The organism is Photorhabdus cinerea (assembly GCF_011189575.1).
Lineage (GTDB): Bacteria > Pseudomonadota > Gammaproteobacteria > Enterobacterales > Enterobacteriaceae > Photorhabdus > Photorhabdus cinerea.
Genome location: NZ_PUJW01000001.1, coordinates 57,672 through 173,014, shown reverse-complemented (window position 1 = coordinate 173,014; position 115,343 = coordinate 57,672). Strand labels below are relative to the sequence as shown.

The window sequence follows — 115,343 nt, the reverse complement described above, 5'->3', positions numbered from 1 at the left end:
CCCTGGGGCAGCCAATGCAAAAGTATTGAATAATACATCTATCAGTACAGACTGGCGAGGATATACCGTTGTACCTTATATATCGCAATATCGAGAGAATGCTTTATCTCTTGATACCAATACATTTAGTACTGACGTAGATATTGATAACCCAACCACTAAAGTTATTCCAACAAAAGGCGCATTGGTATTGGCGGATTATTCTATTCGCGTTGGTCATCGAGTATTTTTAACATTACAGCATAACAGTAAGAAACTTCCATTTGGAACAGTAGTCACGGGGCCAAATGGTACCAATGGTATGGTGAATGAAAGAGGAGAAGTCTTTCTCAGCGGTGTTAGTGATACAGCAAAATTAAAAGCTGATTTAGGTGATCAACAAAGCTGTTATATTAACTTTGATAGTAAAAGACACCAAAAAATTAATGGTATTATTCTGACTTCATTACGTTGTCAATAATTAAAAATTACAAAAGGAAAACATATGAAATTTAATTTAATTATAACAACAACATTTATATATATATTATTCAATATTGCAAACGCATACGCACATTGCTCATTAAACGCAAAACAAATTAGCTTAGATGTTAATCTTAATAATCTTAATATTACCCCTAACATGCCCCATAAAAAAAACATTCTTATTCATGAAATTAACAAAGAACAATTAGCCCAACTCATGGGAATCGATGTAAATACATCCATTCTCAACCCCCATGATTGTGATCCAAGAGATGAACATTTTATTTTCATGGGAGATATATATCCATCCATACCAGGAAATACACCTCATGGCACAGGCATGATAACAACCGGAATAAAGAATCTATATTTTTATATTATTGCCACTGGAGAAAAAGAAAACATGAAATTGCCTACAACTAGTGGTCATAATTATATTTATAAAAACAAGGAAAAAATGACATTAAAAGATATAGGGAAAATTAGTATTTATCTTTATCAAGACGGGATATTGGAATCAGGGAAATCACTAATACCAAGGAAAATTGCCATATTACAGACATCTTCTGGTACAGAGCTAATAAGAATAAAAACTAAAAATAACTACACTATAAAGACTCAAACTTGTTCGACAACAACACCAACACCAAAAGTAAACTTTGGTAACGTACAAAGTTATTTATTTAAAGGAAAAGACTCTACTGCGGGTAGTGCTAATTTTAATATCACAGTTAAATGTACAGAAGGTGTTAAACCCAAAATTACTTTTCATGGAAACCAAGTAAACAATGCTCCAGACAGTGTAATGCAATTAAATAAACCCTATAAAAAAGATACAGCTAAAGGAATTGGTGTGCAAATCTTATATATGGGAACACCTGTTTCTTTAGGAAATCCGCTAACTTTCGGACATGCAATAGCAAACACTATCTATACATTACCTTTTACTGCTCGCTATTACCAAACCGAAGTTAAAATAACCGGCGGAACAGCTAATGCTACAGCACATTTTACAATTCAATATGAATGATATTAATATAAACTGTATAACATTTTCTTAATCTGGATAATCAACATGGAACAAACAGTTATACACACCCATCAAGCCTCACTACCAGAAAATGGTAATGGCTTTATCACTCAAATCGAGTATGGAACGGTTATTCAATATCCTCAAGTACATTTCTGGCAGGCTCGTTTTGATCTCTCTTATTATCACGATGAACTGTTCGGGCAATTAAACCTTCCCTTCCCAGCTCAATTAGCCAAAGCCGTCAATAAACGACGGGCTGAATATCTGGCAGCACGTTATTGTGCCCGTCAACTTTTAGCACAATTAGGACAACCAGAGTTTAATTTGATATCTGGCAATGATCGTGCCCCAATCTGGCCGCAGGGTATTTGTGGTTCTGTTTCTCATTCAGCTCAACATGCAATTGTACTCGCAGCACCGCAAACCAATAACCGATTAATTGGTGTCGATATAGAAACCATTGTCAACCATCAAAATATGGATGAAATGATAAAAATGGTATTGAATGATAGAGAAATACCCTTCCTGAATCATTGTCATTTATCACCTGAGCAGATGTTCACACTGGCATTTTCTGTAAAAGAAAGTCTGTTTAAAGCGCTCTATCCACATGTAAAACGATTTTTTGGGTTCGAAGCAGCCGAAATTATTACCTTATCCCTCAAAAATAACGAGATAATATTACAGTTGCAGGAAACACTCACCAATAACTATCCAGCAGGTACAATATTCCGTGGACAATTTATTATCTACCCACAGGAAATATTGACGCTAATCATTCAGTAGCCCAGACCAGTACAGAGTGGTTATTTATCTCAGATTTTTTACCTGGATAAATAGCCTTAGTTCATGTAGATATCAATGCTCGTTACGAATATGTCCTAAAAAAACCAATTATTCAGCTAATAGGATTAGTCTTAAGGTAAATCACCTGAAGTATTCTATGACTTAAATCACACTTTTTTAAATTAAACAGAAATCCATCTATCAAATATCCAAGACACTTTAATTTTTTTATTATATTCTCCTCGTTATATATTAATCGGATGAAAGTATTGGTGACCGCTCTTTATCCTCCCTGGGGCGGCGGACCCGATAATCCGGCATCACGATATTGACGGGCTTTCCCGGTCTGGCTTCTTTACCCCCTTGATGAGTTATCACTCACATAGCAGAACGTCGCCGGGCTGACAATGCCGTGCATGAAGCCCTTCAGCAATCATCAGGAGCCCTTTATATATGTCATTCCAGAAAACCTCCGCCGGGTTGCCCGGTGCGGTAAAGCAACTCGCTGGCCGATTCAGTACCCAGAGCGCCGGGGGCTTACAGTTCACCCTCACGGCTGGCGGCCTGCCGCCACACACCTTTGTCGTTGCCGCTTTTTCATTAAATGAAGCCTTTTCCACCCCGTTCAGCCTTAACGTCAGCTTAGCCAGTGCCAACCCGGCGATTGATTTTACCGCCGTCCTCGATAAACGTGCCACCCTGTCCATCCTGCGCGAAGGGCAAGTCCAGCGCACCGTCACCGGTATGGTCGCCGGCTTTGTTCAGGGCAATACCGGTAAGCATCAGACCCGTTACGAAATGACGGTCCGTCCGGATATGTGGCGCACCACCCTGCGCCAGAATTCCCGCATCTTTCAACAGCAGGATATCAAAACTATCATTACCACCCTGCTCAAAGAGAGCGGGGTCCAGGATGTCATCTTCAGCCTACGTAATCCCCATCCGGAACGGGAGTTCTGTGTCCAGTACCGGGAAACCGATTTTGACTTTCTGCAACGGCTGACCGCGGAAGAGGGCATCTTTTATTTCTTCGAGTTCGACGGCAACAAAAACACCCTAGTGTTTGCTGACGATGCCGGTTCCATTGCCAAAGGGCCAGTTCTGCCCTATCACCCGGAGGACGCGGCCCAGGCCCAGCAGTTGTGTATCACCGCCCTGACCCGCCACGCACAGGTGCGTCCGGCCGCCGTCGAGCTCAAGGATTACACCTTCAAAAATCCGGCCTGGGCCGCCGAATTTCGCCAGCAGATGCGGGAAACCGACCTCCAGTACACCGGCTATGAACATTTTGATTTTCCCGGTCGTTTCAAAGATGAACAGCATGGTGCCGATTTTACCCGCTACCGGCTGGAAGCCCTGCGCAACAATGCCCTGACCGGTTACGGTGACAGTAATGATGCGGCCATGCAACCGGGTGTGCTGTTTACCCTGACCGACCATCCGCGTCATGACCTCAACCGGCTCTGGCAGTTGGTCAGTGTGGCCCATACCGGCAGCCAGCCGCAGGCGCTGGAGCAGGCCGGCGGCGAGTCAGGCACCGTGATGAGTAACCACTTCACCTTTATCCCTTATGACCAGCACTGGCGGCCGGCTCTCCGGCCCAAACCGGTGATGGACGGCCCTCAGATTGCCAAAGTGGTTGGCCCGGAAGGGGAAGAAATCTTCTGCGACCAGTATGGCCGTATCCGGCTACAGTTTTTATGGGACCGTTACGGCCGGAGTGACGACCGCAGCTCCTGCTGGATACGAGTGACCCAGCCGTGGGCCGGTCAGGGCTGGGGCATGCTGGCCATCCCGCGTATCGGTCAGGAAGTGGTGGTGGACTTTCTGCACGGTGACCCGGACCAGCCGATAGTCACCGGGCGGACCTATCATGCCAGCAACATTCCGCCGGGGGCCTTACCGGGCAGCAAAACCCAGATGGCCTTCCGCTCAAAAACCCATAAGGGAGAAGGCTATAACGAACTGCGCTTTGAAGATGCCAAAGGCAGTGAAGAGCTGGCGTTGCACGCCCAGCGCGATATGAATACCGTGGTGCTCAATAACCGCGAAACCCGGGTGATGAACGACCACACCGAAAGCATCGGCCATAACCAGGTGCTGTCGGTCAGAAATGACCGCCATAAAGAGGTGACAGGCAATGAAGTCAGTGCCATCAACGGCCTGCGTCAGGTCACGGTAGAAAAAGACAGCCTGCTGAACGTGAAAAATAACATTCAGATGCATTCCCGGTCTGGTGGTATCGAAATTGCCACCGCCGGGGGCAGCATTACTATCGACAGTGCCGGCAATATCAGCATTCAGGGACTCAATATCACCATCAACGGCAAACAGGTCAATGTGAACTGACCGATATTGACGCTCAACACTTTTAATTCATGACCTCAATCAAATAACGGAAAAATCATGGAAAACACAGTTTATCAGATGAATGAAGGCACTCTGGCTATCCCCGGCAACTGGCGGGATGAATCTATGCATGTCTTTGTGCTACCGGACGACAGCGGCATTAATCTGGTGGTCAGCCGCACACCGGTCCCGACCGGCATGGATAACGACGCTTACTATGAACAGACCCTGGAACAGTTCCGCACCCACCTGCCCGGTTACCAAGAGCACCAGCGCAGCGAAATCCCCCTAAGCCAGCAATCGGCCCGCCGTCTGGATTACCAGTGGAAAAGCCCGGAAGGCGACATGTACCAGACCGTGGTACTGCAAATCCGGGGCACACAGCTGCTGACCTTCAACCTGACCTCTCCTGCGCCTTTTGAAGCCGGTCAGCGAGATGCCTTGCTGGCCATTATCAACAGTTTTCAGGCAGCCTGACCCGGCAGGAGGCACAACATGTCACTTGGTGATGAAATTGTCACCCGGATTGCCCGGGTCGGTGCCCGACACGCTGCACCCGTTTCCCCTCCTCGGGGGACGCCTGGCCCGGCAGCCGCCCGTGAGGGCGACCCGATTAAACATGCCAGTTTCCTCGGCGCGCTGGCCGGTGCCATTACTGGCGCCCTGATTAGTGCTGCGGTCTTCGCCGTAGCCGCTGCGGTGGTAGTTGGCACCGGCGGTTTAGCCACCGTTGCGGTGATTGCACTGGGCACTGCCGGCACACTGGCTCTGGGGAAGGTTATCAGTGCCGCCAGTTCCGCGGTCACCCGCATGGTGGACAGTATTGGCCCGCCCGACGGCAAAATAATCAGCGGCTCGCCGGATGTGTCTGTCGAAGGCAAACCGGCAGCCAGAGCCACCGCCGATACTGCCGCCTGTACGAAACACCCCGCTCCGCCCCTGATTGCCCAGGGCAGTGAAACGGTGTTCATCAACGGCTACCCGGCTGCCCGGGTGGATGACAAACTGGTCTGCGGCTCCACCATCAAATCCGGTGCCAAAACCGTGTTTATCGGCTCCGGTCAGGGCACCTGTCTGGACATTGAGGAAGAGTTCTCCGCCTGGGAGCGGGCCATTCTGATAGCCGTGGAATTTCTGGCACCACCGTCCCGGGGCGCCATTAAGGGCCTCGGTAAACTGTTCACTAAAGCCGGTCGTCAGACGGTGCTGAACGGGGCAAAGGCCGGGGCCCGGCATGCCGGAAAAATCGTGTCGATGGGCACGATTTCCTGTGCCAAAACCGCCTTTAAAGAAACGCAGGGCGCGAAACGTTACTGGGAAGCAACTAAAAAATTCTTCACCGGCGACCCGATTGATGTCACCACCGGCCAGCTGTTTGACCAGCGTACCGATATCGCGCTCGGCCAGACCCTGCCGCTGGTGTTTTTACGCAGCTGGGTCCCCGGGGAACAGGGCTTACTGGGGCCGGGCTGGACTGACAGCTTTTCCGAATGCGTCCGGGTCACCGGCGACCGGGTAGAAATCAGCACCACCGAAGGGGCCTCACTCTATTTTGCCTTACCTGCCACCTGTACCCACAGTATCAACCCCGACCACCCCGATTTTACCCTGAGCCGGGGCCAGTCGGGGTATATCCTCCGCCACCGCGATTCCCCGGTGCAAAAATATTTTGCCCTGCCTGCACCGGCTTCCGACGACGACACCCAGAGCTGGCTGCTGACTGAACACCGGGACGTGTATGATAACCGGCTGCGTTTTGTCTATAACAACCGCTATCAGCTGACAGAAGTCATCCACAGTGACGGACCGGTGCTGACGCTGCGTTACAACCTGAGCGGACAGCTGACGGAGATTCTCCGCACCGATGAAGGGTTGCAGGAAGTGATGGCCCGGTATCACTACCATGATAATGGCCGGCTGGCGGAAGCAGACAGCACCCAGCAATTCCACCTGTACTATGCATACAACGCGCAGGGCCTGATAAGCCGCTGGTCTGACGGCGACCAGACCTGGGTGGATTACCGCTACGATGAACAGGGGCGCTGTACTGACAGTGCAGGGTCCGGCGGCTTCTATCCGGTCCACCTGGACTATGCCCCCGGCCTCACCCGTTCTGCCACACCACAGGGGCATACCACGACCTGGCATTACAATGACCAGCTTCAGGTCACTGAAGTTCACACGCCGGGCGGCGGTATCACCCGCTATGACTACGATAACCGGGGCAATCTGATACAACAGACGTTGCCGATGGGAGAAACGCTGACCCTGACCTGTCTGGCCGATACCGGCCGGGTGACTTCACTTACTGATGCGACCGGGGCGGTCTGGCAATACAGCTATGATGCGGACACCCTGCAACTGACCGGCATGACCGACCCGCTGCAACGCACCTGGCTGCAACTGTATGATGAGCAGGGACAGCCGAAAGGATTTATTGCCCCGGACGGTCGGAAAACCACCCTGACCCGTAATGCTTTCGGGCTGGTGACGACGGAAGAAGACACCGACGGTAACCGCCGTACTCAGGAATATGATACCCATCAGCGGCTGGTGAGACTGTTTGATGAGGAGAACCGCACTGTCAGCCTCGGCTATGACAGTCAGGACCGGCTGCGCAGCCTGACCGCCGCCGGAGCGCTGTGGCGCTGGCGTTACGACCGGCATCACCGGGTGGCCGCCAGCGACCGGCCCGATAACAATCTGGAGCATTTTCACCATGACCGGCACGGTAACCTGACCCGCTGGACTGATGCTCTCGGAGTAGACTGGCAGGTGGAGTACGGGCCGTTTGACCTGCCGGTCGCGCGTGTTGATGGTGAGGCGCACCGCTGGCAGTACCGCTATGATGCCGACACCCTGCAACTGACCGAAGTGATTAACCCGCAGGGAGAAAGCTACACCTACACCTTCGATGCGGATGGCCGGGTGGTCACTGAGCAGGATTATGCCGGCACCCGCTGGCACTACCGTTATGACCTGTCAGGCAACTGCATTGAGAAACGGGACGGCGAAGAGACGGTTACCCGCTATGACTATGATGCGGCGCACCGGCTGACGGCCCTGCATACCCCGGAAGGCACCACGCATTATCATTACGATATTGTGGGACGGCTGCTGACGGTTGAATCACCGGACAACACGCTGTCTTTTGAATATGATGAACAGGACCGGATAGTCCGGGAAATTCAGCCGCACGGCGAAATTCGGCGCCACTACCCGGATAACCGTACCGTGGAACGACAGCTGCTGACCGGCGAAACCGAACCCGCAGAAGGACCGGCCCGGTTCGCCGGACAGACTCACCCGGAACACTGGCAGAGCCGGATGCAGGTCAACCGGGCCGGGGAACTGACCGGGTTAACGCTGGAGGGGCAGCGGCCTCTGACAGTGGAACGGGATGACGCCGGACGGGAAACCGGCCGTTACACCGACAGCGGTTTCATCCTGCGCCAGCAGTATAACCTGATGGGCCAGTTGACGGCACAACGTGCCGGCTGTAACCCGCATTTTTTCCGGCAGACTGACCTGACGGATATTCCGGAACCCACCTTTGCGGGTCAGGCGCGTCAGTATGAATATGATGCCGCACTGAACCTGACCGCCGCCAGTGATGACGGACAGCAGTTACGCTACCTTCTCAACGGCAACGGCCAGGTAGTATCGGTCGGTGACGGGCGGAATTTACGTGAACACTATCAGTATGATGCAAGCGGTTACCCGTCCCGGCGGTTCGACGGGGTACAGGAGATTATGGGAGAAACGCTGTACCAGGAAGGTCACCGCCTGAACTGGGTTGACTCGCACCGGTTTGTCTACGACCGGGCCGGTCGTATGAAGGAGAAACAGCGTTTAGAAGAAGGTTACCGTCCGGCGCTGACCCGATACCACTGGAACAGCCAGAATCAGCTGACGGGCCTTATCACCCCGGACGGTATCCGGTGGGAATATCGCTATGATGCTTTTGGGCGGCGGACCGAAAAGCGCTGTATCCAGACCGGTAAACTGACCACGTATTTATGGGACGGCGATGTGCCGGCGGAAATCCGCGACTATCAGCACGGCCGGCTGAAAATGATCCGCCATCTGGTGTTTGACGGCTGGGCACTGATGGCCCAGCAGACGCAGGCGTTTACGCTTAATCTGGACAACCGGGTGGAGCTGATGGCCGGGGAGGTGCAGACCCAGTATGCGGTCAGCGCCCCGACCGGCGAGCCGCTGGCGCTGTTCGACCCGGCAGGCAAACGGGTGTGGCGGCGGCCGAAGCAGTCGCTATACGGCCTGCGGCTGACAGGACCCGGCGAGAATCCGCCACTGGACCCGGGCCTCCGATTTGCCGGGCAGATTTTTGATGAGGAAAGTGGTTTATTCTATAATCGGTTCCGCTATTATTTGCCGGAAGGCTGTTGTTACCTGAGTGCCGATCCTACGGGCCTCTGGGGTGGTGAGAATACCTATCGCTATGTGCATAATCCCACGAAATTTATTGATCCTCTGGGACTTGCTGGTGAAAATGTATTTATTCACTATACAAATAAAGCTGGTTTCGACGGCATTATGAAGAGCGGTGTTCTTAATCCAAACGTCAGCGGAAAGGTTTATATAACAGATATATTAATGTCGCCAAAAGATGTAGTGAGAGATTTATTGATAAACAACCCTAAATATACAGGTCGGGGTGACTATGCAATTATCTTTAAAATAGATCCGGGTGAGCGTGGTAATATTCGTTTTTCTACTGACTTGGAATATATTCATGAAGGAAAGTTGAAATTAAAGAACATTCTATATTCAGGTAAGAATCCATATGACATGCTAGAACATCTTGATTATGAAGCAAGGCATAAACTTACTAATGAGCAAGTTAGAATTAAAAAATGTGGGAGAAAATAATGATGTGCGAATCTATTCAATTAGCAAGGGAAGAGGTGAATGCAATAATCAAGCTGATCCTTTATATAAAGTTTGAATGTGAAGATCCTGGAACACTGATATATTCAAGTAGTCCTTTGATAAATTCAGCCTTAGAGAAAATACTGAATATGTATGGTCATAAGGATGTTTGGGATAAAGTTTTTGAAGAACTTCCTGAAATAAATAGAAACTTTATAAAAAAAATAATCGAACATTCAGAGAAGCAGGAAAACAATTATCTTTCCGAGGAAATTAAGCAGCAAATCTTATCAAATCATGCGTATCCATATAAGTGGTAGTTAATAATTAACAAGGCCGGAAAGATCCCCGTGATCTTTCGGCTTTGTTATTTTTATGCTTAAAATAAATATTTTTCAGGGTTGGTCTTATATATTAAATATATAATTTAAAATCACAAAAATATAAAATAAATAAGAAGATAAACAAAGGAATAATACAGAAAAATATAAGATTCATGGAAAATATATATATAGGCTATATTTTAGCTATTTTATTCTGTTTTTTCTCTGAAACAGCAAAAAGCCGGAATCACTTCCGGCTGACTTCTTTCTTACCGTGGTGAATACCCGTGATATGCCAGTGCCGACTGGAGCCGCCCTATCGCGGCCTTGATAACCCAGGCTTCTGTGTCATCAACCGCACAGGCACGTATCTCCGCCCAATTCAGCCGCTTCACCAGTTGGGCTAAGGCCAGCGCTTCAATGTGGGTTAACTGAATGTCCTGCAAATGTTCAATCGCTATCGTCATCTCATGCTCTCCCCTTAACCCACAAAACCGGTTATCAGCGCCCGCATCTGCTGCTTAATCTCCCGCAGTTGGGCCTGTTGCCGCTGGTACTGCTGATGCTGTTGTTGCGTGGCTTCACTGTCAGGAATGAGCACCAGACAACCGTCCATAATTTTAACCGTGAGTGTACAGCCTTTATCAAAGCCGGCAGCCTTAAGCCATTGGCCTTTCAGGTGGATTGCGGGCGGGGCACTGGCCTTGTCATTTTGCGGCACGTATCCCACGGTGTAATAACGTTCTGTTTTCACGGCTTTATTTACCGCGCGGTTTTGCTTAGAATGCGCCTTAGCCATCATTCAACTCCTGTTTAGTTGCTTGTGGTGAGCGACTGTGACAGGGGGCAACCTGTCTCAGTCGCGCTATCTCTCTTTACTCTCTGTTATGACCAATTACCGTATCCAGCATCTCCGAAACAAACTTCTGTCTGGCTTTCGGCAACTGACTGATTATCTCAATCTGTTGTTCCAGCCGGGAACTGGGACCCCGTTTACTATTACGCCTGATCAAGGGCAATCCAAGCAACTCATCCAACGATAAATTCAATATCTGCGCCAATAATGGCAGAAGAGCCGCTGACACCTTTAGTCGCCCGCCTTCATAATGCGCCATTGTCTGCTGAGCAATCCCCAACTGTTCCGCCAGTTGTTGCTGAGTGAGTTGTTGCTCTTTGCGTGCCAGCGCAATCCGTGTGCCCAGCTCTTTAAAGAATGTCTCATCCTTCGTCTTCATGGCCTGTATCTGCCTGTGAGTTAACCGTGCCATGAGGATACTCCCTGTTTTTAATCTTGCAGTTGACAATACTCTATTTTAGAGTACTCTGCAACAGAGTTATTTTTACTCTTTTCATCTTGACAGGTTTTTTTGGAGGAACAGCGAATGGCACGGATACCCGAAGCAGAATTGCAGCACCTGAAAACGGCCGTCTCCTTAGTCGCCGTGGCAGAACAACAGGGACGCAAGCTGATTAAACGCGGCAAAGATTACGTGCTGCTGTGCCCGTTCCATCAGGAAAAAACCCCGTCAATGGTCCTCAGCCCGGAAAAGAACCTCTATCACTGTTTTGGCTGCAACACCGGCGGTTCGGTGCTGGACTGGGTAATGAAAACCGAGCGCCTGAGCCTGCGGCGGGCGGCAGAACACCTGCGCGGGATACTGGGGGATACCCCCTCTGTGGCGCCGCTGGTGCAACCGGATGAACCGGCCATGCTGGCCGAGGACGAAGCCGGACGGCAGGCGCTGCTCAGCCGGGTGGTGGAGTTTTACCATCATACGCTGCTGAACGCCCCCGAAGCCGTGGCCTATCTGGAAAAACGCCGGTTACATCATCCCGAATTAGTCGCCGGTTTTAAGCCCGGCTTTGCCAACCGGACTCTGGCTTACCGGCTGCCGGAGAAACAACTGAAAGCCGGCGCCGCTATCCGGGCCCGGTTGCAAGCGGTGGGTCTGATGCGGGAGTCCGGTCATGAACACTTTAGCGGCTCGCTCGTGGTGCCGGTACTCGACAGCCACGGGCAGGTACAGGAAATCTACGGCCGGAAAATCACCCAGCGCCTGCGGGCGGGCACCCCAAAACATCTCTACCTGCCCGGCGAGCACCGCGGCGTGTGGAATGAAGCCGCCATGATAGCGTCCAAATCGCTTATCCTGTGTGAATCGTTAATCGATGCCATGTCGTTCTGGGTGGCGGGATACCGTAATGTGACCGCCGCTTACGGCGTCAATGGTTTTACCCCCGACCACTGGCAGGCACTGCAACGGCATCAGGTCCGGCAGGTGCTGATTGCCTTCGATAATGACCACGCCGGCAATGAGGCAGCGGTGAAACTGGCCGCAGAACTGACTGCCGCCGGCATTACCGTGTTCCGCGTAGTGTTCCCCGAGGGCATGGATGCCAACGGCTATCTGTGTCAGGTCGCCGAGCCCGAACCGGCCTTCGGGTTATTGCTGGATGGCGCGGTGCCGATGTATGAACCGGTGCAGGAAACCGATACCGAAGCACCGGCAGCGCCGCCGTCACCGGCAACGGAACCGCCTGTTACTTTAGCCGCTGAGCGGGCGACAAGACCGCTGTCTTTGCCCGGGGTGGTGTGGGAGACAGGGCCAAACGGCGAAATTATCATCTCACTGGGCCCGCTGCGCTGGTGTGTTCGCGGGCTGGCTCAGGTCAGAGCCGGGGCGGCAGTCATGAAAATCAATGCGCAGGTGATTGATACCGACAGCGGCGTGATGTTCGCCGACAGCGTGGACATGATGAACGCCCGCAGCCGGGGCGGGTATGCGCGGCTGGCCGCCACCGAACTGGGGCTGGCCGAAGGTGACCTGCGCCGGGCACTGGGACAAGTGTTGCTGGTACTGGAACAGTGTCAACAGGCCGGTGTCGGTGAGCAGACAGCCACTCAATCTCAACCTGAACTCAGTGAAGCCCAACGGGCAGCGGCGCTGGCGCTGCTGCAAGACCCGCAACTGAGTGAGCGCATCACCGCTGATTTAGCCGCCTGTGGCGTGGTGGGGGAAAGCACTAACCTGCTGGCCGGTTACTTAGCCGCCGTCAGTCGCAAGCTGGACCGTCCGCTGGCCGTGCTGATACAAAGCAGTAGCGCAGCCGGGAAAAGTTCACTGATGGATGCCGTCCTCAATCTGATACCGGAAGAGGAACGGCTGCAATACAGCGCCATGACCGGCCAGAGTCTGTTCTATCTGGGGGAAACCAATCTCCAGCATAAGATACTGGCGATAGCCGAAGAAGAAGGGGTACGGCAGGCCGCCTATGCGCTTAAGCTGTTGCAAAGTGATGGCGAACTGACCATTGCCAGCACCGGTAAAGATGACGCCAGCGGGAATCTGGTCACCAAACAGTACACGGTGAAAGGACCGGTGATGCTGATGCTCACCACCACGGCGATAGATGTCGATGAAGAGCTGTTAAACCGCTGTCTGGTGCTGACGGTAAACGAATCGCGGGAACAGACCGAAGCTATCCACGCCTTGCAGCGCCATAAGCAAACCCTCGAAGGTTTACTGGCGGAAAATGAGAAGACCTATATCACCGAACTGCATCAAAACGCCCAGCGGCTGTTGCGCCCGCTGAATGTGGTTAATCCTTATGCCTCACAGCTCACCTTCATGAGCGATAAAACCCGCACCCGCCGCGACCACATGAAATATCTCACGCTGATACAAAGTATCGCCCTGCTGCATCAGCACCAGCGCGCGGTGAAGACCGCGGAACACCGGGGCAAACGGCTTGAATATATCGAAGTCGCCAAAGAAGATATCCGCCTGGCGAACCGGCTGGCCCATGAGATATTAGGCCGCACACTGGATGAGATGCCGCCCCAGACCCGGAAACTGTTGCTGCTGATACAGCAAATGGTGAAAGAGAGCATGGCAGAGCAACAATGCCCGGTGAACACTATCCGCTTTACCCGCCGCGATATCCGCCATTACACCCGGTGGAGCGATAACCAGTTAAAAGTCCATTGCCAGCGACTGGCCGACATGGAATACCTGTTAGTCCACGGCGGCAGTCGCGGCCACCTGTTGCAATATGAACTACTGTGGAACGGTGACAGCGCAGAAGAACCCCACCTGTGCGGCCTGATTGACCTGACAGAGCCGGAAGAACCCTGAGTATGACTTACGCAAGTTGGACTGAACGAATCGCAAGTTGCCCCCAAGTTGGAGTCAAGTTGGACCCAAGTTGGGGTCCGGAAAACGGGTTTCAGGCCGCAGCAATACAGGGCTGAGCGGCTCGCAAGTTGGGGAAGGCTGAAAAGCCCTGTTCCGGCAGGCAATAAAGAAAAACCGCATCGTATCGTAGTCAATGATTACCCCATAACAACAATCCATGTACCTTACAGGAAACCCCGTCATGACTCAGACCATCGTCGCTACACGCCCCGCGCATCTCACCACATTACGCCAGCAGCTTGAAGCCTATCTGGATTGCCTGACCGCCAGACACTACAGCGTCTGGACGCTGACCGGCTATCAGGAACGGTTGCTGCCGTTCGTTAACTGGTGTGAAGCCCGGGGGGTCATGTCCGCCCCGCAAGTCAGCCCGCCGTTACTGGAAAGTTATCAGTCCTGGCTGAGAGCCTATCGTAAAGCCGATGGCAACCCGCTGGCCGTGAGCACACAGTCAAAACGGCTGAGTGACCTCCGGGTCTGGTTCCGCTGGCTGCGACAACGCCAGTACATCCTGTACAACCCGGCTGAGGAACTGGTGCTGCCCCGAAGAGACAAACGCCTGCCCGCTCAGGTGCTGAGCGAGGACGAAACGCAGACGGTATTACAGGCCATTGATATCAACAGGCCGACCGGCTTAAGAAACCGGGCCATCCTTGAAGTGCTGTGGAGCAGTGGTATCCGGCGGATGGAACTGTCCAATCTGCGGTTAAGCGATATCGACTTCGGGCGCGGCGTACTGCTGGTGAGACAGGGCAAAGGCCGTAAAGACCGGGTAGTGCCCATCGGGGAACAGGCCCTGCACTGGTTACAACGCTACCTTGACCGCGTGCGGCCCCGGCTGGCCCACCGCCATGACAGCGGCCACCTGTTTATCACCCTTAATGGCCGGCAGATGTCACGCGACAGACTCACCCATCTAACGGGGGCCAGTATTCGCCAAAAAGCGCAACTGGAGAAAGCCGGGGCCTGTCATCTGTTTCGGCACTCAATGGCCACCCAGATGCTGGACAACGGGGCCGATACCCGGCACATCCAGGCGATACTGGGGCATACGAGTCTGGAAACCACCCAAATCTATACGCGGGTGGCCATCGGTCACTTAAAGAAAGTGCATGAGCAGACCCACCCGGCAGAACGGCAGTCAAAGCAGGCAACGCCAGACGATAAGCAGGCGGAGAGTGACAAGCCGGACAGCGCGAAACCGGACTGAAACCTCAGCGCCGCCGGACAGTCCGAAGGTTAGCCGGTTCCCTGTGAGCGTGTGGGGTGCAGTGAAAGGCAGACTGCGCGCCTCCCTGCGCACAGACTGCCTGCCCACCTGCTGAGTGCCGGCGGTAAATGGTGGCCGCCCGGCACGCAACATCCGCGTTCTCTGCAACTCCCGTTGCCGGTCAGCCCCCAATGAACATAATGTGGCATTAAGCGCAATGGGCCTGAACGGCCCACCTCGCATAACAAACATTATGTCGGCGCCGCCCACCCAAGGGCGCTGCGCGGTCACCTCAACAACAGTGAGCGGCTGGCCGCCGGGTTGAGCTTCTCAGAGCAGTGTGGCGCACCGGGTTCGCCCGCTGCTGTCAGCCGCGGCGCCAAAACCCACCACCGCAGTCGCCGCCGTCCGTGGCGGCTCCGGGGCGAAAATCTGCCTTAAACCGTTGTCAGTCAGTCCGTCAAGGTCAACGGCCACAGACCGGTAAGCCAGTCGGCCTGCGGCCTCCGCTGTTAATTCCCCCCGCCCCAACCCTGCTGTACTGGCTGCGCGCGGCTCGCACTGCGCGGCGCTTCGTTGCTCGTCCCCGTGCTCGCCATCTCCGCCCCATGCAGCCCCCAGGGGCTTCCCTGCAGAACAGCGTCACCTGCGGGCCTCGCCGCCCCGGGTTCCCGATAAAACCCGGTTCTGGCAGGAAAAACGGGCCGAAACCCGGCACTGACGTTGGAGAAAAAAATACGCTAACATCGACAAAGTGCCCGTCGGGGCGAGTTGGAATACACTTTAACAAAGCGGGAAAAAGCAGCAGAAAAAAAGCTGTTAAATCAGGGGGAAAAGTCCGCCCGTCAGTATGATGATGCCGGGATACGCCAGACTTATGGGACGGCGATGTGCCGGCGGAAATCCGCGACTATCAGCACGGCCGGCTGAAAATGATCCGCCATCTGGTGTTTGACGGCTGGGCACTGATGGCCCAGCAGACGCAGGCGTTTACGCTTAATCTGGACAACCGGGTGGAGCTGATGGCCGGGGAGGTGCAGACCCAGTATGCGGTCAGCGCCCCGACCGGCGAGCCGCTGGCGCTGTTCGACCCGGCAGGCAAACGGGTGTGGCGGCGGCCGAAGCAGTCGCTATACGGCCTGCGGCTGACAGGACCCGGCGAGAATCCGCCACTGGACCCGGGCCTCCGATTTGCCGGGCAGATTTTTGATGAGGAAAGTGGTTTATTCTATAATCGGTTCCGCTATTATTTGCCGGAAGGCTGTTGTTACCTGAGTGCCGATCCTACGGGCCTCTGGGGTGGTGAGAATACCTATCGCTATGTGCATAATCCCACGAAATTTATTGATCCTCTGGGACTTGCTGGTGAAAATGTATTTATTCACTATACAAATAAAGCTGGTTTCGACGGCATTATGAAGAGCGGTGTTCTTAATCCAAACGTCAGCGGAAAGGTTTATATAACAGATATATTAATGTCGCCAAAAGATGTAGTGAGAGATTTATTGATAAACAACCCTAAATATACAGGTCGGGGTGACTATGCAATTATCTTCAAAATAGATCCGGGTGGGCGTGGTAATACTCGTTTTTCTACTGACTTGGAATATATTCATGAAGGAACGTTGAAACTAAAGAACATTCTATATTCAGGTAAGAATCCATATGACATGCTAGAACATCTTGATTATGAAGCAAGGCATAAACTTACTAATGAGCAAGTTAGAATTAAAAAATGTGGGAGAAAATAATGATGTGCGAATCTATTCAATTAGCAAGGGAAGAGGTGAATGCAATAATCAAGCTGATCCTTTATATAAAGTTTGAATGTGAAGATCCTGGAACACTGATATATTCAAGTAGTCCTTTGATAAATTCAGCCTTAGAGAAAATACTGAATATGTATGGTCATAAGGATGTTTGGGATAAAGTTTTTGAAGAACTTCCTGAAATAAATAGAAACTTTATAAAAAAAATAATCGAACATTCAGAGAAGCAGGAAAACAATTATCTTTCCGAGGAAATTAAGCAGCAAATCTTATCAAATCATGCGTATCCATATAAGTGGTAGTTAATAATTAACAAGGCCGGAAAGATCCCCGTGATCTTTCGGCTTTGTTATTTTTATGCTTAAAATAAATATTTTTCAGGGTTGGTCTTATATATTAAATATATAATTTAAAATCACAAAAATATAAAATAAATAAGAAGATAAACAAAGGAATAATACAGAAAAATATAAGATTCATGGAAAATATATATATAGGCTATATTTTAGCTATTTTATTCTGTTTTTTCTCTGAAACAGCAAAAAGCCGGAATCACTTCCGGCTGACTTCTTTCTTACCGTGGTGAATACCCGTGATATGCCAGTGCCGACTGGAGCCGCCCTATCGCGGCCTTGATAACCCAGGCTTCTGTGTCATCAACCGCACAGGCACGTATCTCCGCCCAATTCAGCCGCTTCACCAGTTGGGCTAAGGCCAGCGCTTCAATGTGGGTTAACTGAATGTCCTGCAAATGTTCAATCGCTATCGTCATCTCATGCTCTCCCCTTAACCCACAAAACCGGTTATCAGCGCCCGCATCTGCTGCTTAATCTCCCGCAGTTGGGCCTGTTGCCGCTGGTACTGCTGATGCTGTTGTTGCGTGGCTTCACTGTCAGGAATGAGCACCAGACAACCGTCCATAATTTTAACCGTGAGTGTACAGCCTTTATCAAAGCCGGCAGCCTTAAGCCATTGGCCTTTCAGGTGGATTGCGGGCGGGGCACTGGCCTTGTCATTTTGCGGCACGTATCCCACGGTGTAATAACGTTCTGTTTTCACGGCTTTATTTACCGCGCGGTTTTGCTTAGAATGCGCCTTAGCCATCATTCAACTCCTGTTTAGTTGCTTGTGGTGAGCGACTGTGACAGGGGGCAACCTGTCTCAGTCGCGCTATCTCTCTTTACTCTCTGTTATGACCAATTACCGTATCCAGCATCTCCGAAACAAACTTCTGTCTGGCTTTCGGCAACTGACTGATTATCTCAATCTGTTGTTCCAGCCGGGAACTGGGACCCCGTTTACTATTACGCCTGATCAAGGGCAATCCAAGCAACTCATCCAACGATAAATTCAATATCTGCGCCAATAATGGCAGAAGAGCCGCTGACACCTTTAGTCGCCCGCCTTCATAATGCGCCATTGTCTGCTGAGCAATCCCCAACTGTTCCGCCAGTTGTTGCTGAGTGAGTTGTTGCTCTTTGCGTGCCAGCGCAATCCGTGTGCCCAGCTCTTTAAAGAATGTCTCATCCTTCGTCTTCATGGCCTGTATCTGCCTGTGAGTTAACCGTGCCATGAGGATACTCCCTGTTTTTAATCTTGCAGTTGACAATACTCTATTTTAGAGTACTCTGCAACAGAGTTATTTTTACTCTTTTCATCTTGACAGGTTTTTTTGGAGGAACAGCGAATGGCACGGATACCCGAAGCAGAATTGCAGCACCTGAAAACGGCCGTCTCCTTAGTCGCCGTGGCAGAACAACAGGGACGCAAGCTGATTAAACGCGGCAAAGATTACGTGCTGCTGTGCCCGTTCCATCAGGAAAAAACCCCGTCAATGGTCCTCAGCCCGGAAAAGAACCTCTATCACTGTTTTGGCTGCAACACCGGCGGTTCGGTGCTGGACTGGGTAATGAAAACCGAGCGCCTGAGCCTGCGGCGGGCGGCAGAACACCTGCGCGGGATACTGGGGGATACCCCCTCTGTGGCGCCGCTGGTGCAACCGGATGAACCGGCCATGCTGGCCGAGGACGAAGCCGGACGGCAGGCGCTGCTCAGCCGGGTGGTGGAGTTTTACCATCATACGCTGCTGAACGCCCCCGAAGCCGTGGCCTATCTGGAAAAACGCCGGTTACATCATCCCGAATTAGTCGCCGGTTTTAAGCCCGGCTTTGCCAACCGGACTCTGGCTTACCGGCTGCCGGAGAAACAACTGAAAGCCGGCGCCGCTATCCGGGCCCGGTTGCAAGCGGTGGGTCTGATGCGGGAGTCCGGTCATGAACACTTTAGCGGCTCGCTCGTGGTGCCGGTACTCGACAGCCACGGGCAGGTACAGGAAATCTACGGCCGGAAAATCACCCAGCGCCTGCGGGCGGGCACCCCAAAACATCTCTACCTGCCCGGCGAGCACCGCGGCGTGTGGAATGAAGCCGCCATGATAGCGTCCAAATCGCTTATCCTGTGTGAATCGTTAATCGATGCCATGTCGTTCTGGGTGGCGGGATACCGTAATGTGACCGCCGCTTACGGCGTCAATGGTTTTACCCCCGACCACTGGCAGGCACTGCAACGGCATCAGGTCCGGCAGGTGCTGATTGCCTTCGATAATGACCACGCCGGCAATGAGGCAGCGGTGAAACTGGCCGCAGAACTGACTGCCGCCGGCATTACCGTGTTCCGCGTAGTGTTCCCCGAGGGCATGGATGCCAACGGCTATCTGTGTCAGGTCGCCGAGCCCGAACCGGCCTTCGGGTTATTGCTGGATGGCGCGGTGCCGATGTATGAACCGGTGCAGGAAACCGATACCGAAGCACCGGCAGCGCCGCCGTCACCGGCAACGGAACCGCCTGTTACTTTAGCCGCTGAGCGGGCGACAAGACCGCTGTCTTTGCCCGGGGTGGTGTGGGAGACAGGGCCAAACGGCGAAATTATCATCTCACTGGGCCCGCTGCGCTGGTGTGTTCGCGGGCTGGCTCAGGTCAGAGCCGGGGCGGCAGTCATGAAAATCAATGCGCAGGTGATTGATACCGACAGCGGCGTGATGTTCGCCGACAGCGTGGACATGATGAACGCCCGCAGCCGGGGCGGGTATGCGCGGCTGGCCGCCACCGAACTGGGGCTGGCCGAAGGTGACCTGCGCCGGGCACTGGGACAAGTGTTGCTGGTACTGGAACAGTGTCAACAGGCCGGTGTCGGTGAGCAGACAGCCACTCAATCTCAACCTGAACTCAGTGAAGCCCAACGGGCAGCGGCGCTGGCGCTGCTGCAAGACCCGCAACTGAGTGAGCGCATCACCGCTGATTTAGCCGCCTGTGGCGTGGTGGGGGAAAGCACTAACCTGCTGGCCGGTTACTTAGCCGCCGTCAGTCGCAAGCTGGACCGTCCGCTGGCCGTGCTGATACAAAGCAGTAGCGCAGCCGGGAAAAGTTCACTGATGGATGCCGTCCTCAATCTGATACCGGAAGAGGAACGGCTGCAATACAGCGCCATGACCGGCCAGAGTCTGTTCTATCTGGGGGAAACCAATCTCCAGCATAAGATACTGGCGATAGCCGAAGAAGAAGGGGTACGGCAGGCCGCCTATGCGCTTAAGCTGTTGCAAAGTGATGGCGAACTGACCATTGCCAGCACCGGTAAAGATGACGCCAGCGGGAATCTGGTCACCAAACAGTACACGGTGAAAGGACCGGTGATGCTGATGCTCACCACCACGGCGATAGATGTCGATGAAGAGCTGTTAAACCGCTGTCTGGTGCTGACGGTAAACGAATCGCGGGAACAGACCGAAGCTATCCACGCCTTGCAGCGCCATAAGCAAACCCTCGAAGGTTTACTGGCGGAAAATGAGAAGACCTATATCACCGAACTGCATCAAAACGCCCAGCGGCTGTTGCGCCCGCTGAATGTGGTTAATCCTTATGCCTCACAGCTCACCTTCATGAGCGATAAAACCCGCACCCGCCGCGACCACATGAAATATCTCACGCTGATACAAAGTATCGCCCTGCTGCATCAGCACCAGCGCGCGGTGAAGACCGCGGAACACCGGGGCAAACGGCTTGAATATATCGAAGTCGCCAAAGAAGATATCCGCCTGGCGAACCGGCTGGCCCATGAGATATTAGGCCGCACACTGGATGAGATGCCGCCCCAGACCCGGAAACTGTTGCTGCTGATACAGCAAATGGTGAAAGAGAGCATGGCAGAGCAACAATGCCCGGTGAACACTATCCGCTTTACCCGCCGCGATATCCGCCATTACACCCGGTGGAGCGATAACCAGTTAAAAGTCCATTGCCAGCGACTGGCCGACATGGAATACCTGTTAGTCCACGGCGGCAGTCGCGGCCACCTGTTGCAATATGAACTACTGTGGAACGGTGACAGCGCAGAAGAACCCCACCTGTGCGGCCTGATTGACCTGACAGAGCCGGAAGAACCCTGAGTATGACTTACGCAAGTTGGACTGAACGAATCGCAAGTTGCCCCCAAGTTGGAGTCAAGTTGGACCCAAGTTGGGGTCCGGAAAACGGGTTTCAGGCCGCAGCAATACAGGGCTGAGCGGCTCGCAAGTTGGGGAAGGCTGAAAAGCCCTGTTCCGGCAGGCAATAAAGAAAAACCGCATCGTATCGTAGTCAATGATTACCCCATAACAACAATCCATGTACCTTACAGGAAACCCCGTCATGACTCAGACCATCGTCGCTACACGCCCCGCGCATCTCACCACATTACGCCAGCAGCTTGAAGCCTATCTGGATTGCCTGACCGCCAGACACTACAGCGTCTGGACGCTGACCGGCTATCAGGAACGGTTGCTGCCGTTCGTTAACTGGTGTGAAGCCCGGGGGGTCATGTCCGCCCCGCAAGTCAGCCCGCCGTTACTGGAAAGTTATCAGTCCTGGCTGAGAGCCTATCGTAAAGCCGATGGCAACCCGCTGGCCGTGAGCACACAGTCAAAACGGCTGAGTGACCTCCGGGTCTGGTTCCGCTGGCTGCGACAACGCCAGTACATCCTGTACAACCCGGCTGAGGAACTGGTGCTGCCCCGAAGAGACAAACGCCTGCCCGCTCAGGTGCTGAGCGAGGACGAAACGCAGACGGTATTACAGGCCATTGATATCAACAGGCCGACCGGCTTAAGAAACCGGGCCATCCTTGAAGTGCTGTGGAGCAGTGGTATCCGGCGGATGGAACTGTCCAATCTGCGGTTAAGCGATATCGACTTCGGGCGCGGCGTACTGCTGGTGAGACAGGGCAAAGGCCGTAAAGACCGGGTAGTGCCCATCGGGGAACAGGCCCTGCACTGGTTACAACGCTACCTTGACCGCGTGCGGCCCCGGCTGGCCCACCGCCATGACAGCGGCCACCTGTTTATCACCCTTAATGGCCGGCAGATGTCACGCGACAGACTCACCCATCTAACGGGGGCCAGTATTCGCCAAAAAGCGCAACTGGAGAAAGCCGGGGCCTGTCATCTGTTTCGGCACTCAATGGCCACCCAGATGCTGGACAACGGGGCCGATACCCGGCACATCCAGGCGATACTGGGGCATACGAGTCTGGAAACCACCCAAATCTATACGCGGGTGGCCATCGGTCACTTAAAGAAAGTGCATGAGCAAACGCGGTGGGAAAAAGCAGTGGAGAAAAAGGCGGCTAAATCAGGGGGAAAGCTCCGCTAAACTGTATGATGGCGTCGGGATAGTCCCTAAGATCCAACCGGCCTCTGGGGCGGCGAGAATACCTATGGGTATGTGCATAATCCGACGGGATGGATCGACCCATTGGGGCTAGCGGGGTGTTCGACATTAACGGTTAATAAGCCAAAGATTTTAAGCAACCCTAACTTATCTGATGCAGAACGGAAGTTTCTTGAAAGAGAACTTAGGATAAAACAAAATGCATTAAGCAGAGCGGCTAAACGAGGTGAATTAGTTTGGTCTCCAGGCACACATGATGTAAGGATTTCATCTTTACAAAATTCTTATAGAAAAGCAGTGGCAGAACGCTATGAAAGAATGTTCGATAAGGCTCCAGATCTATCAAAACTTAATGCTGACCATCCAGTAGACCTTATAGTAGGTGGTTCTGCAACACAAAGGCTAAAAATGCTCAATGAGTCCATTAATAAAAGTGTTGGTAGCTCTTTGAAAAATGCTGGCAGGAAAGCAGGGTTAAAAGCTGGCGATAAAATTAGTGAAATAGTATTCATCTGAGGATAATTTCAATGAACGGTTCTTTTTTTTTCACAACAGATACAGCAACTTTAGCTATATTTGACTTACAAGCAATAAAACACAGAATAACAGATACTCCTGATTGGTGGAGTATTCCAGACGATGAATTAAAAGAAGTAAATGAAGGTAATATTGCTTTTTTTGGCTTAGGAGATGATGGTGATTATTCCATTGAAATTACTGATGATATTAAACAACCAGATATTAGCTTGCGCATAAAAGCACCATCGGGACAAATATTTATTGGTGCCGGGGAAGATACCACAGGAGGAGATTTAGAACCTGATGATTCAGAATATATTTCAGGAAAGAAGATATCTTTGGAAAAAGGAAATTATCTGATCTTATTAAAGAAAAATGAAAATAACATACAGATATCATTTATAAAAAGTCAGTATTCTCCAAATAACCTTCAGGAGCCTATTAGGTTAGGTTAATTCAAGTAGGGCAGAAGATCTTATAGATCTTCTGCCCTACTCAGACCGCTGGCAAACCTCGTTGAAAAATAATACTCCTGTCATGAGTGGAATCGAGGGTAGAATAAGAAAAGCCTTAGAACAGGGAGAAGTTGTTGAAATAAGTTCTATTCCTATTTATAAGGGACCATCAAGAATACCAGCAGACATTACAATGAAAGCTGAAGGTTCAGGGGACTTCTTTGAATATATCACCATTCTTAACCCTCCAGGAATATAAATAATGAGTATAGAGAGCTTAAAGAATATATTGCCCTTGCCTGTTCATCCTAATGAAAATGGTGAAGGTGAAACGTGGCCGTTAATAGATGAACAGCATTCTTTTCCTAAGGACTATATTGATTTTATAACCCAATATGGAACAGGTAGGATTGCTGATTTTATCACTATATTTAACCCATTTAGCGAAGATGATGATTTAAATTTTTTTAGGCAGAAAGAATGGATTATTGAAGATTTTCAGTCCCTTGTTGAATCTGATCCAGATTATTATCCGTTTATTCTTTATCCTGATATTAATGGATTGCTTCCTATAGGAGTTACAGATAACGGCGATTATATATTTTGGGTTGCATCGTCAGATAATAGTGACTTATGGAATGTCGCTATTATTGCGGCAAGGGCACTAGAAGTTGAATATAGGCAAGAAAATTTCATTGATTTTTTAGAGGGTGTTTTATCAGGAAACGTCAAATGCATGTCATTCCCTGATGGTTTTCCTTCTAAAAATATAGAATTTAGCAGCATTTAAAAATAAGCCGGAAAGATCCCCCGCGATCTTCCGACATCTAATCGCATACAAGCCAAAGTTGATGCTGCTCTTTTACCTGAATGGAAAAATACTAGGGAATTTGAAGCTCAAATATTAGTTCCTAGAGGAACTACGCTCCATGTAGGTCAAGTTGCACCGCAAACAACAAAATCTGGAGCAGTTCTTAAGGGGGAAGCAACTCAAATTCTCTTGCCTAGAGATTGGAATCAATCTTGGATAAAGAATATAAGATCTATTCCGTCAAAATAGAGATAATCACATGAATAACAAAGAATTAATAAGTTTAGTCAAAAATATAATTTCCGATTTGGAGTCACTAGCGAAACTTAGACAAGAAAACAAATTGGATTCAATTATAACCCTTTATAAAAAACGCTTTTATCTTTAGAATCAGGGGAGCTAAAAGCTAATATTGTGAAGAATATGACCAGAGGATATCTAGAAATCTATAGTGATTACGACAATCCTATACTTGGCCTAATGCATACGTGTGAAAAAGAACTGGATAAACATATAAACTCGTAGCTCATTGTTTAAGTTAAAGATTTGTGATTAAAAAGCCGGAAAGATCCTTCAGGATCTTCCGGTCTTGTTCTGCTTGCTCAACGACAAACGGAACCTGACGTGTAATTTACGGTTCTGTGGGCAGTATGAGGATCAGGATATAGGAATAAGATTCCTCTCTTATTCCTTACCTCTCAATACCTACTTGTGGATTATCACCCACAGCAATCAATTCCTCCAACAAAACTAAAAGCTGAGCTAGCTTCTCCGGTGAAAAGGCTTTTTCAATGGCCTGATATCCCTGTTCCACCTGCTCTTTTGCCTTCTCATAAAGTTTCTGCCCTTCTGGCGTTAAAGAAACATAAAGTTTGCGTTGGTCATTCATCGGCTTAAGGCGAAAGATTAATCCATCACGCTCCAGGCGTGTCAGTATCCCAGTCAAACTTGGACGAAGAATGCAAGTCTGACAAGATAAATCATAAAAATCGATTGACCGGTTATCAGACAGTACGCGAATGATACGCCACTGCTGTTCAGTCAAATTATGACTTTTAAGGATCGGGCGAAAAAACCCCATCGCGGTTTCCCGCGCCTGAAGTAATGCAATTGTCAGAGATTCATGCATGAGTAATGAAGGCTCTTATCTTAGTGTTAATCACTGATTTATTCCCTATCGAGAGTCTATACCCTTCATCTTTCAAGCTGCTGCTTTGTTGGCTGCTTTCACTTACCCCAGTCACATCGTTATCTATGCTCCTGGGGAGGCGTTCACTTGCCACCACGCTGCAATTTGAAATCTATTGGGGATATATGCCATTTTATAACCACAATAAAAAAAGACTAGCATGTCCTACCACCAACCACAAAGAAAAAATCATAAAGATATTAATAAATAAACAAAAATAAAATACCAATACAAGGTTAATAAAAAGTTAATACAAAAATAAAATTTTTATTTATAAAAATATTAATACATTGATTTACAATGACAAAAAACAAATTTAGCAAAGAAATTGTTACTAAGATCACAATTAAAATTAACAAAAACATTAGTATATTGCAACAAAGCAATTTATGGTTTATTAATATATTAATAAATTCATCTTAAAAACTGTCTGCTTAAGTTTATGAGGAGTTGTTAATGAAAGGCACTGTCTTCGCCGTAGCCCTCAATCATCAGAGCCAGGTAGATTTCTGGCATGACTCATTTCAGCAAGAACCTTATAAAGCCCTACCTAAGACACCTGTATGGTTTATTAAGCCAAGGAATACAGTTATCAACTCCAATGACGTTATTCCCCATCCTATAGGTGAAGAAGTTCAGAGCGGTGCAACGCTGGCACTAGTAATAGGTAAAACCGCCCGCAAAGTCACTATTGAAAATGCAGCCGAATATATCGCAGGTTATGCATTAGCAAATGAAGTCAGCCTGCCTGAAACAGCTTTCTATCGCCCAGCCATTAAAGCTAAGTGTCGTGATGGTTTTTGCCCTATAGGTCAAATGGCAAATCCAGAATCACTTGAGGCGCTGGATATCATTACTGAAATCAATGACCAGGAAGTTGATCGCTGGTCAACAAAAGATCTGGTGCGCTCAGCCACAGAATTAGTCACAGCATTAAGTGATTTCGCAACATTGCAAGAAGGTGATGTGATCCTGCTTGGAACGCCACACCAACGTGTATCCATCAAACCGGGTGACAAGGTTGTCATCCGAGCAGCAGGTTTCCCATCACTGGAGAATCAGGTTGTGCAAGCAGGAGAAAAAGCATGAAGCACGCAAGAGTCCATTATCAGGGGCAAGATCTGAATGTTACTGTTGATGATCAGGAAAATATCTGCCTGCCAGATGGCAGTAACGTCAGCAACAAATCCGTGCAATGGCTACCACCAGCAAATGGCACGCTATTTGCCCTCGGTTTGAATTATGCTGATCACGCCACTGAACTTGAATTTAAACCACCTGAAGAGCCGCTGGTTTTTATCAAAGCATCCAATACCCTGACCGGTCATCACCAGTTTTCCGTTCGCCCTGATAATGTGGAATACATGCATTATGAAGCTGAGCTGGTTGTTGTCATCGGCAAAACCGCCCATAAAGTCGCCAAAGAACATGCCATGGATTACGTCGCTGGATACACTGTCTGTAACGATTACGCGATCCGTGACTATCTGGAAAACTATTATCGCCCTAATCTCCGAGTCAAAAGCCGCGACACACTGACGCCTATTGGTCCATGGATCACAGATAAAGCCGACGTACCCGATCCCCATAATCTGACATTAAGCACCTGGGTCAATGGTGAACTGCGTCAGCGCGGCACAACTGCCGATCTGATCTTCGATATTCCCTTTCTGATTACTTATCTGAGTGACTTTATGACACTGCAACCCGGAGACATGATCGCCACTGGTACTCCCAAAGGGCTGGCTGATGTGGTACCGGGAGATGAAGTTATTGTTGAGGTTGAAGGTGTTGGGCGTCTGGTCAACCGTATTGTCAGTCAACAAGAATATGAGGAGAGCTTGTAATGACGATGATTAATCATTGGATCAACGGCAAAAACGTCACCAGCAAAGATTATTTTGAAACCACAAACCCTGCAAGCGGCGAAGTACTGGCTGAAGTTGCTTTGGGTGGTCAGGAAGAGATTAATCAGGCCGTTGCCGCTGCAAAGGAAGCTTTCCCGAAATGGGCTAACCTGCCAATGAAAGAGCGTGCTCGTCTGATGCGCCGTTTGGGGGAACTGATTGACGAGAATGTGCCTGAAATTGCAGCAATGGAAACCAAAGATACCGGCCTGCCAATTCATCAGACACAAAATGTCCTAATTCCACGCGCTTCTCACAATTTCAACTTTTTTGCCGAAATTTGTCAGCAAATGAACGGCAGTACCTATCCGGTCGATGACAAGATGCTCAACTATACGCTGGTGCAGCCAGTCGGTGTTTGTGCTCTGATATCGCCGTGGAATGTGCCATTCATGACAGCTACCTGGAAAGTTGCCCCCTGTCTAGCGCTGGGCAATACCGCTGTTTTGAAAATGTCAGAGCTTTCTCCATTAACCGCAGATCGGCTTGGGGAATTGGCTCTGGAAGCCGGGATTCCTGCCGGGGTGCTGAACGTGGTTCAAGGTTACGGTGCGACTGCCGGTGATGCATTAGTGAAACATCACGATGTACGCGCAGTTTCTTTTACCGGCGGTACCGCAACGGGTCGCCAGATTATGAAAAATGCTGGCCTGAAAAAATATTCAATGGAACTAGGCGGTAAGTCGCCTGTTTTGATCTTCGAAGATGCCGACATTGAACGCGCAATAGATGCAGCCCTATTTACGATCTTCTCGATTAATGGTGAACGCTGTACCGCAGGCTCACGCATTTTCATTCAGGAAAGCATCTATCCTGAATTTATTAAACGTTTTGCTGAACGTGCTAATCGCCTGCGAGTTGGCGATCCACAAGATCCAAGCACGCAGATTGGTGCACTTATCAGTAAACAGCATTGGGAAAAAGTCTCCGGTTACATCCGTCTGGGGATTGAAGAAGGTGCAACGCTACTGGCAGGCGGCCCGGATAAACCAACCGATTTGCCGGAGCACCTAAAAGACGGCAATTTCCTGCGCCCAACAGTTCTGGCGGATGTTGATAACCGTATGCGCGTCGCTCAGGAAGAGATCTTCGGCCCTGTCGCTTGTCTGCTGCCATTCAAAGATGAAGCAGAAGGTCTGCGTCTTGCTAATGACGTGGAGTATGGTCTGGCTTCTTATATCTGGACTCAAGATGTCAGCAAAGTATTGCGTCTGGCCCGTAATATCGAAGCAGGCATGGTATTCGTCAATACCCAGAACGTCCGCGATCTGCGCCAACCATTCGGCGGCGTGAAAGCCTCCGGGACAGGTCGTGAAGGCGGTGAATACAGTTTTGAAGTGTTTGCTGAGATGAAAAACGTCTGTATCTCTATGGGCGATCACCCAATCCCACGTTGGGGGGTGTAACAGATTCATCTGCGTTAACCACGGCGAACCCCGGTTTGCCGTCCTGATATCAAGCGAGGATTTTATGGGTAAGTTAGCGTTAGCAGCCAAAATTACACATGTGCCATCCATGTATCTGTCTGAACTACCGGGAAAACATCACGGTTGCCGTCAAGGAGCTATTGATGGACACAAAGAAATCAGCCGCCGTTGCCGTGAAATGGGGGTCGATACCATTGTTGTATTTGATACACACTGGCTGGTGAACAGTGCCTATCACATCAACTGTGCCGACCATTTCTCCGGTATTTACACCAGTAATGAATTGCCACACTTCATCCGTGATATGAGCTATGAATATGACGGTAATCCTGAACTTGGACAAATCATTGCAGAAGAAGCCCGCAATATGGGCGTGCGAGCTCAAGCACATGAAATCCCAAGCCTGAAACTGGAGTACGGCACTCTGGTGCCAATGCGCTATATGAACAGTGACAAACATTTTAAAGTTGTCTCTGTCTCCGCATTTTGTACCGTCCATGCTTTCGAAGACAGTCGTCGTCTTGGGGAAGCCATTCTGAAAGCGATTGAAAAATATGATGGTACGGTTGCCGTGCTAGCCAGTGGTTCCCTTTCTCACCGCTTTATTGATGATCAGCGTGCAGAAGAAGGAATGAACAGCTATACCCGCGAATTTGATGAACAGATGGATCACCGAGTCGTTCAGCTTTGGAAGGAAGGCAAATTCAAAGAGTTCTGCAAGATGTTGCCGGAATATGCAGATTATTGCTATGGCGAAGGCAATATGCACGACACCGTGATGTTGTTGGGCCTACTCGGCTGGGATAAATATGACGGTAAAGTGGAATTCCTGACTGAATTGTTTGCCAGTTCCGGCACTGGACAAGTCAATGCCGTATTCCCGTTACCTGATTACATCACCGATAAACACGCTATCGCCTGATTTGGAGTAACCTATGCCACATTTTTATGCTGAATGTACGGAAAATATTCGTGAACAAGCCAATCTGCCAGAGTTGTTTAGCAAAGTGAATCAGGCTTTGGCGGAGACTGGCATTTTCCCATTGGGAGGAATCCGCAGTCGCGCCATCTGGCTGGATACCTGGCACATGGCTGACGGTAAACATGATTATGCATTCGTCCATATGACATTGAAAATCGGCGCTGGACGCAGTCTTGAAAGCCGTCAACAGGTCGGCGAGATGTTATTCACGCTGATTAAAGAACACTTTGCCTCACTGATGGCACAACGCTATCTTGCCCTCTCTTTTACGATGGAAGAATTGGACCCAGTATTAAACTACAAACAAAACAACGTCCACGCCTTATTTCGTAAGGAATAATGATGCCGAAGCCCTTTAATCAACATCCCCCGCGCTGGTTGATCCCTTTATTGGGCTCATTGGTGGCATTCGGGCCTCTGTCAGTTGATATGTATCTGCCTGCCTTGCCTGAAATGGCAAGGCAATTACAAGCAACACAAGGGCAGATGCAATATACCTTGGGCGCATTTTTCATCGGTTTCTGTATTGGAATGCTGTTATATGGCCCATTGAGCGATCGTTTAGGGCGAAGAAAACTGTTGCTCAGTGGTATGGTGTTATTCGTCGTTGCCAGTATGTTGTGTACACAGGTGACACAAGTTGAACATCTGATTTTACTCCGCGCATTACAAGCATTTGGCAGCGGTGCCGCGGTTGTGATGGCCAGAGCTATCGCCCGTGATATCTATGGCCCACAGGAATTACCGCGGGTGTTGTCACTCATGACTTTGGTAACTATGATAGCGCCACTTATCGCACCGTTACTCGGTGGTCTACTGTTAACCTACTTCAACTGGCAGTCAATATTTATTCTGCTAACCTTGGTCGGCTGTATCAGCGGATTATTATTATTGTTTTTATTACCAGAAACACTGCCTGCCAATAATAATAGCGGCGGAAAACTTATCACCACGTTCAAAAACTACGGCAAGTTACTGGCTAACGGTGAAGCAATGGCAACTATCGGCACGGTGGCGTTCTCTTCTGCCGCCATGTTTGCTTTTATCAGCGGCTCACCTTTCGTTTATATCAATTATTTTCAGGTTCCAGCGAATTATTACGGATTACTGTTCGGCTGTAACGTATTGGGCATGATCGCTATGGTGCTGCTCAATGTCCGGCTACTAAAAGCTTACAACCTTTCCCGTCTGTTATTGATCCAAACCAGTGCGCAATTACTGTTTAGTATTTTGCTGGTTATTTTTTATCAGCAAAATCTTACTATTATCGTTATTTTGGTTGTACTGGTTATATCGCTGGTTAATACCATTGGTACTAATGGCCTCTCTTTATTACTTCAACATCGTGGTCAGTTTGCCGGCAGCGCCAGCGCACTCGCTATTTCCACACAATTCGCTATGGCTGCACTCGCCAGCGTTGCGGTTTCTTTATTACAGGATGAAACCCCTTTTGCTATGGCTCTTGTGATGGCAGTGTGCGCTGGACTAGGTTGGTTATGCCAGCAACTGGCAACTTTTCGCCAACAGATGCAATTCACTCAGGTGTCTCCCGGAGAAAAAAACAATGACAAATAATGTCAATATCGCACTACTGCGTCAGCAAGCTTATATCAACGGACAATGGATCGATGCCGATAACAAAGTGACTTTTAATGTGATTAATCCAGCAAATGGAGAAGTTATTGCACAAGTCAGTGATCTGGGTTCTGCTGAAACAGAACGCGCCATTGAAGCGGCTCAACAAGCCCTACCGGCATGGAGAGCAATGACCGCCAAGCAACGTAGCCAACTTCTGCAACGCTGGTTCCAGTTAATAATGGAAAATCAACAAGCACTAGCTGAATTACTAAGTCTGGAACAAGGGAAACCACAAGCAGAAGCAATGGGAGAGATCGCTTATGGCGCCAATTTCATTGAGTGGTTTGCGGAAGAAGGTAAGCGTACTTACGGTGAAACCATTCCAAGCCCTCTACCGGGCCGTCGGCTCATCACTATCAAGCAGCCTATCGGTGTTGTTGCCGCTATCACACCGTGGAATTTTCCTAATGCCATGATCACCCGCAAAGTTGGCCCTGCACTGGCAGCCGGCTGTACTGTGGTACTGAAACCCGCTTCAGAAACACCACTTTCAGCTCTGGCTTTGGCGGCGCTGGCTGAACAGGCTGGCATTCCGGCTGGTGTACTGAATGTTGTCACCGGAATCGATGCGAAAACCATCGGCGGTGTTCTGACTCAAAGCCCGATTGTCCGCAAACTCTCTTTTACCGGTTCAACCCGTGTCGGTAAGTTACTGATGGCACAAAGCGCCGATACCGTGAAAAAGTTATCGCTGGAACTGGGAGGAAATGCACCATTTATTGTTTTCGATGACGCGGATATTGATGCAGCTGTACAGGGCGCACTGACCGCCAAATTCCGCAACAGTGGTCAAACATGTGTTTGCGCTAACCGCATTCTGGTTCAGGAAACGATTTATGACACATTCGCAAAACGTCTGGCACAGGCAGTCGATGCACTGCAAGTTGGTCCTGCCAGTGATGTCAAATCACAACAAGGTCCGCTGATCAATCAGGCAGCCATTGATAAAGTGCAGGAACACATCAGTGATGCCGTTTCTCACGGTGCACGCATACTGGCTGGCGGGAAACTCCATGCGCTGGGCGGTTTGTTCTTCGAACCTACCGTAATGGCTGATGTCAATGAATCCATGCTTATCTCCCGAGAGGAAACATTCGGCCCCATTGCGCCACTATTCAAATTCCGGGACGAAGCAGAAGCTATTCATCTGGCCAATGATTCTGAATTCGGTCTGGCCGCGTATTTCTACTCTCGTGATATTGGCCGGATCTACCGTGTAGCCGAAGCGCTGGAAAGTGGCATGGTAGGTATCAACGAAGGTTTGATTTCTAATGAAGTTGCTCCATTCGGCGGCATTAAACAATCTGGGCTGGGACGTGAAGGCTCACGTTACGGCATTGAAGATTATCTGGAAGTGAAATACCTCTGCTTTGGTGGCATAGAGGGCACAGGAGCTTAACCGTATGTTACAGAAAGACGTCGTATCACAGATTGCACACCGGCTGCATCAGGCAGAGAAAAGCCGTGAACAAATACGTCAAATCTCGTTGGATCATCCGGAAATAACCATTGATGATGCTTATGCCATTCAACGTGAATGGGTAGATTTAAAAATTGCGGAAGGTCGCATACTCAAAGGCCATAAAATTGGCCTGACCTCCAAAGCCATGCAAGCCAGTTCGCAGATCAGTGAGCCAGACTATGGTGCTCTGTTGGATGATATGTTTTTTCCTGACGGTGGCGATATTCCCTGTGATCGCTTTATTGTTCCCCGTATCGAAGTCGAACTGGCATTCATATTGGCAAAACCTTTACGTGGCCCAAACTGCACGCTGTTTGATGTTTACAACGCAACAGATTATGTCATTCCGGCACTGGAATTGATCGATGCCCGTTGCCACAACATCGATCCGGAAACCCACCGCCCGCGCAAAGTGTTCGACACGATTTCTGACAATGCCGCCAACGGCGGTGTGATTATGGGCGGTCGCCCGATTAAACCAGAAGAATTTGATCTGCGCTGGATCAGCGCCCTGCTCTATCGCAATGGCGTGATTGAAGAATCCGGTGTGGCGGCAGCGGTACTTAATCATCCCGCTAACGGTGTCGCATGGTTAGCAAACAAACTAGCCCCACATGGTGTTCAGCTTGAAGCAGGACAAATCATTCTCAGTGGATCTTTTACTCGCCCGGTTCCGGCACGTAAAGGAGACACCTTCCATGTTGATTACGGCCCTATCGGTGCTATCAGTTGCCGTTTCGTTTAAAGGAGGAAATATGGATCAGTTAACCAATAAATTTAAACAGGCGCTAAAAGAAGAACGCCCACAAATTGGTTTATGGCTGGGGCTTTGCAGCCCCTACAGTACAGAATTACTGGCCGGAGCCGGTTTCGATTGGCTATTGATTGATGGCGAGCATGCGCCAAACGACGTTCAAACGATTCTAAGCCAATTGCAAGCCATTGCCCCTTATCCAAGCCATCCCATTGTCCGCCCACCCTGGAATGATCTGGTGATCATCAAGCAGCTACTGGATGTGGGCGCGCAAACTTTATTAATCCCCATGATACAAAATGCGGAGCAGGCTTACGAAGCGGTTCGAGCAACCCGCTATCCACCGGCAGGTATCCGTGGTGTGGGTAGTGCGCTGGCAAGAGCTTCCCATTGGAACAGAATTCCTGATTATCTTCATCGTGCCAACGATGAAATGTGTGTCTTAGTTCAGGTAGAAACCCGTGAAGCACTGCGTAATCTGCCAGAAATCCTCAAAGTAGACGGTGTGGATGGTGTCTTTATCGGTCCAGCGGATCTGAGTTCTGATATGGGCTTTGTCAATAATCCGCATCACCCCGAAGTAAAAGCCGCAATTGAGCAAGCAGTCATTCAAATCAAAGCGGCAGGTAAAGCACCGGGCATTCTGATGTCAGCGCCTGATGTTGCTGAGCATTACCTGAAACTCGGCGCACTCTTTGTTGCTGTTGGTATTGATACAACTTTACTGGCTCGTGCCGCAGAAACGCTAGCTGCACGATTTGGTGCGGGTAAGGACCTTCCGGCAGCACCTTCATCCAGTGTTTATTAGTCTCAGCAATCACAGTATTAACAACCGACTTACTCAACCAGCTTTTAATTTCCTAAACAACGTAATACACATAAAACAATAATTAAGGAAAATAACAATGAGCGATTCATCAACCGCCGTGCAACAGCCAGATCTCCCGGCTGGTCAACATAAACAGCTAACGGCACAACAGCAATCCGTCATTAACAAGCTATTTCGTCGCCTGATTATTTTCCTGTTCGTCTTATTTGTATTCTCGTTTCTGGATCGCATTAATATTGGGTTTGCCGGCCTGACAATGGGTAAAGATCTTGGGCTGAACGCGACGATGTTCGGTCTGGCAGCAACGCTATTTTATGCCACTTATGTCATCTTCGGTATTCCCAGCAATATCATGCTCAGTATTGTCGGGGCGCGACGCTGGATAGCTACGATCATGGTGCTCTGGGGGATCGCCTCCACTGCCACCATGTTCGCCACCGGACCAACCAGTCTGTACATCTTGCGTATGTTGGTCGGTATCGCCGAAGCGGGTTTCGTGCCGGGTATCCTGTTGTATCTAACTTACTGGTTCCCGGCTTACTATCGCGCCCGTGCCAATGCGCTGTTTATGGTGGCAATGCCGGTGACTATGGCTTTTGGTTCTCTGGCTTCCGGTTATATTCTGGAAATGGATGGCCTCCTGAACCTTCACGGCTGGCAATGGTTATTCCTACTGGAAGGTTTTCCTTCGGTATTACTGGGAATTGTCGTTTGGTTCTATCTTGATGATTCACCCAAACGAGCTAACTGGCTGACAGATGAAGATAAAAAATGCTTACAAGAGATGATGGATAATGACCAATCCGCTCTGGTTCAACCGGCAAGCTCATCCACTCATCAGGCAATGCAAAAACGCAGTATATGGCGTGAGATTTTCGCTCCAATCATGCTGATGTATATTCTGTCCTATTTCTGTCTGACCAACACACTGAGCGCGATTAATATCTGGACGCCGCAGATTGTGCAAAGCTTCAATCAGGGCAGCAGTAACATCACGATCGGCATTCTGACCGCTATTCCTCAGTTTTGTACCATTATTGGGATGGTTTACTGGAGTCGCCGTTCAGACCGGTTACAAGAACGTAAAGTCCATACAGCTCTGCCCTATCTGTTCGCTGCCGCGGGCTGGATATTGACCTCATTAACCAACCACAGTGTCATTCAACTGACTGGGATTATTATGGCTTCAACCGGTTCATTTACCGCAATGGCGGTCTTCTGGACAACGCCGGATCAAGCTATCAGCTTACGTGCAAGAGCGATCGGCATTGCAGTTATTAGCGCTACAGGTAACATAGGTTCAGCACTCAGCCCATTATTAATCGGCTGGCTGAAAGATCAGACAGGGAGCTTTAATACTGGTCTCTATTTCGTTGCCGGATTACTGGTCATTGGTGCCGCTATTATCTGGGCGATCCCAATGAAACATTCCAGACAGAGAGCAATGCCATAATTTTCAATAAAAAGGAAAAACCGTCATGATTGAGCCTATCATTGCCAATATTGATATCAGCAAAGACTATGATGAGACTCAAGGCACTGATGATGTGCATTATCAAACATTTGGCCGAATGGCTGCATTTTTCGGTCGTAACATGCAGGCTCATCGTCATGATGGTTTCTTCCAACTTCATTTTCTGATCACCGGACATATTGAATTACAGTTAGATGAGCAACACTATTCTGTACAAGCACCGCTGTTTATCCTGACACCACCATCTGTTCCTCATGCTTTTTTTACTCAAGATGACAGTGACGGATATGTCCTTACCGTGCGACAGGAACTGATATTACCGCTATTGGAATCACTCTATCCAGTAAACAAAGATGTTCTTGATATTCCAGCTATTTGCTTATCTGTCGCAGATAAACCGACAGAATTAGACGCTTTTAACCATTACTGGGCGCTGATAGCTCGCGAATCATCTAATAACTTTGCCGGGAGGGAACAATCATTGACATTTTTAGCGCAAGCATTATTCACTTTGCTACTGCGCAATATTCCTCTTGATGACCATCCTGTTAATGGTGTACGCGGGGAAATTAAAATATTTCAGCGATTTAACCAACTAATAGACAACTATTACCATCATCACCTTTCCGTACCGGAATATGCCAACAAACTAGGCATTACAGAATCGCGGTTAAAAGATATGTGCCGACGGTTTGCCAACCGCCCACCTAAAAGATTGATTTTTGATCGCCAGCTACGTGAGGCTAAACGACTACTGTTATTCAGTGATTGTGCCGTATTTGAAATTGCCTATCAGCTTGGATTCAAAGATCCCGCCTATTTTGCTCGTTTCTTTAATAGATTAGTTGGCTGCTCCCCCAGTTTTTGGCGGGAAAGAAATATTCATGAAAAATAAATACTAATATTGACTATATCAATACTAGCACTTCTTATTTCAATCCTAAAGTAAATATGAAACCAGAAAATTTTCATATCAATAGACAGCATCCTCTTTAAACTACAATCGGATGATGATTACCATGCTATCTGTTTTCTGGCACTTTATGCTCTCCGTTATTAATTTCCCTTAGACTCAAGAGTTTTTATTACAAAACCTCTTCCCAGAATTAAAATTCTGCATATACTGGACTATGTAACTTACTGGAATTTCGACGGATAAAATGATGGCAATAGGAGTGCCGATGATATAGATAAATTTATTAAAGACAAGGAAACCACATATGAAAGATCCTTACTATACGGTAAATGAGTTTGGATTCCGACGTTCTGATGCTACAGCCTTCATACGTTATAAATGGTCACTCAGCAACAGAGAATATAGTGAATCCGACAAAATAACTTTAGAAAAAAGAAAAAACTCAATAATGGGCATCTTATAATGCGCAAATCAGCCATAGCCTTAAATACCCTTTATACCACCTTTTGCGCCTTATTCATATATACGATGTCATATTTGGAAGAAGAACATTATATAGGTGATCGGGATATAAAAGACATTTGTGTTGTTTATAAAGAAATTATAGATGATAACCGTGATGTATTTGCTCCCGTATGTTTACTAATTGTATCTCCATTAATTTATTCAGCTGTAAAAAAAAGATTCAAATCATTTTCCTTTAATGTAATGACATTGGCTTTACTGGCATATTGGATATGGCGTTTTTTTATCAGGCTAATGATATGTATTTAGAATAATTTCAGATATTCAGGTGGCGGCTAGCAAATGCTGCCTGAATATAAACGCGGTTGTCACAGACATGACACCCGGATAGCTCAAATTCTTAAGTCCGTTTTGTATGCTTTGATTCTATACCTATTACGATTTTTTTCATTTTCATACTTTTATTCTCTTTGACAAATGTAAATTATACTAAAGGCTGCCTGTGTTATTGTTGGGGCACACAGTCTTGATGTGATGAATGCTTCTGTCAGTCAAATGATGACTGGCAGAGAAACAGCGGCGGAAACTTATCGCGCGGCGGTAGAACTAGCAAAAGAATTTGGTGCTGATGATTACACCGCTTCTGAAATAGGACTCACCGTCGATATTGCTGTCCCGTTGTCATTTGCTTCAATGGTGGGTGCGATTAGAGTCGCCTCCGTACGGGTAGGCAGAATTAAATTAATTGAGCATAAATCGCCTACAGGTTTAAAACCGGGCGGTCATACTTTAGCTAAACATGTTGGGTTATCTGAGCAGGAATTGAGGGCTAGAATACTAAACAGTAGAGGAAGATTAAGAGAAGCAAGCACATTTTATAATCAAGATGTTGCAGAGAAAGTGATTTCAAAAACCTTAAAGAGTAATCAGATAAAAATAACCACTTTATTAAAATATACCCCAAAAGGAGTAAGGCAAGAGATAGATTACATCTCAAACACACCTGTTGGTTTCAGATTTATTAAAGAATCTGAAAATTTGCAATAATTATATAAAGTTAGAATAATTTTAATCCATTCCGAATTTAATGGTAAATTGTATTATATATTAACAGCGTTTCCCTCATATTAAGATCTTAGGACAGAAAAATGGAACTAAATCGCTGAATGTTTGCTTATTTCAATCAAGACTATGACATAATATCTAGTCCTGAGCTCGATGATGTCATCAATGACTACCTTGATACCACCAATGAAGCAATGAAGAAAAATCTAATAGAGGAGATAGAGTCTTTTATCCATAATTCAGAAAACATAGAGAAAGACTTTCAAGCTCTCTATTATAGTTCTAGTTTTTGACCTAAATTATGGGACACCACAGCACTTGAGTTTCTAAAGTATGTATCAAAAAAAGCACAGGATTTTTTAAACGAGCATATTAAACAAGATGAATAGTCAAAGTATTCCTAAATGAAAAAATAAATAAAGAGGTTTAATTCAATGGAAATTAAAGAAAGATTACAGTATATAGATAAGTTTAAACAAGCTATTGAACGTCAAGATTATGAATTATTTAGCAAGATGTTCAATGAATTGCGATGAAATTATATTAATGCCGTACCAATAGTATTGGTAGACAGTATTAATTTACTTATCAAGTATGTTATAGATATCAAAAAAAACTCTGAGAACTTGCATTACGATGAATTTGAACAGAAATTGCGGAAAACTATTGATATTATATTAGATCACTTGGATAATATATCCCAGATAATGCAATATTTTATAAATTAACACCTTGAAAAGGATAAATAAATCAATTTTCTCTCTGTAAAATTTTCAAGTAAAAACAAGTGCTTTTGAAGGTAATAAATAATTATACATTATACTTCAAAAGCGCTATTCAATGATAGACCATGCCATTTATTAACCAAACTTTAAGAACATTAATCACATATAAATAAGTCCAATTTAGATAAAATAAAAATATAGAATATTTTTTCTTCAACATTATTACCGATAGAATAAATCAATATCTGGCTTTATAAAAAAATCCCCACAACACTCTCAGCATAATAAATAAATTATTTTATATTTAAATAAAAAAAATTATATAAATAACAATGACAATATTGAAAATATTTCTATACCATATGCAAAAATTTGTTTTTGGTTCAACGGTAGATTAATATCAACGCGTTTGATATTTAATTTCTTAATATAAAAATTTAAATGAGAACATTATGCAAAAAATTACATTAATTACTGGTGGATCACGTGGCATTGGTCGCGCAACGGCTTTTTATCTGGTAGAGAAAGGGCATCACATTTGTATTGGCTACCACACTAATCAAGATCAAGCTCAGGAGGTCACAGAAATTATTCATAATATGGGCGGTAAGGCTATCGCCATTCAGGTCAATATTGCTGATGAAAAACAAGTTGTAGAACTCTTCCAGAGAACCGATAAAGAACTTGGATATATAACCGGCTTGGTAAATAATGCCGGCCTTCTCAAACCACAAGCATCAATTGAGCAACTAACCGCTGACCGCCTGAATAATATTTTTGCCACCAATGTCGTAGGAAGTTTTCTCTGTGCACGGGAAGCGGTTAAAAGAATGTCTTTCCGATATGGCGGGCAAGGTGGCTCAATCGTCAATGTTTCATCAGCCGCATCCCGACTGGGTTCACCGCACGAATACATAGATTATGCCGTATCGAAAGGTGCGATCGATACTTTGACTATCGGTCTGTCTTTAGAAGTCGCAGATCAAGGCATTCGAGTAAACGCTGTTCGTCCTGGATTTATCTATACCAATATGCACTCCGATGGTGGCGAGCCAAATCGAGTCGATCGGGTAAAAAATTCCCTCCCAATGAAACGTGGCGGGCAACCAGAAGAAGTCGCACAGGCTATAGCCTGGCTACTGTCGGATGAAGCTTCATACGTAACCGGAAATTTTATTGATCTAGCCGGAGGGAAATAAGCCCCGGTTGAATTGAATCTATCTATACATAGAAAACAGACCAGAAAATGAAAAGCGACCCATATTTTCAATTACCCCTGAATTAATACCCAAGATGTATTATTAATTGGCATGGGCAGGCATATTGATGGCACATCTGATTACTACCGCTTGGATAAATGATATATCAGCTCGCTCATACAACTTCATGCAAATAAAACTTAATGATAGAAATTCGTAAATATAACAAAGAGGTAAATCATGAAAAACATTGACCCAAAACTTTATCAACATACTCCCTCAGTCAGCGTCTACGATAACCGTGGCCTGACTATCCGTAATATCGACTTCCATCGTACCTTTGCAGAAGGTAATACAGATACCCGTATTACCCGCCATCAATATGATACCCGCGGATATTTGAACTACAGCATTGATCCACGTTTGTATGATACTAACTCAGTACAGCCTAACTTTATCTGGCAATACGATCTGACCGGTAATCTCCTACGAACAGAGAGCGTGGATGCAGGCTGCACTGTCACTCTCAATGATATTGAAGGCCGTTTGGTACTGACAAAACTTGCAGCCGGAGTCATACAAATCCGGCAATATGAAGACTCTTCCTTACCAGGCCGCCTGTTGTCAATCACTGAGCAAATACCCGAAAAAGCACCCCGCGTCACTGAACGCTTTATCTGGGCTGGGAATACACCAGAAGAGAAAAATTATAACCTCGCGGGTCAGTGTGTGCGCCACTACGATACCGCAGGCTTGAATCAACTGAGAGGATTGTCGCTAACCAAAAACATATTATCTCAGTCTCGTCAATTACTGACCGATGATCAGGAAACAGATTGGGTAGGCGATAACGAAACCAGCTGGCAGGCGAAACTGAACAACGACACTTACACCACACAAAGTACTTTTGATGCTACCGGTACTTTACTGACTCAGATAGATGCAAAAGATAATGTACAACATCTGGCCTATGATATTGCTGGACAACTGAAAAACAGTTGGTTAACCATGAAAGGTCAGAGCGAACAAATCATTATCAAATCCCTAACCTATTCTGCCGCAGGCCAGAAACTGCGTGAAGAACATGGTAACGGCGTTATCACCGAATACACCTATGAACCGGAAACTCAGCGGCTTATCGGTATCAAAACATACCGCCCGTCAGACTCCCAAGTGTTACAAGATTTACGCTATGAATATGACCCAGTGGGCAACGTGATAAGCATCCGTAACGACGCAGAAGCCACCCGCTTCTGGCACAATCAGAAAGTGGTGCCGGAAAATACCTATACTTACGATTCCCTGTACCAGCTCATCCGTGCAACAGGCCGTGAGATGGCAAATATCGGTCAGCAAAAGCATCAATTTCCCTCCCCCGCTCTCCCTTATGATAATAATACCTACACCAATTATCTCCGGACTTACACCCATGATCGCAGTGGTAACCTGACCAAAATCCAGCACAGCTCACCAGCCACTCAAAATAACTATACTACAAATCTGACAATATCGAATAACAGTAACCGTGCAGTGCTGGATTCACTAACGACTGATCCGGCACAGGTAGATGCGTTGTTTGATACTGGCGGACATCAAAAATTGCTGATGCCGGGGCAAAATCTGAGCTGGAACGCACGGGGTGAACTGCAACAGGTAACATCGGTGAATCATGAAAATATCAGTGACCGGGAATGGTATCGTTATGACAGTAACGGAATGCGGCTGTTAAAAGTTAATGAGCAGCAAACCGGTAACAGCCCACAACAACAGCGAGTCACTTATCTTCCCGGGCTGGAACTACGTACAACACAAAATGGCAACGCTATAACAGAAAACCTGCATGTTATTACGGTAGGGACGGCGGGTCACGCACAAGTGCGAGTATTGCACTGGGAAACCCCACCACCAGCAGACATCAGCAACAATCAGCTACGCTACAGCTTTGATAATTTGATTGGCTCCAGCCAACTTGAACTGGATCATGAAGGGCAAATTATTAGTCAGGAAGAGTACTATCCATTTGGCGGTACCGCTTTATGGGCGGCAAAGAATAGGACAGAAGCCAATTACAAGACTATCCGGTACTCAGGCAAAGAAAGAGATGCAACGGGATTGTATTATTATGGATTCCGGTATTATCAGCCGTGGATAGGTAGATGGCTAAGTGCCGATCCAGCCGGAACTGTAGATGGACTGAATTTGTACCAAATGGTGCGCAATAATCCCGTCACCTTTATAGACACAGATGGCCGAATGTTAGAGCCGACATCATCTCGAACTGAGACAGTACAATCACCACCGTCCTTAGTCTCATTGACACGCAATGTAGTCGCTGGATTCAAACATTATAATATTGAAGATATTAGGCAGTATCTCGGTGGTATTAGAGAGCTAAGGGGTTCTGCATACGCCCATGCTCACAGCGCTGCTGAAAAATTTATTACTAATCTGGAAAACAGTCGGAAGAAAAAAGCCCCCGTTGAGTCAGAACTGGCGTCAAAAGGGTACTCCCAAACCTTAAGCCAAGCCGCCAAGGTCATTGGAAAAACGGCAGATAAATATACGCCTAAGTTTGATGAAAACGCTCAAAACCCAGACAGAATTAGTCTTACTAAAACACCGATTGGAACTGGTATTCCCGCCAAAGGCACAGAAAATCCGTTAAATCCTGTGTTGGAGTTTGACGCTCATGGCAATGAGATCTTTTATCGAACAATGTCAGAGCAACATTATGAACATTTACAACAAACCGGTAAGTTACCCCCAACCACTGAAACTTCTATTTCTCCGGCTTTATCTTATTCATTAGATTACAAAGGACATACGGTCCAATTTATAACCAAACCAGGTACCTTTGAGCAACTTAAAGAAATTGGTATCGCTGCCAACAAGCCTGCTGAAGTTCAATTCCCCCATATGTTAAAAGGCATCGGGGATTGGATGCAAACAAACGCACGCTTCAAAGTAGAAGGTGGGCAAATGACAACACAACTTGGTCAAGGTATGGCAATAGAAACGTTCAATAGCAACATTATTGGTTACAAACTAGTCCGTTCAGAGAGGAAAAATTAATGTTACTTAATTTAGAACAAGATTGTATTCCTATGAAATGCGTCTTTTTACTCTCTGAAGAGCTAAAAACCAATGCTAAACGTATCTCATTAACACAAGAGTTAACGCTTAACCAATTAAAGCCCCAAATGGGGCTTAAAGGGAAGTATGGGCTTTTTGGATCGCCAGACTGGTGGAAAAATATCAAACAACGGAAGATGCCTCTGTTGTTTCTTTCTGGTGTTATCTGCGATGCATATATTGCCGGTCAGGACAATTTCGGCATGAACAACACCATTGATTTGAAATTAAGTGATGGCGCTATATGTACTGTTGGTATTTATGTAAACAACAAAGATGATGTCATACTTTTTCGAATTGGTTATAGAGCCGCTATTGTTTATGCACTTGATGAATTAAAACTACAGCCTGCCGTAGATAGTGGGGTAAATTATTCAAAAATTGCTTTGGAAATGGCTGTTTCATTGCAACCCGTTGAATAAATTTATTTATAACAATTTGAAATAATTACAATTGAATGAGGTGTTTCTTCCAGGAAGAAACACCTATGACCCAACGTGACCGCCAGATAGCCGACATCCAGTAACATCTTAACAATCGTCCAACTAAAGCTGCCTGCCGTACCACTGATGACAGCCATTTACCAACTCAATCTGCCCCTTCTTTAAAAGTGATGTCGATGATCTTGCGGGCGTTCGCCATGGCATCGAAGATACGTTCTTCAAAGAAGCGCACATCATCCTGCGACATTAACACGTTAGAATATATACGCGATAACGGTGAGAACTGGATGCCATAGTGCTTGGCGGTCTCGCGGATGATGATGTCGCAAAACTTTACCTTATCGCTGTAGTCTTGGGATCGCTCAACCGGCTCCTGCTGACAGTGGTACACCAGCGCGGTTGGCATGCCCTGAATCACCAGAGGCAAATCAACCGCTTCAGCCGCCTTGACGAAGATGTTGGAAAGTTGGCGGGTAATGTCAGCCATACGGTCGTAGCAGCCCGGATCACGCTCAATCAGTGAGAGGGTTGCCTTGATAGCCGCTAGCCCCAGCGGATAACCGTTGAAAGTACCGGCATGGATCACCTTGCCACGGGTATACAAGTTCATGATGTCACGGCGGCCAACGATGGCGGAAACCGGCATTGCACCACCGCCCAACGCCTTGCCAAAAGTCGCCAGATGCGGGGTAACACCCAACAGTTGCTGTGCACCACCGAGTCCCAAGCGCACACCAGTGATAATCTCATCGAAAATCAGCACAATATTGTATTTTTCACACAACGCCTTGGCCTTTTCCAGATAACCTTCACGCGGGAAAATGCCACCACCGTTGAGGCAGATAGGCTCCATCAGCACCGCGGCGATTTCGTCGTGATAGCGCTCAATAGTGGCCGTGAGTACGTCGATGTCATTCCACGGCAGCATAAAGGATTGCTCAGTAATCGAGCCGGTCGCTCGTCCACAGGTATCGAGCAAGTCGCCCTGGAATTGCTCCGGCACCGGATAGTGAAGATCCTGCTTATTCCGCCACCCCATGATGTTATCAGCACTGCCGTGGTAATGACCGTGGAAACGGATAAAACGATTTTTGCTGGTAAAGCCACGAGCCAGACGTAACGCGTTCTGTACCGCCTCAGTGCCACTCAGGCAGAAGCGAACCATCTCGGCACAGGGAATATGTTTCACCATGGTTTCACACACATCCACTTCCAGATCGCAAGTATCCACCGACGTGATCTTACCCATGTGCTGGATCAGCGACTCATTGTAGGCTTCGTTATGATGGCCAACAAACAGCGCACCGAACTTACAGAACAGATCGAGGTGTTCATTACCATCCAAATCCCAAATGCGCGAGTTGCGTCCTCGGTTGAACGGGATCACCAATGGCCGTTCAGGATCGCCAAAGTTGTAATGGCTGCCACCAGGTAACAGATCACAGCACTTTTTATAAAATTCTGTTGAACTTTCCAATGACAGTTTTGTTGCTGTATCCATAGGTTGCTTACCCTCCACCTGTGTTTGTGATGTCAAATTACCGTTGGTATGGTCCGCATCTTTGGATAAGTTAAACGGCATGTACTGCTTAACCGACTCCGGAAGCGTGACGTGCATAAGCTCAAGCAGTGCAATGCGTGTCAGGTAAGCGGCTCCACTCATCAGTAGGTGAGCGAGTTCTGCCACCTTGCGCTGAGCCACATCCTCCAGTGGCGTGCCCTGTAACCATTCGTTCATCGCCCCCATCGACGAACCGCACCAAATCTGGTAATCAATATGCCGTGTCTCTTCACCGTTTATCGCCCAACGTGATGACTGACCGAGATACCACTGGAACAACAGAGCCATTTTTTTCTTTGGCTGCTGCTCCGCCTTTTCAACCACCGCCGGCAAGTTGCAACGCTGGAAATAGGCCAACGTTTCCTGCCAGATATCAGACAGCGGCTTATGGAAGATCTGTTTTTCCAACAGGGCCACATCCTGCTCCGGGAGCGCATCCAGACTGTCGTACTGCTTATACAACGCTTGAAGTTTCTGGGCGCGTATCGCATACATATTGCCCAGTTTCAGCACCTGTACTTTAGCGCCCAACTCAAACATATCTGCCGACGGCACCATCGCCACGTCGCTTATCTGCGCCTTGCCTAACATCTGTTTTACCACCTCAGAGGTGCCGGCTTCCACACAAGCCTGGTTTATTGAACCAGTCACCACATACGCCGCGCCGAGGGCAAAGGCAGACAGAATAGCGTGAGGGGTTCCCAAACCACCTGCTGCCCCAATCCGTACCCGGAAACCGAGGCAAGACTCGCGCTCAACATCATCGCGTAGCTGCGCTATAGAGCGAAAGATGCAGGACAGCACCCCCTGATCAGTATGGCCGCCAGAGTCCCCTTCTACGGTAATGTCATCTGCCATCGGCACCTGACGCGCCAGCTCTGCCTGCACTGCGGTAATCACCCCCTCAGCCAGAAGTTTTTTCAGGATGTTTTCCGGTGCCGGACGCAAGAAACGCTCGGCAACCTCACGGCGTGATACCTTAGCTATGATGCGATTTTGACGCAGGATGCTGCCATCTTGTTGCTGCGTCAGCCCACAAGCACGGTAGTACACCAACGCTGTGCTCAAGTTGATATAAGCCGAAGCCTCAATCACCCTGACCTGCTGCTCCAGACACAGCCGCACACAAGCCATTTCCCACTCCGGATTGCTGGGAGTGTGAAGTAAGTTGACACCGAATGGCCCGTTTGGCAGGTGCTGGCGTAGCGTGGTAATAGCCTCAGTAATGCGCGAAATACTCAACCCGCCCGCGCCAAAAATGCCCAAGATACCTTGCTGACCTAAGGCGATCACCATCTCTTCTGAATGAATACCATTTGCCATAGCCCCAGCGTAATAGGCCAGGCGTACACCATAATCCCGGCGGAAGCTATCATCCCCCAAATCGACTTCCGTTACCGCCGGTAACATGCCGAGCACAACCGCCTGCTCGGAGGGAAGTGGCTCACTAGCCGGTAACAGCGCCACCCCGTCACCTAATTGCACTACTTGCAGAGCGTGGTCAAGATCATACAAACTGGCGGAACCCAGCGGCAGCGCAGACGCTGGGCGTTGGCTAGCGGATTGGTTAACAGACAAACGATAACGCATTTTTTCATGCTCCCTGTGTCAACAACATTGTAGAAGAAGTGGAAGGCAGAGACAGGCGCCGGGTAAAGCCTACCCCCAGGTTATCGCACAAACCAATGACGTTGCCGCGATAGATGATTTCAGCAATAAAGATCAGCGAGATAGCCGTCAAGGTGGTGCTATTATCTTGGTACTGTGCATCAATCGATTTACAGGTCAGACGATAACGTAATACGTCGCGTTCACGCTTTACTTCACTACGGAATTTGGCGCTGTACTGAAGGTTATACAGTGTTTGGGAGACCAAATCGCTTTGCGACTCCAGCCCCAGATAATATAGGTAGAACTGCATCAGTTGTTCACAGCCTTCAACCAATAACGTGGCTGGCATGATCGGATCGTTCTTGAAATGCACCTCGAATACCCAATGTTCGGGATCAATATCCACTTCACCGATCACCTCCCCCAAGCCAAAAGGCCCGCCGGACAGGTCAACATCCAGTACCCGGCTAAGCATGCGTGAATGTGGCGCAAAAAGTCTGCCAGCACCTTCAAAAGCATATTGCGGGCCAAAACAGGTGGCGAGGTCCCCTTGCATCAGGGCGTTAATATGCTGTTCGTCAAAGCGTTGGCGCTGACAACGCAGCGGCGGAGTGAAGGGCTTGGCCAGTTTTGCTGCGGCAAAATACGGCGCGGTATCTATCTGCCTGACTTTGGCAATGTCGCGCATAGTGAAGAAGCCCGAGTTAGCCTCCTGTTTTAACACCAGACGCTCACCGACGTAGCAGTAGTATTCATAGGCAATTAAGACCATGCCTCCAGCGCGCACGCAGGACTTAATATCGACCCGGCCACGCAACACCTCGCCCACCTTCGGCATCTCGCTGTATACAGTAGTTTGGCTGTCTACCGCACGGTAACCCAATTGCCCTTTGAATAGATGGTCGCAGCCGATGACGGTGAAAGCCACTATCAGCGCGTGGGACGATTCCAGGACGATAAAATCCGGAGCCTTACCGTCCACCACATACCAAGCATCAACAGGAATGTCGTACTCCCACTCAATGTAGCAAGGCTCAAGCCGATCCTTAACCGCTGACAATGCGGTAATGCGCGAGACAAACAGGTAAGGTGGAGATGGCATGCGGGTACGTACCGGATAACAATCCACCTTGGCATACTCAGCTCCCAGCACATTCGACACTAAACCGTCAGTCAGTTCAATAATCTGACGCTCATCAAACAATGGCACACTGGCAGCGGGAGGATGCTCATTGAGGATAAGATTAATTAACTGATAATAGGAGTGTTCAAGGCGCAGATACTGCAATTGAGTTTGCGCATTGCGCACCAGGTACTTAAGCACAGTAGCCGCAGGGATTATCTGAGTATCAGGGTTCGTCGCGATATTCACCGCGCCGGAGAAGCGTGCCAGATTAGTCTCATTGATAATGAAATCAACCAGCGTTTTCTCCCCGGCGGTATAAACCGTGACTTTCAACCCCTCCGTAGCCGGTGCTGTGGCTTTCGCGGGCCGGGCGCGGACGCCATTCTGTGGTTCGCTCAGGATCATATGACTATAAGCACGGTCAATACCAATATGGTTGATCGCCGCACGCCGCAATCCCTGTGCCGGTTGTGACCAGAACTGTGTTTGCCTTGGCAGGGAAAAATGATCTCCGGCGTTATACACCAACTGAGTGGATTGTGCATAATCGGGCAACGCCGGCAGATAACGCTGGGTTAGTTGCAACGCTACCTTGATAATTCCCAACAAACCATTAGCCGCCGACAGATGACCATAGTGCGCCTTCAATGTACCGAGGGTCAGCGGTACCTGACGCTGCGGCGAGGCATACACCCAGTCCAATGCAGCCAACTCGGTGGCAATCTCATCAGGCCGGCCACCGGCGTAAACTTCAATGTAGTCGATCTGTTCCGCTGTGCAACCCGCTGCCGCCAGTCCCTGCACCGCCGCCGCAATCATCTCATCTTCATCGATTCTAAACGCCAGTTGGCTATCCACCGCATGACCGATTGCCAGACCTTCAACCACGGCATAAATAGGGGTGGACTCACGCAGAGCATCCTGTTCACGCCGCAGTACCACGACACCGCCACCATCTCCCACCGCCTGATTTGCCTGACATGACTGATGATCCCATAGGACATTTTCCACCCCGCCGGCAAAACTACAGCTGGCAACAATCACGGCCTCGACCTGTTGGCGGGCGAGTAAAAATTGTGCCAACTCAAAAGCTTTGAACGGCGCACTTTCTTCGCTGTACAACGAAAACACCGGGCCATTCAGGTGCAGATGTGCGGCAAGCCGACTCGCTACCACGTTACCAATCCCCCCGGTAATGCCTTCAGGATACGGAGTTAGGCATAGACTATCCTTCAGGATGGTTTGTAACGCCTGCACATCGGTATCAGGTAATTCGATGCCATGGCTGCGCAGACTTTGTTCCAATTGCCAGCCAATTTCATTGCGCGCCTGACTACGCAGGCTGCCATAGTCCACCCCACCGGCCACAATCACGGCAATGTTACGTTTACTGCCATCCAGCGCATAACCCGCATCGAAAAAAGCTCGCTCGGCCACTGGCAATAAAAACAAATGGGAAAGCAGATATGGACTGACTACATTCGGTGGTAGTTTGAAACGTTTGCAATCGAATTCAAATTTCTCAATGTAGGAGCCAAGCGGCGGTTGTTCTACCCCACGCATCGCCAACACATCAGCTCGCTGTTCGATACCCTGCCAACGCGTTAGCGGCAATGGATACAAATGCTGTGTCCCCTGCTGTACCACTTGATCCAAGGTATCGGTATCTTCCGTCTGCGCCAAGTGTACGCCCACACCCACCAGCGCCAGAGGCTCAAGCGCCAGCGGACGCCAGGATTCGCTTTGTGTAGCACGCAGCCGTGGATGATCTTCACTGATCACCATATGAGCATTGACACCGCCGAAGCCGAACGCATTAATCCCAGCGCGCTTTGGTCGGCCATTGGCAGGCCACGGCTGAGCACTACGGACCACATGTTCCAAACCAATCTGACTGGCCGGCGTAGTTACCAGTTGCTGAACGCCAAGGGTCGCTGGAATCAAATCGTGCTGCATGGCCAGGATCACCTTCAACAGGCTACCCATGCCAGATGCCGTCAGCATGTGGCCATTGTTGGCCTTGTTAGCCCCCAATAGTGGCCTCTTTTTCACGCCATCAAAGAAGGCTTCGACCGTCGCCAATTCGATTTGATCTCCTACCGGAGTGCCGGTAGCGTGGCACTCGAGGTAGTCGATCTCCGGGCTGCTGTTGCGGTAGGCACGCTCCAGTGCCAATCGCTGCCCGTTGATGTCTGGTACCAAAATATGCTTGGCACCAGCATCATTGGATAAACCAATCGATTCAATTACGCCATAAATTTTGTCATTGTCGCGAATGGCATCGGTATAGCGTTTAATCGCCACAATGCCAGCCCCTTCACCGGCTTTCAACCCTTCAGAAGTGCGGTCAAAAGGCACCGAGGCACCACCGTCCGGGAAAGCCCGCAAAACATTAAACCCTTGGTTAACATAGATATGGTCGGCATGGCAAACAGCACCGGCCAGCATCATCTCTGCCTTGCCGCTGGCAAGGTAATCCGCCGCCATTTTTATCGCGTAAAGCGCCGATGAACAGGCGGCATCCAGAGCATAACTCGGCCCCTGCAAGCCCAATGCCTGAGCAGCGATGGTGGCATTATGTCCACCGGTTATCAGGTTAAGGTCTGAATGCACCTCTTCCGGCCAAAATTGATCAAAGCCGAAATCAGGACGTCCAATTAATTGCTGGACATATGGCGTTAATAAACGATGGTAAAACGGACTCATCAAACGTTTACCGCTGTGCGTCGGCATACCTATGTTACCAATTAACAACCCTGTCTTTTTTAACACGGCTTGCTTATCTCGATATCCACTATCATTCAGCGCTTTTGCAGCTGCATAAATCGTCCATTTAAACAAATTATCCAAAGCAAGTATTTCATTCTCAGGTAGCGCATAGCCTTTCGCATCAAAGTGAAAATCGCGAATATGCCCATTTCGGTTATAGTTTATTTTATCAACAGTGCCTGAAATGGGATGATAATAAAGTGCAGGATCGACACCGAGTTCCTTAGCAGACAGCGGGGTTGCACTATCATTTCTCAGGCAAAGGTTTTCCCAGTATTTTTCAATGGTATCTGCCTCAGGAAACAGACAACCCAACCCCACAATGGCAATATTTTCCATGACAGAGTAACTCCTAAGCATGACAAAATTTTCCTGAGCGCAACGGCTGCCCTCAGGTGCATACCAGACTGATTTCGTTTTACCCGGAAAGATTAGCTTGTGTTTTTTTCCACCTGTTTCGAGTCGGTTTGGGTGAATAATTCCCTCAACGCAGCCGAGACGGTAAATTTGACATTATGCAAGCGGCTGTAAATATTCCCCATTGAGTTATGTAAGGTAATATCGGCAACCAGCTCTCGGGCAGTTTTGGTATTAATTCGCATAGCGGCATAGAATTCCTCACCAAATGTCAAGGTAGCATATTGTTCAATTTTACCAATTGCGCATGGCAAACCTGCTTCATCAAAGCGTTGCATTAGCCAGAATAAGGGCAATTGCAAAGCAACATCATTAATAAACAGGTTGAAGGAATTAACCGGGAATTGTCCCTGTAATTCAGGCGCTATGTCATCCAGTCGGCATTTCAATATCAGATATTGATCATCAATATGGATAACCTGACGTATTCCCTGAAATATGCTGCCGTGGAACAACATACTGCCCTGACGCATATCACCGTATAAAGGATACGTCTGGGCAATCTGAGTGTTCAAATCGGTACGAAACTCTTCGCAGACCGTAGCCCGGCAGTGGATGGAGAGGAATAGCGTGGCCTGATAGTGTTTGATCATGCCTTTTTCCTGCTGACTAGTGATGGCAATATCTACCACCAGCCTCTCATCCCCGCGTACATAGCTACAGTTGGGCGTCAACACTGCGGTGTAGTCGCCAGGCTGGGTACCATCAAACACAATCCCCTGCAATACACTGAAATCCACCACGTCCTGAAGCTGGTAGCCTGGAAAACGCTCTTCACAGATACGCGTCATCCAGCTGATAGCTGCGGTGGCAGGCAATACCGAGTTGTCGTTGATAACATAGTGATACAGGAATGGGTTGGCTTGCAGCGTTAGAAAACGCTTAACTTGCTCCACATCCGGCAGTGATTTTACTCGATGCATAACCTTGTAGTTTTCACCACCAACAATCACCTGCTTAGACTCAGTATCAATAAACTCCTGTACGAAATAGCGGGTTCCCACGCTACCAGGAATGATCACTATGTCGCGGGCGCTATAAGCGCGTCTTAATGTGTCGTTGACCATACCTCCGTCCCACGGTCCCCAGTTGACGGCACGGATGACTAGGCTGTTGTCTCCTTTCAGCGGCAAGTAAGCAAATTTATTCAGGGTTTCATTGGCCATCGCATAGTCGGTTTGCCCGGCATTGCCAAAATAACCAACAACGGATGAAAACAGCACCACATGGCGCAAGCTAGCGATATCCACAACCCGGCACAGGTTTTCTAACCCTTTGATCTTAGCGTCAAACACCGAGCGTAAATCATCCAGCGTTTTCTTCTCAATAAACTTGTCCGCCAGGTTGCCAGCGCCGTGAATGATACCGGTCACTGGTCCAAATGCCTGTTGTGCCTCAGCAATCGCCGACGCAACCTGCAGCACATCAGTAATATCACAGTGCAGGTAACGGGCTTTGCCTCCAACCTGCATAATCTCTAGCAAAGTTTGGTGAATCTCATCAGCATGTACCAACCCACTCAGCATAGTGTCGATCTTCACCGGCGTAGGCTGGAGCTGCTGGGATCGTAGATAAGCAATCGCGGCTACCTTGCGCTCATCGAGCGTAGTGGTACCCTGTGCCCACGTTGGCAAAGGCGCATCTAAATCAGTTCTTCCCAATAGGATAAAACGTGCCTGACTGCGTTTGGCTATCTCAATGACACATTGAGCCGTGATGCCGCGTCCCCCGCCGGTCACCACAAAAACATCTTCACGGCTGACCAAGAGTGGTGCATCAACGGGTGCCTTCGTAGCAGGCGTCAGCACCAACGTCATCCGCTCGCCATTCACACCACGACCAACTTCAGCCAAATCGGTACAGCTATCCTGTAGTTCTTCAATCAGGATCTGAGCAACATCACTCGGTTCCACCCAAACGTCGATGTCGAGAGTACGGCAGAATACGTTTTTCCACTCAATATTTAGTGATTTGGTCAAGCCGCTGATCCCGCTGGCAACCACCTCAGACAGCCCATTGTTGTCCGATGTTGACAGTGCACCATCCCCTCGGACGACGACAAAGAAGTAACCCACGTGGTTTTCATCACAGTTCAAACTGCCCTGCAAACGCTTAGCCAACAGGAACGTGGTTTCAATCGAGAGATAACCCTGCGCGCTGAATACCTTAGGCAGTGTTTTCACGCTCTGCCGTGGCGACTGAAGGTAGATCACGCCATCGATCTGCCCCTGCTCCTGTTCAATTTCACTGATTACCACATCTAATGTGGCTTCATCAGCGCAGTTCAGAACGTAGTATCTGGTAGTTTTGGCACATTTTTCATTTCTTGCTATACCCGCTCCCAGAGTCAGTACCGACACCTGCTGGCCCTGCTGTTTCAGCTGCTTAACCACTTCATCGACGGCTGTTTTGCCCTCGTTCACCACCAGCCAATGCCGCGACAACGCAAACGCCAGCAGGTAACAATCCGGGGCCGGTAACGACTGTGATATCACAGTATAACGTGCAACCTGATGTTCAACTGACGCGATCTCTTCGGCAAAAATAGGCTGAACCGCAGGCATAACGCTCAGTTGCGATTCAGCCAAGACTTTTTTGCACTGTCGGCCTTTGTCACAGAGGAAGTTGAAGTCACGAAGCCCAATGTGCGTAACTGTGCTTCTGCCTTCCCCCCTTCTGACGCTCGCAGGCCATTCTGAGTCCGGCCGTTACCCAATTCACGAGCATTGTCGCCAATCAAGGAATCCTTCGACGCCGACCCTTCCTCTATCGGTACATCGCCCGAATTTTTACGACGAATATCGGCGATAATCTCATCGTTCATCTGTTTAAAGAACACAGAGATCTTACTGATATTACTCAGTACTTCGATATCAAAGGCTTCCAGATAGGTGTTCTTCAACACATCGTGATAAATGCCGGTGTCTGCGGAAAAAGCATCAAACATCGCGCCGAAAATTTCCAGACGTTTGATAGAGTCAATGCCAAGATCAGCCTCAAGATCCATTTCCGCATCTATCATATCCTGCGGGTAGCCGGTTTTGTCGCTGACAATGACAACCAATTTGCCAATGATTTTTGCCGCAGTAATTTGTTCTAAGCGTTTGATTTGTTTTTCCAGTTCCGGGTCACCTACGCTGGGTTTAGCCGATGTAACTGACTGATTCACCACTGGCACGGAAGGGGTAACAGGCATGGCCGGGCGCGGCACGGCAATTTCCTTCATAACCGGAGCCGTCGCGACGGGGGGTGCCTTAGGCGCTACAACGGAAATCACCGGCTGTACGGTCTGCCCTGACTGAAACAAACTCTGCTGAGTAGCAAAATATCGCTCATGGTTGTAGTGATACAACTCCAGGTTTTTTTCCAGCAACTGCACGCTTTGCCCCAGACTGGACAACATGCTCGGCAAGTTCTGGTGATCCTGGAACTTTTCCAACAGGGTATATTGCTTGTTCAACAATGACCCCAGTAGTTGGATATACTCTTTCTGGTTGGTCTGAAACTGCTCATGCAGTTGGCTCATGACCCGCTGCGCCTGCAACAGTCCATCCAAATTGTTATCCCCCTCGTGCTCATTCAATTGATTATTCTGTTCCATAGGATTGTCTCGCTTCTGAATTGCAACTGACGTGCTTCGTTGTAAGAATGGAGCTGGCCCCTTTGGCGATCCCGTCTGTACCATAGACGCTGATGCCGGTCTGGTGATGACTGGTGCTGCCACAGGCGCACGATTGGCAATGAACCGCTCCACTACAGCGGTGTCGCCGTCACGCATCGCACGTTCGCGCCGTGCCTGATTCTTATCTGACATGAAAAAACCACCACTGAGCCTGAAAGTCAGATGGTTGGTTTTTTCCTCCGATGGCGGTTGTACACGGGCATGCCGATCCAGGACATTTAACCTGACTCCCTCTGCCAGTAACCTAGCCTGAGCCCGAGCCAACTGTAACCTCTCCTCGCCTTTATCACTGGTATTAACCGAGATGATACTGTGCTCCCTGCCATTGAGGATATCCGCGACCAACTTACTCAATACCCCTTTTGGCCCAATTTCGACAAACAGGCGGCCACCGAGCTGATAGATGGTTTCTATCGTTTCGCGGAATCGCACTGGCATAACCAATTGTTTCGCTAGCAGGCTAGCAATGTCCGCAGGCGACTTACCGTAAAGCGCCGCCGTCGCGCTTGAAAACAGTGAGCATTGAGGTGACTGAAAGTTGATTTGCTTCAAGTATTCACGGAATGGCGTATAAGCCGACTGGATAAATTCAGTGTGAAACGCAGCTGACACGGGTAAAAGGCGACAGTGGATCTGTCTGGCCTTCAGTTCATCATGTAGCTGGTGGATCAACGTTGTAGCCCCAGCCAGCACCACCTGCGAGGCGGAGTTATCGTTAGCAACGGTAATCTCCGGGTAGCGTTTGAGTATATTTTCACGTTGCTCTGGTGTTAACGACGCCGCCAGCATTGCCCCAGCATCCGCGTCTGATCCCTGAACATCGGCAGCAGACGCCACAGCCATTCCCCGCGCCAGTGACACACGGTAAAAATCAGCATCAGACAGCCCACCAGCTGCCCATAAAGCGGCAACTTCACCATAGCTGTGGCCGGCAACAAAATCAGGGTTAAAGCCACTCTCTTTCAGAATCGTAAAATAGCCGGCGCTGATAGCCCCCAATGCCGGTTGGGCATTAGCCGTATCGGTCAGAATAGCGTTTTGTTGCTGCCGCTCAGCATCGGAAAACACCGGAGTGGGATAAATCACGTGTGACACCCCTTGGCCGCGCTCGTTGGCCGCTATTGCATCCAAAGCTTCCAGCGCCTGACGCATTTCAGGGTAATCATTGGCAATATCACGACCCATATTGACATACTGCGATCCCTGCCCCGGGAACAACGCGACCACTTTGCCAGCCAGGTTTTTCGCCGAGGGCTGGTAGTAAATTCCCAGTGGGTGTTCCCAGCCACTTTCACTCTTTTGTTTTAACTGTTTCACCGCCACCGCCATAAGCTCCGCCGCCTGTGCGCCCGACGTGGCAACAAACAACAAACGCGCTTGATGAGGCTGTAGCCCATTAAGATCCTGGTGTGCAAGATGCTCACGTAACACCTGCCCAACAGACGACGCACTGCCAAAGCGTGCTAGCGCCGCCTCACATCGGACCAACAATTGTTCAGGGGTCTCGTCGCAGAACAGCAACGTGACTGCTTGTCCATTCAAGCGATAGGCACCACGCGGCTCCTGCTCATACTCTTCCAGAATCGCGTGAAAATTGGTTCCTCCAAAACCGAAAGCACTGAGAGCCGCGCGACGCGGTGCACCGTTGAGGGGTCGTAACCAAGGGCGAGGCTCATTGTTGATATAGAATGGTCCATTATCCCCGGACAGCATTTCGTCAGGCTGACTGACGTTGATCGTGGGAGGTAATACTTTATGGTACAGTGCAAGCGTCGTTTTAATCATTGATGCAGCCCCCGCCGCACTGCGGGTATGCCCAATCTGTGACTTAATGCTGCCTATAGCCACTGATTTAGCCGCCATCTTGTATTCATCAAAGACCATACGCAGGCTTTTTAGTTCTGTATTATCACCGGTAGCTGTCCCGGTGCCATGCGCCTCGATCAGTTGAATATCTGCTGGAGTGAGTCCGGCACGGGCATAAGCACGCTTAAGTGCTTTTACCTGGCCTTCGTAACGGGGGGCAAAAATGCTTTTTGCTTTACCATCGCTAGATGCTTCAATCGATTTGATCACTGCATAGATTTTGTCACCATCCAACTCGGCGTCTTTCAGACGTTTCAACACCAGCATACCCACACCATCACCGAGCATGATGCCATCAGAGTCACGATCAAAAGGACGTGACAAGTTGCTTTTCGACAGTGCCGGGGTCTTGCTGAAACAGACAAAAGAGAACGCTGAGTTCTCCAGATTAACTCCCCCCGTCAACACAACATCACAGCTGCCTGAATTAAGCTCACCAATGGCAGCTTTGATCGCCGCCAAACTGCTCGCACAGGCAGCATCCACCATGTAGGTCGTCCCTCCAAGGTCAAAATGGCTGGCGATACGACCGCAGGCCACATTACCGAGAAAGCCGGGTAAACTGTCCTCATTCCATTCAAGGCATGAATCATGCACCCGGTCGATCACCTCGTCCACAACCTCCTCTGATAAGCCGGACTTGATCATGATTTTACGCAGATACGGGGTTTGCTGGCGGGCCGCCAGCGAGAATAAGGTATTGCCATTACCGCCGCCGCCCAAAATAACGCCGATACGATCTCGGTTCACGCACTTATTTTCCTGGCCAATTAATCCGGCATCCAGCATTGCCTGTTTGGCCACATACAATGAAAATAATTGGATGGTACTGATTGAATCAATGATAGTCGGTGGAATTTTAAATTCCACTGGGTCAAAATCAATGGCAGGAACAAAACCAGCTTTGTGACTATATGTTTTGTCTGCAACCGATGCATCTGGGTGATAAAAATCTTCTTTACTCCAATATTCTACCTCTGACACAGTGGTAATATCGGTCAAAGAGTCTTTTTTAGCTATTATATTTTCCCAGAACTCATGCAAATTTGAAGCATCGGGGAAATGGCTAGCCATTCCGATAATAGCAATATCGCCCCGATCTTTCTTACCATACATTGAATATGTCTCAGACATATACTCCTCACGCTTTAAGTTAAATAATCCCATGCACAACACACATCAAAAATTACTTACTGCAATATTGTTATATTTCCTGAGACGACAGCAACTACGGCGATCAATGCTACAATAACCGTGACCTGCATCGCAGAGAATGAATCAAGGGAAATTATAAATATGGCGACGATGATGAACGCACTGAAGGCACGGATTAAAAAGTATATTAACTATTCGTCCCTCGTTTATAAGAATATTATTACCAAGGTTAGTCTTATTCTCACAATCATATTTTCTGACAGCTTGCATCACACTGTCAAAAATAACTTCCGCTGAAACGGAAATAATCGCCATCAGTGAATATAATACCAGAGAAATATCAATGGAGGTTGGGCGTCCTTCCATGCTACTGAGGAAAAAATAAATACTACCAATAAGTACACATAACATGCTCTTACCTTGCTAATAGATATACCCCGCCATACATAAGGCATGTGCGAGTTATATTGGTTTATTTTGTATTTTCCAAGGCAATAAAACTGGCCTTATTTTTATGACAATTGGTATACATCGGTTTAGATTAACTTTCAAACTTCAGTAAAAATTGTTTTATATCAAAAACCAAAGATAACATAATTCTTTTAAATCAATCAAATACAAAAAAAACAAACATTAAGAAATTGTTATATGTATGGACAATGGTAAAAAAATGGAATATAAGACTATAAAAACCCTAAAAAAAATAAAAAATAACATTTTATATCAAATAAAATAAAAATCTTAAAAAACATAAAAAAATACAATGAAATAGATAATCAAGCCGTAACAATTACGTGAGGAAGATCAGGAGCAAATTTGATTGCCAGGATATTAAAGAGAAAAACCTAGTAACAAGAAATTTAGCTATTGATATCCTTCCACCTTCGTAACTCAGAGAGAAGATTCCCAAACCCCAGACGTGGAAGCCCACAGTAAACAACATTGACCTGAATTTCCTACACAAAACACCATTTATTTAATAGCCCATATAATTACCACCTCATCAACTCATTCAGCGAAAAACAGATCTTAAAACAGTTCGTTACCAAAAGATCGTCTGGATCACAGTTTAGTGACAAATCACAACTCCTCAACGAAAAGTACCAGCGAACCTTCCAAAAATCTATTCAAGAAAAGCCATTCTGAAGCTTCAATTAAGAAACACAAAATAAACATTAAATTAACATACCAGTGCCAACATTGATTATATTGATATCAAAACAGGCGCTTTTTATTCAGACTGTGAGGTAGACATGAAACCAGAAGACTTTCGCGCCGATAAAAAACGCCCGTTTACCCGTGAAGAGTACCTAAAAAGCCTTCAGGATGGCCGCGAAATTTATATTTATGGTGAGCGCGTAAAAGATGTCACTACACATCCCGCGTTCCGCAATTCTGCTGCTTCAATCGGTCAGTTATATGACGCACTGCACTCCCCGGAAACCCATGATACTTTATGCTGGAATACCGATACCGGCAGTGGCGGATATACTCATAAATTTTTCCGCTTTGCCACCAGCGCAGATGAGTTACGTCAGCAGCGTGATGCTATCGCTGAATGGTCACGTCAGACTTATGGTTGGATGGGTCGTTCGCCTGACTATAAAGCGGCATTCGGCAATGCACTAGGCGCATTTCCTGAATATTATGGTCAGTTCTCTGACAACGCCCGTATCTGGTATAAACGTATTCAGGAAGCGGGTGTTTACTTTAATCACGCCATCGTTAATCCTCCAATTGATCGCCATAAACCCGCAGATCAGACACGTGATGTTTATATCCAACTGGAAAAAGAGACTGATGCAGGTATCATCGTCAGCGGCGCAAAAGTGGTAGCGACCAACTCAGCTCTGACTCATTATAATTTTATTGGTTTCGGTTCCGCGCAAATAATGGGAGATAATCCTGACTTCGCCCTGATGTTTGTCGCACCAATGAATGCTGATGGGGTAAAACTGATTTCCCGCGCCTCCTATGAACTAGTAGCAGGTGCGACAGGTTCTCCGTTCGATTATCCCTTATCCAGCCGCTTTGATGAAAACGATGCGATTCTGGTGATGGATAAAGTACTTATCCCTTGGGAAAATGTCCTGATTTACCGTGATTTTGACCGCGCTCGTCACTGGGCAGTTCAAGCAGGATTCGCAAGCCTATACCCATTACAGGCTTGTGTACGTCTGGCCGTGAAGCTGGATTTTATTACCGCCCTGCTGCAAAGGAGCTTGGAATGTACCGGAGTGATAGAATTCCGGGGTGTTCAAGCTGATTTAGGTGAAGTTGTTGCCTGGCGTAACCTGTTCTGGTCGCTGAGTGATGCAATGTGGGCCGAAGCTAAACCGTGGAAAGGCGGAGCCTATATGCCGAATACTCAAGCGATACAAACTTATCGGGTTATGGCGCCAACGGCTTATACTAAGATTAAGAATATTATTGAAAAAAACGTCACCAGTGGCCTGATTTATTTGCCATCCAGTGTACGTGATATGAATAACCCAGAAATTAACAAATATCTGGCCCGGTATGTTCGCGGTTCCAACGGCATAGATCATGTTGAACGAATTAAGATCTTAAAACTGATGTGGGATGCAATTGGCAGTGAATTCGGTGGTCGTCATGAGTTGTATGAAATTAATTACGCTGGCAGCCAAGATGAAATTCGTATGCAATGTCTACGTCATGCCCATGGTTCTGGCAATATGAAGAAAATGATGGATATGGTTGATCGCTGCCTTTCTGATTACGATCAGAACGGCTGGCTCAGACCACACTTATACAACAATAACGATATTAACCAGTTAGATAAGCTGCTGAAATAACCAGTAGCAGGAGGCCAATTATGTCTGTAGAAAATGAACATCGCCTGCGTTTCAGAGATGCGATGGCGAGCCTGTCAGCAGCGGTGAATATCGTCACCACTGATGGCAATGCCGGATGCTGTGGTATCACTGCCACAGCGGTATGCTCGATCACCGATACACCACCCACTCTGATGGTATGTCTTAACCGTAACAGCGCTATGAATGTTGTTTTTCAGGAAAATGGCCGCCTGTGTGTAAATATCTTAAACCATGAGCAAGAATTGATGGCACGCCACTTTGCTGGCATGACCGACGTCAGTATGGAAGAACGTTTTCGCTGGAATATATGGCAGAAAGGAGTGTTAGGCCAACCTGTGTTAACCGGTACACTCGCCAGTCTTGAAGGTGAAATTGAACAAGTCCAGGAGGTAGGTACTCATAATGTGTATCTGGTCAAAATCCAACATATTACGGTAAGCGAACAAGGACATGGTTTGATCTACTTCAAGCGTAATTTCCGTCCAGTTATGCTGGAAACTGCCGCAGCCGTTTAACCCCCCATCCATCAGATGATTAAACTGTTCCTCCAATATTCAGGCCCTAACCGGCCTGAATAGTCTTCTTTTCTTGTCTGGCAGTTAACCACTCTACTAAACCCTACAATTTCTGACATTCACCTGATGAATATACTGTTAAATTTAATATTGTTATTTATATTAGTGTGATCAACCACCAAGAACCTATTTTAACCATATAATAATCTACCTTGTTCGCAAACGATTGGACAAATCACATAAAAACATAACTTTATCAACACATTATGTTACTGAATGTTACTGTGAGTTTTTGTGTGTATTCCAATAAATATTGGCTAATCAGAGGCAATTAACTATGAATAAACCCGCATTCATCGGTTTATTACAACAACCCAAACCATTCTTTATGATTTTCTTCGTCGAACTTTGGGAACGATTCGGCTACTACGGCGTACAGGGTATTCTTGCTGTTTACTTTGTACACAAACTAGGGTTTTCTCAAGAACAAGCATTTACCACCTTCGGAGCATTTGCTGCGCTGGTCTATGGCCTGATCGCTATTGGTGGCTATGTAGGTGACCACTTACTGGGGACCAAACGAACCATTGTGTTAGGTGCCATCGTTCTGACAATAGGTTACTTTATGACAGGTCTTTCGATCTTGAAACCTGAACTAATTTTCTACGCATTAGGAACGATTGCCGTTGGTAACGGCCTGTTCAAGGCCAACCCGGCCAGCCTGCTATCTAAATGCTATCCACCGAAAGATCCTCGTCTGGATGGGGCATTTACTTTGTTTTACATGTCAATCAACATCGGTTCCCTGTTCTCACTCGCGATTGCACCAGTCATTGCTGAAAAATTCGGTTATGCCACTACCTACAATATTTGTGGTATTGGCCTGATTATCGCTTTGTTGGTCTATATCCTCTGTCGCAATACGGTTCGCAATATTGGTTCTGAACCCGATCATCAACGAATCAACTATAAAAACCTGACTCTGGTACTGGCTGGAAGTGTTGCAATGATTTTCATTTGTGCATGGCTGATGCACAATGTGAACATAACTAATATTGTTCTGATTGGGCTGTCTGTAATTATCGTGTTTATCTTCTTCCGTGAAGCATTCAAGCAGGATAAAGTTGGCCGAAACAAAATGTTTGTTGCTTTCATTCTGATGCTTCAAGCTATTGTATTCTTCATCCTATATGCTCAGATGCCAACTTCTCTGAACTTCTTCGCAATCAATAACGTTCACCATCAGTTACTTGGTTTTGATATCAACCCAGTCAGTTTCCAAGCCCTCAACCCATTCTGGATAGTGGCTGCTAGTCCGATACTAGCAGCTCTATACACTCACTGGGGTTCTAAAGGTAAAGACCTGACGATGCCGACTAAGTTTACAATTGGTATGTTCCTGTGTTCTTTAGGTTTCCTGACTGCCGCGGCTGCCGGTTTGTGGTTTGCTGATGAACAAGGTTTGACTTCACCCTGGTTTATCGTTCTGGTTTATCTGTTCCAAAGTCTTGGTGAATTGATGATCAGTGCGCTCGGTCTGGCAATGGTCGCTGCTCTGGTTCCTCAGTATTTGATGGGTTTTATTCTGGGGATGTGGTACTTAACTCAAGCAACCTCATTCTTACTCGGCGGCCATGTAGCAGCTTTTACTGCGGTACCGGAAGGTATTACTGATCCACTGGAAACGTTGCCAGTCTATACCAACGTATTTGGCAAAATTGGTATTGCGACCTTTATTGTCGCCATCATCATGGCAATCACGGTACCGAGGCTGAATCGTATGATGAATGGAAAACAAAAAGCATAATTTGTTTTAAATAAAACCTCGTCAAAGGAGGTTACACCGCTCGTTTAAACATTTTTATTCGGGCGGAATAGTTCACTTTTCCATTAATTCTTCTGCTTACAGTAAGATATTAAAAGATAATGGCTTTAATTCCCCGATAGATATTGGCCACCTCTATTTTGACGAATTTCTCCACAAGATGGACGGTAAGCTCTCTTGGTCAAAAACCCTCAGCTTATATCTTGATGTACAACAGGATAATCGATTGCATGAAGCGCACATTCTCAAACGTGCGAATCCTCAGTTGCAAAATGCTATCCAGCTTACTCTCACAACACCTCATGCTGATCTGCAAGGTTATAACAGTAAATTCGGTGGTCGGGCCAATCAGTATATAACCCCAGGAGCGGTATCCTCTATCCCTTACACAAGGTGCTAATCGGATTGATTTTAATGATGGCACAGTGAAAAAAATCACTGGAGAAGGAGCTAAACCTCAATTAGCGGTTGATACCAAAGCATTAGGTGGTATGTATGCTAATAAAATCCGCTTAGTTGCCACAGAAGAGGGTGTCGGCGTTAATCTGAAAGATTTAACCAGTAACCAGCGTGATATTACCTTAAACGTTAATGGTAAAATTGAGCTGGGAAATGTCAAAGCTAAAACGGATTTTAATCTTAGTGCTAAAGAAACCCATATTGCGCCAAATATCAAGGTACAGGCAGAACGGGATATGACTCTGGCAGGTACCAAAATGGATAATAAAGGCAATGTGATTGCCAGTCGGGATAGGCGGGTATTTAGTGATACTGTGCGCAATACCGGAGATAAAGCACTTCTGCGAGCCAATAATAATATGTGGATACAGAGGGATGCTCAGGGGAATAAAAGTGCTCTGATTGAAAATAAGTCTGCAACGATAAAGACCGTGAAAGGGGATTTGGTTATCCGGACTAATAAATTAGATAATGTCAGGGAAGTATTGACTCCAGTTTGGCGGGAAAGTCAGGCGAACTCAACGGAGCCTGCAAACAGCCAGAATTGTTCCCTTTCTCATTATTCCCGCAGCCTATTACAAAATATTAATCATCTCATTTCGTAAAGCTTTGTTCAGAATAAAAGCAATTATTTCATGTATTTATTATAATAAGATACAACTATTATTAATGAAACTATAAATTTTGTTATTGCATAACAACGGCTGTTTAAATAAACAATAAGGTAATAACGTTATGAAATAGTTAATGGTTGAATGATTTCTTTTTATTTGTCAGTTAATTTCAATTTATTTCGAATCATTATCAGACGTTATATTTGCCGCCTTATTTTGATGAGTATAAATTATTGTATCCATGATACTCAAGGCAGCATAAGTGTTTTATTTATTTAATATTTAAAAGGAATAAACATGAATACACTCATGCCCGAACTCGAAAAAATATTAAAAGATAATGGCTTTAATTCCCCGCTAGATATTTGCCACCTTTCTTTTGACGAATTTCTCCACAAGATGGATGGTAAGCTCTCTTGGTCAAAGACCTTCAGCTTATATCTTGATGTACAACAGGATAATCGATTGCATGAAGCGCGCATTCTCAAACGTGCGAATCCTCAGTTGCAAAATGCCATCCAGCTTTCCCTCACAACACCTCGTGCTGATCTGCAAGGTTATAACAGTAAATTCGGTGGTCGGGCCAATCAGTATGTAACCCCAGGAGCGGTATCCTCTATGTTTTCTCCTGCTGCTTATTTAACTGAACTTTATCGTCAAGCGCAGGATTTACATGTGCAAGGTTCTATTTATCATCTGGATACACGTCGCCCGGATCTAAAATCACTGACACTCAGCCAGCAAAATATGGATGATGAAATTTCTACCCTTTCTCTGTCTAATAAGGTGTTGCTGGCAGGGATTAAAACTCTACCTGGGTTAGAAGACCAGACTAAAGTAATGCAAGAATTATCAACCTTCCGCCTTGCCGACTCAATGCCGTATCACGATGCTTATGAAAATATACGTCAAGTTATTCAGTTACAGGCACCAATATTAAACCCATTTAATACATCCCCAGAAACCCCAATTGCCAAGCTGATATATCAAACCTCCCTGCTTGAGATTAATGCTGCTGTCTCTCCTGATTTGTTTAATATTCTGACAACCAAGGCTACAGAAGATAATGTTCAAGACCTTTATCAACGGAGTTTTGGTGATATTGCCCCCTCCCTAATGTTCAAACCAGAACAGTTGAAAAGTTATTATCATCTGACGGATCAAGAAGCCGCTCAATTTATTAAACAGGAAGAAATTACACGAGTACATCAGTTGATGGAGAATGAAGACAGTGAGCAACCTGCTCAATACTATCTACTGAGACTCAATAAGATTATTCGTTTGTCTCGAATAACGAAACTCCCACCAGCAATTCTTCAAAGTATTATCTCTGGTAGTATCCATACATCTCAACCTACAGAACCTGGAGGTGAGGATATTTATGACATCATAGAAGTTCCTGCCCTTCCCCCATACAATGAATTTCGTGACGAGCCGGATATCAATGTAGAGGCATTAAGGAAAGCCTTTCGAGTTAAATACTATATGCAGCGTTACGGTATTGATGCTGCAACTGCACTGATACTGTGCAAAATTCCCATTTCAGGAGAAGCTAATACAATAAATTCTTCTCTCCTCAATTTGACCAAATCGCTGGCAGATATTCATCAGTTAACTATTAATGAGCTGGATTTACTACTGGCTGCTATCGGTGAAGAAACAAACAACTTATCTGGGATCAGTGATAGCCATCTGGCTGTTCTGATTGACAAACTTTATACCGTTACCGAGTGGCTACGTACACGAAAATGGAGTGTGTATCAGCTGTTTGTCATGACTACCACCAGCTATGACAAAACGATAACACCAGAAATCCAAAACTTACTTGATACTGTCTACAATGGCTTGCAAGGCTTTAATAATGATGAAAGTAAGCCAGATCAACTATTGGCAGCCCTATCTCCTTATGTCGCTGCTGCTCTGCAATTGCCGTCTGAAAAAGCCGCTCACTATGTGCTCACCTGGGCAGATCAACTAAAACCTGGCGACGGTACAATGACGGCAGAAAAATTCTGGGGGTTGTTGCAAGCTCAACATAATTCAGAACAACCACCGCTCCCTGTAACACCAGAGCTCGCTGCTCAGTATTGCCAGTGCTTGGCACAATTAGCGCTGATTTATCACTCCACTGACCTCAGCGAAAACACCTTACGTCTGTTTGTGACAAAACCGCAACTCTTTGGCATGACAGCGTCAACGCATAACGCACTATCACTGATAATGCTGACGCGTTTTGCTGACTGGGTTAACTCTCTGGGTGAAAAAGCTTCCACCGTGCTAACAGCCTTCGAAGGTAAAACATTAACGGCGGAACAACTGGCTAACACCATGAATCTTGATGAAAACCTGCTATTACAAGCCGGTCATCAAGTGCAAAATAATTTCTCCAACTGGGCATCTATTGACACCCTCCTGCAATGGGTTAGCGTTGCACGTCAATTAAATATCTCCCCCCAGGAAGTTTCTACGCTAGCACAACGACTAACCGCAGAATCTTCCCCTATCTATGCTCAATGGGAAAACGTAGCTGCGATATTAACTGCTGGACTGAATACTCAAAAGGCCAATGCTTTACACGCTTTTCTGGATGAGTCCCGTAGTATTGCTTTGAGCGAGTACTATATCCGTAAAGCCGTCAACACAAGTGCAAAAATTAAAAACCGTGATGACCTATATCAGTATTTATTAATTGATAATCAGGTTTCCGCTGCCATCAAAACGACGCCGATCGCAGAAGCTATCGCCAGTATCCAGCTGTACATCAACCGGGCATTGAAAAATATGGAGGGAGATACCGTCACAAGTGTCACCTGCCGTCCATTCTTTACCGACTGGGATAAATACAATAAACGCTATAGCACCTGGTCCAGCGTTGCTAAGCTCATTTACTATCCTGAAAATTACATCGATCCGACAATACGCATCGGGCAAACAAAAATAATGGATGCTCTACTGCAATCTGTCAGTCAAAGCCAATTAAATGCCGATGCTGTAGAAGATGCTTTTATGTCTTATCTGACGTCGTTTGAACAGGTCGCTAATTTAGAAGTCATCAGTGCCTATCACGACAATATCAATAGTAATCAGGGACTCACCTATTTTATCGGACACAGTAAAACAGAAATTAATCAATATTACTGGCGTAGCGTGGATCACAACAAATTCAACAGTGGAAAATTCGCCCCTAACGCCTGGAGTGAGTGGCACAAAATTGACTGTCCGATGAATCCTTATAACAGCACTATCCGTCCAGTCATATACCAATCCCGCCTGTATTTGATCTGGCTGGAGCAAAAGAAGATTGCTAAGCAAGCAGACAATAAACATCAAACTGTCGAAGACTATCATTACGAACTGAAACTGGCGCATATTCGTTATGACGCCACCTGGAGTACGCCAATAACCTTTAATGTGAATGACAAAATATCTGCTGTTTTTAGAACATTAACACCGTTAGAACAAATGAACACATCGGTATTATTGGAGCAATTAATAAAGTACCAAAAACAGCTAGAGGAGATGCTGAAACAGCAGCAGGAATACGAAGAGCAACTAAAACCATACCTACCACTGAAACCGATAAGTCCACCAAATCTTGTGGAACCACTGGAGTCATCGGATCTATTAGAGGCGCTACTAAAACAATGGAAGGAGCAACTGAAGCTATGGGAGGAAGAGCTGATAAAACAGGGGCAATTAACGACAGAAATAAGCATACTGGAAAAACAAAAAGAGCTGAATCAACAGGAGATACAAAAGCAACAGTATCTACTGGAACAAAAACCAGGGTTCTATTGTGCAAGTTATCAAGACAATAAACTGCTGGTAATGTTCTATCAAAAACAAGAGGCAGTGAATAAATACACAATAGATGAACCAATAACAGGGCTGAATATCACCTCAAATATGTTATCTGAAGATATCAATCTCGGAGATTACATAACTAACATTGGTAAACAGTTTGATACCGGTGCTGGGGTCAATAGTGTCATAAAGGTGAATAACCGGTATGAAGTCTCACCATCAACGGAGACTAATAACGATAATGTCTTAACGCTTTACCATGATACAAACGGGGCACAATATATACAGTGGGGAATTTATCGCATTCGCCTTAATACCCTATTCGCCCGTCAATTGGTTAGCAGGGCCACTGCTGGAATCGACACAATTTTAAGTATAGAAACTCAAAATATTCAGGAGCCACAGTTAGGCAAGGGTTTCTATGCTACGTTTGTGATACCCCCCTATAATCCATCAACTCATGGTGAGCGCTGGTTTAAGCTTCATGTCAGATATCCTGCTGGTGATAGTCCATATACTATCTACTCAGGTCAGTTAGAAGATACCAACGTAAGTGTTACACTATTTATCCCGATGATCACCGATCCTAATGCTCTTCCGAATCCTGATTATCACGCCAGAGTTAATATGACTTTCAAGAAAGTCCAAGAAGATTCAGATAATTACCGACCAGGTTCTCTCTTTATTAAAAACCATCAAGAGCAAGTATTCGTAAAACTTGATTCTAATCTAGAACATTTCCAGAACGTCAATGTTCTGAGTGATGTTAACAGCGAACCCATGGATTTCAGCGGTGCTAACAGTCTCTATTTTTGGGAGTTGTTCTACTATACCCCAATGTTAATTGCTCAGCGTTTGCTACACGAGCAAGACTTTGATGAGGCTAATCGTTGGCTGAAATATGTCTGGAACCCATCCGGTTATATTAAACATGGTCAAATTCAACACTATCGCTGGAATGTTCGTCCGTTACTGGAAGACACTAGCTGGAACTATGATCCTTTAGAATCAGTCGATCCTGATGCTATAGCGCAACATGATCCCATGCATTACAAAGTTGCTACTTTTATGCGTACCCTTGATCTGTTGATAACACGTGGAGATTACGCCTATCGCCAGTTGGAACGGGACACACTCAACGAAGCTAAGATGTGGTATATGCAGGCATTGCATCTGTTAGGTGATAAACCTCATCTATCGCTCAGTTCAGAGTGGAGTAAACCAAGTCTGGGCGACACCGCTAAAACCGAAAAACAAAAAGAACACTCCAGCGCAATAGTCGCCTTGCGGCAAGGTAATGTTGAGTTACACAACAGACCAACAGATCTTTTCCTGCCACAGGTCAATGAAGTGATGCTGAACTACTGGCAGACACTAGAACAACGACTGTACAATCTGCGCCATAACCTCTCCATTGACGGTCAGCCATTGCATCTGGCGATATATGCTACACCAACAGATCCTAAAACATTACTCAGCACTACTGTCGTCAACTCACAGGATAGCGGAAATCTGCCATCTGAATTTATACCACTGTGGCACTTCCCTCAGATGCTGGAAAATGCCCGCAGCATGGTGAGTCAGCTAACACAATTCGGTTCCACATTACAAAATATTATCGAACGTCAGGATGCAGAAGCATTAAATAGCCTTCTACAAAATCAGGCAAAAGAGCTGATATTAACGACTCTGAGCATACAGGACAAAACCATTACAGAATTGGATGCTGAAAAAACCGTGCTGGAAAAAACTAAAGATGGAGCGCAATCACGCTTTGATAGCTACAAAAAGTTATATGATGAAAATATCAATGCCGGTGAAAACCGAGTGATAGCGTTACATGCCTCCGTTGCCGGTCTCAATACGGCCCTTCAAACATCACGTCTGGCAGGAGCCGCTCTGGATCTCGCACCTAATATTTTCGGCTTCGCTGATGGTGGCAGCCGTTGGGGGGCAATTGCCGAAGCTACGAGTCATATCATGGAGCTTTCCGCCAATGTCATGAACATAGAAGCGGATAAAATTAGCCAGTCAGAAGCCTATCGCCGCCGCCGTCAGGAATGGGAAATCCAGCGGAATAATGCCGAAGCAGAGATAAAGCAAATCAATTCCCAACTCAGCTCACTAGCGATACGCCGTGAAGCTGCGTTATTGCAGAAAACCAGTCTGAAAACACAACAGGAACAAATCCAGGCACAACTGACCTTCCTACAACGCAAATTCAGCAATCAAACGCTGTATAACTGGCTACGTGGTCGATTGACTGCTATTTACTTCCAATTCTATGATTTGGTAGTAGTCCGTTGTCTGATGGCAGAAATGGCCTATCGTTGGGAGACCAATGATACTTCTACCCGCTTTATTAAGCCCGGAGCTTGGCAGGGAACACATGCCGGTCTGCTCGCAGGTGAAACCTTGATGCTGAATCTGGCACAAATGGAAGATGCACATCTGAAGTGGGATCAACGCGCTCTGGAAGTAGAACGTACTATTTCATTGACGCAAGTGTATGAAGCCTTGCTGGAACAACCGTTTAATCTGGCAACGCGTATTTCCACCCTGCTGACAGGTAAAACCGAATCGCCTGATGATGACAGTCATCCTGTCACGCTGAAAAACAACCAACTATGCACCACAATCTCTCTGGCAGGTCTATCGCTACATAATGACTATCCAGAAGACAACGGAGTAAGCAACATCCGCCGCATTAAACAGCTCAGTGTTACCCTGCCAGCCCTGTTAGGGCCATACCAAGATGTACAGGCAATTCTGTCCTACAATGGAGATACCTCTAGGTTAGCCAAAGGCTGTGAAGCGCTGGCCGTTTCCCATGGAATGAATGACAACGGTCAGTTCCAACTGGATTTCAACAATGGCAAATTTCTGCCGTTTGAAGGAATTGCGATTAATGATACCGGTACATTGACGCTGAGTTTTCCAAATGCGACGGGTAAACAGAAAATCATGTTGCAGACACTGAGCGATATCATCTTGCATATTCGCTACACCATTCGCCAATAACTATCTCAATCAGATACAGGTTCATAAACGGAGCCTGTATCTTTTAGTTAAATCAGTATTACAAAATATATTTCCCCACTCACAAATGAAATTCCATGATTCCTTTCTGACCGTCTCACACTTTCCACCGCTTATTACAAAATATTAATCATCTTCTTTTTCATAGCAGACCATATGTAACAAAATCAATTATTTCATTTCGTTATTGTTGTATTATTATATTACTTTGGATGCAATTATAAATTTTGTTATTGCATCATAATGACCATTTAAATAAATAATAGATAATAACTTCATGAAATAGTTGAATGGTGTTCTTTATTGAACCACTACTTTCAATCTATTCAGACTGCTATCAAACGTTATATTTGCTGCCTCCTTTTAATGGATATAAACAACCTTTTTTATTGTATCCACGATAAGCAAGGCCGCATAAGTATCTTATTTACTTAATATTTAAAAGGAATAAATATGAATACACTCAAGCCTGAATACCAACAAGCATTAGGAGAAAGCTTTACTTCTCTGACCGATATCTGCCATCTCTCTTTTGATGAACTCCGTCAGAAGGTACAGGGCAAGCTTTCATGGTCACAAACCCTCAGCTTATATCTTAATGCAAAACAGGTGCAAAAAGATAATCGACTGCATGAAGCACGTATTCTGAAACGCGCTAATCCTCAGTTACAAAATGCGATACAACTTGCCCTGACCAAACCCCATGCTGATCAACAAGGTTATAACAGTAAATTTGGCAACCGCGCCAGTCAATATGCGGCACCAGGCTCAATTTCTTCCTTGTTCTCTCCTGCCGCTTACCTGACCGAACTTTACCGTCAAGCACGCGATTTACATACGAGCGATTCTATTTATCATCTGGATACACGCCGCCCGGATCTACAGTTACTAACGCTCAGCCAGCAAAATATGGATACTGAAATTTCCACACTTTCGCTGTCTAATAATGTGTTGCTGGAAGGTATTATTAGCCATCAGGAGGGACAAGGTAGCTATGCTGAAATAATGGAAAAATTATCAACCTTCCGTTCTTCTGGATCAATGCCGTATCACGACGCTTATGAAAGCATGCGTAAAATTATTCAGTTACAGACTCCAGTGTTTGAACAATCCAGTGCATCACCAAAAACAACCATTGCCAAACTGATGTATCAAACCTCTCTGTTGGGAATTAATACCTCTGTCTCACCTGAATTATTTAATATCCTGACGGAAGAAATTACCGAAACCAATGCAAAGAATCGCTATAATAATAATTTTGGTAATATTAGTCTTTCCCAGATAGAAAATCCTGAATATCTGAGAAATTATTATAATTTGACTGATGAAGAATTTAGTCATTTAACTAAATTGAATGTTAAATTAACCACAAAAAAAATAAAAAGTACAACACCTTCTATCACAAAATATGATTATCTTCTTCTGTTGAAACGGAATAAATTCATTCGTCTATCCAAGGCTACAAATCTGCCACTACCAGTATTGGTAGAAATTATCTCCAATACCAACCCAGAACTAAACATCAATGCAGAAGTATTAAAGAAAGTCTTTCGTGTAAAATACTATATGCATCGTTACTGTATTGATGCTGAAACTGCACTAATACTGTGCAAAATCCCCATTTCACAAAGTGATGATAATAACAGCCCCAGCCAATTTGATCGTTTGTTTAATACTCCCAAACTGAATGGGCAAGATTTTTCTGCCGAGAATAAGGAGATTGATTTAAATCCAAATACCAACAACTGGAAAAAAAATGCGCTTAAACGTGCTTTTAATGTCGATGATGCCTCACTTTATCGCTTACTAAAGATCGTCAATGATGGTAGTACTACCGGGAAAATAACCTGTAATATAGCGAATCTTTCCCATCTTTATCTAGCCAAATTACTGGCGGATATCCATCAGTTGACTATTGATGAATTAGGTTTATTGCTAATTGCCACAGGTGAAGCGGAAACCAACTTATTCAAAATCACAGATAATGAGCTGGCCTCTTTAATTAATAGACTCTATGACGTTACCAAATGGCTACGTACCCAAAAGCTGAGTGTATATCAGCTGTTCTTAATGACCACCACTGATTATGACAAAACGCTGATCCCGGAAATACACAATTTGCTGGATACCGTATATAACGGCTTACAGGATTTTGACAAGAAAATGGAGAAAACCAAAAAAAACTTGTTAAAAGCCATGTCTCCTTATATCACCGCCGCTCTGCAATTACCGTCTGAACATGCAGCACATGACATCCTCACTTGGGCAGATAAGCTAGAACCCGGCAAAGGAAAAATGACAGCTGAGAAATTATGGAGCTGGTTGCAGGCAAACCCTGTTACAACTCAATCGGAATTCCAGCAACAAGCTGAACCCATTATCCAGTACTGCCAGTGTCTGGCACAACTGGCGCTGATCTACCGTTCCACTGGTCTTAGCGAAAACGCTTTCCATCTGTTTGTAACAAAACCGCAAGTCTTTGGTACTACAACCGAAACGGAACCAGCACATAACGCATTATCATTGATAATGATGAAGCGCTTTGCTGACTGGATTAACTCACTGGGTAAAAAAGCCTCTTCTGTCCTGACCGAACTTGAAAAGGGAACATTAACGGCAAAACAGCTGGCTGACGCCATGGAGCTTGATGAAAATCTGTTGTCGCAAGCCAGTACCCTAGAACAAAGACATAACCCATTACCTTCAACAACTACCAATGAAATAAAACCAATCAATCCTTTCATCAATTGGGTATCTATCGACACCACTCTGCAATGGGTTGATATAGCACGTCAATTACATGTCTCTCCAGAGAATATTTCAGATCTGGCGGAATTACTCACCAATGACCTTTCCGCTGCTTATAACAAGTGGGAAAACATAGCTACAGCATTAACCGCGGGTTTAGATACCCCAAAAGCCAATACCCTGCATGCATTTCTGGATGAATCCCGCAGTACGGCATTAAGCGAGTACTATATCCGCAACATCGCTAATAAAGGCCCCGCGATTAAAAACCGTGATGACCTGTATCAGTATTTATTGATTGATAATCAAGTTTCCGCCGCTATTAAAACCACGCGAATTGCTGAAGCGATTGCTAGCATCCAACTGTATATTAACCGGGCATTGAAAAACATAGAGGAAAATACAGTCCAGAATGTAACCAGCCGTCAATTCTTTACCGATTGGGATAAATATAATAAACGCTACAGTACTTGGGCCAGCGTATCGAAACTCGTTTATTACCCTGAAAATTACATTGATCCGACCATGCGTATCGGACAAACAAAAATGATGGATACACTGCTGCAATCCGTCAGCCAGAGTCAATTAAATACCGATATTGTAGAAGATGCCTTTAATTCTTATTTAACGTCATTCGAACAAATAGCTAACCTGGAGATCGTCAGCGCCTATCACGACAATATTAATAGTGATCAGGGACTAACCTATTTTATCGGACACAGTAAAACAGAAGTTAATCAATATTACTGGCGTAGCATGGATCACAATAAATTCAGCAATGGCAAATTCGCTGCTAACGCCTGGAGTGAGTGGTACAAAATTGACTGTCCGATTCATCCCTATCAGGACACTATCCGCCCGGTAGTTTACCAATCCCGCCTGTATATAACCTGGCTGGAACAGAAGAAGATTGCTAAACAGGAAGAAAATGGTCAAAAAACTACCCAAGAGTATTATTATGAATTAAAACTGGCACATATCCGCTATGACGGAACCTGGAATACACCAATCACCTTTGATGTAAATAGCAAAATATCTGATTTAAAATTGGCCAATACAGCGCCCGGATTCTATTGTGCAGGTTATCAGGGTGAAGATACCTTGTTGATTATGTTTTACGGCAAAGAAGATAAATTGGACAATTATAAAAACGCCTCAATGCAAGGGCTATATATCTTCTCCGATATGTCTTTCAAATATATGTCCACAACACAAATTACGTCTTATCGGAATAATAGCTATAAACACTTCGATACAAACAATATCAGAAGAGTGAATAACCGCTATGCAGAAAAATATGAAATCCCCTCATCAATAAACAGTAATAAAGGTTACGCTTGGGAAGAGCATAACCTCGGTATGGTGTATGGTGGGAATATTTCAGCTATCAGCCTGGAATCTAAATCAGATAATTTAAAAATCAAAATTTCACCTAAATTAAGAATTATTCATAATGGATATGAGGGACAACAACGTAATCAATGCAACTTGATGAAGAAATACGGCAAATTGGGCGACAAATTTATTATCTATACCAGTTTAGGCGTCAATCCAGATCACTCAACAAAGAAACAACTGTTTTACCCCATTTATCAGTATAGTGGAAATGCCAGTAAGCTTGATCAAGGAAAACTATTATTCCATCGGGATACCAATTATTCATCTAAAGTCGAAGCATGGATACCTGATGCGCATCGAACATTGAGCAAAGACAATGCTGCCATTGGTGATGATTATGTTACCGATCCCCAGAATCAGCCCAATGATCTTAATAAATACCTCTTTATGATCGACCACATGGGAATTGCTACTGATGTTTCAGGACCAATAAATATCAACACGGCAATTTCTTCGACAAAAGTTAAAGTAACAGTGAATGCTGGCAGTAAAGTACAAACTTTTACAGCAGATACATATGTTTCCACTCAGCCATCCCCCAGCTTCGAAGAGATGATTTATCAGTTTAATTCCCTCGAAATAGATGGTTCAGGTCTGAATTTTATTAATAATTCAGCCAGTATTGATATCACCTTTACCGCATTTGCTGAGCCATTTGCCGAAGGAGAAAATGATCGTAAGCTGGGAGAGGAACATTTCAGTATTACTGTCACTCGTAAGGTAAATGCCGATAATAATGTCCTGGCCCTTTATCATGATACAAACGGGGCGCAATATATGCAGTGGGGAGTCTACCGTACTCGCCTTAACACGCTGTTTGCCCGCAAATTAATTAGCCGCGCTACCGCTGGGAGCAATACTATCTTAAGTATGGACACTCAGAATATTCAGGAGCCGCAATTAGGTAAGGGGTTCTATGCTACGTTTGTCATCCCCCCTTATAACCCATCGACTCATGGTAATGAACGCTGGTTTAAGCTTTATCTCAAACATGTTGCAGATAATAACTCTCATATCATCTATTCAGGTCAGCTAGGCGATACTAGCGCAAGCATGACTTTATTTATCCCTCTTGATGATGCACCACTAAATCAAGATTTTCACGCCAAGGTTTATATGACCTTTCAGAAATCATTGTCAGATAGTACCTGGGGTGGCCCTCATTTTGTCAGAGATGATAAGGGAGTAGTCACAATAAGTCCTAACTCTATTTTGACCCATTTCGAAAGCGTTAATGTTCTGAGGGATGTAAATAGCGAGCCGATGGATTTCAGCGGCGCTAACAGTCTCTATTTCTGGGAACTATTCTATTATACCCCGATGCTGATTGCTCAACGTTTGCTACATGAACAAAACTTTGATGAAGCTAACCGTTGGCTGAAATATGTCTGGAATCCGTCTGGTTATATTGTTAATGGTCAAATTCAAAATTACCGCTGGAATGTCCGTCCATTACAGGAAGACACCAGCTGGAACGATGACCCACTAGATTCTGTTGATCCTGACGCCGTGGCTCAACATGATCCGATGCATTACAAAGTTGCTACGTTTATGCGGACCCTTGATCTGCTAATAGCACATGGAGATTATGCTTATCGCCAGCTGGAACGGGACACGCTCAACGAAGCAAAAATGTGGTATATGCAGGCACTACACCTATTGGGTGATAAACCTCATCTTTCACTCAATTCAGCGTGGAGCGAACCCGATCTGAAAGATACCGCGAATATTGAGAGACAAAAAGCTCATTCCCGATCAATGGCCGCCTTACGACAAGGCCAATCTACAAACGGCACCCAAATAGATCTTTTCCTGCCGCAGGTCAATGAAGTCATGCTGAGCTACTGGCAGACACTGGAACAACGGTTATACAACCTACGTCATAACCTTTCTATCGACGGTCAGCCATTGCATCTGCCTATTTACGCTACACCCGCAGATCCAAAAGCGCTGCTCAGCGCCACTGTCGCCAGCTCACAGACCGGAGGGGTTCTCCCGCAACCATTTATATCATTATGGCGTTTCCCACGCATGCTGGAAAACGCGCGCAGCATGGTAAGTCAACTCACGCAGTTTGGTTCCACGTTACAAAATATTATCGAACGTCAAGATGCAGAAGCACTAAATACGCTGTTGCAAAATCAAGCAGCAGAACTGATATTGACCAATTTAAGCATACAAGACAAAACCATCGAAGAACTGGATGCTGAAAAAACTGTGCTGGAAAAAAACCGCGCTGGCGCCCAATCACGTTTTGACAGTTACAGTAAACTGTTCGATGAAAATATCAATGCCGGTGAAAAACAGGCAATGACGTTGCGTGCCTCCGTAGCCGGCCTCTCTACGGCTCTTCAGGCATCACATCTGGCAGGCGCAGCACTTGATCTGGCACCCAACATTTTCGGTTTCGCTGATGGCGGCAGCCATTGGGGGGCAATTGCTCAAGCTACAGGTAATGTCATGGAGTTCTCAGCCAGTGTCATGAACACAGAAGCGGATAAAATCAGCCAATCTGAAGCCTATCGTCGTCGCCGTCAAGAATGGGAAATCCAGCGTAATAATGCAGAAACCGAGCTGAAACAAATTGATGCTCAGCTCAATTCACTGACTATACGCCGTGAAGCTACTGTGTTGCAGAAAACCAGCCTGAAAACCCAACAGAAACAAACTCAGGCACAATTGGTCTTCCTGCAACGTAAGTTCAGCAATCAGGCGCTGTACAACTGGCTACGTGGTCGCCTAGCCGCCATTTATTTCCAATTCTACGATCTGGCGGTAACCCGTTGTTTGATGGCAGAAATGGCCTATTGCTGGGAAACTAATAATGCTTCTGCACGCTTCATTAAACCTGGAGCCTGGCAAGGAACCCATGCCGGCCTGCTCGCGGGTGAAGCCTTGATGCTGAATCTGGCACAAATGGAAGATGCGCACCTAAAACAGGAACAACGTGTACTGGAGATAGAACGCACCGTCTCACTGGCAGAACTCTATAAAAATAAAGGTCAATTTTCCCTGTCGGAGAAAATTGCAGAACTAGTCAGACGTGGATCAGGCAATGCCGGTAACGGGAATAATACCCTGAAGTTTGGTACAGGGAACGCCCAAACTTCTTTGCAAGCATCCATTTCGTTAGCTGACTTGCAAATCCGTGATGATTATCCAACAGATAGCGGAGTAGGCAACGTTCGCCGTATCAAACAGCTCAGTGTCACTCTGCCAGCGCTGTTAGGGCCATATCAGAATGTACAAGCGATTCTATCTTATAGTGGAGAGGCCGTTGGATTAGCTGAAAGTTGCAAATCACTGGCGGTTTCCCATGGGATGAATGACAGCGGTCAGTTCCAGCTGGATTTTAATGATGGCAAGTTCCTGCCGTTTGAAGGGATCTCAATCGATAATGGTACGTTGACATTGAGCTTCCCAAATGCAACGGGAAAACAAAAAGCCATGCTGGAGAGTCTGAGCGACATCATTCTGCATATTCGCTACACCATTCGCCAATAACCATCTCAACTAAGTATTAAAACAGGCCCCCAAACGGGGCCTGCAAGGAGTCTTTATATGCAAAATTCACAAGATTTCAATATTACTGAGCTATCGTTGCCCAAAGGGGGGGGCGCTATCACAGGTATGGGTGAAGCATTAACCCCCACCGGACCGGATGGTATGACCGCACTTTCTCTGCCATTGCCCATTTCTGCCGGGCGCGGTTATGCCCCCTCATTAACCCTGAACTATAACAGCGGGGCCGGTAATAGCCCATTTGGACTAGGTTGGGATTGCAACGTTATGGCAGTTCGCCGCCGCACTCATTTTGGTGTTCCCCATTATAATGAAACCGATACCTTCCTCGGACCGGAAGGCGAAGTTCTGGTTATGGTGGATCACCCCCGTGATGAATCCGCATTACAAGACATCAATTTGGGTAGCACTTTCACCGTTACCGGCTACCGTTCCCGCTTGGAAAGTCACTTCAGCCGGTTAGAGTACTGGCAGCCGAAAACAACACACACAACAGATTTTTGGCTGATATACAGCCCAGATGGACAGGTACATTTGCTAGGCAAAAATCCTCAAGCACGTATTAGTAACCCATCAGAAACTACGCAAACAGCCCAGTGGCTACTAGAAGCATCAGTGTCACCGCATGGTGAGCAAATTTATTATCAGTACCGCACCGAAAATGAAGCAGGTTGTGAAACTGATGAGATTACAACACATCCACAAGCTACGGCTCAACGTTATCTCCACACCGTACATTACGGTAACCTGACAGCCAGTGAAACACTACCAGGTCTGGACGGTCATATCCCGTCACAAGCAAGCTGGCTGTTCTGTCTAGTATTTGATTACGGCGAACGCAATAATGACCTACAAACATCACCAGCATTTACAACAACGAATAACTGGCTTTGCCGACAAGACTGTTTTTCCCGTTATGAATATGGTTTCGAATTGCGTACTCGTCGCTTATGCCGCCAGATACTGATGTATCACCGTCTGCAAACACTGACCGGTCAGACAAAAGAGCTCAATGAGCTAACACTGGTTTCACGCTTGATACTGGATTATGACGAAAGCGCAATAGCCAGCACACTGGTATCTGTTCGCAAGGTGGGACATGAACAAGATGGCACCGCCGTCACCCTTCCGCCACTAGAATTTGCGTATCAGGACTTTTCGCCACAGCATAATGCTCGCTGGCAGCCGATGGATGTATTGGAAAATTTCAATGCAATTCAGCGCTGGCAATTGATTGATCTGAAAGGCGAAGGGTTGCCAGGTCTTCTGTATCAAGACAAAGGGGCTTGGTGGTACCGCGCTGCACAGCGCCAAACCGGAAGCGACCAAGATGCTGTCACCTGGGAAAAAATGCAGCCATTATCAGTTATTCCCACTCTGCAAAATAATGCATCGTTGGTAGACATCAACGGCGATGGTCAACTTGACTGGGTAATCACCGGGCCGGGATTACGGGGATACCACAGCCAACGTCCGGATGGCAGTTGGACACGTTTTACTCCGCTCAACGCTCTGCCGGTAGAATATTTTCATCCCCGCGCCCAACTTGCGGATTTAATGGGAGCCGGACTCTCTGATTTAGTACTGATCGGGCCGAAAAGCGTGCGTTTATACGCCAATACCCGTGACGGCTTTACCAAAGGGCAGGATGTCGTGCAATCCGGTAATGTAACCTTGCCAGTACCGGGCGCTGATGCCCGTAAATTAGTGGCTTTTAGTGATGTACTGGGTTCCGGTCAAGCACATCTGGTTGAAGTCAGCGCGACTAAAGTTACCTGTTGGCCAAATCTGGGACACGGGCGTTTCGGCCAGCCAATTACCCTACTAGGATTTAGCCAGCCAGAAACTGAATTTAACCCTGCTCAGGTTTATCTGGCTGACCTAGATGGCAGCGGTCCAACTGACCTGATTTATGTTCACACAAATCGTCTGGATATTTTCCTCAATAAAAGTGGCAACAGTTTTGCCGCCCCTGTGACATTGACCTTCCCAGATGGTCTACGTTTTGATAATACCTGTCAGTTACAAGTAGCCGATATTCAAGGCCAAGGAGTCGCCAGCCTGATACTGAGCGTACCGCATATGGCTCCTCATCACTGGCGTTGCGATCTGACACTGCATAAACCCTGGCTACTCAGTGAAATGAACAACAATATGGGCGCCAATCACACTCTGCGTTACCGCAGCTCCGCTCAATTTTGGCTGGATGAAAAAGCCAAGGCGCGGGCTTCTGGACAAACACCGGTTTGCTATCTGCCCTTCCCAGTACATACTCTCTGGCAAACGGAGACAGAAGACGAAATCAGCGGCAACAAATTAGTGACAACCATACGTTATGTCCACGGTGCCTGGGACGGACATGAACGGGAATTTCGTGGATTTGGCTATGTTGAACAAACGGATAGCCATCAACTGGCTCAAGGCAATGCACCTGAACGTACACCACCAGCGCTGACCAAAAACTGGTATGCCACTGGTTTACCTGAAATAGATAACGCATTATCAGCCGAATATTGGCGGGACGATACTCAAGCGTTTAATGGTTTTACACCACGCTTTACCGCCTGGACAAATAACAAAGATGTTCTCCTGACACCAGAAGATGACAACACTCGATACTGGTTATACCGGGCGCTGAAAGGTCAACCGCTACGCAGTGAACTGTATGGCTTGGATGGCAGTGCACTAGAACCAATTCCCTATACTGTCACCGAATTCCGTCCACAGGTACGCCGATTACAGAATACAGATAGTCAATATCCTGTACTTTGGTCATCCGTGGCAGAAAGCCGCAGTTATCACTATGAACGTATTGCCAGCGATCCGCAGTGCAGCCAAGATATCACGCTGTCCAGTGATCTATTCGGTCAGCCTCTGAAACGGATTTCAGTCCAATATCCTCGTCGCAATCAGCCCGCAACTAGCCCGTATCTCGATATATTGCCCGATACCCTGTTTGCCAGCAGTTATGATGACCAGCAACATAAATTACGGTTAACCTATCAACAATTCAGTTGGCACCATCTAACCAGCAACGCCGTCAGGATGCTGGGATTATCGGATGGTACTCGCAGTGATATCTTTACTTATGACGCTGAACATCTCCCTGTCGGTGGTTTAAATCTGGAAATTCTGTGTGCTGAAAACAGCCTGATCGCGCATGACAAACCGCGTGAATACCTTGGTCAACAAAAAACATTTTATACCGATGGGCAAAATGTAACACCACTGCCAATACCAACACGGCAAGCGCTGATTGCTTTCACAGAGACGACTGTATTCAATCAATCCACATTGTCAGCGTTTGATGGAAGTATCAGCTCCGACAAATTGTCAACAACTCTGGAACAAGCTGGGTATCAACAGGCAGATTACCTGTTCCCTCGTACCGGAGAAGGCAAAGTCTGGACAGCCCGTCATGGTTATACCGATTACGGCACGGCAACACAGTTCTGTCGTCCGCTAAAACAGAGCAATACACAGCTCACGGGGAAAATTACACTAACCTGGGATGCAACTTATTGTGTTGTGATACAAACACGCAATGCTGCTGGTTTGGCAACATCAGCAAAATATGACTGGCGTTTTCTGACTCCCGTACAACTCACCGATATAAATGACAACGTACACCTTATCACGCTGGATGCACTGGGCCGTCCGATAACACAGCGCTTTTGGGGAACAGAAAATGGTGTGATGACTGGTTATACCTCACCGGAAAAAACCGAGTTCCTTCCACCAACCAATGTAAACGCAGCTATTGATCTGACCGGGATGCTCCCCGTGGCGCAGTGTCAAGTCTATGCACCGGAAAGCTGGATGCCAGTGTTAAGTCAAAGAACCCTAAATACGCTGTCAGCACAAGAACAACAAATGTTGCAAAATTCCCGAATCATCACTGAAGAGGGACGTATTTGCATACTCGCTCATCGTCGCTGGTTACAAAGCCGAAGTGTACCCACTCAACCAGTCAACCTGTTAAGTAGTACCCGTTTACCGCCTCACAGTCTCACGCTAACTACAGATCGTTATGGCTACGATACGGCTCAACAAATTCGCCAACAAGTCACATTCAGTGATGGCTTTGGCCGCTTGCTGCAAGCAGCGGTCCGACATGAGGCAGGAAAAGCCTGGCAACGCAACAAAGAGGGTTCACTGGTCACGAAAATTGAGGATACCGATAATCGCTGGGCGGTAACCGGACGTACTGAATATGACAACAAAGGACAACCCATACGGACCTATCAGCCTTATTTTCTCAATGATTGGCGTTATGTTAGCGATAGCAGCACCCGAAAAGAAGCTTATGCCGATACCCATATATATGACCCCGTTGGTCGAGAAGTGAAGGTTATCACCGCAAAAGGCTGGTTTCGCCGAACCTTGTTCACTCCCTGGTTTACCGTCAATGAGGATGAAAATGACACAGCAGCTGAGGTGAAAATGTAACTTGATAAATCCCGTCCGGCTAACGGGCGGGAAACAAATATAGAGGTGAAAGGTGTCGTTCATAATACCGTCAGATACTCAACTTATTATCTGGTTGATCGTTGGTTTTGTTGCGGCCTGGGGTGGATTAGTCAGATACCTTATTGATATGCAAAATAAACAATATAAATGGAGTTGGATTAACGTACTTTGTCAACTCATCATCTCCTGCTTTACTGGTGTACTGGGAGGATTGATGAGTTTTGAAAGTGGCGGCAGCATCTATATGACTTTTGCAATTGCCGGACTGTTCGGCACAACAGGAAGTACCGGGCTGAATTGGCTCTGGCGCCGACTCTCTATTCACCACGGAGGAAAGTAATAGCAGGTTTTCATTATGACAAGAATCTGACCGCTATTATAACGAACACCTCAACACCGACTATGCTGAGGAAACTACGATTACAGAAATGATTAAATGCAGCAACACAATAAAAAGAGGTAAGTCATGAAAGTCATAGACCCCAAACTTTATCAACACACACCTACCGTCAAGGTCCACGATAACCGTGGCCTGACTGTCAGTGTCATTGGCTTTCATCGTATCACCCATCATCAGTATGATGTCCGCGGGTACTTGAACCAGAGCATTGATACACACCCACACAGCACCAGACAAAATGATAGTACGATAAAACCCAACTTTCTCTGGCAGTATGATTTGACTGGCAATCCCTTAAGTACCGAAAGCATTGATGCAGGTCGCACGGTCATACTGAATGATATTGAAGGCCGCCCAGTACTAACCGTGACAACAACCGGCACCATACAAACCCGGCAATATGAATCTTCTTCCCTGCCCGGACGTTTGCTGTCCGTAACAGAACAAGAACCAGAGGAAAAAAAGCCTCATATTATCGAACTCCTTATCTGGGCCAGTGGTACTGAACCAGAGAAAAACCACAACCTTGCTGGCCAGTGTGTACGCCACTACGATGCCGCAGGAGTAACTCGACCTGAGAGTTTGTCGCTGATTGGTACCGTTTTATCACAATCCCAACAATTACTGATCGACGATCAACAGGCAAACTGGACTGGTGACAACGAAACTATTTGGCAGAACATATTGACCAGCGAGGTCTATACTACCCAAAGCACCTGGGATGCCACTGGCGCTTTACTGACTCAGGCCGATGCGGAAGGAAATATCCAGCGTTTGGCCTATGATGTGGCCGGTCAATTAAAAGGTAGCTGGTTGACGCGGCAAGACCACAATGAACAGATTATCGTCAAATTCCTGACTTATTCCGCTGCCGGACAAAAATTACACGAAGAATATGGTAACGGCGTGATCATTGAACACAGTTATGAACCGGAAACCCAGCGTCTTATCTGTATCAAAACTCATCGCCCATCAGACATTTAAGATATTGCAGAATTTACGCCTTGACTGTTCACCTTCCTAAAGGAAGAAGAACAGTCAATTCTAGCAATCTCTAATCCAGCTCGCTATTCACAATGACAGGTGATTAAGCACCAAGCGTTGCACCACCATCGATGACAATATCTTGTAAAGTAATATGGCTTGCGAGATCAGAGGCCATAAACAATACCGCATCAGCAATTTCTGTTGGCGTCGCTATCTTCCCAAGTGGGATACCAAGTTTGAATAATTCAGAAAATCCCTGAATAACTTGCTGCTTAGAAGCTGCTGTTTGCCACATATCACGCTGCATTGGCGTATCTGTCGATCCCGGTGAAACAAGATTACAACGAACGCCATAAGGTGCTAATTCCAATCCAACACTCAGGCAGAGACTACGCAATGCCGCTTTAGAAGCGCAATAAGCCGACATACCAACACGAGGAACATGGGCTGCATTTGACGCAATAGTGACGATAGCCCCCGATTTTTGACGTTGAAACTGGGGAATAGTCGCCTGAAATAGATTGAATGCACCTCCCGCGTTGACAGACAAGCACTGTTGCCAATCTTCAAACGTTATCTCTTCAGTCGCACCAAGGCGTAATATTCCGGCACCATTGACCAGCACATCAAGTTGTGACTGTTGTGCAAGGAGTTGTTCGCAACAACGTGAAACGGCAATAGTATCACTGATATCAAGCAAATAAGGTGTAAAAGGCAAATCCCCATCAGGGAAAGTGATGTCAAACCCAATCACCTTCGCGCCCGCTTGCTGAAAACGGTAAGCCGTCTGATAACCTATACCGCTACCAGCTCCGGTTACCCAGACAATTTTATCGCTAAAATCAAGCGTAATACTCATTTCAGGCTCCCTGACGCTCAGTAAATAGCGTCATCCAACCATTTATTGTTGGATTTTTCATTAATGAAATAAAATCCACTTCATATCCTTGCTGGCGCCAATGGGAAATGAGAGACATAATGCGTACAGAATCCAGCCCATAATCGAGCAAATTTTCATCATCACCAATATCACCACTATCCTCATCTAATAAAGGCAGTAATAGCCCTTTTAGGCGAGTCTTATTCCATTGCACTTGTTTTGCATTTAAGGCAACAAGAAGCTGTTCGGTAGTCTCTACACGTCCACAGCGCCCGGCGATATATTTAAGCGCCATCATATGTTCTTCATAACTAAAATCAGCTACAGCATCTGCCACTATAAAGGGTTGTATATCACGCATAAACGCATCAGTTGCTGTCATTAGACAACCAATATGTGCATAAACACCACAAATAATGAGTTGATCACGTCCAGCTATTTTGAGCTGTTGCTCAAAATCAGTGCGCTGAAATGCACTATATCGCCATTTATCCATAACAGTATCACCAGCCTGGGGGGCGAGTGCATCTGTAATTCTTTGCAGTTCGGGGTGGCAATTCAGCCCGGGTCCCCACATATCATTTAATAGCGCCCTATCCTTATCACTTTGCTGGTTAGGCTGAGCGGAATAAAATACCGGTATTCCATTTTCCCGACAGGTTTCTATCAGTCTGGCAATATTAGCCACAACTTGATTAATTAACGGGCTATTTTCTTCCCAGAAGTTAAGAAAGTAATTTTGCATATCATGAATTAACAATGCAGCCCGATTTTTATCTAATGACCAATTGACCTTGTTTGTCGGAAGCCCTTCTGCTACAGGCAAATCATAACTACTCAGTTTAGGAATACTCATTTCTTTCTCCAACAAATGATGGCTGAACAAATTGCTTAGCAAGTTGACGTAATTGTTGCTTGTCTATTTTTCCAATAGGTGTTGTCGGCAATGAAGGAACAGATTCAAACCGGTCGGGTAATTTATAATCTGCTATTCCCTGTTCACGTAGATAACGCCGCAAGACTACGGCTTTTATCGGTTTTCGTAATACAACAAAAGCGCAGCTTTTCTCACCCATTAACTCATCAGGAACAGCGACAAGCGCGGCATAAATGACATCAGGGTGCCGAAGTAGTAGATTTTCAACTTCCTCTGCTGCAATTTTTTCCCCACCGCGATTGATTTGATCTTTTTCACGTCCCACTACTTGTAAATAACCATCAGGTGTCATGATGACGAGATCGCCAGAACAATAGAATCCATTACTATCAAAGCACTGCTGATTATGTTGTGGGCTGCGGTAATATCCGCGGAAGGTATAAGGCCCCTGAGTCATCAACCGGCCAGCAATGCCAGGAGGAACAAGATTGCCATCGTTATCAACAATCCAAACTGTATCATCCTGACTCATGGGGCGGCCTTGCGTCATAAAAATATGCTGTTCGTCGTCATCCAGCCGGGTATAGTTCACTAATCCTTCTGCCATACCAAAAACTTGTTGTAACTGGCATCCCATTTCTTTTGGAATGCGTCTGGCCAGGCTCTCGCTTAACCTTGCCCCACCGACCTGTAGCAATCGCAAGCTTTTTAGCGCGTCACGGTTACCACCAAGTGCTATCGCTTCAAGCCATACACTGACTGCTGGCGGTATCAGTGCAGCAACATTCACCTGATGTTGTTGGATAAGCGGAAAACAACAATCCGCACTGAGGTTATGCGCTAAAATGACCTGCCCCCCGCTGTAAAATGCCCCTAACGCCCCCGGTGAACTCATAGGAAAGTTATGCGCAGCCGGAAGTGCACATAAATAGCGAGTTTCAGCATTAAACTGACAAATTTCCACACTGGCGCGAATACTGTAGTAATAATCATTATGCGTTCGGGGAATAAGTTTAGGTGTTCCCGTACTTCCCCCTGACAATTGGAAAAATGCAACTTCATCAGCGGGTGTTGGATTAGCGATAAAGTCACCAGCGCCTTGTGCCAACAGAGTCTCAAAATCCAGAATACCGTCATTATCACCACTCAAGACAACGTGACATAAAGACGGCGTGTGGACTCTGAGTTCATCAATAAAATCGTCGTCGCAAAACAAGGAATGGTTGCGATCGGCAATTAATAATGCGGGGGTAATCTGATCAGCATAAGCACAAAGTTCATTACGCTGATGGCTGAATATCGCATTAACCGGAACTACTCCAAGTCGCAATAAGGCAAAGAAAACAATATAAAACTCAGCCTCATTACCCAATTGAACTAAGGCGGTTTGTCCTCGTTTAACGCCTTGTTGTTGTAATGCTGCGGCAAAACTATCTACTAGCAGATTAAGTTCAGCATAACTGAACTGACGATCTCCACAGATAAGCGCAATTTGCCCATTATCTGACTGGCGGGTAAGAATGTCACTAAGAGGGAGATCTATCCAATAACCAAGCTGACGATAGCGTTGCTCCAACTCTTTCGGCCAACGATTAAATTCAATTATCATGCCGTACATGCCTCCTGTGAAAACTCGAATGCACGTAACATAGTTGAAAATTTAACCTCTGTTTCCTGCCACTCTGACTCTGGATTAGAATCAGGCACAATACCAGCTCCCGCAAACAACCTTACCCGCGAAGCATTCACTTCACCACAGCGGATAGTCACCACCCATTCACCATCCCCTTTCGCATCACACCACCCCACAATGCCGCCAAAGAGGTTTCGTTTAAACGGCTCTAATTTCTCAATTAAATTTTTCGCGGTCTGATACGGCGTGCCACAGAGAGCCGGCGTAGGATGCAGCAGACAAGCAGCAGAAAGTGCGTTTTCCTGTGGTGCCTTTAGCTCTCCCTCAATATCGGTGGCAAGATGCCAAAGTACAGGCGTGCTAATGGTGGACGGCATATTAGAAATATGTAGCTTTTGACAACGGCTTTCGAGTACGTTTCTTATCATATCGGTCACCAACCGATGCTCATAATTATCTTTGACGGACTGAATAAGCGCTTGACGTAATTTGTAATCATCTTCCGGATTTTCACTACGCTTTGCTGAACCTGCCAACGGCTGAGAAAAGATAGTGTTGCCCTGTTTACGTACTAATAATTCTGGACTCGCACCAATCAATGCCCCATTTTCCAAAGGAACATGGAAGTTGTAACACCAACCATTTTGCTGATTAAGATGTCGCAATAATTGAATTGAATCTAATGGCTGATGGGTTTCGATATCAAGTAACCGCGAAAGGACAACTTTGTCTAATGCATGATTGCGCATTGCATCAACGGCAGTGTTCACCATTTGGCTAAAATGTGCTTTATCGGGCCACTGATAACGTTTCTTTTCTGTATAGGTGGAATTGGAAATAAGCGAAGGAAACTGCTGTCTTTGGAACCAATTGCATTGTTTAGGGACAAAAAGTGCCGCATTTTGCTGTTTATCGAATGGAATTGCCCCCACCAGAACAGGATTTTCAATCCCATCACTCTCCGCCTGCTGAAATAATTGACGTATTTCTTGCTGAATCAGGCTGTCAGGATTCACTGCATCATCAAGTGGCTTTGATACAATTGCATATTGCCCACGAGCCAACAAACTTTTACTGGATGAAAGAAACAGAAAATCCTTATTATTAAGATCATGAAAACCAGTCAGCAAATCATCTCTATATAGATCTGACACAAGTCTTACCTCTATCGGTTAATCGTGTAGTCACGAAAATGGAATTCTTCCTCGATATAATTTTGCATCACTTACTACAAATAAAATTATGACTTAGATGGTCAATAATTTAATTTTATTAAAATTTATATTTCTAAAACATTTCTCCCTTATTCCATTTAGAGATTTTATTTCGTACCATCTTATTATTCTGCTAGGTCTTAATAGTTGTTGATTGAATCTATCAGAGATATCATAATTAATAAATACATCTAAAAATCATGGTTATCCCTTTGTTAAACGCCGTCCTTGCGGGATAATTAAGGGAGTATGGCTGACGGGATCATCAATAATGACACAATCGAGTCCAAAAACCTCAGAGATTAATGTTGTCGTAATAATCTCACCGGGCGCGCCTTCCATCACAATCCTCCCCCCAGCCATCACAATCAGATGATCTGCATACCGGCAAGCCTGATTCAAATCATGAAGCACTGCGACGAGTGTATATCCCGATCCTTGATTAAGATTACAAAACAAATCAAGCAACTCAATTTGATGAGCAATATCAAGATAGGTTGTCGGTTCATCAAGTAATAACAATGGCGTTTGTTGAGCCAACACCATAGCAACCCAAACCCGTTGGCGCTGACCACCTGAAAGTTCGTCAACAACACATTCAGCAAGCTGTGTTACACCGGTTACATCCATTGCCTGGCGTACCGCTTCATAATCCTCATGACTCCATTGACGCAATAACCGTTGATGGGGAAAACGCCCGCGCGCCACTAAATCAACAACTTTGATCCCTTGAGGAGCCTGCACACTTTGCGGTAATAATCCTAACTGACGGGCCAAAGCGCGCGTTGGTATAGTGTGAATATCATGACCATCAAGGCAAATCCTGCCATATTCTGGGCGCAGAAGACGACATAAACTTCTCAACAGCGTAGATTTACCACAGCCATTAGGGCCGATAATCACGGTAAAACGACTATCAGGAATACGCAGATTCAGTTCATCACAGACGACATGTTCACCGTAACCCAGGCGCAATTCTTCCACACTCAAACGACAAGGTAATAAAACACTTTGGTTATCATGTTTTGGCATTAGCGTTGTCATCAATTCTCTCACAAAAACGGGATTAATCAGTCCGCATCATTCATATAAATGCAGACTGCAAGAGGATTATTCAGTGTTAAATAGAAACCGTATTCAAAGAGTATCTATGTGCGTGGATAATCTTGGCAGGATCGCCCTAAGCGGTATATCGCTATCCTGTGTTTTTGCAAACAGTATCAAAATGCCATTGATAGTCTCTGATATTTTAGCGATTTGAGCCGCACTATAACGATCTGAACGATAATTAAACAAAATACGTACCGTTTCTTCACCTGCAATCATCTCTTCCATAATCTCAAAGTGAAGCCCCAGCAGAGATTCCTGCTTTTCCAAAACAACCTGCTGAAATGCAATATGGCTTCCATCCAACATAGGGAACTCACTGCTCAGACTACTTTTCGCATGTAACTGAATATATACCTCGAACAAATGATCTTTTCCTTGATCTGCGTGGCCTGATAGCGCTTCTTCAATCAGATCAATGGGGATATCGGTATAAGGTAACGAGTCATTGATATTGCTCTTCACCTGAGTGATCAGATCAGTAAATGTCATTTGTTTAGTAAAACGAACCCTATGTATTACCAGAGTAGTAAAATAACCGATAGTATCAAAGAAGCTCGCATCATCACGTCCCGAAGCCGATGTTCCCACAAGAAGATCATCGGTTTCCCCCAACAAATTAAGCGAGGCAACAATACTGGCATAAAGAATATTAAAGAATGAAGCGCCATTTTTTCTGGCAAGTGACTGCAAACCTTGAGCCACCACTTTTTCAATCTCAAACTCAAGACCTTCACAGGAATTCGCCTGCCCAGATAATTCACTGGCCGCATTTTTAAAAATGGGTTCTCCGCTTGGCGCCCCCCGTAAATTATTAACCCAATAATCAAGATGAGACTGATTCATTCCCTCATCATTTTGCCTGATTGCATATTGATAGAATGGTAAGGGTTGCTCTTGCCACGCTGGTATCTCATTTATCAGCCTGTATTTATAAGCATGTTTAAGCTCTTTCATTAACACAACAACAGACCACTCATCAAGTACGACATGATGGAATAACATGGATAAAAACTGTTGCCCTGAAGCGTTATCGGTTACAAATTTAATACGCAAAGGAAGTTCTTCGGATATATCAAACTGATACTTTCCCTCTTTTTTTAATATTTCTTCTGAGGAAAGTGCGCCATATTCGCGAGAACCCCAAAACCACTGATAGTTCGATAAATCCTTCATTGGGACGACACGTTGATAAACTTCACCCTCTTTCTCATAAAATAGGCTACGCAATACAGAATGTCTTTGCAGTACATCAAAAAAGGCTTGCTGGAGTACCTGCTCATTGATATTTGCCGAAAATTTTAAAATAAAAGGTAAATTGAAGATATCGTTGAAATCAAATGCCGCATACGCTTTCCATAGAGATTTTTGCGCAAGAGACAAAGGTGCAACAACCGAAATATCTTCTTCAGATTGTTCTTTACTCAACTGATTTTTGTTTTCATCAATAGGATCATGACATTGCGCATATTCGGCAAGTTTCAACGCTGTCGGATAACTAAAGAGATGGTTAATATGAATCTCTATGTTATGTAGGCTCAATAATCTGCCTATCACGCGGGTGCCAATAAGTGAGTGCCCGCCATGATCAAAAAAGTCATCACTGACTGTCATTTCTGGCGAAGAGAGCGCTTGTCTGAATTCATTTAAGATAATATTAGCTATTTTACGATGGCTATCGCTTTTGTCAGTTGCTTCATGTTCTTTTTGCTGTTTAGCAACAGTCAGTAATATATCACTGATATCTCGATGTTTTTTCTTCGTTGGAAACGAAAAAATAGACGTAAGTTTTGGTGCGATAGCAACATTTTGCTCATGAATAAATGCACAAAAACCTTCTAACAGAAATGCGCCGATATGTGCAGACACTGACGGAGCCGTTATTAACTCAAAAAACCATTGTTCCTCATTTACATTTCCGGCAGCCAACGAGATATCAAAATGGGAGCTCAACGGTGGAATGGGTAATAACTCAACAATTACATCATTCAACCTAAGTGATGACTGGGATTCATTAATCCAAGTCACCAGAATATGTGGGTTATCCTGCCCGTACTCTACTTCATTGCTAGCTTGTGGATTACCACTTTCTATCTGCCTTGCAACATCGGCAATTATTTTGCCAAGGCTTCTATCATCTTGGCATACACACAACGACGTCAATGCTGAATCGAAAAATGGGCTGTTGAGTTCATCATGTGTATATTCTGGGCCACACGACACACTGACATTCACATCCAAATGAGAGCCTATCACTGCAATATAGCAACCAAATAATGCCACTACTGTTGCCAGTGCTGAATATGCTGTTTTCTCCGTAGGTAAAAATGGAGCAAATGCATCAACATTGATTGTAGTACGATATCTGGTCACAAGACGATTATGAAGAGAATCATCAAGATAACTGATTTTACCCGTTTCTTTGATCAACACGCTCTTGGTGGTATCGGATTTATAGAGCCAGGGAATGCCTATTTTTCCAGACTCACATGATAACCATTTAGCCGGGATACTCTTTTTAAATAAATCTTCCTGTCCAAATCCGATGGTCTTCAAACCATTATTATAGGTATCCGAAAGCATGGTAAGCATCTGCGACAATGACACGGTATTTCTCAGAATATGATGCACAATCACACCCAAAATAACCCCATGCTTTCCATTCATAAACAACATAAATTTGACCGGTGGATGCTCATCAAGCCCGATAGGTTTACATTGTTCCTTAAGTAGCCTATTTATCGCCTCTTCATCAGACTGAACCTGATAAATTTCAACAGGAGAATTCGCGGTTGTATCGCAATATTTACGCAAATCGCCTTCATCATCAAAACGATACCTAACATTAATTCCAGCTATATCTTTAGTAAGAAGCTCTAATGCTCTGATAAGCCGACCTATGTTGATATTCCCTGTTAGTGACCAGGCACAAGCAAATTGACCAGAAGCATCAGGCTCTTGTTGATGATGAAGCCACATCATCTCTTCAAATTCAGTTAAATCCTTTTCAGTTTCCTGGACTTCCGAAGATGAGTGACCATCAGCATGGGCATGAAATACTTCATCCAGCAGCAATGCTTCATCATCTGTTAGTAACCGCTTAAACTCTCTTGCCATATTCCCGCCATTCCCGCTTCTCCAGTCAACGCTGGGCTACATATAATCTTTTGCCATTTTTCGGACAGAGTGATCCTACTCATCCCCCTGTCCGGTTACTTATTGAGTTACTGTTCCAATTTGTTGATTAATCGCCTTAGAACTTCAATTCAAACGTCGCACCGATCATTCTCGGACGCTGATAAATTGCTGAATTAACGTTATTATCTGGAACTAATAAACGTTTATCGGAGTCAAACAGATTCTGAGCAAATAATGTAGCGCGCCCCCACTTGAAGTTATAACCAAGCTGAAGGTTAGCTATCCAATATGCTGAGATTTTTCCGCTGGCGGAATTGTCATACTGAGAGTAATAAGTATCTGAGAACATAACATTACCGCTAACATCAATATCCTCTGTCAGTAAATATCTAGCCAAGAGGTTTGCGGTATATCCTGGCGCCCGAGGTAATTTATTACCCTGAATACCGCTCTCTGAAAAGCTTTTAATCTTCGTTTTCAGCAAGCCGAGACTACCGTTTAGCTCAAGTTTTTCGACCGGCTGCCAGCGGGCACCAACTTCTGCACCATACGTTTCAACCTGACCAGCATTACGTATCATGGTTGCATTTGGCCCCAGATAGTAAGGCAACTGCATATCCTTATAATCGTTATAGAAAAGATTAGAGGTGAGTTCCAGCTTACCATCCATCAGGCTGTTACGCGTATAGAGGCTGTAGTTCCAGACATATTCAGGGTTATAGGTATAATTAGGATCACCAGTATAAGTATTGTCAAGGATAATCCCAGCACCACCTGCGTTATAGCCTCTACCAACGGCTATCCCGACAGTTTGATCTTTCTGCGGTTTCCAAGCGATATCGATCTTAGGCAGAAAAGCGTTATAGGTTTTATCAAAATCAATTTCTACACGTTCGCGTCCCCCTCCTTTACGCGTTCTATGTTCACGTTCAAAGCGGCTTGATAAAGTTACATCAACCTTGGGAACAACCGTGTAGGTCAGGACAGTATAGGCAGAGGCTGTTTCTGTTTTATCATCAAATTGGCTGCCCCCGAAAAGCTCGATAGACTCATCCTGCTTACCATAGAAATAACGCACACCTGCCAAACCACTCAGCCTATTATCAAGCCCTTGAAAACGGATAAGCGGTTCAAATTCTACCTCTTTGCCATCAGTATCAGCTTTTGGAATTTTAGACGAGGTTAATCTGTGATAAGCAAGATCGGTATAAATCAATTTATTTTCCAGGCTGATGGTATCTGACAAAGCCCATGAAACATCCCAGATCCCACTGGTCGTTTTTCGTTCTACAACTGGCCTGAATAGCTCATGCCTTAAATTAAGAGTATGCCTTGGATTGTATGCTTCGTTCTGAGGAGCACGACTATCAAGATGGTTAACCGTTAATTTCGTGGATAACTCAGGAATGGACATTGGTTCAAACAGCAGCTTCGCGCGGACCGTGGTTGATTCAATTTTGTGCGGATCGCCAACGGGATCATAAGAAACCAGGTTTGCAAAGCTATCGCGATCTTGACGATCAACACTAAGACGGAAAGCCAGTTGATCTTCAATCAAAGGACCCGAAGCCATCGCGGCAACTTGCTGATAGCCCTGATTTGCGAAACCACTTTTGATTGCGCTCTCCCAATAAAAGGTAGGATCGAGTGACTTAATGATCACCGCGCCTGCAATTGCGTTCCTTCCCTGAATATAACTCTGTGGATCACGAAATACCTCGACACTTTCTACATCCCACAAAGATTGCGTACCAAAAGCTAATTCATTATAGGTAAATGAGCGCCCATCAATAGAGACGTTGATTCTAGGACGCGTTCCACTCAGGAAAGCCATCCCACCTTGTGAAGGGCCTGAACCATCAACGCCACGAACGGCGGGAAGAGCGTTACTAATACCATTATCAACAACGTTCGGCGTCATTTGCAGCAGCGTGTTAACATCAGGATTAGGAATAGCTTTCATTTTACGAAGATTATAAACCTCGACACTTGAACCACTATCATAAATAGTGCGGTTAACTTTCTCTCCGGTTACCACTAACACATCTTCTTCTGATGATAATGCCTTGGTATTTCCTTTTTGGTCGTTTTGTGTGTTCTTTTTCTCTGCCGCAATAGCGTCAGTGCCGGTCAGCGCAATGGCACCGAAAAATAAAACACTAAAAGTACCTACAAAACGCGATTTTTTAGTATGTTCTCTTTCTGATGCATCATGTTGCAGAATTGAGTGCAACTTATTCATTCATTTTTCTCCTTTAGCCAGCTTACACGAAATAGTTTTAACCGATTAATGAATTAAATCGTGACATTGCTGACTGGCAGACCCCAGTCTGTAAAAAACATGGTGCGATTTAACCCATGTTAATTTCGTTTGGAATAGTTTTTCTATATTATTATTAACTTTCGGTGTTAATTTATTATAACATTTCTTAAATGGTAATAATTATCATAACAAGGTGTATTATTGTATGTAAATAAAAATCATTATCACTAAATGTGATCAATACAACAGAAAAATAAATTTCATATATAAAACAATTTTTTATTTCAAAGAAATAAAAAAAGCGAAAGATAACTCGGTAAAATATGTAGTTTTAGGAATGTATTTAGCCAGAAAGAAATTAACTGAGAGTATATCCCTATATTTTATGGAATTATTTCAAGCACAAAAAACAAGCAAACTAGGGAAATAAAGAAATAATTCACAGTCTAAGTTAGGAATATAAATAACGAAATTCTTCCATCAATAGAGAAAGATAAAGAGTCCCAAATAAATTTACGGCAGTTTTTACTAAATTTGCTGGGAACGGGTCAGCAACCAAATCAGATAAACTCCGCCAACAAGCCCTGTCATAAGTCCAATAGGCACTGCCGCTTTTAAAGGCAAAAGCTGTGTAAACAGATCAGCTGCCAACAAAAGGCAAGCGCCCATTAGAGCGGCACTGATGACAGGCATATTTCTTGAACGAGTCAGGCGAACCACAAGCTGAGGTGCGGCCAAAGCAACAAAAGCAATTGGCCCAGCAGCACCAGTGGCAAGAGCTGCTAACACTACAGCACAGAAAATCATGATAAGACGAACACGTTCCACCTTGATACCGAGCTGACTGGCAATATCATCCCCCATCTCGATAATGTTCAATTTCCTTGCCGTAAAAAGAACCAGAGGTACCAGTAATACAACCCCCGTTAAGACAGGAAAAACATGTCCCCATGTACGAGCATTAAGTGATCCAGCAAGCCACAAATTTGCCATCACGGTATTATCCAGATTTCCTTTTACCAGTAATAAGCCATTTAGGGCAGTTAACACTGAACCCACACCAATACCCGTTAGAATAAGACGATACCCACCTATTGAACCAGATTTTAAAGACAACAGATATACTACCGCTGCGGTCAGAACGCCACCAACAATAGCAGCAATCGCTACCTGCGCTGCATTATTATCAAATAAAACTATCTGTATAATTGCCCCCGTCGCCGCACCTGTTGTAAAACCAATCACATCTGGGGAACCTAACGCGTTTCTGGAAATGGACTGAAAGACCGCACCAGATACCCCCAGTGCCACACCAACAAAAATTGCGGTTAACACTCGAGGTAAACGAATATCCATGATGATCTTTTCGCTGACAGTGCCAGAACTCGGCCCCCAAAAAATACTGATAATTTGCTCGATGGTGATATTGAATTTGCCGATAGTCATGGAAAAAACCGCTAATACCATAATCAACAGCAGCATGGCACAAGTCACCATGAGGTTTCTGGGAACGAAAACAAGAGACATCTTTCCTTGTCGCCAGACCTTACCGGAAATATTAACCTCAGTCTTGCAATAATTCCGTCTGCTCATAATTGGACAATTTTCCATTTTCTGACAAGAAAAACAAAGAACGGCCCTCCGATTAGCGCCACCATAATGCCAACACTAATTTCCCCAGGATATCCTACGACTCGCCCCAGGCTATCAGCAGCGACCACCATAACCCCAGATATAAGCATAGAATAAGGGAGTACCCAACGATAATCAGGCCCTGCAATTAAACGGGCGAAATGAGGAGCTGTCAGGCCGATGAAACTAATAGGCCCCGCCGCTGCCGTTGCACCACCAGATAACATAATGATGACCAATGCAGACAGAATCCAGACTTTGGTTTGATTAACACCCAGTGATTTTCCCAGATCATGACCAAGTGCTACCGTATCAAGAGACTTTGTCAACATTAAGGCAATCATCACTCCTGAGGCCACCAGAATAAAGATAGGAAAAAGTACTTCATAACCTCGCCCTTGAAGTGAACCCACCACCCAGTGCCGGAATTGATTAAATACCTCATCTTCACTGTTTATGGTGATAATCTGGGTGACAGCAAATAATACAACGGACAAGGCAGCGCCCGCCAATACCATTCTTACCGGGTTCAACCCATGCTGAATTCCCCCAAGTAAATACACACCACAACCTGCAATGGCCGCCCCTGCCAGACCAAACCACATATAACCAATAACATCGGAAATGCCAAAAAAAGCAATTGCCGAGACAATGGAAACCGCTGCCCCGGCATTGATACCCAGGATACCCGGATCAGCCAGTGGATTACGGGTAAGCGCCTGCATAATGGCGCCAGCGACCCCCAACGAACAACCAACGATTATCGCCAGCAGAGTACGAGGCACTCTCAGGTAACGAACCAATAAATGTTCACTATTGGCAGGATTAAAAGCGGTAAATGCCTCCCAGGTAACTTTTATCGTGACAGGACGGGTTCCGACAAAAAGACTAAAAACTGAAAATGCCACAAGCAATAACCCACAAATCAGCAACCCTCTTCGCTGAAATCTGAATTGCCGGTTATGGGATTGCGCGGCAGAATTAGCAGCTGAAAAAATCGATTTTCTCATATCCAGCCCAAACAATAACTAAGCTATTTCGCTTTCTACTTAATACCAAACCGTTTAACAATGCTGTCAGCAATTTCTTTTGCACTGTAATAGTCAATTCGAAACGAATTCATACCAAGGCCATAGACTTGCCCTGTTTTGACCGATGCCAAATTAGCGAGTACAGGATCTTTTAAGAACTCGGTAGCTCTGTCATTTCCTGCGCTTAAAAGAAATGTCGTAGGCGCAGTTAGCTGCGTAATATTTTCATATTGTGCCCAAACAAAATCTCCGGTTTTATTTCCACCGTTATGCCAGGTAGGATCTGCCGGCTCGATAGTAAATCCAAGCTGTGAAAGCAACAAAGCATGTGGACTTATACTCGTTGATATGGGGTTAATCGTTCCCGGCCCCCCATAGCTGATAATATTAACCTTACCTTCGGGGATGGCAATTTTTGCCCGACATTCAGCAAGATAGTTATCAAAACCCGTAATTCTGGCCGTAACTTTATCTTCAAGCCCTATCGCCTTTCCTAATTCAGTCGCCAAACCCTGCCATGTCTGTTTACCATAACCTAAGATAATCGTAGGCGCGATTTGTTTAAGTTGTTCTACCTGAGCATATGCAGAATCAGCACCACTCATAGAAACCACAATCAGATCGGGCGCGACAACATAAGCCATTTCCAGATCAATATTGCCGGCTTGCCAAAGCTTTTCAAGTCCCCGTTCTTGAGCAACGCTGTCCCATTGAGCGAAAAATTTCCCATTCGTGGCCGTTGCACTTGCGACTACGGGGGCCTCAATTGATAACAGTATTCCTGTTATCGAAACGGTGGTCGATAAAATACGCTGGGGTTTTGTGGGAATAGTGGTGATAGTACCATCAGCATTTTTAAAATCTCTTGGCCAAGAAAGGCTTTCCGTCTGAGCTGCATTTTTTGCATTTGCAGCATAAACAGTCCCCCCAAATAAACTGACCAGAGTAATTACCAAGCCATATACAAGGGTTAACATCGATTTCATTCTGGCGTTCTCAGATAGTGATTGTGGTTCAGCGATACAGAAACTTCGCATACCCATTCAGATAATCCAAAGTGGACGTAATGTATCATTTTGTCTAATATCCGACAACGAGATTAATAATGATTATCATACACAATAACGATGATCACGAAATACGTCACATTCTTGTTGTATCGCACAACAAATGTTTCATTTTCTCAGTAATAAAACCAACTCAGATCTCAGCCAGAAACAATAAATGAAAAATGGTGCTCAAACAGGAGAATGAATGTCATGGGAATAAATAGGCAATTATGCGTTGGCTTGTTCAGATGGGAATATCGTGGCTTAACATTGTGTAAACACCTATCACAAGCATAGAAGAGAGTTTTTCCATTTTTTTATTCTATTTTCTATGATGAATTCATAAGGTTTATCCAATGTTAAATATCGCTCAAACTTCTAGCTGGATTCCATTGACACAGGCACAACAATATTACTGGCACGAGTTCAGCCTGCATCCTGAAAGAGTTGTTTCGACTGTTGCGCACTATCTGGATATTCAGGGTAATGTCGATCAGGAAGCACTTTGCAAAGCAATAACGATGATGATTAGTGAAACAGAGGTGCTCTCTGTCCGTTTTCAACTCCGTAAAGAAGAGCCGTTTCCTTTACAACAACCGAATCAAGCCACCATACCACAGCTAAAATTCATCGACTTACAGACCCAGCCCGATCCCTTCCACGCCGCACTACAACTCATGCAAACCGATGTAGAATCTCCACTGAATTTATTAACTCAACCGCTATCTGCTCAATGGCTATTCAAATTAAGCGAGTCTCATTATCTCTGGTACAACCGTGCTCATCATATTCTTCTTGATGGATTTGGTATGGCACTCATTGAATATCGCTGTGCGCATTTCTATTCGTACTATCTTGGTAAAGCCAATGCCGATGCTTCCTTTCACTCACTCAGCAGCTACCTTACTGAAGAACAAGAATACTGTAACAGCGAGCAATATGAAAAGGATCGCTTGTACTGGCAAAATTATCTTTCATCCGCTCGCCTTCCAACCATGGATATCGCCCGAGCCGACTATAGTACCAAACGCCATCATTCCAGTTGTACGTTCTCCGAGAATATTGTCACAGGCTTAACACATTTATCCGCTGATACAAGGATCGCCTGGCCAGATCTGTTAGTCGCACTTTCAAGCATCTACCTGCTTCATCATTTCCCTACACAGACACAAAATGGTGAATATTCAATGCCGCTATGGCTACCCTATATGAACCGCCGAACCCGTTTCAGAACCAATACACCGGCATTAATGACTAATATCCTTCCCTTATTGATAAACACCAATCTGGATGAAACATTAGAGACTTTTTTGAAAAAGACAATCAACGCGCTTCATATTCAACGGACTCATGCCAGATATCGTATAGAACAAATCTTTTTAGATCACAGTTTACCTCAAGATACCCGTTACTTATTTTCTCCACTGCTCAATATATTACCTTTTGACTCTCCCAATTTTGTCGATTGCCAGGTTAAACGCCATATACTCACCAGCGGACTCTATGACTGTTTTAGCTTTAATATTATCTACCGCGGTAAAGTAGATGCTGGAGAATTAATTATTGATCTCGATGCTGATTCATCAATGTTTAGTCAAGAAGAGGTTGAAAACCATCAAAAAAACCTGACTAATTTTCTACAAAAAGTGCTCACCGGAAACTCGCTTTTCCTGCCTATAAAAGCGCTTTATTGATAAAATAAAAAAATAACTTACCTATAAAAATAAAAGAACCGGAGTCTGACTCCGGTTCAGAGCACGTGAGTCAGGTATTTCATTGATATAGTTAAAATAGTCATCGTCAAAATCACTTTTTTATGAAAGATGATGATCGGATCGTTTTAATGATGAAAATCCCGGCAGACCAGTAAATAACTTGGTGGTAATAAAGATACTCGGATAATCAATACCTTTTTTCAAAGCTTAAATCCTGTCAAATTAACCATTTTATCTATTTTTGCACTGCATTGTTTTTATTATTTTCTTCGTAAAATAATAGCGAGAAAACACTTAAATATTATCTTACCCGGATAATATTATTTTTCTCACTAATTTGTTTTTAATTCTTTAATTAATAGTTAATCGACTTTGATTTAAATGTAATTGACATCCTATTAAAAAATTGCATTTATAATTAAACCCATTTTTATATAAAGCTTTTAACATATCTATTTTCGTGTTTTTAAATGGTCATGACAGATTAATTAGATGTAAAATAAACGAAGGGTAACACGACGATAAATGTATTAAACATGACAGGGAATAAGCCGTTTTTAGTTACTCTATGCCTTTTAAAAATCTGACATTAATGAGCGTCTGTTTTTTTACCAAAGCCCAAAGGGCTTTGAGACTGCTGACAAAAGGCTTGCTTTTTCTCCTCGTAGGTTTTGAGTGTGCCTGACTTTTCTTTCTCTGCGGCGGACAGAAGATGTGCCAGTGAATTATAGACAATCACTATTTCCCCGGCATTGGCACCACTGTTCGCACCTTCTGCGCTGTTGGTTGCAATCGCCCCCGCAACGCCGCCAATTTTTAAATAATTTTTACAGATGGTAAGTAGCAATTAATAACAAAGAAACCCTAGCCGTATGAACTGCACCTTTATAAGTTGAATATCCAACTTTTGGAATACAGTTCACAAGGCCGAGAGCTTTTTTTAACGTAACCAGAATGGTAGATCGTCTGGGCTTAAAGCATCGTATTCTTCTAAGGAACGATATTGATCTTCCATATACAAAGGCATATCAGTAATTACTACTTTTACAGGCTCATACTTGTAGTCTGGATATGATTTAAATTCCTCATAATTTACCTTTGCAGATTCAATGCAATATGAAAAAGCGTCGAAATAGCGAAAAAATACATCTGATAACATAGGGAAGCTAAGATCCAATCTGCTTTCTTCAACATTAGCCAATCTTACCGTGTCCCATTCAACTGATGAACTTGGCAAGTTCATAAATAGTTGACGTACTTGTTCCATCTGAGCCTTAGCATCCTCTATCTCTTCTTGACGTAAATAACGCTTATAAAGCCTATCTGTTAAAAGATGCCAGTTTTGTTCTGGATACTTCAGTTCAACAAAGAGTTTCAAACATTCAAAAAACAATACAACATCATTGACTGTTCCAAGCTCTTTTGTAGAACTTCCACCGCTAAATCCTATATTTCTCATTCTGTCTTGAACCTAATTGATGAGGCACTAATCATGCCGTTAGATTTTTCAACAATACCTTTTCTGATAGCCGCTTCTTGCTGAAATGTCATTGCTTGCCCTCTAACATCAATAACTACTCGTTGTTTCATCCCCGCAGGTAAATTCTTCTGCCTCTCAATCGCCTGCTTGGCAACACTATTAATCAGGCCATTTTTGTTCGTTGCAATATTATAGTTCTTCACTTCAACACTACAAACATTGCCCTGACACCAGTCTGGACGAACACTGCCTTTAGTGCCATAAGGAACTTCCTTGCCATCTTTAAATGTAACCTGACCACTCCAGCCATCCCCCAAATCTTTCCCAACATCAATTTCTGATTTTCTGTGACCGGGGCGTGAGACTAATGTGATTTCATCACTGGCCTTATTGAGCAGTTTGGAAGCTTCGCCAACGTCACCTTTCTGTAAGGCTTTCTCTGCTGCCTTAATAGTCTTCCCGGCTGCATCACCTGCACCGGGAATAATCGCTATTGCGGCTACCAGATAATCTAATGCACTCTCAGCTTCAACAAAGCCTTTGATATCTCCGACAATCGGCACGAAGTCAGTCCCTAAACTGATAACGTCTCCGGCTTGTTTACACACCGCCGGTGACTGTTGACAAAAGGCTTGCTTTTTCTCCTCGTAGGTTTTGAGTGTGCCTGACTTTTCTTTCTCTGCGGCGGACAAAAGATGTGCCAGTGAATTATAGACAATCACTATTTCCCCGGCATTGGCACCACTGTTCGCACCTTCTGCGCTGTTGGTTGCAATCGCCCCCGCAACGCCGCCGAGGATTTTACCACCGGCCTGAATGGCCATCGGATCGCTGAATGTTTTATCCAATGTTATTGCAGCCAGTTCCGCGGCTAATGCCCCGGCAGCCGCCCCTTTGGCCTCCCCGCCGCCAATTTCTGCCGCCAGGGCAGATACCGCTGCGTGGCTGATGGCTTTTCCGGGTAAACCTAACACCTGACCGTTATCACCAATCAGCCCGGCCCCTTCGGCGTTAATCTAGCTGCCAATATTGGCCAGTAATGCGGTGGTGAAATTATCTTTAAAGCTGCCACCATTAATCGTCGTGTTCAGACTGGCGCTAATGACGGACTGACCCGCGACCCGTTGAGCCACTTTGCTCCAGTCACCGTTGCTCAGTGACGGTAATGTCGCTTTTGCCGGGTCAATTTGCGTGCCATTGGCGGCTTTATCCCATCCCATGATGGTGTCAAAACCCGCCAGTGCGCCACCCATCGCCATGGATGTGAGGGTGGATTTAACGGTGGCGCTGCTGCCCAACACTTTTAAGGTTTTGGATAAGTCTCCTTGATTATCCACCAAAGTGACCGCGGCCTGAGAAGCGAGTGCAGCCATGCCGGAGGCCGTCGCGCCGTAAGCCACTGAGCTCATGGTGGCGGCAGTACTGGCGGTCGCGCCCGCTGCTGTCGCGGCTGAACCCGCTGTACTGGCGGCAGACCCGGCCACCGAAGCCGTTATTCCCGCCCCCGCTGTCGCAGCGGCGACTGCAATCGCAATTACCGCAGAGACCACCGGATTCAGATGCTGGCTTTTATAATCCCAACGGTCATACGCATCTTTGACTAAGTTCCATTGAACATCTTCTCGTTCATTCAGTCCTTTCAGCCAGGCAGTTTCCGGGGTATTGCCAAATACTGACACCGCATTTTGTAGCGATTGACCATTCCGGGCTTTGATATCCGCGCTGACACCTTTAGCCGCTTCTATTGTCAGTTTTCCGCCAATATGAATCGCAGGAAGCACCCATTTGTTTTCGGTATAGCCTTTATCAGTCTGCTTGATATAAAAGCCTTTGGAATGGGTAATCGTCTGTTCAAAGGTACTGTTTTTGACCGCTTTAAAATTGACTTTACCGTGAGTACTGGTCAGTCTGGCGTTTTTATCCGTCGCAATTTTACTGGCTTCGTAAGTGCTGTCATCCCGGCTTAACAGATTGATATCCCCGCCCGCGGTAAATTCCGTGACTTTGTTGGTGACATCATGACGGGTGTGTGTGGTGGTTTTCTTTTTACCATACCACCGACGTTGGGTTTCTGTTTTCTCATAGTGGCTGGATTCTTCCATTGCCTGAGCGTACAGATAACCGCCTTGCGCCGCGATATCCATTGTCCCTTTAGCCGCCAGTTTGGTGGCCTGGAATAGCATGCTGCCGTTTGAAATCACGGTCAGGACGCCACCGCTGGTCAGTTCAGTGCCATTCTGAGTCACGGATTCGGTGGATTCACGGCCATTTTCCCGATAAGTGTGATTTTGCGCTGATTCGAAGCGCATATTGCCACCCGAGGAAAGTATGACATCCCCCCCCCGAAGTCAGTTTAGAACCCATTGTGGTGATAGCGCCATTGGCCGCTATTGTCAGTTTTTTATCCCCCCGGATTTGAGCCGTGAAATGTAGATTATCTTTGTCGTTATCATCACCATATTGAATGGGGGAATAACCATAAATCAGGAAAGGTAAAGTGATATGGTTTCCTGCGGATAATAATGTGTTTCCGTTTGCCTGTATCTGAACGGCTTTCCCGTTAATATCCCCACCACTCATTATGCTGATATGATTCTTTGCCGTGATTCTGCTGCCTAATTCCATTGAACGTAAAGGGGGAATATAATTACCCGATAAGAAAAGTTTGCCCAGTCTGTGAAACATCAGTTCACGAGAACTGAGCTCAATATGCTTTGCCGCAGTTAAATAAACCTCTTTTCCGGCTGAGATGAAAGCGCCTTGAGTGAAAAAATGACCCCCGGCATGAATTATCAATGATTCTGCGGCAGTTAAAACGCCGGTCATTGGCAATAGAGACTGAAAGTCTGCCTTCTCTTGCTCAGGCAAAATAGCATTAAGGAGATTGTTATCCCATGGGTCTGGATGCATAGGACCCGTTTGTCTTGGGGATAGCCGTCCATTGTTTTCTATTTCAATATCATTATTGGCTGTCAGAGAGATATGAGTGCCTGGAGTTAAATATGTATTGTGTAAAAGTAGATTTTTACCCGTGTAGATTGTTAAATTACCCTTAGCCCCTAAGGTACTTATTCTACGGGTATTGTCTGCATTAAAATAGCCGGGTTTTTCACTGCTTTGGAACCGGATATCTCCATGACGGCTTATCAGGGTGATATCTTTGCCTTTTACCTCACTTTGCAGCGCGTGAATATGATTGATGGCTGTCATAGATAAATGATTTGATGACAGCAGTGATGCATCATTAAGATTAATATCCTGTTCAGAGATAATATCTAATGTATTCATTGCCTTTATTTTATCAGTAATATTAATTTTCCCCGCATGGAGAAGAATATTTTCTGCTGATAATGTTTCTGGTCGTTCTTTAACATTCACTTCCGAGACCGTTTTAATGTCATAAGGAAGTTCGGTATTAATATTAATACTGTCTTTGAAATCAGCGACAATGCTCCCTTTCGCGATTACGCTGGCGGGCTCAAGGACATTTTCCTCATCATGCCAGGTTTTAGTTTCTCCTGATTTTTTATAAGGATATACCGTTGGCATTGGCTCAAGCTTAAGGTCATAAATAATAAAATCATTGAGTGAACCTTTTCTTTTGCTTTCATTAATCAATTTATTTCCAGCCAGAAAGATATCTTTTTTAGCCTCAATCCGACTGATTCGATTGGATAAATTATTACTGTTAATGTAAGCATTTCTTCCAGAGAAAATAAGACCGGGCGGAGAATTTTCCAATACCCTACTTTTAATTCTGCTATTATTTAAATACGCTTTTCCTGTCCCGTCCTTTCCAAGGCCAATCCCACTAAAATAGACATGCCCAAACCATTTATCAGGAAGTGGCGTCAACTCTGCGGTGAGAGAATAAGGGGAGTCGAAAATGCTTATATCACTAAAAATAGTCATATCTCGGTCTGTAAAATCGGGTGTTACCTGCTTATTTTGCATAACAAAGATATTGCGAGTATTATTCAACTCCTTTGTCCTGATAACCAAATCCCCCTTCACGGTTTTTATCGTCGCCGATCTATTCTCGACTAACTGACCTTTATTCCCCTGTGCATCTTTCTGTATCCACATATTATCGTTGGCTTGCAGTAAAGCTTTATCCCCGGTATTTCGCACGGTATCACCGAATACCCGCATATCCCGGCCCGCAGCCACACGGCCTTTATTATCCAGTGTGGTATTGGCCAGAGTAATATCCTGTCCCGCCTGCACTTTAGTATTTTGAGCAATATGCGTTTCTTTGCCAAGAATATTCAGGTCCGTTTTGGCCTGAATATTACCCAGTTCAATTTTGCCATTAGCGTTTAAAGTAATATCACGTTGATTACTGGTTAACTCTTTCAGATTAACCCCGACGCCATCCTCAGTCGCCACCAGCCGGATTTTATTCGCGTACATGCCGCCTAACGCTTTGGTATCCACCGCTAATTGCGGTTTAGCCCCTTCGCCAGCGACAAGTTTCACGGTGCCATCTTTCAGGTTGATGCGGTTGGCGCCCTGCGTCAGCGACAGGGTATTGGCCTGAATTTTGCCATTTAATTCCGTTGCCCGGCTGATAATATCGACATAATCCGTCGCCTTGCCATCCAGCCCTTTATCACCAATGGTGATCTGGCCCTGTTTCACCTCCAGGGCTTCCAGTGCGCCCTGTTTATCAAACAGGGGCTTACCGGTGGTCAGGGTGGCGCCCGAAGTATTAATAAAACCACAACCATCACAAGTTATGCCGTTGGGGTTGGCAATCATCACGTTGGCTTTGTTACCCACTATTTCTAATTGGCCTTGCAGGTCAGAGCGGCCACTGCCGGTGACTTCATTGATGATCAGTTCCGCCGGTTTCTCTTTCAGATTAGGGTTGGCGTTAAGTTGCCCGGCCAGCTGGGATTGCGCCGCCTGAGTGGCGTTATTGAGGACAGCGCCTTGTGGGGCAACATTGAACTCCTGATAGGTGTTGTGAGATATTCCGGCGCCGTTCGGCGTGGCGATATTGACCACCGGGATATTATTCTGGTTTTGGACCTGTGTCTGGTTATTATCCGGCGTGATACCCGCAGCCATCGCCGGATGTAACGGCTGGATTGCCGTAAAGTAAATTAAAAGATAACTCGTGGCTCTGACCACCGAGTCGTTGCGTTTATTCATTGCTTATCCCTTTCCTAAATTTAATTAAGTGTTACAAAGTGAGTGAGGCTGACCAATAAGTGACCCAGTTATCCGGTTTTAAGTGAGCGGGGTGAATGAGGGGCTTTCCTACCGTGATAGTGTCTTGATCCACCGGGCTGACAGGCATTGAAGCCTGTGCCCGTGTGGAGATGGCCAGCAGAACAAGTCCTGTCAGGCTCCGGTAATAAAGCGGTAATTTTCCCATGGATAATCATTAATAATTTATTAGTGACATAATTAAACTATTCTAATTTGGAATTAATTATCCGTCTGAATGAATAGTATGAAATGTGATCAAGATCTGGTTCTTTAATCCTGACAATGGGGAATGAGATATATTAAATGCTGAAAAGTGGCAATAAGATTGGAGATACTATCTAATCCTGTATTTGATTGAGCCGTGATAATCGAAACGCTAAAAGTCAACAATGTGAAAACCGGAGTCAAGCTCCGGTTCTTTTGCAAAAACAGGTTACATGCTTTGTGAAAGCAAGGAGAAAACCTGCCGGGTATTCCTGCATTTAACTAAAAGCTGGGGCGTCAGAATAACCCCAAATTTTTCAGTGAGACGCCGGGCGATTTCTTTGAGATGAGAAGGTCTTAATCCTAGCGCTAAAAACTCAGAGTCTTCATTCAAACCAGATAACTGCTGCGCACCAATGGTATGCAAATAAATGCCGAGGATCGATTGGTAATACTCATTCTCTGCGCTATTATTGACTCTTTGGCTCTCTGATACAACGGACTTCTTATCAGCCAAATTATCCGACTTCGATTGTGTAAAGAACGCCCTAATTTGGTGTCGATCTATTTTACCGTTTGCAGACAAAGGAAATGCTTGGATATGAGCAAAACGTGTTGGTATATGAGAAACCGGTAAAAGCTCATGAGAAAAATCCCGTAATTCTGAGGCAGGAATTTCCCGGCTATTTAGCGTCGTATACATGGCGCCTAACGTTGCATCGCCATTTTGCTCATTTGGATAATCAACGACCACAACATTATTGATTTGTGAGTGCTTACATAGCTCACTTTCAATATCGTGGAGAGACACTCTAATTCCCCGAATTTTGACATAACCATTTACTCTGCTGGCAAAGATAATTGTGCCATCTTTTCGGTAATAGCCCTGATCCCCCGTTCTAAACGCTCTTAACTGTTCACCTTTAGGCGAAATGATAGTAACAAAATCCTTTTGCACAACAATACCATCTTCAAGATAGCCTAAGGCAAGATTGACTCCTGTAGTATAAATCCGACCCGTCACAAACGCCGGGCAATGTTCATTGATATCATTACAGATAAAATATTGAGTCGCAGGCAGAGGTTTACCATAGGGAATAAGGCTAACATCCTCTGGGGTAATTTCATGCCATATACTCCAGATTGTTGTTTCAGTCGGCCCTCCCAAAGAAAATAGCCGGATATCAGGATAAATTGCTCTAATTTCTTCGATGATCATCGGCTTAATATAATCGCCGCCCTGCGCTATCAATCTAAGGGAAGAGAGAGAACCTCCCTTTTGGCACGCAATTAACATTTCTAAAATCGCAGGCACTGAACACCAAATAGAAACTTTGTGTTTCGAAACCAGCCGATTCCAACGGATAGCATCTTTCTCTTCATGGGGTTCAGGGATAACCAATGTTGCACCAATAGTCAGTGATGCAAAGAGGTCGAAAACAGACATATCATGATGTAATGGCGTGACGGAAATAAACACATCATCTTGTTTAACCTCCCATTTATTCAGCGTTTGCTCGATAACATTAGATGTTGCTTTATTATTGAGTACCACACATTTAGGCTTACCCGTTGTTCCGGAGGTATACAGATAATAAGCGGGTTCAATGCTATGACTCAGTGATGATAAAGTTTCTAAGGGGAGTGAGACGTTTTCAGCAACCGATGTGAGTAGTGTCTCCAAAGTGATGGCTTTATCACTATTCAACTGTCCGGCATTTACAATGAGATCAGGATGACAATTCGTTAGCAAATAATCCAGTCGTTCAGAGGGAGAATTAACATCAATAGGCACCCAGATAATCCCCAAAAGCGCACACGCGATTGTCACCATCACATGTTCAGGACTACGCGGTAAACAAATCGCGACAACATTCCCTTTGCGCAGCCCATAATGATTCAGGTTATTCACTATCTTTTGAACATATTCCCCCAACTCAGAATAAGTAATTTGCCGATCCCCACAGATGATGGCAGACTTTTTTAATTTTGCCGTCGATAGATTATCCGCAATACGAGCCAAGAAATTTGAACAAATAAAATCACTGTTATCACCGTTATCTTTGTAATGGTGATATTCAATCGCCTGAGAAAAATCCACCGCGAGGTTTCCCTGACGACAGATAAGCGCTATTGCGTGAGTGATTGTTTGTAAAATATCCTGTACGATATTTTTCTCCAGTGCTTTTTCTGCATAATCAATGGATAACACCAGATTTTTATCCTGGTCCAGAGACAAACGAATATCCATCGCAACTTGTGGCGTCTGCGTTAATCCATCATAAAAAGAGACATCACCAGATGCAGACAATGTTTTCCACGACAAACCATTCGTTAACACAACGGGTAACGCTAAACCTGTCTGATGTTGGCTGAATATTAGCTTGTTAATATCAACACCGGAAAAATCCAGATGTTCCAGAGACGCAAAAATCTCATTTTGAAAAGCACTCGCTCTTTCCAAAAATGGCACTTGGTCTCTTTTAAAATAAGCAGCGATAAATGAAGATTCATTACTGAACTGCATTTTCTGGGCGGGAATAGCGACCGGAACACCGATACATAATGTACTATCTTGTATCCAAAATGACATTATCTCCAGGATAATCGTGGACAAAATCGTATTTTGAAACAGGCCATAAGATGAAGCTATTTTAGACAAATTATTCAACGTCGTGCTGGGAACAGTGACCTTTTCCCTTCTGTAACGAGAGGATTTAATTGATTCTGGCGGTCTTTTCCAAGGCAAAGCCGGTGGGCCGGGATATTCTTTCAGCTTTTCTGACCAATATTGAGTATCACTTTGCTTTTTCGAGCCAGAAGGCTGTTGAAGCAAATGAGCGATATTTCTCGTTTGCATATCGCCTTTCTGGTCATTCTCATCTCCCTCAAACAATTTAAACAATATTAGAGAGATAGCTCTGCCATCTAAAATCAGTGCATCAAAACTCACAAACACCACGGTCGTAACATGGTCATTATCTTCATATTCTGGCTCTGCCAATTTAATGACCCAAATATGCCAGGGAGAGCGAGAAAGATCGTGGATTTTATGAGAATACGCCTGCCTCATTTCATCGATCTTTTGATAAGCCACTGAACGCGGAATGCCCGTGAAATCAATTTCATCAAGATTCAAGGTAATGGCATCGGAAACATGTTGAACTAATGAATTTTCATCTATATGGGTACGTAACGCATCGTATTGCTGTACTAATCTGGTTAGCCGAGTCTTAATGACAGAAAACTCGATGTTACCTCTGAATTCCCTGAAATCATGCATGGCAACACCACCCAATGGTAACAGTTCACTCCGGCCTAGTAGGTATGCACATTGTAATGGTGTCAGTGCGGTATCCATGATATTTCCTCGATTTTTGATGATGAGAAAGAACAAAACCTACGTTAACGAACTTAAACATTTAGCATCCTTCAAAAAGAAAGATTACTTCGGCTTGCTAAGGATTTTCAGTAGTGCCTCAGCCGCCTTTTCAGCCATTCCCTGCGATCTCACTGTCATCGTCTGCGCCAGTGCATTTAATGTTCGATGAGTCGTAATATCTGCAATTATCAAGCCTGCCTGTGGGATATATTTGTTAATAAATCCCGTTAATTCTTCCGCGACATCAGCGTCAATATCCAATGCAGAAAGAGCAGTATTAGCGTTGATATTTTCTTCATTCGTAAGCCGAGACAGCAGAAGAATGAGCATTTTCTCAACACAAGAGGAAGTCACCTTTTCAGTCCCCACATCCTGATGCGAAGTAGAAAAATGAGATGAGAAAAAATAGTCCAAAGACTGGTTTATCAATTCAGGCGAACGAATGATCATTCGAATCAAAGAGAGATATATATCAAACATTCTGCGGATATACGGTTCAGGGAAAACATCCAGACGAACATCCCAGTTAATCAAAATTCCTTCATAAGCAGGCGCAACCTGAACATCCAAAGCAACCTGTGGGCCTTGCGAAATAACAAAGGTCATGTCACCAAAAGCACGGGTGACATTTTCGGAAAATAAATTATCGCCACTGATACCAAAACCGGATGTAAAAACGATGGGCGAAATTTGCATATTACCGTGGTATCTGGAGAGATCTCGCATGACACTGACTCCCGGATAAGTACAGTGAGAGAGGAGTAAAGCGATTTGATCAGCAAAACGACGGCATAACGTAATCATCGACTCATGACGCTGTAATTCAACACTTAAAATAAATAAATCTGAAAAATCACCAACAATTTGCTCCACATCACTGAGGTAACGTTCCCGCTGGAACGTAGGCACATTTAATCTAAATTTGTCAGACTGCGTGCAAATCCCCACTGTACAAGCGAAAAGAGATAGAAATAGTGTTGATAGCGTAATCTGATATTTTTTAGCTGTTGCTTTTAACAAGAGCTTTTCTTCTTTAGTCAGTTGAACAGCTAATCGATCACTACAATATTCTCCTTTTGGAAAATGGCTATGAATACGAGGTAACTTAGGAGCTTGTGGAATTTGCGCAATACGCGTACTCCACCACTTTTTATCACGCTCACGTAAAGTCAATAAAAGTTTATCAGCCTGCATCCGCTCTAAATAGTGAAAATAAGTGCTGCCTCCATTTTTCAGTTGATGTTCAGGCTGGTGATAAAATCGGGCCAAATCTTCCATAAGGATACGAAAACTTTGCGCATCACCTGCGATCATGTCCAGATCAACATGCAAACGAAAATCTCCATCCTTTAAAAGAGTGACACTCAAATCAATAGGCTGACCATATTCAAGATTCAGTTTCTGGTGGGTTTTACTTTTTCGTTTACTTTCCAGAAAATCAGCAATACCTTTTTCGTCATATATGCTGACATCATCAATGTGCAATTTATTATTGGAAGACCGACTTTCTATAGTTTGCATGCCATCCGGTGTAACGCGTAGTCGTAACATCGGATGAATATCAAAAAGGTACTGTACAGCAATTTTCAGCCGCTCAAGATCAAGCCCAGTACCATCAAACTCGGCATACAAATGTGCGGTAACACCGCCCAACGTCTGTTCATATTGCCGGCCAACCCAATAAGCGGCCTGCATGGTCGTTAGCTCTCTCATTTGGTTTCCATAAAGTTTAGATCATCAACTACAACAAAAATGCGATTACATGAGAATGATAATAAAAATTATTATTATCTGATAAATAAAGCAACATGAATATGAATCACCATGACGTCAATGATTAAAACAAACTGAAAATATTTATATTTATTAATTACATAAAACAACAAGATGGGCAGAAAATCCCATTAAATTGGGTCCAAATTAAGATAACACTATCTAAATTAGATAGAAAATTTAATATATTTAATAAATTAATATCCAATTTATAGCAATAAATAAATGGACACCGCACAATCTGTTTCTCCAGCTTGATTACGACGACATCCATGGACAAACCAATAGTTAATAAATAGCCTTTACATGATAGATCTATCTGGCGGGCTGGAAACCATTACCGTGCAGTTAGGTTATGCTCAAAGTGATGATGCGTAAAAAATTTATCAAAACCCAAGATTAGTAACAGTGGGTACAACAACACCCGAAATATGAGGGTGGATGAGGATGTCAATAACCATTGCACAAGCAGCATGGGTTGCAAGCTCGGTAGGAAAAACAGTTAACGACGTTAATGATGTGGCTAAAAAGCATATTGAAAAAAGTGAAATTACACATAGCGCAAGAACTGATTTATTAACTCAAATTAAGCAAATTAACCAAGAGAACAGGCAAAAATGAATAATTCCATATGAATCACCATTCATAATTCATACGACGAAAATAAATACTCGGCTAGTGCCAGTCAGTTAAATAACTGGCTGGCAGTTTCAGAAATAGCATTCTGTCGCACAATAGAATTTCCTCAAAATAACCGATGCGTGTTGCAAAAAGCCCCCGCTATAATCGTGGCGGGAGCAAAAGTCACTTACAATACATCAACGGCATTTAATTCCTTGAAAGCCTGTTCCAGACGGGTAGTCATAGAAACCTGGCCTGCACGCAGCCATACCCGTGGATCATAGAATTTTTTATTTGGCTTATCTGCACCTTCTGGGTTACCCAACTGGCCCTGCAAGTAGCCTTCATTCTTTTTGTAGTAGCTCAGAATACCTTCCCAAGTTGCCCATTGAGTGTCAGTATCGATATTCATTTTAACAACACCGTAGCTAACAGCTTCTCTGATCTCTTCTGCTGTAGAGCCTGAACCGCCGTGAAAAACGAAATCCAGGCTATTGGGTGGCAAATTGAATTTCTCAGAGACATGGTCCTGAGAGTTACGCAGAATTTTTGGCGTCAGTTTAACGTTACCTGGCTTATAAACACCATGAACATTACCGAAAGAAGCAGCAATGGTGAAACGTGGGCTGATGGCGTTTAACTTCTCATAAGCGTAAGCAACGTCTTCTGGTTGAGTATATAGGGCAGAGCTGTCCATATGGCTGTTATCAACACCATCTTCCTCACCACCAGTACAACCCAATTCAATTTCCAGTGTCATATCAATTTTCGCCATGCGAGCCAGATACTTACTGCAAATCTCAATATTTTCTTCCAGGGATTCTTCTGACAGATCGATCATATGAGAAGAGAACAACGGCTTACCGGTCGCTGCATAGTGTTTTTCACCCGCATCTAACAGACCATCAATCCATGGCAACAGTTTACGCGCACAATGGTCAGTATGCAGGATCACAGGAACACCATAATACTCAGCCATCTGATGAACATGGTGAGCCCCAGAAATTGAACCCAGAATAGCCGCTTGTTGACCTTCAGCTTTCAACCCTTTACCGGCGATAAAAGCACCACCACCGTTAGAAAACTGAATAATAATTGGAGAACGAACTTTTGCGGCAGTTTCCAAAACTGCGTTGATTGAATCAGTACCTACACAGTTTACCGCTGGCAACGCAAAGTTGTTTTCTTTGGCTATTGCGAACACTTT

74 protein-coding genes and 3 pseudogenes (2 of these 77 cut by a window edge) are annotated in these 115,343 nt (G+C 45.6%); 47 read left to right on the top strand and 30 right to left on the bottom strand.

Going from position 1 to position 115,343, the window contains the following annotated elements; all coding sequences use genetic code 11:
* The 5 genes from C5469_RS00660 to C5469_RS00640 form a co-directional block, all read left to right on the top strand.
* Positions 1-460 carry the 3' end of a fimbria/pilus outer membrane usher protein gene (locus tag C5469_RS00660; protein ID WP_166300944.1) on the top strand. It extends 2,021 nt beyond the left edge of the window, so 460 of the gene's 2,481 nt are visible here — the last part of the coding sequence; its start codon lies off the left edge, out of view; it ends in the stop codon at positions 458-460.
* Positions 461-484: 24 nt separating this feature from the next.
* Entirely contained in the window at positions 485-1,495 is a 1,011-nt protein-coding gene (locus C5469_RS00655; RefSeq protein ID WP_166300941.1) for a fimbrial protein, read from the top strand.
* A 45-nt stretch (positions 1,496-1,540) separates the two neighbouring features.
* Complete coding sequence (locus C5469_RS00650; protein ID WP_166300939.1) at positions 1,541-2,284, top strand: 4'-phosphopantetheinyl transferase family protein; 744 nt, start codon at positions 1,541-1,543, stop codon at positions 2,282-2,284.
* Between the two features lie 453 nt (positions 2,285-2,737).
* Positions 2,738-4,633: a type VI secretion system Vgr family protein gene (locus tag C5469_RS00645; protein ID WP_166300936.1), complete on the top strand. Its 1,896-nt coding sequence runs from the start codon at positions 2,738-2,740 to the stop codon at positions 4,631-4,633.
* 57 nt (positions 4,634-4,690) lie between these two features.
* Positions 4,691-5,110 (top strand): DUF1795 domain-containing protein, encoded by a 420-nt coding sequence (locus tag C5469_RS00640; protein ID WP_166300933.1) that lies wholly within the window; start codon positions 4,691-4,693, stop codon positions 5,108-5,110.
* On the opposite strand, the gene C5469_RS23400 is transcribed toward C5469_RS00640, so the two are convergent.
* Positions 5,098-5,532: a hypothetical protein gene (locus tag C5469_RS23400; protein ID WP_242689372.1), complete on the bottom strand. Its 435-nt coding sequence runs from the start codon at positions 5,530-5,532 to the stop codon at positions 5,098-5,100. The genes C5469_RS00640 and C5469_RS23400 overlap by 13 nt on opposite strands.
* Here C5469_RS23400 and C5469_RS00635 point away from each other — a divergent pair.
* On the top strand, positions 5,498-9,526 hold the full coding sequence (locus C5469_RS00635; RefSeq protein WP_339413247.1) for an RHS repeat-associated core domain-containing protein: 4,029 nt from the start codon (positions 5,498-5,500) through the stop codon (positions 9,524-9,526). The genes C5469_RS23400 and C5469_RS00635 overlap by 35 nt on opposite strands.
* A complete protein-coding gene (locus C5469_RS00630) occupies positions 9,526-9,846 on the top strand; it encodes a hypothetical protein (protein ID WP_166300921.1) in 321 nt (106 codons plus the stop codon). Before C5469_RS00635 ends, C5469_RS00630 begins: the two co-directional genes overlap by 1 nt.
* 272 nt (positions 9,847-10,118) lie before the next feature.
* Here the strand turns inward: C5469_RS00630 and C5469_RS00625 are convergent, their stop codons facing one another.
* The 3 genes from C5469_RS00625 to C5469_RS00615 all read right to left on the bottom strand — a co-directional run bounded on the left by C5469_RS00625 (position 10,119) and on the right by C5469_RS00615 (position 11,117).
* On the bottom strand, positions 10,119-10,316 hold the full coding sequence (locus tag C5469_RS00625; protein ID WP_166300918.1) for a DUF7706 family protein: 198 nt from the start codon (positions 10,314-10,316) through the stop codon (positions 10,119-10,121).
* A gap of 14 nt (positions 10,317-10,330) precedes the next feature.
* Entirely contained in the window at positions 10,331-10,648 is a 318-nt protein-coding gene (locus C5469_RS00620) for a SymE family type I addiction module toxin (protein WP_166300915.1), read from the bottom strand.
* 76 nt (positions 10,649-10,724) lie between these two features.
* A complete protein-coding gene (locus C5469_RS00615) occupies positions 10,725-11,117 on the bottom strand; it encodes a helix-turn-helix domain-containing protein (protein ID WP_166300912.1) in 393 nt (130 codons plus the stop codon).
* Positions 11,118-11,231: 114 nt separating this feature from the next.
* On the opposite strand from C5469_RS00615, the gene C5469_RS00610 reads away from it, so the two are divergent.
* The 5 genes from C5469_RS00610 (at position 11,232) to C5469_RS00590 (ending at position 17,326) form a co-directional block, all read left to right on the top strand.
* Positions 11,232-13,985: a CHC2 zinc finger domain-containing protein gene (locus C5469_RS00610; RefSeq protein ID WP_166300909.1), complete on the top strand. Its 2,754-nt coding sequence runs from the start codon at positions 11,232-11,234 to the stop codon at positions 13,983-13,985.
* Positions 13,986-14,226: 241 nt separating this feature from the next.
* Entirely contained in the window at positions 14,227-15,255 is a 1,029-nt protein-coding gene (xerC, locus tag C5469_RS00605; protein WP_166300927.1) for a site-specific tyrosine recombinase XerC, read from the top strand.
* 410 nt (positions 15,256-15,665) lie between these two features.
* On the top strand, positions 15,666-16,109 hold the full coding sequence (locus C5469_RS00600) for a hypothetical protein (RefSeq protein WP_166300924.1): 444 nt from the start codon (positions 15,666-15,668) through the stop codon (positions 16,107-16,109).
* Positions 16,110-16,145: 36 nt separating this feature from the next.
* Positions 16,146-17,006 carry an RHS repeat domain-containing protein gene (locus tag C5469_RS00595; protein ID WP_339413240.1) on the top strand — a complete coding sequence of 287 codons (861 nt, stop codon included), beginning with the start codon at positions 16,146-16,148 and terminating at the stop codon, positions 17,004-17,006.
* Positions 17,006-17,326 carry a hypothetical protein gene (locus tag C5469_RS00590; RefSeq protein WP_166300921.1) on the top strand — a complete coding sequence of 107 codons (321 nt, stop codon included), beginning with the start codon at positions 17,006-17,008 and terminating at the stop codon, positions 17,324-17,326. The genes C5469_RS00595 and C5469_RS00590 overlap by 1 nt, the downstream gene beginning before the upstream one ends.
* 272 nt (positions 17,327-17,598) lie before the next feature.
* Here C5469_RS00590 and C5469_RS00585 read toward each other — a convergent pair whose 3' ends face one another.
* From C5469_RS00585 to C5469_RS00575, 3 genes are all read right to left on the bottom strand, one after another.
* Positions 17,599-17,796 carry a DUF7706 family protein gene (locus C5469_RS00585; RefSeq protein ID WP_166300918.1) on the bottom strand — a complete coding sequence of 66 codons (198 nt, stop codon included), beginning with the start codon at positions 17,794-17,796 and terminating at the stop codon, positions 17,599-17,601.
* A gap of 14 nt (positions 17,797-17,810) precedes the next feature.
* Positions 17,811-18,128: a SymE family type I addiction module toxin gene (locus C5469_RS00580; protein WP_166300915.1), complete on the bottom strand. Its 318-nt coding sequence runs from the start codon at positions 18,126-18,128 to the stop codon at positions 17,811-17,813.
* Positions 18,129-18,204: 76 nt separating this feature from the next.
* A complete protein-coding gene (locus C5469_RS00575) occupies positions 18,205-18,597 on the bottom strand; it encodes a helix-turn-helix domain-containing protein (RefSeq protein WP_166300912.1) in 393 nt (130 codons plus the stop codon).
* Positions 18,598-18,711: 114 nt separating this feature from the next.
* Between C5469_RS00575 and C5469_RS00570 the strand changes: the two genes are divergently transcribed.
* From C5469_RS00570 to C5469_RS00545, 6 genes and pseudogenes are all read left to right on the top strand, one after another.
* Positions 18,712-21,465 carry a CHC2 zinc finger domain-containing protein gene (locus C5469_RS00570; protein WP_166300909.1) on the top strand — a complete coding sequence of 918 codons (2,754 nt, stop codon included), beginning with the start codon at positions 18,712-18,714 and terminating at the stop codon, positions 21,463-21,465.
* Between the two features lie 241 nt (positions 21,466-21,706).
* Positions 21,707-22,705, top strand: a complete 999-nt coding sequence (xerC, locus tag C5469_RS00565) for a site-specific tyrosine recombinase XerC (RefSeq protein WP_166300907.1) — start codon at positions 21,707-21,709, stop codon at positions 22,703-22,705.
* Positions 22,706-22,735: 30 nt separating this feature from the next.
* A pseudogene (locus tag C5469_RS00560) lies at positions 22,736-23,239 on the top strand (polymorphic toxin type 15 domain-containing protein); the annotation flags it as partial.
* Positions 23,240-23,250: 11 nt separating this feature from the next.
* A complete protein-coding gene (locus C5469_RS00555; RefSeq protein WP_166300904.1) occupies positions 23,251-23,697 on the top strand; it encodes a DUF6386 family protein in 447 nt (148 codons plus the stop codon).
* 61 nt (positions 23,698-23,758) lie between these two features.
* The gene (locus tag C5469_RS00550) at positions 23,759-23,956 is read left to right on the top strand and encodes a hypothetical protein (RefSeq protein ID WP_242689342.1); all 198 of its coding nucleotides are present in this window, start codon (positions 23,759-23,761) and stop codon (positions 23,954-23,956) included.
* A 3-nt stretch (positions 23,957-23,959) separates the two neighbouring features.
* On the top strand, positions 23,960-24,487 hold the full coding sequence (locus tag C5469_RS00545; protein ID WP_166300901.1) for an SMI1/KNR4 family protein: 528 nt from the start codon (positions 23,960-23,962) through the stop codon (positions 24,485-24,487).
* A gap of 712 nt (positions 24,488-25,199) precedes the next feature.
* Here C5469_RS00545 and hpaR read toward each other — a convergent pair.
* On the bottom strand, positions 25,200-25,637 hold the full coding sequence (gene hpaR / locus C5469_RS00540) for a homoprotocatechuate degradation operon regulator HpaR (RefSeq protein ID WP_166300898.1): 438 nt from the start codon (positions 25,635-25,637) through the stop codon (positions 25,200-25,202).
* Positions 25,638-26,153: 516 nt separating this feature from the next.
* On the opposite strand from hpaR, the gene C5469_RS00535 reads away from it, so the two are divergent.
* The 17 genes from C5469_RS00535 to C5469_RS00450 all read left to right on the top strand — a co-directional run bounded on the left by C5469_RS00535 (position 26,154) and on the right by C5469_RS00450 (position 44,094).
* Positions 26,154-26,786, top strand: coding sequence for a fumarylacetoacetate hydrolase family protein (locus C5469_RS00535; RefSeq protein ID WP_166300895.1), 633 nt, complete (start codon positions 26,154-26,156; stop codon positions 26,784-26,786).
* Entirely contained in the window at positions 26,783-27,544 is a 762-nt protein-coding gene (locus C5469_RS00530; protein ID WP_166300892.1) for a fumarylacetoacetate hydrolase family protein, read from the top strand. The genes C5469_RS00535 and C5469_RS00530 overlap by 4 nt, the downstream gene beginning before the upstream one ends.
* Complete coding sequence (gene hpaE / locus C5469_RS00525) at positions 27,544-29,010, top strand: 5-carboxymethyl-2-hydroxymuconate semialdehyde dehydrogenase (RefSeq protein WP_166300889.1); 1,467 nt, start codon at positions 27,544-27,546, stop codon at positions 29,008-29,010. Before C5469_RS00530 ends, hpaE begins: the two co-directional genes overlap by 1 nt.
* A gap of 64 nt (positions 29,011-29,074) precedes the next feature.
* Positions 29,075-29,953, top strand: coding sequence for a 3,4-dihydroxyphenylacetate 2,3-dioxygenase (gene hpaD, locus C5469_RS00520; RefSeq protein ID WP_166300886.1), 879 nt, complete (start codon positions 29,075-29,077; stop codon positions 29,951-29,953).
* A gap of 13 nt (positions 29,954-29,966) precedes the next feature.
* On the top strand, positions 29,967-30,353 hold the full coding sequence (locus C5469_RS00515) for a 5-carboxymethyl-2-hydroxymuconate Delta-isomerase (RefSeq protein ID WP_166300883.1): 387 nt from the start codon (positions 29,967-29,969) through the stop codon (positions 30,351-30,353).
* 2 nt (positions 30,354-30,355) lie between these two features.
* The gene (locus C5469_RS00510) at positions 30,356-31,588 is read left to right on the top strand and encodes a Bcr/CflA family multidrug efflux MFS transporter (protein ID WP_166300880.1); all 1,233 of its coding nucleotides are present in this window, start codon (positions 30,356-30,358) and stop codon (positions 31,586-31,588) included.
* On the top strand, positions 31,578-33,050 hold the full coding sequence (locus C5469_RS00505; protein ID WP_166300877.1) for an NAD-dependent succinate-semialdehyde dehydrogenase: 1,473 nt from the start codon (positions 31,578-31,580) through the stop codon (positions 33,048-33,050). Before C5469_RS00510 ends, C5469_RS00505 begins: the two co-directional genes overlap by 11 nt.
* 4 nt (positions 33,051-33,054) lie before the next feature.
* A complete protein-coding gene (gene hpaH / locus C5469_RS00500) occupies positions 33,055-33,858 on the top strand; it encodes a 2-oxo-hept-4-ene-1,7-dioate hydratase (protein WP_166300874.1) in 804 nt (267 codons plus the stop codon).
* Between the two features lie 10 nt (positions 33,859-33,868).
* The gene (gene hpaI, locus C5469_RS00495; protein WP_166300871.1) at positions 33,869-34,675 is read left to right on the top strand and encodes a 4-hydroxy-2-oxoheptanedioate aldolase; all 807 of its coding nucleotides are present in this window, start codon (positions 33,869-33,871) and stop codon (positions 34,673-34,675) included.
* 97 nt (positions 34,676-34,772) lie between these two features.
* The gene (gene hpaX / locus C5469_RS00490; protein ID WP_166300868.1) at positions 34,773-36,149 is read left to right on the top strand and encodes a 4-hydroxyphenylacetate permease; all 1,377 of its coding nucleotides are present in this window, start codon (positions 34,773-34,775) and stop codon (positions 36,147-36,149) included.
* A gap of 25 nt (positions 36,150-36,174) precedes the next feature.
* Entirely contained in the window at positions 36,175-37,065 is an 891-nt protein-coding gene (gene hpaA, locus C5469_RS00485) for a 4-hydroxyphenylacetate catabolism regulatory protein HpaA (RefSeq protein ID WP_166300865.1), read from the top strand.
* A 483-nt stretch (positions 37,066-37,548) separates the two neighbouring features.
* The gene (locus tag C5469_RS00480) at positions 37,549-37,860 is read left to right on the top strand and encodes a YjeO family protein (RefSeq protein ID WP_166300862.1); all 312 of its coding nucleotides are present in this window, start codon (positions 37,549-37,551) and stop codon (positions 37,858-37,860) included.
* Between the two features lie 225 nt (positions 37,861-38,085).
* Positions 38,086-38,598, top strand: coding sequence for an RNase A-like domain-containing protein (locus tag C5469_RS00475; RefSeq protein ID WP_242689358.1), 513 nt, complete (start codon positions 38,086-38,088; stop codon positions 38,596-38,598).
* 119 nt (positions 38,599-38,717) lie between these two features.
* Positions 38,718-38,909: a contact-dependent growth inhibition system immunity protein gene (locus C5469_RS23395; RefSeq protein ID WP_242689341.1), complete on the top strand. Its 192-nt coding sequence runs from the start codon at positions 38,718-38,720 to the stop codon at positions 38,907-38,909.
* Positions 38,910-39,793: 884 nt separating this feature from the next.
* Positions 39,794-40,540: an SDR family oxidoreductase gene (locus tag C5469_RS00465; RefSeq protein ID WP_166300856.1), complete on the top strand. Its 747-nt coding sequence runs from the start codon at positions 39,794-39,796 to the stop codon at positions 40,538-40,540.
* 240 nt (positions 40,541-40,780) lie between these two features.
* Positions 40,781-43,612 carry an RHS repeat protein gene (locus tag C5469_RS00460; protein ID WP_207628615.1) on the top strand — a complete coding sequence of 944 codons (2,832 nt, stop codon included), beginning with the start codon at positions 40,781-40,783 and terminating at the stop codon, positions 43,610-43,612.
* Positions 43,612-44,094, top strand: a complete 483-nt coding sequence (locus C5469_RS00450; RefSeq protein WP_166300853.1) for a hypothetical protein — start codon at positions 43,612-43,614, stop codon at positions 44,092-44,094. Before C5469_RS00460 ends, C5469_RS00450 begins: the two co-directional genes overlap by 1 nt.
* Positions 44,095-44,096: 2 nt before the next feature.
* On the opposite strand, the gene C5469_RS00445 is transcribed toward C5469_RS00450, so the two are convergent.
* The 6 genes from C5469_RS00445 to C5469_RS24370 all read right to left on the bottom strand — a co-directional run bounded on the left by C5469_RS00445 (position 44,097) and on the right by C5469_RS24370 (position 58,713).
* On the bottom strand, positions 44,097-44,252 hold the full coding sequence (locus tag C5469_RS00445; protein ID WP_166300850.1) for a hypothetical protein: 156 nt from the start codon (positions 44,250-44,252) through the stop codon (positions 44,097-44,099).
* A gap of 8 nt (positions 44,253-44,260) precedes the next feature.
* Positions 44,261-47,266 (bottom strand): PfaD family polyunsaturated fatty acid/polyketide biosynthesis protein, encoded by a 3,006-nt coding sequence (locus tag C5469_RS00440; protein ID WP_166300847.1) that lies wholly within the window; start codon positions 47,264-47,266, stop codon positions 44,261-44,263.
* A gap of 4 nt (positions 47,267-47,270) precedes the next feature.
* The gene (locus tag C5469_RS00435) at positions 47,271-51,542 is read right to left on the bottom strand and encodes a hotdog fold thioesterase (protein ID WP_242689340.1); all 4,272 of its coding nucleotides are present in this window, start codon (positions 51,540-51,542) and stop codon (positions 47,271-47,273) included.
* A 71-nt stretch (positions 51,543-51,613) separates the two neighbouring features.
* Complete coding sequence (locus tag C5469_RS23390; protein WP_242689339.1) at positions 51,614-54,187, bottom strand: SDR family NAD(P)-dependent oxidoreductase; 2,574 nt, start codon at positions 54,185-54,187, stop codon at positions 51,614-51,616.
* Positions 54,169-58,281 carry a type I polyketide synthase gene (locus C5469_RS23385; RefSeq protein ID WP_242689338.1) on the bottom strand — a complete coding sequence of 1,371 codons (4,113 nt, stop codon included), beginning with the start codon at positions 58,279-58,281 and terminating at the stop codon, positions 54,169-54,171. Before C5469_RS23385 ends, C5469_RS23390 begins: the two co-directional genes overlap by 19 nt.
* 144 nt (positions 58,282-58,425) lie before the next feature.
* Positions 58,426-58,713, bottom strand: a complete 288-nt coding sequence (locus tag C5469_RS24370) for a DUF6347 domain-containing protein (protein WP_422615843.1) — start codon at positions 58,711-58,713, stop codon at positions 58,426-58,428.
* Positions 58,714-59,555: 842 nt separating this feature from the next.
* On the opposite strand from C5469_RS24370, the gene hpaB reads away from it, so the two are divergent.
* The 10 genes and pseudogenes from hpaB to C5469_RS00380 all read left to right on the top strand — a co-directional run bounded on the left by hpaB (position 59,556) and on the right by C5469_RS00380 (position 84,917).
* Positions 59,556-61,118 carry a 4-hydroxyphenylacetate 3-monooxygenase, oxygenase component gene (gene hpaB, locus C5469_RS00425; RefSeq protein ID WP_166300844.1) on the top strand — a complete coding sequence of 521 codons (1,563 nt, stop codon included), beginning with the start codon at positions 59,556-59,558 and terminating at the stop codon, positions 61,116-61,118.
* A 20-nt stretch (positions 61,119-61,138) separates the two neighbouring features.
* Positions 61,139-61,654: a 4-hydroxyphenylacetate 3-monooxygenase, reductase component gene (gene hpaC, locus C5469_RS00420; RefSeq protein ID WP_166300841.1), complete on the top strand. Its 516-nt coding sequence runs from the start codon at positions 61,139-61,141 to the stop codon at positions 61,652-61,654.
* A 337-nt stretch (positions 61,655-61,991) separates the two neighbouring features.
* Entirely contained in the window at positions 61,992-63,461 is a 1,470-nt protein-coding gene (gene dtpB, locus C5469_RS00415; protein WP_166300838.1) for a dipeptide/tripeptide permease DtpB, read from the top strand.
* 178 nt (positions 63,462-63,639) lie between these two features.
* The gene (locus tag C5469_RS00410; RefSeq protein WP_166300836.1) at positions 63,640-63,879 is read left to right on the top strand and encodes a hypothetical protein; all 240 of its coding nucleotides are present in this window, start codon (positions 63,640-63,642) and stop codon (positions 63,877-63,879) included.
* A pseudogene (locus tag C5469_RS00405) lies at positions 63,857-64,459 on the top strand (DUF637 domain-containing protein); the annotation flags it as partial. The gene C5469_RS00410 and the pseudogene C5469_RS00405, both read left to right, overlap by 23 nt.
* Positions 64,460-64,849: 390 nt before the next feature.
* Positions 64,850-71,377: a Tc toxin subunit A-related protein gene (locus C5469_RS00400; protein ID WP_166300833.1), complete on the top strand. Its 6,528-nt coding sequence runs from the start codon at positions 64,850-64,852 to the stop codon at positions 71,375-71,377.
* A 471-nt stretch (positions 71,378-71,848) separates the two neighbouring features.
* Complete coding sequence (locus C5469_RS00395) at positions 71,849-79,045, top strand: Tc toxin subunit A-related protein (protein ID WP_166300830.1); 7,197 nt, start codon at positions 71,849-71,851, stop codon at positions 79,043-79,045.
* 57 nt (positions 79,046-79,102) lie between these two features.
* Positions 79,103-83,512, top strand: a complete 4,410-nt coding sequence (locus C5469_RS00390; RefSeq protein ID WP_166300827.1) for a SpvB/TcaC N-terminal domain-containing protein — start codon at positions 79,103-79,105, stop codon at positions 83,510-83,512.
* Positions 83,513-83,564: 52 nt separating this feature from the next.
* Complete coding sequence (locus C5469_RS00385) at positions 83,565-83,873, top strand: phage holin family protein (protein ID WP_054477716.1); 309 nt, start codon at positions 83,565-83,567, stop codon at positions 83,871-83,873.
* Between the two features lie 126 nt (positions 83,874-83,999).
* The gene (locus tag C5469_RS00380) at positions 84,000-84,917 is read left to right on the top strand and encodes an RHS repeat protein (RefSeq protein WP_166300824.1); all 918 of its coding nucleotides are present in this window, start codon (positions 84,000-84,002) and stop codon (positions 84,915-84,917) included.
* Positions 84,918-85,020: 103 nt separating this feature from the next.
* Here the strand turns inward: C5469_RS00380 and dhbA are convergent, their stop codons facing one another.
* From dhbA to fepB, 10 genes are all read right to left on the bottom strand, one after another.
* Positions 85,021-85,779, bottom strand: a complete 759-nt coding sequence (gene dhbA, locus C5469_RS00375; protein ID WP_166300821.1) for a 2,3-dihydro-2,3-dihydroxybenzoate dehydrogenase — start codon at positions 85,777-85,779, stop codon at positions 85,021-85,023.
* Position 85,780: 1 nt separating this feature from the next.
* The gene (locus C5469_RS00370) at positions 85,781-86,656 is read right to left on the bottom strand and encodes an isochorismatase (RefSeq protein ID WP_166300818.1); all 876 of its coding nucleotides are present in this window, start codon (positions 86,654-86,656) and stop codon (positions 85,781-85,783) included.
* Positions 86,643-88,286, bottom strand: a complete 1,644-nt coding sequence (locus C5469_RS00365; RefSeq protein WP_166300816.1) for a (2,3-dihydroxybenzoyl)adenylate synthase — start codon at positions 88,284-88,286, stop codon at positions 86,643-86,645. Before C5469_RS00365 ends, C5469_RS00370 begins: the two co-directional genes overlap by 14 nt.
* Complete coding sequence (locus tag C5469_RS00360; RefSeq protein ID WP_166300813.1) at positions 88,283-89,464, bottom strand: isochorismate synthase; 1,182 nt, start codon at positions 89,462-89,464, stop codon at positions 88,283-88,285. The genes C5469_RS00365 and C5469_RS00360 overlap by 4 nt, the downstream gene beginning before the upstream one ends.
* A gap of 264 nt (positions 89,465-89,728) precedes the next feature.
* Positions 89,729-90,568: an ABC transporter ATP-binding protein gene (locus C5469_RS00355; RefSeq protein ID WP_422615842.1), complete on the bottom strand. Its 840-nt coding sequence runs from the start codon at positions 90,566-90,568 to the stop codon at positions 89,729-89,731.
* 93 nt (positions 90,569-90,661) lie between these two features.
* On the bottom strand, positions 90,662-93,748 hold the full coding sequence (locus tag C5469_RS00350; RefSeq protein ID WP_166300810.1) for a condensation domain-containing protein: 3,087 nt from the start codon (positions 93,746-93,748) through the stop codon (positions 90,662-90,664).
* A 136-nt stretch (positions 93,749-93,884) separates the two neighbouring features.
* Positions 93,885-96,011, bottom strand: coding sequence for a TonB-dependent receptor (locus C5469_RS00345; RefSeq protein WP_166300807.1), 2,127 nt, complete (start codon positions 96,009-96,011; stop codon positions 93,885-93,887).
* Between the two features lie 549 nt (positions 96,012-96,560).
* Positions 96,561-97,625, bottom strand: coding sequence for a FecCD family ABC transporter permease (locus C5469_RS00340; RefSeq protein ID WP_166300804.1), 1,065 nt, complete (start codon positions 97,623-97,625; stop codon positions 96,561-96,563).
* Positions 97,622-98,674: a FecCD family ABC transporter permease gene (locus tag C5469_RS00335; RefSeq protein ID WP_207628613.1), complete on the bottom strand. Its 1,053-nt coding sequence runs from the start codon at positions 98,672-98,674 to the stop codon at positions 97,622-97,624. Before C5469_RS00335 ends, C5469_RS00340 begins: the two co-directional genes overlap by 4 nt.
* Before the next feature lie 35 nt (positions 98,675-98,709).
* On the bottom strand, positions 98,710-99,738 hold the full coding sequence (gene fepB / locus C5469_RS00330; RefSeq protein ID WP_242689337.1) for a Fe2+-enterobactin ABC transporter substrate-binding protein: 1,029 nt from the start codon (positions 99,736-99,738) through the stop codon (positions 98,710-98,712).
* Between the two features lie 362 nt (positions 99,739-100,100).
* Between fepB and C5469_RS00325 the strand changes: the two genes are divergently transcribed.
* Entirely contained in the window at positions 100,101-101,438 is a 1,338-nt protein-coding gene (locus C5469_RS00325; protein WP_166300801.1) for a condensation domain-containing protein, read from the top strand.
* A gap of 610 nt (positions 101,439-102,048) precedes the next feature.
* Here the strand turns inward: C5469_RS00325 and C5469_RS00320 are convergent.
* From C5469_RS00320 to C5469_RS00300, 5 genes and pseudogenes are all read right to left on the bottom strand, one after another.
* A complete protein-coding gene (locus C5469_RS00320) occupies positions 102,049-102,306 on the bottom strand; it encodes a hypothetical protein (RefSeq protein ID WP_166300798.1) in 258 nt (85 codons plus the stop codon).
* Positions 102,307-102,399: 93 nt separating this feature from the next.
* On the bottom strand, positions 102,400-102,918 hold the full coding sequence (locus C5469_RS00315) for a hypothetical protein (protein ID WP_166300795.1): 519 nt from the start codon (positions 102,916-102,918) through the stop codon (positions 102,400-102,402).
* A gap of 767 nt (positions 102,919-103,685) precedes the next feature.
* A pseudogene (locus C5469_RS24365) lies at positions 103,686-108,096 on the bottom strand (DUF637 domain-containing protein); the annotation flags it as partial.
* A gap of 493 nt (positions 108,097-108,589) precedes the next feature.
* Complete coding sequence (locus tag C5469_RS00305) at positions 108,590-111,721, bottom strand: amino acid adenylation domain-containing protein (protein ID WP_166300792.1); 3,132 nt, start codon at positions 111,719-111,721, stop codon at positions 108,590-108,592.
* Between the two features lie 84 nt (positions 111,722-111,805).
* Entirely contained in the window at positions 111,806-113,455 is a 1,650-nt protein-coding gene (locus C5469_RS00300; RefSeq protein ID WP_166300789.1) for a condensation domain-containing protein, read from the bottom strand.
* A 507-nt stretch (positions 113,456-113,962) separates the two neighbouring features.
* Here C5469_RS00300 and C5469_RS00295 point away from each other — a divergent pair.
* Positions 113,963-114,136: a hypothetical protein gene (locus C5469_RS00295; protein WP_242689335.1), complete on the top strand. Its 174-nt coding sequence runs from the start codon at positions 113,963-113,965 to the stop codon at positions 114,134-114,136.
* A 187-nt stretch (positions 114,137-114,323) separates the two neighbouring features.
* On the opposite strand, the gene fbaA is transcribed toward C5469_RS00295, so the two are convergent.
* Positions 114,324-115,343 carry the 3' portion of a class II fructose-bisphosphate aldolase gene (gene fbaA, locus C5469_RS00290; protein ID WP_166300786.1) on the bottom strand. Its footprint extends 57 nt past the window's final position, so 1,020 of the gene's 1,077 nt are visible here — the last part of the coding sequence; its start codon lies off the right edge, out of view; it ends in the stop codon at positions 114,324-114,326.

Bases quoted from the DNA above. Each gene is read 5' to 3' on its own strand.
- C5469_RS00515 (WP_166300883.1), top strand. From the start codon at position 29,967: ATGCCACATTTTTATGCTGAATGTACGGAAAATATTCGTGAACAAGCC.
- hpaD (WP_166300886.1), top strand. From the start codon at position 29,075: ATGGGTAAGTTAGCGTTAGCAGCCAAAATTACACATGTGCCATCCATG.
- C5469_RS00640 (WP_166300933.1), top strand. From the start codon at position 4,691: ATGGAAAACACAGTTTATCAGATGAATGAAGGCACTCTGGCTATCCCC.
- C5469_RS00315 (WP_166300795.1), bottom strand. From the start codon at position 102,918: ATGAGAAATATAGGATTTAGCGGTGGAAGTTCTACAAAAGAGCTTGGA.
- C5469_RS00475 (WP_242689358.1), top strand. From the start codon at position 38,086: ATGAATGCTTCTGTCAGTCAAATGATGACTGGCAGAGAAACAGCGGCG.
- C5469_RS00585 (WP_166300918.1), bottom strand. From the start codon at position 17,796: ATGACGATAGCGATTGAACATTTGCAGGACATTCAGTTAACCCACATT.
- C5469_RS00395 (WP_166300830.1), top strand. From the start codon at position 71,849: ATGAATACACTCAAGCCTGAATACCAACAAGCATTAGGAGAAAGCTTT.
- fepB (WP_242689337.1), bottom strand. From the start codon at position 99,738: ATGGGTATGCGAAGTTTCTGTATCGCTGAACCACAATCACTATCTGAG.
- C5469_RS00300 (WP_166300789.1), bottom strand. From the start codon at position 113,455: ATGAGAGAGCTAACGACCATGCAGGCCGCTTATTGGGTTGGCCGGCAA.
- hpaH (WP_166300874.1), top strand. From the start codon at position 33,055: ATGTTACAGAAAGACGTCGTATCACAGATTGCACACCGGCTGCATCAG.
- xerC (WP_166300927.1), top strand. From the start codon at position 14,227: ATGACTCAGACCATCGTCGCTACACGCCCCGCGCATCTCACCACATTA.
- C5469_RS00590 (WP_166300921.1), top strand. From the start codon at position 17,006: ATGATGTGCGAATCTATTCAATTAGCAAGGGAAGAGGTGAATGCAATA.
- C5469_RS00460 (WP_207628615.1), top strand. From the start codon at position 40,781: ATGAAAAACATTGACCCAAAACTTTATCAACATACTCCCTCAGTCAGC.
- C5469_RS00655 (WP_166300941.1), top strand. From the start codon at position 485: ATGAAATTTAATTTAATTATAACAACAACATTTATATATATATTATTC.
- C5469_RS00355 (WP_422615842.1), bottom strand. From the start codon at position 90,568: ATGACAACGCTAATGCCAAAACATGATAACCAAAGTGTTTTATTACCT.
- C5469_RS00510 (WP_166300880.1), top strand. From the start codon at position 30,356: ATGCCGAAGCCCTTTAATCAACATCCCCCGCGCTGGTTGATCCCTTTA.
- C5469_RS00440 (WP_166300847.1), bottom strand. From the start codon at position 47,266: ATGCGTTATCGTTTGTCTGTTAACCAATCCGCTAGCCAACGCCCAGCG.
- C5469_RS00645 (WP_166300936.1), top strand. From the start codon at position 2,738: ATGTCATTCCAGAAAACCTCCGCCGGGTTGCCCGGTGCGGTAAAGCAA.
- C5469_RS00345 (WP_166300807.1), bottom strand. From the start codon at position 96,011: ATGAATAAGTTGCACTCAATTCTGCAACATGATGCATCAGAAAGAGAA.
- C5469_RS00620 (WP_166300915.1), bottom strand. From the start codon at position 10,648: ATGGCTAAGGCGCATTCTAAGCAAAACCGCGCGGTAAATAAAGCCGTG.
- C5469_RS00340 (WP_166300804.1), bottom strand. From the start codon at position 97,625: ATGAGCAGACGGAATTATTGCAAGACTGAGGTTAATATTTCCGGTAAG.
- C5469_RS00480 (WP_166300862.1), top strand. From the start codon at position 37,549: ATGCGCAAATCAGCCATAGCCTTAAATACCCTTTATACCACCTTTTGC.
- C5469_RS00325 (WP_166300801.1), top strand. From the start codon at position 100,101: ATGTTAAATATCGCTCAAACTTCTAGCTGGATTCCATTGACACAGGCA.
- C5469_RS00335 (WP_207628613.1), bottom strand. From the start codon at position 98,674: ATGAGAAAATCGATTTTTTCAGCTGCTAATTCTGCCGCGCAATCCCAT.
- C5469_RS23395 (WP_242689341.1), top strand. From the start codon at position 38,718: ATGTTTGCTTATTTCAATCAAGACTATGACATAATATCTAGTCCTGAG.
- C5469_RS00380 (WP_166300824.1), top strand. From the start codon at position 84,000: ATGAAAGTCATAGACCCCAAACTTTATCAACACACACCTACCGTCAAG.
- C5469_RS00450 (WP_166300853.1), top strand. From the start codon at position 43,612: ATGTTACTTAATTTAGAACAAGATTGTATTCCTATGAAATGCGTCTTT.
- hpaX (WP_166300868.1), top strand. From the start codon at position 34,773: ATGAGCGATTCATCAACCGCCGTGCAACAGCCAGATCTCCCGGCTGGT.
- C5469_RS00570 (WP_166300909.1), top strand. From the start codon at position 18,712: ATGGCACGGATACCCGAAGCAGAATTGCAGCACCTGAAAACGGCCGTC.
- C5469_RS00400 (WP_166300833.1), top strand. From the start codon at position 64,850: ATGAATACACTCATGCCCGAACTCGAAAAAATATTAAAAGATAATGGC.
- C5469_RS00505 (WP_166300877.1), top strand. From the start codon at position 31,578: ATGACAAATAATGTCAATATCGCACTACTGCGTCAGCAAGCTTATATC.
- C5469_RS00350 (WP_166300810.1), bottom strand. From the start codon at position 93,748: ATGGCAAGAGAGTTTAAGCGGTTACTAACAGATGATGAAGCATTGCTG.
- C5469_RS00390 (WP_166300827.1), top strand. From the start codon at position 79,103: ATGCAAAATTCACAAGATTTCAATATTACTGAGCTATCGTTGCCCAAA.
- hpaB (WP_166300844.1), top strand. From the start codon at position 59,556: ATGAAACCAGAAGACTTTCGCGCCGATAAAAAACGCCCGTTTACCCGT.
- xerC (WP_166300907.1), top strand. From the start codon at position 21,707: ATGACTCAGACCATCGTCGCTACACGCCCCGCGCATCTCACCACATTA.
- hpaA (WP_166300865.1), top strand. From the start codon at position 36,175: ATGATTGAGCCTATCATTGCCAATATTGATATCAGCAAAGACTATGAT.
- C5469_RS00610 (WP_166300909.1), top strand. From the start codon at position 11,232: ATGGCACGGATACCCGAAGCAGAATTGCAGCACCTGAAAACGGCCGTC.
- C5469_RS24370 (WP_422615843.1), bottom strand. From the start codon at position 58,713: ATGTTATGTGTACTTATTGGTAGTATTTATTTTTTCCTCAGTAGCATG.
- C5469_RS00535 (WP_166300895.1), top strand. From the start codon at position 26,154: ATGAAAGGCACTGTCTTCGCCGTAGCCCTCAATCATCAGAGCCAGGTA.
- C5469_RS00650 (WP_166300939.1), top strand. From the start codon at position 1,541: ATGGAACAAACAGTTATACACACCCATCAAGCCTCACTACCAGAAAAT.
- dhbA (WP_166300821.1), bottom strand. From the start codon at position 85,779: ATGAGTATTACGCTTGATTTTAGCGATAAAATTGTCTGGGTAACCGGA.
- C5469_RS00530 (WP_166300892.1), top strand. From the start codon at position 26,783: ATGAAGCACGCAAGAGTCCATTATCAGGGGCAAGATCTGAATGTTACT.
- C5469_RS00545 (WP_166300901.1), top strand. From the start codon at position 23,960: ATGAGTATAGAGAGCTTAAAGAATATATTGCCCTTGCCTGTTCATCCT.
- C5469_RS00370 (WP_166300818.1), bottom strand. From the start codon at position 86,656: ATGAGTATTCCTAAACTGAGTAGTTATGATTTGCCTGTAGCAGAAGGG.
- hpaE (WP_166300889.1), top strand. From the start codon at position 27,544: ATGACGATGATTAATCATTGGATCAACGGCAAAAACGTCACCAGCAAA.
- C5469_RS00305 (WP_166300792.1), bottom strand. From the start codon at position 111,721: ATGGATACCGCACTGACACCATTACAATGTGCATACCTACTAGGCCGG.
- C5469_RS00295 (WP_242689335.1), top strand. From the start codon at position 113,963: ATGTCAATAACCATTGCACAAGCAGCATGGGTTGCAAGCTCGGTAGGA.
- C5469_RS00365 (WP_166300816.1), bottom strand. From the start codon at position 88,286: ATGATAATTGAATTTAATCGTTGGCCGAAAGAGTTGGAGCAACGCTAT.
- hpaI (WP_166300871.1), top strand. From the start codon at position 33,869: ATGGATCAGTTAACCAATAAATTTAAACAGGCGCTAAAAGAAGAACGC.
- C5469_RS00555 (WP_166300904.1), top strand. From the start codon at position 23,251: ATGAACGGTTCTTTTTTTTTCACAACAGATACAGCAACTTTAGCTATA.
- C5469_RS00435 (WP_242689340.1), bottom strand. From the start codon at position 51,542: ATGCTTAGGAGTTACTCTGTCATGGAAAATATTGCCATTGTGGGGTTG.
- C5469_RS00580 (WP_166300915.1), bottom strand. From the start codon at position 18,128: ATGGCTAAGGCGCATTCTAAGCAAAACCGCGCGGTAAATAAAGCCGTG.
- C5469_RS00615 (WP_166300912.1), bottom strand. From the start codon at position 11,117: ATGGCACGGTTAACTCACAGGCAGATACAGGCCATGAAGACGAAGGAT.
- dtpB (WP_166300838.1), top strand. From the start codon at position 61,992: ATGAATAAACCCGCATTCATCGGTTTATTACAACAACCCAAACCATTC.
- C5469_RS00445 (WP_166300850.1), bottom strand. From the start codon at position 44,252: ATGGCTGTCATCAGTGGTACGGCAGGCAGCTTTAGTTGGACGATTGTT.
- hpaR (WP_166300898.1), bottom strand. From the start codon at position 25,637: ATGCATGAATCTCTGACAATTGCATTACTTCAGGCGCGGGAAACCGCG.
- hpaC (WP_166300841.1), top strand. From the start codon at position 61,139: ATGTCTGTAGAAAATGAACATCGCCTGCGTTTCAGAGATGCGATGGCG.
- C5469_RS00465 (WP_166300856.1), top strand. From the start codon at position 39,794: ATGCAAAAAATTACATTAATTACTGGTGGATCACGTGGCATTGGTCGC.
- C5469_RS23385 (WP_242689338.1), bottom strand. From the start codon at position 58,281: ATGTCTGAGACATATTCAATGTATGGTAAGAAAGATCGGGGCGATATT.
- C5469_RS00575 (WP_166300912.1), bottom strand. From the start codon at position 18,597: ATGGCACGGTTAACTCACAGGCAGATACAGGCCATGAAGACGAAGGAT.
- C5469_RS00410 (WP_166300836.1), top strand. From the start codon at position 63,640: ATGGACGGTAAGCTCTCTTGGTCAAAAACCCTCAGCTTATATCTTGAT.
- C5469_RS00625 (WP_166300918.1), bottom strand. From the start codon at position 10,316: ATGACGATAGCGATTGAACATTTGCAGGACATTCAGTTAACCCACATT.
- C5469_RS00630 (WP_166300921.1), top strand. From the start codon at position 9,526: ATGATGTGCGAATCTATTCAATTAGCAAGGGAAGAGGTGAATGCAATA.